The sequence below is a fragment of the Streptomyces sp. DSM 106670 genome, assembly GCF_055792845.1.
The window spans coordinates 3183580-3296774 of the sequence record NZ_CM147704.1; the positions used below are offsets into that span (position 1 = coordinate 3183580).

At 71.9% G+C, this 113195-nt stretch carries 103 protein-coding genes, 1 tRNA gene and 1 pseudogene (1 of these 105 running past the window's edge); 45 read left to right on the forward strand and 60 right to left on the reverse strand.

Going from position 1 to position 113195, the window contains the following annotated elements; genetic code table 11:
• Positions 1–202 precede the first annotated feature (202 nt).
• A complete protein-coding gene (locus ACSMXR_RS14045; protein ID WP_137234274.1) occupies positions 203–643 on the forward strand; it encodes a GNAT family N-acetyltransferase in 441 nt (146 codons plus the stop codon).
• 30 nt (positions 644–673) lie between these two features.
• Here ACSMXR_RS14045 and galK read toward each other — a convergent pair whose 3' ends face one another.
• The 3 genes from galK to galT are packed head-to-tail and all read right to left on the reverse strand — an operon-like array spanning position 674 to position 3887.
• Complete coding sequence (gene galK, locus ACSMXR_RS14050; RefSeq protein WP_473171994.1) at positions 674–1855, reverse strand: galactokinase; 1182 nt, start codon at positions 1853–1855, stop codon at positions 674–676.
• Entirely contained in the window at positions 1852–2829 is a 978-nt protein-coding gene (gene galE, locus ACSMXR_RS14055; protein ID WP_137234381.1) for a UDP-glucose 4-epimerase GalE, read from the reverse strand. The genes galK and galE overlap by 4 nt, the downstream gene beginning before the upstream one ends.
• A 14-nt stretch (positions 2830–2843) precedes the next feature.
• Complete coding sequence (gene galT / locus ACSMXR_RS14060; RefSeq protein WP_137234272.1) at positions 2844–3887, reverse strand: galactose-1-phosphate uridylyltransferase; 1044 nt, start codon at positions 3885–3887, stop codon at positions 2844–2846.
• 236 nt (positions 3888–4123) lie between these two features.
• Here galT and ACSMXR_RS14065 point away from each other — a divergent pair, with 236 nt between their 5' ends.
• Together ACSMXR_RS14065 and ACSMXR_RS14070 are read left to right on the forward strand one after the other, a co-directional pair.
• Complete coding sequence (locus ACSMXR_RS14065) at positions 4124–5794, forward strand: sodium:solute symporter family protein (protein ID WP_030086306.1); 1671 nt, start codon at positions 4124–4126, stop codon at positions 5792–5794.
• Positions 5795–5809: 15 nt separating this feature from the next.
• Positions 5810–6118 (forward strand): hypothetical protein, encoded by a 309-nt coding sequence (locus tag ACSMXR_RS14070; RefSeq protein ID WP_137234271.1) that lies wholly within the window; start codon positions 5810–5812, stop codon positions 6116–6118.
• Positions 6119–6154: 36 nt separating this feature from the next.
• On the opposite strand, the gene ACSMXR_RS14075 is transcribed toward ACSMXR_RS14070, so the two are convergent.
• The 5 genes from ACSMXR_RS14075 to ACSMXR_RS14095 form a co-directional block, all read right to left on the reverse strand.
• Positions 6155–6877 (reverse strand): helix-turn-helix transcriptional regulator, encoded by a 723-nt coding sequence (locus ACSMXR_RS14075; protein ID WP_473171995.1) that lies wholly within the window; start codon positions 6875–6877, stop codon positions 6155–6157.
• A gap of 252 nt (positions 6878–7129) precedes the next feature.
• Positions 7130–9037: an outer membrane protein assembly factor BamB family protein gene (locus ACSMXR_RS14080; protein WP_381794848.1), complete on the reverse strand. Its 1908-nt coding sequence runs from the start codon at positions 9035–9037 to the stop codon at positions 7130–7132.
• Between the two features lie 106 nt (positions 9038–9143).
• A complete protein-coding gene (locus tag ACSMXR_RS14085; RefSeq protein WP_473171996.1) occupies positions 9144–11075 on the reverse strand; it encodes an outer membrane protein assembly factor BamB family protein in 1932 nt (643 codons plus the stop codon).
• Positions 11076–11311: 236 nt separating this feature from the next.
• On the reverse strand, positions 11312–13081 hold the full coding sequence (locus ACSMXR_RS14090) for an outer membrane protein assembly factor BamB family protein (RefSeq protein ID WP_473171997.1): 1770 nt from the start codon (positions 13079–13081) through the stop codon (positions 11312–11314).
• 76 nt (positions 13082–13157) lie between these two features.
• Positions 13158–14978 carry an ABC-F family ATP-binding cassette domain-containing protein gene (locus ACSMXR_RS14095; protein WP_137234266.1) on the reverse strand — a complete coding sequence of 607 codons (1821 nt, stop codon included), beginning with the start codon at positions 14976–14978 and terminating at the stop codon, positions 13158–13160.
• Between the two features lie 150 nt (positions 14979–15128).
• Here ACSMXR_RS14095 and ACSMXR_RS14100 point away from each other — a divergent pair, with 150 nt between their 5' ends.
• The 5 genes and pseudogenes from ACSMXR_RS14100 to ACSMXR_RS14120 all read left to right on the forward strand — a co-directional run.
• Entirely contained in the window at positions 15129–15503 is a 375-nt protein-coding gene (locus ACSMXR_RS14100; protein WP_473171998.1) for a hypothetical protein, read from the forward strand.
• Positions 15504–15597: 94 nt separating this feature from the next.
• Entirely contained in the window at positions 15598–16737 is a 1140-nt protein-coding gene (locus ACSMXR_RS14105; protein ID WP_473171999.1) for a hypothetical protein, read from the forward strand.
• Positions 16734–17816 carry a hypothetical protein gene (locus tag ACSMXR_RS14110; protein ID WP_473172000.1) on the forward strand — a complete coding sequence of 361 codons (1083 nt, stop codon included), beginning with the start codon at positions 16734–16736 and terminating at the stop codon, positions 17814–17816. Before ACSMXR_RS14105 ends, ACSMXR_RS14110 begins: the two co-directional genes overlap by 4 nt.
• 100 nt (positions 17817–17916) lie before the next feature.
• Positions 17917–18147, forward strand: a complete 231-nt coding sequence (locus tag ACSMXR_RS14115; protein WP_137234262.1) for a type II toxin-antitoxin system Phd/YefM family antitoxin — start codon at positions 17917–17919, stop codon at positions 18145–18147.
• Positions 18117–18263, forward strand: a pseudogene (locus ACSMXR_RS14120) (Txe/YoeB family addiction module toxin); the annotation flags it as partial. The gene ACSMXR_RS14115 and the pseudogene ACSMXR_RS14120, both read left to right, overlap by 31 nt.
• 3 nt (positions 18264–18266) lie before the next feature.
• Here ACSMXR_RS14120 and ACSMXR_RS14125 read toward each other — a convergent pair.
• Positions 18267–19604, reverse strand: a complete 1338-nt coding sequence (locus tag ACSMXR_RS14125; protein WP_473172001.1) for an acyltransferase family protein — start codon at positions 19602–19604, stop codon at positions 18267–18269.
• A gap of 290 nt (positions 19605–19894) precedes the next feature.
• On the opposite strand from ACSMXR_RS14125, the gene ACSMXR_RS14130 reads away from it, so the two are divergent.
• Positions 19895–20620 (forward strand): hypothetical protein, encoded by a 726-nt coding sequence (locus ACSMXR_RS14130; RefSeq protein WP_381851510.1) that lies wholly within the window; start codon positions 19895–19897, stop codon positions 20618–20620.
• Position 20621: 1 nt separating this feature from the next.
• Here the strand turns inward: ACSMXR_RS14130 and ACSMXR_RS14135 are convergent, their stop codons facing one another.
• The 5 genes from ACSMXR_RS14135 to ACSMXR_RS14155 all read right to left on the reverse strand — a co-directional run bounded on the left by ACSMXR_RS14135 (position 20622) and on the right by ACSMXR_RS14155 (position 25278).
• Positions 20622–21533 (reverse strand): 4-(cytidine 5'-diphospho)-2-C-methyl-D-erythritol kinase, encoded by a 912-nt coding sequence (locus ACSMXR_RS14135; protein ID WP_473172002.1) that lies wholly within the window; start codon positions 21531–21533, stop codon positions 20622–20624.
• Positions 21530–22405 (reverse strand): 16S rRNA (adenine(1518)-N(6)/adenine(1519)-N(6))-dimethyltransferase RsmA, encoded by an 876-nt coding sequence (rsmA, locus tag ACSMXR_RS14140; protein WP_137234259.1) that lies wholly within the window; start codon positions 22403–22405, stop codon positions 21530–21532. Before rsmA ends, ACSMXR_RS14135 begins: the two co-directional genes overlap by 4 nt.
• Entirely contained in the window at positions 22402–23640 is a 1239-nt protein-coding gene (locus tag ACSMXR_RS14145; protein WP_473172380.1) for a ubiquitin-like domain-containing protein, read from the reverse strand. The genes rsmA and ACSMXR_RS14145 overlap by 4 nt, the downstream gene beginning before the upstream one ends.
• Positions 23641–23881: 241 nt before the next feature.
• Complete coding sequence (locus tag ACSMXR_RS14150; RefSeq protein WP_364884683.1) at positions 23882–24757, reverse strand: TatD family hydrolase; 876 nt, start codon at positions 24755–24757, stop codon at positions 23882–23884.
• 149 nt (positions 24758–24906) lie between these two features.
• The gene (locus tag ACSMXR_RS14155) at positions 24907–25278 is read right to left on the reverse strand and encodes a hypothetical protein (RefSeq protein ID WP_473172003.1); all 372 of its coding nucleotides are present in this window, start codon (positions 25276–25278) and stop codon (positions 24907–24909) included.
• Positions 25279–25730: 452 nt separating this feature from the next.
• On the opposite strand from ACSMXR_RS14155, the gene ACSMXR_RS14160 reads away from it, so the two are divergent.
• The 5 genes from ACSMXR_RS14160 to ACSMXR_RS14180 are packed head-to-tail and all read left to right on the forward strand — an operon-like array spanning position 25731 to position 29673.
• On the forward strand, positions 25731–25907 hold the full coding sequence (locus tag ACSMXR_RS14160) for a hypothetical protein (RefSeq protein ID WP_007455151.1): 177 nt from the start codon (positions 25731–25733) through the stop codon (positions 25905–25907).
• Positions 25908–25917: 10 nt separating this feature from the next.
• On the forward strand, positions 25918–26649 hold the full coding sequence (locus tag ACSMXR_RS14165) for a hypothetical protein (protein WP_137234619.1): 732 nt from the start codon (positions 25918–25920) through the stop codon (positions 26647–26649).
• The gene (locus ACSMXR_RS14170) at positions 26646–27677 is read left to right on the forward strand and encodes a DUF6895 family protein (protein WP_473172004.1); all 1032 of its coding nucleotides are present in this window, start codon (positions 26646–26648) and stop codon (positions 27675–27677) included. Before ACSMXR_RS14165 ends, ACSMXR_RS14170 begins: the two co-directional genes overlap by 4 nt.
• Positions 27674–28603 carry a DUF6895 family protein gene (locus ACSMXR_RS14175; RefSeq protein WP_137234621.1) on the forward strand — a complete coding sequence of 310 codons (930 nt, stop codon included), beginning with the start codon at positions 27674–27676 and terminating at the stop codon, positions 28601–28603. The genes ACSMXR_RS14170 and ACSMXR_RS14175 overlap by 4 nt, the downstream gene beginning before the upstream one ends.
• Entirely contained in the window at positions 28600–29673 is a 1074-nt protein-coding gene (locus ACSMXR_RS14180) for a serine hydrolase domain-containing protein (RefSeq protein WP_473172005.1), read from the forward strand. The genes ACSMXR_RS14175 and ACSMXR_RS14180 overlap by 4 nt, the downstream gene beginning before the upstream one ends.
• 49 nt (positions 29674–29722) lie before the next feature.
• On the opposite strand, the gene rsmI is transcribed toward ACSMXR_RS14180, so the two are convergent.
• Positions 29723–30604 (reverse strand): 16S rRNA (cytidine(1402)-2'-O)-methyltransferase, encoded by an 882-nt coding sequence (gene rsmI / locus ACSMXR_RS14185; protein ID WP_381794867.1) that lies wholly within the window; start codon positions 30602–30604, stop codon positions 29723–29725.
• A 53-nt stretch (positions 30605–30657) separates the two neighbouring features.
• Here rsmI and ACSMXR_RS14190 point away from each other — a divergent pair, with 53 nt between their 5' ends.
• Positions 30658–32424: a dolichyl-phosphate-mannose--protein mannosyltransferase gene (locus tag ACSMXR_RS14190; RefSeq protein ID WP_218526108.1), complete on the forward strand. Its 1767-nt coding sequence runs from the start codon at positions 30658–30660 to the stop codon at positions 32422–32424.
• 71 nt (positions 32425–32495) lie between these two features.
• Here ACSMXR_RS14190 and ACSMXR_RS14195 read toward each other — a convergent pair whose 3' ends face one another.
• Positions 32496–32999 (reverse strand): hypothetical protein, encoded by a 504-nt coding sequence (locus ACSMXR_RS14195; RefSeq protein ID WP_473172006.1) that lies wholly within the window; start codon positions 32997–32999, stop codon positions 32496–32498.
• Positions 33000–33212: 213 nt separating this feature from the next.
• Here ACSMXR_RS14195 and ACSMXR_RS14200 point away from each other — a divergent pair, with 213 nt between their 5' ends.
• Entirely contained in the window at positions 33213–34058 is an 846-nt protein-coding gene (locus ACSMXR_RS14200) for a hypothetical protein (RefSeq protein WP_473172007.1), read from the forward strand.
• Between the two features lie 38 nt (positions 34059–34096).
• Here the strand turns inward: ACSMXR_RS14200 and ACSMXR_RS14205 are convergent, their stop codons facing one another.
• Positions 34097–35407 (reverse strand): hypothetical protein, encoded by a 1311-nt coding sequence (locus ACSMXR_RS14205; RefSeq protein WP_473172008.1) that lies wholly within the window; start codon positions 35405–35407, stop codon positions 34097–34099.
• Positions 35408–35752: 345 nt separating this feature from the next.
• On the opposite strand from ACSMXR_RS14205, the gene ACSMXR_RS14210 reads away from it, so the two are divergent.
• Both ACSMXR_RS14210 and ACSMXR_RS14215 read left to right on the forward strand, forming a co-directional pair.
• On the forward strand, positions 35753–37390 hold the full coding sequence (locus ACSMXR_RS14210; RefSeq protein WP_473172009.1) for a penicillin-binding transpeptidase domain-containing protein: 1638 nt from the start codon (positions 35753–35755) through the stop codon (positions 37388–37390).
• Positions 37391–37541: 151 nt separating this feature from the next.
• Positions 37542–39938 carry an NACHT domain-containing protein gene (locus tag ACSMXR_RS14215; protein ID WP_473172010.1) on the forward strand — a complete coding sequence of 799 codons (2397 nt, stop codon included), beginning with the start codon at positions 37542–37544 and terminating at the stop codon, positions 39936–39938.
• A 41-nt stretch (positions 39939–39979) separates the two neighbouring features.
• On the opposite strand, the gene ACSMXR_RS14220 is transcribed toward ACSMXR_RS14215, so the two are convergent.
• Entirely contained in the window at positions 39980–40843 is an 864-nt protein-coding gene (locus tag ACSMXR_RS14220; protein WP_473172011.1) for an alpha/beta fold hydrolase, read from the reverse strand.
• Between the two features lie 54 nt (positions 40844–40897).
• Here ACSMXR_RS14220 and ACSMXR_RS14225 point away from each other — a divergent pair, with 54 nt between their 5' ends.
• Complete coding sequence (locus ACSMXR_RS14225) at positions 40898–41530, forward strand: TetR/AcrR family transcriptional regulator (RefSeq protein WP_473172381.1); 633 nt, start codon at positions 40898–40900, stop codon at positions 41528–41530.
• Positions 41531–41547: 17 nt separating this feature from the next.
• Here the strand turns inward: ACSMXR_RS14225 and ACSMXR_RS14230 are convergent, their stop codons facing one another.
• The 3 genes from ACSMXR_RS14230 to ACSMXR_RS14240 all read right to left on the reverse strand — a co-directional run bounded on the left by ACSMXR_RS14230 (position 41548) and on the right by ACSMXR_RS14240 (position 45224).
• Positions 41548–42126 carry a 3'-5' exonuclease gene (locus ACSMXR_RS14230; RefSeq protein WP_467342796.1) on the reverse strand — a complete coding sequence of 193 codons (579 nt, stop codon included), beginning with the start codon at positions 42124–42126 and terminating at the stop codon, positions 41548–41550.
• Between the two features lie 81 nt (positions 42127–42207).
• Positions 42208–42864: a response regulator transcription factor gene (locus ACSMXR_RS14235; RefSeq protein ID WP_364884716.1), complete on the reverse strand. Its 657-nt coding sequence runs from the start codon at positions 42862–42864 to the stop codon at positions 42208–42210.
• Complete coding sequence (locus ACSMXR_RS14240; RefSeq protein WP_473172012.1) at positions 42861–45224, reverse strand: sensor histidine kinase; 2364 nt, start codon at positions 45222–45224, stop codon at positions 42861–42863. Before ACSMXR_RS14240 ends, ACSMXR_RS14235 begins: the two co-directional genes overlap by 4 nt.
• A 168-nt stretch (positions 45225–45392) precedes the next feature.
• On the opposite strand from ACSMXR_RS14240, the gene ACSMXR_RS14245 reads away from it, so the two are divergent.
• Positions 45393–46265 (forward strand): esterase/lipase family protein, encoded by an 873-nt coding sequence (locus ACSMXR_RS14245; protein ID WP_240806050.1) that lies wholly within the window; start codon positions 45393–45395, stop codon positions 46263–46265.
• Positions 46266–46373: 108 nt separating this feature from the next.
• Here ACSMXR_RS14245 and ACSMXR_RS14250 read toward each other — a convergent pair whose 3' ends face one another.
• The gene (locus ACSMXR_RS14250) at positions 46374–47582 is read right to left on the reverse strand and encodes an MFS transporter (protein ID WP_473172013.1); all 1209 of its coding nucleotides are present in this window, start codon (positions 47580–47582) and stop codon (positions 46374–46376) included.
• Between the two features lie 51 nt (positions 47583–47633).
• Here ACSMXR_RS14250 and ACSMXR_RS14255 point away from each other — a divergent pair, with 51 nt between their 5' ends.
• From ACSMXR_RS14255 to ACSMXR_RS14265, 3 genes are read left to right on the forward strand one after another with little or no spacing between them, the layout of a single operon-like run.
• Positions 47634–48503, forward strand: coding sequence for an AraC family transcriptional regulator (locus ACSMXR_RS14255; protein ID WP_473172014.1), 870 nt, complete (start codon positions 47634–47636; stop codon positions 48501–48503).
• 56 nt (positions 48504–48559) lie between these two features.
• The gene (locus tag ACSMXR_RS14260; RefSeq protein WP_137234631.1) at positions 48560–49087 is read left to right on the forward strand and encodes a YbaK/EbsC family protein; all 528 of its coding nucleotides are present in this window, start codon (positions 48560–48562) and stop codon (positions 49085–49087) included.
• On the forward strand, positions 49084–49935 hold the full coding sequence (locus tag ACSMXR_RS14265) for an EamA family transporter (protein ID WP_473172015.1): 852 nt from the start codon (positions 49084–49086) through the stop codon (positions 49933–49935). Before ACSMXR_RS14260 ends, ACSMXR_RS14265 begins: the two co-directional genes overlap by 4 nt.
• An 8-nt stretch (positions 49936–49943) precedes the next feature.
• On the opposite strand, the gene ACSMXR_RS14270 is transcribed toward ACSMXR_RS14265, so the two are convergent.
• From ACSMXR_RS14270 to ACSMXR_RS14280, 3 genes are read right to left on the reverse strand one after another with little or no spacing between them, the layout of a single operon-like run.
• On the reverse strand, positions 49944–50165 hold the full coding sequence (locus ACSMXR_RS14270; RefSeq protein WP_473172016.1) for a DUF397 domain-containing protein: 222 nt from the start codon (positions 50163–50165) through the stop codon (positions 49944–49946).
• A 16-nt stretch (positions 50166–50181) separates the two neighbouring features.
• Positions 50182–50391, reverse strand: coding sequence for a DUF397 domain-containing protein (locus ACSMXR_RS14275; RefSeq protein ID WP_364884735.1), 210 nt, complete (start codon positions 50389–50391; stop codon positions 50182–50184).
• Positions 50388–51266, reverse strand: coding sequence for a helix-turn-helix domain-containing protein (locus tag ACSMXR_RS14280; RefSeq protein ID WP_218526096.1), 879 nt, complete (start codon positions 51264–51266; stop codon positions 50388–50390). Before ACSMXR_RS14280 ends, ACSMXR_RS14275 begins: the two co-directional genes overlap by 4 nt.
• Positions 51267–51430: 164 nt before the next feature.
• Between ACSMXR_RS14280 and ACSMXR_RS14285 the strand changes: the two genes are divergently transcribed.
• Together ACSMXR_RS14285 and ACSMXR_RS14290 are read left to right on the forward strand one after the other, a co-directional pair.
• Positions 51431–51871, forward strand: coding sequence for an ATP-binding protein (locus tag ACSMXR_RS14285; RefSeq protein ID WP_381794896.1), 441 nt, complete (start codon positions 51431–51433; stop codon positions 51869–51871).
• Between the two features lie 333 nt (positions 51872–52204).
• Positions 52205–53266, forward strand: coding sequence for a hypothetical protein (locus tag ACSMXR_RS14290; RefSeq protein WP_473172017.1), 1062 nt, complete (start codon positions 52205–52207; stop codon positions 53264–53266).
• A 17-nt stretch (positions 53267–53283) separates the two neighbouring features.
• Here the strand turns inward: ACSMXR_RS14290 and ACSMXR_RS14295 are convergent, their stop codons facing one another.
• Together ACSMXR_RS14295 and ACSMXR_RS14300 are read right to left on the reverse strand one after the other, a co-directional pair.
• The gene (locus tag ACSMXR_RS14295; protein ID WP_473172382.1) at positions 53284–54174 is read right to left on the reverse strand and encodes an aminoglycoside phosphotransferase family protein; all 891 of its coding nucleotides are present in this window, start codon (positions 54172–54174) and stop codon (positions 53284–53286) included.
• A 65-nt stretch (positions 54175–54239) separates the two neighbouring features.
• Entirely contained in the window at positions 54240–54800 is a 561-nt protein-coding gene (locus tag ACSMXR_RS14300; RefSeq protein ID WP_473172018.1) for a GNAT family N-acetyltransferase, read from the reverse strand.
• 120 nt (positions 54801–54920) lie between these two features.
• Between ACSMXR_RS14300 and ACSMXR_RS14305 the strand changes: the two genes are divergently transcribed.
• Positions 54921–55367 (forward strand): GNAT family N-acetyltransferase, encoded by a 447-nt coding sequence (locus ACSMXR_RS14305; RefSeq protein ID WP_473172019.1) that lies wholly within the window; start codon positions 54921–54923, stop codon positions 55365–55367.
• Positions 55368–55374: 7 nt separating this feature from the next.
• On the opposite strand, the gene ACSMXR_RS14310 is transcribed toward ACSMXR_RS14305, so the two are convergent.
• Positions 55375–55911 carry a hypothetical protein gene (locus ACSMXR_RS14310; RefSeq protein WP_381794904.1) on the reverse strand — a complete coding sequence of 179 codons (537 nt, stop codon included), beginning with the start codon at positions 55909–55911 and terminating at the stop codon, positions 55375–55377.
• Positions 55912–55987: 76 nt separating this feature from the next.
• Between ACSMXR_RS14310 and ACSMXR_RS14315 the strand changes: the two genes are divergently transcribed.
• Positions 55988–56434 carry an SRPBCC family protein gene (locus ACSMXR_RS14315; protein ID WP_137234641.1) on the forward strand — a complete coding sequence of 149 codons (447 nt, stop codon included), beginning with the start codon at positions 55988–55990 and terminating at the stop codon, positions 56432–56434.
• A 31-nt stretch (positions 56435–56465) separates the two neighbouring features.
• Here ACSMXR_RS14315 and ACSMXR_RS14320 read toward each other — a convergent pair whose 3' ends face one another.
• The 6 genes from ACSMXR_RS14320 to ACSMXR_RS14345 form a co-directional block, all read right to left on the reverse strand.
• Positions 56466–56936, reverse strand: coding sequence for a GNAT family N-acetyltransferase (locus tag ACSMXR_RS14320; RefSeq protein ID WP_137234642.1), 471 nt, complete (start codon positions 56934–56936; stop codon positions 56466–56468).
• 41 nt (positions 56937–56977) lie between these two features.
• Positions 56978–57775, reverse strand: a complete 798-nt coding sequence (locus ACSMXR_RS14325) for an SDR family NAD(P)-dependent oxidoreductase (protein ID WP_086779458.1) — start codon at positions 57773–57775, stop codon at positions 56978–56980.
• On the reverse strand, positions 57772–58938 hold the full coding sequence (locus tag ACSMXR_RS14330; RefSeq protein ID WP_337963074.1) for a serine hydrolase domain-containing protein: 1167 nt from the start codon (positions 58936–58938) through the stop codon (positions 57772–57774). Before ACSMXR_RS14330 ends, ACSMXR_RS14325 begins: the two co-directional genes overlap by 4 nt.
• A 226-nt stretch (positions 58939–59164) precedes the next feature.
• Positions 59165–59968, reverse strand: a complete 804-nt coding sequence (locus tag ACSMXR_RS14335) for an energy-coupling factor ABC transporter ATP-binding protein (protein ID WP_473172020.1) — start codon at positions 59966–59968, stop codon at positions 59165–59167.
• The gene (gene cbiQ, locus ACSMXR_RS14340; protein WP_137234644.1) at positions 59956–60717 is read right to left on the reverse strand and encodes a cobalt ECF transporter T component CbiQ; all 762 of its coding nucleotides are present in this window, start codon (positions 60715–60717) and stop codon (positions 59956–59958) included. Before cbiQ ends, ACSMXR_RS14335 begins: the two co-directional genes overlap by 13 nt.
• Position 60718: 1 nt before the next feature.
• Positions 60719–61780 (reverse strand): energy-coupling factor ABC transporter permease, encoded by a 1062-nt coding sequence (locus ACSMXR_RS14345; RefSeq protein WP_218526087.1) that lies wholly within the window; start codon positions 61778–61780, stop codon positions 60719–60721.
• Between the two features lie 251 nt (positions 61781–62031).
• On the opposite strand from ACSMXR_RS14345, the gene ACSMXR_RS14350 reads away from it, so the two are divergent.
• On the forward strand, positions 62032–62463 hold the full coding sequence (locus tag ACSMXR_RS14350) for an SsgA family sporulation/cell division regulator (RefSeq protein ID WP_137234646.1): 432 nt from the start codon (positions 62032–62034) through the stop codon (positions 62461–62463).
• A 219-nt stretch (positions 62464–62682) separates the two neighbouring features.
• Here ACSMXR_RS14350 and ACSMXR_RS14355 read toward each other — a convergent pair whose 3' ends face one another.
• Both ACSMXR_RS14355 and ACSMXR_RS14360 read right to left on the reverse strand, forming a co-directional pair.
• Positions 62683–64917, reverse strand: coding sequence for an MMPL family transporter (locus tag ACSMXR_RS14355; protein ID WP_473172021.1), 2235 nt, complete (start codon positions 64915–64917; stop codon positions 62683–62685).
• A 121-nt stretch (positions 64918–65038) separates the two neighbouring features.
• Complete coding sequence (locus ACSMXR_RS14360; RefSeq protein WP_137234648.1) at positions 65039–65611, reverse strand: TetR/AcrR family transcriptional regulator; 573 nt, start codon at positions 65609–65611, stop codon at positions 65039–65041.
• A gap of 184 nt (positions 65612–65795) precedes the next feature.
• Between ACSMXR_RS14360 and ACSMXR_RS14365 the strand changes: the two genes are divergently transcribed.
• Positions 65796–69200 (forward strand): S41 family peptidase, encoded by a 3405-nt coding sequence (locus ACSMXR_RS14365; RefSeq protein ID WP_473172022.1) that lies wholly within the window; start codon positions 65796–65798, stop codon positions 69198–69200.
• Positions 69201–69368: 168 nt separating this feature from the next.
• Here ACSMXR_RS14365 and ACSMXR_RS14370 read toward each other — a convergent pair whose 3' ends face one another.
• From ACSMXR_RS14370 to ACSMXR_RS14385, 4 genes are all read right to left on the reverse strand, one after another.
• On the reverse strand, positions 69369–69563 hold the full coding sequence (locus ACSMXR_RS14370) for a hypothetical protein (protein ID WP_137234650.1): 195 nt from the start codon (positions 69561–69563) through the stop codon (positions 69369–69371).
• 110 nt (positions 69564–69673) lie between these two features.
• The gene (locus tag ACSMXR_RS14375; protein ID WP_473172023.1) at positions 69674–70567 is read right to left on the reverse strand and encodes an SDR family oxidoreductase; all 894 of its coding nucleotides are present in this window, start codon (positions 70565–70567) and stop codon (positions 69674–69676) included.
• Positions 70564–71517, reverse strand: coding sequence for an alpha/beta fold hydrolase (locus ACSMXR_RS14380; protein WP_137234652.1), 954 nt, complete (start codon positions 71515–71517; stop codon positions 70564–70566). Before ACSMXR_RS14380 ends, ACSMXR_RS14375 begins: the two co-directional genes overlap by 4 nt.
• Complete coding sequence (locus ACSMXR_RS14385) at positions 71514–73115, reverse strand: flavin-containing monooxygenase (RefSeq protein WP_473172024.1); 1602 nt, start codon at positions 73113–73115, stop codon at positions 71514–71516. The genes ACSMXR_RS14380 and ACSMXR_RS14385 overlap by 4 nt, the downstream gene beginning before the upstream one ends.
• Before the next feature lie 168 nt (positions 73116–73283).
• Between ACSMXR_RS14385 and ACSMXR_RS14390 the strand changes: the two genes are divergently transcribed.
• Entirely contained in the window at positions 73284–73925 is a 642-nt protein-coding gene (locus tag ACSMXR_RS14390; RefSeq protein WP_030078478.1) for a MerR family transcriptional regulator, read from the forward strand.
• Between the two features lie 54 nt (positions 73926–73979).
• Here the strand turns inward: ACSMXR_RS14390 and ACSMXR_RS14395 are convergent, their stop codons facing one another.
• The gene (locus ACSMXR_RS14395) at positions 73980–74795 is read right to left on the reverse strand and encodes an exodeoxyribonuclease III (protein WP_473172025.1); all 816 of its coding nucleotides are present in this window, start codon (positions 74793–74795) and stop codon (positions 73980–73982) included.
• Between the two features lie 50 nt (positions 74796–74845).
• Between ACSMXR_RS14395 and ACSMXR_RS14400 the strand changes: the two genes are divergently transcribed.
• The gene (locus ACSMXR_RS14400) at positions 74846–75340 is read left to right on the forward strand and encodes a GNAT family N-acetyltransferase (protein WP_137234655.1); all 495 of its coding nucleotides are present in this window, start codon (positions 74846–74848) and stop codon (positions 75338–75340) included.
• A 61-nt stretch (positions 75341–75401) separates the two neighbouring features.
• Here the strand turns inward: ACSMXR_RS14400 and ACSMXR_RS14405 are convergent, their stop codons facing one another.
• From ACSMXR_RS14405 to ACSMXR_RS14415, 3 genes are all read right to left on the reverse strand, one after another.
• Positions 75402–76187 (reverse strand): SAM-dependent methyltransferase, encoded by a 786-nt coding sequence (locus tag ACSMXR_RS14405; RefSeq protein ID WP_240806053.1) that lies wholly within the window; start codon positions 76185–76187, stop codon positions 75402–75404.
• Positions 76188–76290: 103 nt separating this feature from the next.
• On the reverse strand, positions 76291–76770 hold the full coding sequence (locus tag ACSMXR_RS14410; protein ID WP_381910166.1) for a GNAT family N-acetyltransferase: 480 nt from the start codon (positions 76768–76770) through the stop codon (positions 76291–76293).
• Between the two features lie 58 nt (positions 76771–76828).
• A complete protein-coding gene (locus ACSMXR_RS14415; RefSeq protein WP_473172026.1) occupies positions 76829–78385 on the reverse strand; it encodes a sigma-70 family RNA polymerase sigma factor in 1557 nt (518 codons plus the stop codon).
• Between the two features lie 138 nt (positions 78386–78523).
• On the opposite strand from ACSMXR_RS14415, the gene ACSMXR_RS14420 reads away from it, so the two are divergent.
• Complete coding sequence (locus ACSMXR_RS14420; protein WP_218526077.1) at positions 78524–79627, forward strand: helix-turn-helix domain-containing protein; 1104 nt, start codon at positions 78524–78526, stop codon at positions 79625–79627.
• A 60-nt stretch (positions 79628–79687) separates the two neighbouring features.
• Here the strand turns inward: ACSMXR_RS14420 and ACSMXR_RS14425 are convergent, their stop codons facing one another.
• Positions 79688–80908, reverse strand: coding sequence for a S1 family peptidase (locus tag ACSMXR_RS14425; protein WP_473172027.1), 1221 nt, complete (start codon positions 80906–80908; stop codon positions 79688–79690).
• 327 nt (positions 80909–81235) lie between these two features.
• On the opposite strand from ACSMXR_RS14425, the gene ACSMXR_RS14430 reads away from it, so the two are divergent.
• The 3 genes from ACSMXR_RS14430 (at position 81236) to ACSMXR_RS14440 (ending at position 86579) form a co-directional block, all read left to right on the forward strand.
• On the forward strand, positions 81236–81589 hold the full coding sequence (locus ACSMXR_RS14430) for a hypothetical protein (RefSeq protein ID WP_240806055.1): 354 nt from the start codon (positions 81236–81238) through the stop codon (positions 81587–81589).
• Positions 81590–81690: 101 nt separating this feature from the next.
• Entirely contained in the window at positions 81691–85011 is a 3321-nt protein-coding gene (locus ACSMXR_RS14435; RefSeq protein ID WP_473172028.1) for a hypothetical protein, read from the forward strand.
• Between the two features lie 155 nt (positions 85012–85166).
• Positions 85167–86579, forward strand: coding sequence for a lipase family protein (locus ACSMXR_RS14440; RefSeq protein WP_473172029.1), 1413 nt, complete (start codon positions 85167–85169; stop codon positions 86577–86579).
• Here ACSMXR_RS14440 and rocD read toward each other — a convergent pair.
• The 3 genes from rocD to ACSMXR_RS14455 all read right to left on the reverse strand — a co-directional run bounded on the left by rocD (position 86551) and on the right by ACSMXR_RS14455 (position 89302).
• Positions 86551–87798, reverse strand: coding sequence for an ornithine--oxo-acid transaminase (gene rocD / locus ACSMXR_RS14445; protein WP_473172030.1), 1248 nt, complete (start codon positions 87796–87798; stop codon positions 86551–86553). The two genes, ACSMXR_RS14440 and rocD, sit on opposite strands and share 29 nt — an antisense overlap.
• Positions 87798–88598 (reverse strand): dimethylargininase, encoded by an 801-nt coding sequence (gene ddaH / locus ACSMXR_RS14450; RefSeq protein WP_137234720.1) that lies wholly within the window; start codon positions 88596–88598, stop codon positions 87798–87800. The genes rocD and ddaH overlap by 1 nt, the downstream gene beginning before the upstream one ends.
• Before the next feature lie 173 nt (positions 88599–88771).
• Positions 88772–89302 (reverse strand): Lrp/AsnC family transcriptional regulator, encoded by a 531-nt coding sequence (locus tag ACSMXR_RS14455; protein WP_137234663.1) that lies wholly within the window; start codon positions 89300–89302, stop codon positions 88772–88774.
• A gap of 220 nt (positions 89303–89522) precedes the next feature.
• Between ACSMXR_RS14455 and ACSMXR_RS14460 the strand changes: the two genes are divergently transcribed.
• A complete protein-coding gene (locus tag ACSMXR_RS14460; protein ID WP_473172031.1) occupies positions 89523–90620 on the forward strand; it encodes a M23 family metallopeptidase in 1098 nt (365 codons plus the stop codon).
• A gap of 44 nt (positions 90621–90664) precedes the next feature.
• Here the strand turns inward: ACSMXR_RS14460 and ACSMXR_RS14465 are convergent, their stop codons facing one another.
• Complete coding sequence (locus tag ACSMXR_RS14465) at positions 90665–93013, reverse strand: ATP-binding SpoIIE family protein phosphatase (RefSeq protein ID WP_473172032.1); 2349 nt, start codon at positions 93011–93013, stop codon at positions 90665–90667.
• A gap of 521 nt (positions 93014–93534) precedes the next feature.
• Here ACSMXR_RS14465 and ACSMXR_RS14470 point away from each other — a divergent pair.
• Both ACSMXR_RS14470 and ACSMXR_RS14475 read left to right on the forward strand, forming a co-directional pair.
• Positions 93535–95151, forward strand: coding sequence for an ABC transporter transmembrane domain-containing protein (locus ACSMXR_RS14470; RefSeq protein ID WP_473172033.1), 1617 nt, complete (start codon positions 93535–93537; stop codon positions 95149–95151).
• Positions 95148–96908, forward strand: a complete 1761-nt coding sequence (locus ACSMXR_RS14475; protein ID WP_473172034.1) for an ABC transporter ATP-binding protein — start codon at positions 95148–95150, stop codon at positions 96906–96908. The genes ACSMXR_RS14470 and ACSMXR_RS14475 overlap by 4 nt, the downstream gene beginning before the upstream one ends.
• A 122-nt stretch (positions 96909–97030) precedes the next feature.
• Here the strand turns inward: ACSMXR_RS14475 and ACSMXR_RS14480 are convergent.
• From ACSMXR_RS14480 to galU, 7 genes are all read right to left on the reverse strand, one after another.
• A tRNA-Ala gene (locus tag ACSMXR_RS14480) sits at positions 97031–97104 on the reverse strand.
• Positions 97105–97208: 104 nt separating this feature from the next.
• Positions 97209–98435, reverse strand: coding sequence for a gephyrin-like molybdotransferase receptor GlpR (locus ACSMXR_RS14485; RefSeq protein ID WP_381794948.1), 1227 nt, complete (start codon positions 98433–98435; stop codon positions 97209–97211).
• Between the two features lie 177 nt (positions 98436–98612).
• Positions 98613–99233: a GNAT family N-acetyltransferase gene (locus ACSMXR_RS14490; RefSeq protein ID WP_137234668.1), complete on the reverse strand. Its 621-nt coding sequence runs from the start codon at positions 99231–99233 to the stop codon at positions 98613–98615.
• Between the two features lie 17 nt (positions 99234–99250).
• Positions 99251–99694: a MogA/MoaB family molybdenum cofactor biosynthesis protein gene (locus ACSMXR_RS14495; RefSeq protein WP_376184153.1), complete on the reverse strand. Its 444-nt coding sequence runs from the start codon at positions 99692–99694 to the stop codon at positions 99251–99253.
• Between the two features lie 212 nt (positions 99695–99906).
• Positions 99907–100416, reverse strand: a complete 510-nt coding sequence (moaC, locus tag ACSMXR_RS14500; RefSeq protein ID WP_137234669.1) for a cyclic pyranopterin monophosphate synthase MoaC — start codon at positions 100414–100416, stop codon at positions 99907–99909.
• Positions 100417–100515: 99 nt separating this feature from the next.
• Positions 100516–101826 (reverse strand): molybdotransferase-like divisome protein Glp, encoded by a 1311-nt coding sequence (gene glp / locus ACSMXR_RS14505; protein ID WP_218526069.1) that lies wholly within the window; start codon positions 101824–101826, stop codon positions 100516–100518.
• A gap of 4 nt (positions 101827–101830) precedes the next feature.
• The gene (gene galU, locus ACSMXR_RS14510; protein ID WP_103511285.1) at positions 101831–102733 is read right to left on the reverse strand and encodes a UTP--glucose-1-phosphate uridylyltransferase GalU; all 903 of its coding nucleotides are present in this window, start codon (positions 102731–102733) and stop codon (positions 101831–101833) included.
• Between the two features lie 93 nt (positions 102734–102826).
• On the opposite strand from galU, the gene ACSMXR_RS14515 reads away from it, so the two are divergent.
• A complete protein-coding gene (locus ACSMXR_RS14515; protein WP_473172035.1) occupies positions 102827–103438 on the forward strand; it encodes a 5-formyltetrahydrofolate cyclo-ligase in 612 nt (203 codons plus the stop codon).
• Positions 103439–103441: 3 nt separating this feature from the next.
• Here the strand turns inward: ACSMXR_RS14515 and ACSMXR_RS14520 are convergent, their stop codons facing one another.
• A complete protein-coding gene (locus tag ACSMXR_RS14520) occupies positions 103442–106186 on the reverse strand; it encodes a penicillin acylase family protein (RefSeq protein ID WP_137234672.1) in 2745 nt (914 codons plus the stop codon).
• A gap of 277 nt (positions 106187–106463) precedes the next feature.
• On the opposite strand from ACSMXR_RS14520, the gene ACSMXR_RS14525 reads away from it, so the two are divergent.
• The 6 genes from ACSMXR_RS14525 to ACSMXR_RS14550 all read left to right on the forward strand — a co-directional run bounded on the left by ACSMXR_RS14525 (position 106464) and on the right by ACSMXR_RS14550 (position 112496).
• Complete coding sequence (locus ACSMXR_RS14525) at positions 106464–108071, forward strand: potassium/proton antiporter (protein ID WP_473172036.1); 1608 nt, start codon at positions 106464–106466, stop codon at positions 108069–108071.
• 300 nt (positions 108072–108371) lie between these two features.
• A complete protein-coding gene (locus tag ACSMXR_RS14530; protein WP_218526067.1) occupies positions 108372–109652 on the forward strand; it encodes an MFS transporter in 1281 nt (426 codons plus the stop codon).
• A gap of 66 nt (positions 109653–109718) precedes the next feature.
• A complete protein-coding gene (locus tag ACSMXR_RS14535; RefSeq protein WP_030078544.1) occupies positions 109719–110069 on the forward strand; it encodes an FmdB family zinc ribbon protein in 351 nt (116 codons plus the stop codon).
• A 102-nt stretch (positions 110070–110171) separates the two neighbouring features.
• Complete coding sequence (locus ACSMXR_RS14540; protein ID WP_218526066.1) at positions 110172–111047, forward strand: S-methyl-5'-thioadenosine phosphorylase; 876 nt, start codon at positions 110172–110174, stop codon at positions 111045–111047.
• A 310-nt stretch (positions 111048–111357) separates the two neighbouring features.
• Positions 111358–111840 (forward strand): RcpC/CpaB family pilus assembly protein, encoded by a 483-nt coding sequence (locus tag ACSMXR_RS14545; RefSeq protein WP_473172383.1) that lies wholly within the window; start codon positions 111358–111360, stop codon positions 111838–111840.
• A gap of 113 nt (positions 111841–111953) precedes the next feature.
• Positions 111954–112496: a large conductance mechanosensitive channel protein MscL gene (locus tag ACSMXR_RS14550; RefSeq protein WP_137234677.1), complete on the forward strand. Its 543-nt coding sequence runs from the start codon at positions 111954–111956 to the stop codon at positions 112494–112496.
• A 16-nt stretch (positions 112497–112512) separates the two neighbouring features.
• Here ACSMXR_RS14550 and ACSMXR_RS14555 read toward each other — a convergent pair whose 3' ends face one another.
• The 3 genes from ACSMXR_RS14555 to ACSMXR_RS14565 form a co-directional block, all read right to left on the reverse strand.
• Positions 112513–112737, reverse strand: coding sequence for a hypothetical protein (locus ACSMXR_RS14555; RefSeq protein ID WP_030078553.1), 225 nt, complete (start codon positions 112735–112737; stop codon positions 112513–112515).
• A gap of 61 nt (positions 112738–112798) precedes the next feature.
• Complete coding sequence (locus tag ACSMXR_RS14560) at positions 112799–113194, reverse strand: hypothetical protein (protein WP_473172037.1); 396 nt, start codon at positions 113192–113194, stop codon at positions 112799–112801.
• Positions 113191–113195, reverse strand: partial view of a QcrA and Rieske domain-containing protein gene (locus tag ACSMXR_RS14565; protein ID WP_473172038.1) — the 3' portion only. 715 nt of this gene lie beyond the right edge of the window; only the last 5 of its 720 coding nucleotides appear in the window; the start codon falls outside the window, past its right edge; its stop codon occupies positions 113191–113193. The genes ACSMXR_RS14560 and ACSMXR_RS14565 overlap by 4 nt, the downstream gene beginning before the upstream one ends.

A 113195-nucleotide genomic window follows, 5' to 3' on the forward strand; every position in this document is an offset into this window, starting at 1 on the left:
CGTCGTCGAACCGCCTGCCGCCCTGCCCCGGACGCCGTACCCGGCTCTCTCGCTCCCCTGAATCGGCACCGGCCCCCACCGGTGCTGAGCATCAGCGTACGGGCGGGGGCCACAGGGGGAAGGCGATTCGGCGAACTGGTCGCCTCAGGTGTCCGGCTCGCGACTCCGCCTTCCGGTCTCTGACGGGTCGTAGGGTTGCTTCATGTTCCGTCTTGAGACAGAAGTGGACAGAGAACGTCGCATTCTGCTGAGCGGGCGTCTGCACCAGGACAACGTCGCGGCCTCGGCCGGTCTGCGGGCCCTGCTCGCCACCTCCGCCGAGCACGAAGTCCCGCTGGAGGTCTGGGCGTTGGACGAGCACGGGGCGGTGGCCGGCGGGCTGACCGGGCGGACCTGGGCGTACTGGCTGCATGTGGATCTGCTCTGGGTGGACGCCCCGCACCGGGGCCTCGGCCTCGGCGCGCGCCTGCTCGCCGAGGCCGAACGGACCGCCCGCACCGAGCGCGCCTGCACCCGCTCGCGGCTGGAGACCTGGGACTTCCAGGCCCCCGGCTTCTACCGCGGGCAGGGGTACGAGGAGATCGGCCGGGTCGAGGACTACCCGCCGGGCGTCACCGAGTTCATCCTGGTCAAGGAGTTGTGAGCCCGGACCTTCGGGGCGGACCCGGAAGGCTCAGCGCAGCCGGCGCGCCCCGGCCGACGGTACGGCGTCGAAGATGCCCGGGGCCGCGTGTCCGGCCGCCGCGAACGCCTCGCTGACCGCCTTGGCCACGGTGTCGGCCGCCGATGCCTCCACCAGGACGACCGCCGAGCCGCCGAAGCCGCCGCCGGTCATCCGCGCGCCGAGCGCCCCGGCCGCGTTCGCCGCCTCGACCACCAGGTCCAACTCGGGGCAGGAGACCCGCAGATCGTCGCGGAGCGAGATGTGACCCTCGTTCAGGACGGGGCCGGCCGCCCGGACGTCGCCCGCGTCGAGCAGGGCGATGACCTGCTCGACCCGGCGGTTGTCGCCGACGACATGGCGTACGTAACGGATCACGGACTCGTCCGCCCCGGCGTCGGCTAGCGTGGTGAGCGCCGCGTCGAGACCGGCGTACGGCAGATCGCGGAGCATCGGTATGCCGAGCAGCCGGGCGCCCTCCTCGCAGCCGGCCCGGCGCTCCGCGTACGCGCCGTCGCCGAGCGCGTGCTTGACCCGGGTGTCGACGACCAGCAGCGTCAGGCCCTGGGCGGCCAGGTCGAAGGGGACCTGGCGCAGCGAGAGGTCGCGGGTGTCCAGGTGGAGGGCGTGGCCCTCGGTGCAGCAGGCCGAGGCCATCTGGTCCATGATCCCGCAGGGCACGCCGACGAAGTCGTTCTCGGCGCGGCGGCCGATCACGGCGAGTTCGGCCGGGCTCAGGCCGAGTTCGAAGAGGTCGTTCAGGGCGAGCGCGGTGACGACTTCCAGGGCGGCGGACGAGGAGAGTCCGGCGCCCGTGGGCACGGTGGAGGTCAGGGCGATGTCCGCCCCGGTGACCGGGTGCCCGGCCTCGCGCAGCGCCCAGGCGACGCCCGCCGGGTAGGCGGCCCAGCCGTGGCCGGAGTGCGGTGCGAGTTCGTCGACGCGGAGTGAGACGACCCCGCCGGGGACGTCGGTGGAGTAGAGGCGCAGCACGCCGTCGTCGCGGCGGGAGACGGCGGCGACGGCGGTGTGCGGGAGGGCGAGCGGCATGACGAAGCCGTCGTTGAAGTCGGTGTACTCACCGATGAGGTTCACCCGTCCGGGTGCCGCCCAGATGCCGTCGGGCTCGGCCCCGTACAGCTCGGCGAAGGTGGCGGCGGGGTCGGCCCCGGCCGGCTCGGCGTGCTGGGTCATGAGGTGGTCGTTTCCTCTCGGCGGGCGAACTGCCAGGCGTCGGCGATGATTCCGGCGAGGTCGGCGCGGGACGGCTGCCAGCCGAGGCGCTCGGTCGCGGTGGCGGCGGAGGCGACGAGGACGGCCGGGTCGCCGCCGCGGCGGGGGGCGGCGGTCTCGGGGACGGGGTGGCCGGTGACCTTGCGGACGGTTTCGATGACCTCGCGGACCGAGAAGCCGTTGCCGTTGCCGAGGTTGCAGATCAGGTGCTCGCCGGGGGCGGCGGCGGTCAGGGCCAGCAGGTGGGCCTCGGCGAGGTCGGCGACATGGATGTAGTCGCGGACGCAGGTGCCGTCCGGGGTGGGGTAGTCGTCGCCGTAGACGTTGATCGACTCGCGCTTCCCCAGGGCGACTTGGAGGACCAGCGGGATGAGGTGGGACTCGGGGTCGTGGCGCTCGCCGCAACTGCCGTACGCCCCGGCCACATTGAAGTAGCGCAGCGAGACGGCGGCCAGGCCGTGGGCGGTGGCCTCGCCGCTGATCATGTGGTCGACGGCGAGCTTGGACGCGCCGTAGGGGCTGGTGGGGGCGGTGGGGTCGGCCTCGGTGATGGGGCTGGAGACCGGTTCGCCGTAGGTGGCGGCGGTGGAGGAGAAGACGAGGGTGCGGACGCCGTGTTCGCGCATGGCGGCGAGCAGGGCGGTGGTGCCGCCGACGTTGTTGACCCAGTACTTCTCGGGGTTCACCACGGACTCGCCGACCTGGGAGAAGGCGGCGAAGTGCAGGACGCCGTCGTAGGAGGGGTCGAGGTGGCGGGCGGCGTCCTGGATGCGGCCCTCGACGAAGGCGGCGCCGGCCGGGACGCCCTCGCGGAAGCCGGTGGAGAGGTCGTCCAGGACGGTCACCGTGTGCCCGGCCTCCAGCAGGTGCTGGGCGACGACGCTGCCGACGTATCCGGCACCGCCGGTGACCAGGTACTTCTTCGGGTTGCTCACGTTCTGGGGGCTGCTCACTCGCTCGCTACCTCTCGCAGTCGCTCGGCCGCGGCCTCCGGCGGCACGTCGTTGATGAACACGCTCATGCCGGACTCGGATCCCGCGAGGAACTTCAGCTTGCCGGAGGTCCGGCGAATGGTGAAAAGCTCCAGGTGCAGGGCGAAGTCCTCCCGTCCGGGAACCCCGAACGGCGCCTGGTGCCAGGCGGAGATGTACGGGGTCGGCGGCTCGCCGGGTCCGAAGATCCGGTCGAAGCGCCTCAAGAGTTCCAGATAGACCTGTGGGAACTCTGTCCGTGCGCCCTCGTCCAGTTCCCGCAGGTCGGGGACGCGGCGGCGGGGGTGGAGGTGGACCTCGTAGGGCCAGTGCGCCGCGTAGGGGACGTAGGCGATCCAGTGGTCGGTGGCGAGGACGACGCGGGTGCCGTCCTTCTCCTCGCGGGCGACCACGTCGTCGAAGAGGTTGGAGCCGGTCTCCTCGCGGTGGCGGGCGGCCGAGCGGAGCATCAGCTCGGTGCGCGGGGTGACGAAGGGGTAGCCGTAGATCTGGCCGTGCGGGTGGCCGAGGGTGACGCCGATCTCGGCGCCGCGGTTCTCGAAGCAGAAGACCTGGGTGACCTGGTCGAGTGCGGCGAGCGCGGCGGTGCGGTCGGTCCAGGCGGCGAGGACGAGGGCGGCCTGCTCCTCGGTGAGGTCGGCGAAGGACGCGTCGTGGTCGGAGGTGAAGCAGACGACCTCGCAGCGGCCGGAGTCGCCGGCCAGGGAGGGGAAGCGGTTCTCGAAGACCGCGACGTCGTAGTGGTCGTCGGGGATCTCGCTCTGCCGTCCGTCCCGGGTGGGGCAGAGCGGGCAGGCGTCGGCCGGCGGGTGGTAGGTGCGGGCCTGGCGGTGCGAGGCGATGGCGACCGCGTCGCCGAGCAGCGGATCGCGGCGGATCTCGGACGAGGTGGAGACGGGGTCCAAGGGGCGGTGGTCGACGGCGTCGCGGACGGTGTCGTCCGCGGAGTCGTAATAGATCAGCTCACGGCCGTCGGCGAGGGTCGTAACCGTTTTCTTCACCAGGGTCCTCCACCAGATCCTCCCAACATAATCGCACATAAGAAATCACAAGCAAACACACGCGTCAATGCCACAGCGCGCGGACGACTGTGACCGACCCCATGGACCGCATACCCGGACATTCACCCGCACTCGATCACGATCGAACAAAGAACCCCAACGAGAGTGTTCATTTCTCGAACATGGAGGCGTAAGTTCCGTCGGGTTCAGTTCGCGCAACGAAGCGAGTACCCCCCATGCAGACACTGGCCGAAGGGCTTCGGCTCCCCACGAACGGGCTCGACTACGCCATCCTGGCGATCTACTTCGTCGTCGTACTCGGCATCGGCTTCGCGGCCCGTGCCAGCGTGAAGACGAGCCTCGACTTCTTCCTCTCCGGACGGTCGCTGCCCGCCTGGGTGACCGGGCTCGCCTTCGTCGCGGCGAACCTCGGCGCCACCGAGATCCTCGGCATGGCGGCCACCGGCGCGCAGTACGGCGTCGCGGTGGTGCACTGGTACTGGATCGGCGCGATCCCGGCCATGGTCTTCCTCGGCCTCGTGATGATGCCGTTCTACTACCGCTCCAAGGTGCGCTCCGTGCCGGAGTTCCTGCTCCAGCGGTTCGACAGGTCGGCGCATCTGCTGAGCTCCGTGCTCTTCGCCTTCGCGGCGATCCTCATCGCGGGCGTCAACCTCTACGCGCTGTCGATCGTCGTCGAGGCGCTGCTCGGCTGGCCGCAGTGGGTCGCGATCGTCGTCGCGGGCCTGTTCGTGCTCGTCTACATCACGATCGGCGGGCTCTCCTCGGCGATCTACAACGAGGTGCTCCAGTTCTTCGTCATCCTCGCCGCGCTCATCCCCCTCACCGTCCTCGGCCTGAAGCGCGTCGGCGGCTGGGACGCCATGAGCGACTCGCTGACCAAGCAGCACGGCGGGGACTTCATGACCGCCTGGGGCGGCACCGGCATCGGTGACGCCAACCCGCTGGGCGCCAACTGGCTGACGATCATCCTCGGCCTCGGCTTCGTGCTGTCCTTCGGCTACTGGACGACCAACTTCGCCGAGGTGCAGCGCGCGCTGTCCGCGAAGAACCTCTCCGCCGCCAAGCGCACCCCGCTGATCGCCGCCTTCCCGAAGATCTTCATCGTCTTCGCGGTGATGATCCCGGGCCTGGTCGCCGCCGTGATCGTGCCCAAGATCGGCACCCCGGGCTCCGACCTCACCTACAACGACGCGATACCCCTGCTGATGCAGGAGCTGCTGCCCAACGGGGTGCTCGGCATCGCGGTGACCGGTCTGCTCGCCGCCTTCATGGCGGGCATGGCGGCCAACGTGTCCTCGTTCAACACGGTGTTCACCACCGACATCTGGCAGCGGTACGTGGTGAAGGACAAGCCGGACACGTACTACCTGAAGTTCGGACGGCTGATCACGGCGATCGGTGTGCTGGCCTCGATCGGCACGGCGTTCATCGCCGCCAGCTTCTCGAACATCATGAGCTACCTCCAGACGCTGTTCTCGTTCTTCAACGTCCCGATGTTCGTCGTGTTCATCATCGGCATGTTCTGGAAGCGCGCCTCGATGAAGTCCGGTGTCTGGGGCCTGGTCGCGGGCACCGCCGCCGCGATGATCAACTACTTCTGGATCTACAAGGGCGGGATCATCGACATCCCGTCCGACCAGGGCGCCAACTTCGTCTCCGCGATCGTCGGATTCGTCGCCGGAGCCGTCGTCATGGTCGCCGTCACCCTCTTCACCGCACCGAAGCCCGACGCCGAACTGGCCGGTCTGGTGTACGGGACCGAGTCGCCGGACCCCGACGAGGCGCTCGACGAGGCCGACAGCGCCTGGTACCGCAAGCCCGCGCTGCTCGGCTGGGGCGCGGTCGTCCTCGCCGCCGCGTGCTACATCCCCTACTCGTTCTGATCGGAGGAACTCACCATGTCCGACCTGCACAAGGAAGTCTCCGAGCTGGAGCGCAAGTCCGCGACCGCGGCCCGTCTCTTCGACATCCGGCGGATCATCGGCGGCCTGTTCGTGGTCTACGGAGTGATCGTCACCATCGCCGGCATCAGCCCGTCCGACGCCGACCTGAAGAAGGCCGAGGGCGTCCACATCAACCTGTGGACGGGCCTGGCCATGCTGGCGCTCGGCCTGTTCTTCCTGGCCTGGATGAAGCTGCGCCCGGCCGAGGCCCCGGCGGCCCCGGAACCGGACGCCCCGGCCGACCGGGAGCCCGACGCGGGCTGACCCGCCGCCCGCCGCGCCGCCCGCAGGGGCCGTCCGTCACCCGCTCCGCCCGGGGACGTACGGCCCCTGCGGCGTGGAACCCTTGTCGCCACCGTGCCCCGCGGCCCGCTCCAGCAGTCCCGTACGGGCGGCGAGTGCGGCGGCCTCCAGGCGGGAGCCGACGCCGAGCTTCATCAGGACCCGCTGGACATGGGTGCGGGCGGTGCTCGGGGCGATGTCCATGCCGGCCGCGATCAGCCGGGTGTCCTCGCCCTCGGCGACCCGCACCAGCACCTCCGCCTCGCGCGGGGTGAGCATCCGCAGCAGCCGCCGGCCCTCGTCGTCGGGCTGGGCCGCCGGGTTGAGCAGCTCCGCGAAGGCCCCCCGCAGCAGCTGCGGGGCGATGGCGCACTCCCCCGCCCGCGCCTTGAGCATGGCCCGCTCGACGCCCTCGATGCGCTCGTCGTGCCGGACGTACCCCGCGGCCCCGGCGGCGAACGCCGCGGCGATCCCGCGCGGGCTGGGCACCGGTCCGAGGACCACCACCGCCACCTGCGGGCGCTCCTGGCCGATGCGCACGATCGGGTCGAAGACCCCCGGGGCGGCGGGCGAGGCCGTACCGAACAGGCAGACTTCCGGGGCCCTGCTGACCACCAGTTCCGCGGTCCCGGAGGTCGGCGCGGCCGCCGCGAGCACCCGGTGCCCGCGCAGTTTCAGCGCCGAGGCGAGTGCCTCGGCGAGCAGTCGGTGATCGTCGACCACCATGAGCCGCACGCCCATCGACCAAGCCTCCCAGCCCCGTTCACCCCGGCCCCCCGGCCGCCTGACCCGGCAAGTTACACGCTTGTTCGACCTCGCGCCGCCCTTACGTGGGAGAAGCCCCCCAGAATGCCGAATTCTGCGCCATTCGGGGCTCGTTGACCGTTGCTCGGTGATCGGTTCACCGGCGGAAAACGATCGGCCCTGCCGGTCGGTGATCGACCGGCAGGGCCTGGCGAACGGATCGCGCCGCTCGGGGGGGGTGAGCGGTGGTCAGTCGGTGCGGTACCCGACGACCAGGTAGAGCTTGTCGTCGGCGTCGACGACGCTGCGCTTGCTGACCAGGCGCTTCGACTTGAAGAAGTGCCCGTTGGAGTACAGGAGTTCGGAGTGGTCGTTGGAGAACCGCCGCTCCGCCTCACGGACCGCCTCGTCGCTCGGGTTCTCCATCAGCAGGGTCTGCTTGAAGGTCTCGCCGTCGATGGAGACGATCTGGCCGCCCTTGTCGTAGGGGGGCTCCTTGTACGCGATGATGCTGGTGCCGTCCATCCGCAGCGGGACCAGGCTGTAGCGGTCGCCCGCGTCGGCCCGGGCGCCGAGGAGCTTCCCGGTGGTCAGGTCGAAGGCGACGATCTCGTTGGTGTCGCCGTACTCGCTGGTGCCGTCGTGGTTCTCGGTCGGCAGGTAGAGCCGGTTGTTGCCGACGGCCAGGTTCTGGCAGCGCTCGACCTCGGTGGAGCCGCAACGGGCCGCGTACTGCTCGGCGTCGGCGGCGATGCGCACGATCAGCTTGCCGGTCGCCGCGTCGATCGAGAAGAAGTCGGAGATGCCGCTGCCGTCGCCGGCGGTGTCGCCGACATCGGCCGCGACCACCAGCGGCTTGGTGGAGACGATGCTCGCGTAGTCGACGCCCGCGGGCATCTGGAACGAGGACAGCGGTGCGCCGGTCGTCGGGTTCAGCGCCTGCACGGTGAGCTGCGGGCTGTCGGACGTACCGCACTTGCGGACCACGGCGAGGGCCTCGCCGCCGCCGTAGCCGCGGTCGTAGCAGCCGTCCGAGCCGACCTTCGGCTTCCACAGCTCGGCGCCGGTCTCCAGCTTGAAGGCCGCGCCGCCCGAGGTGCCGCCCGCGGCGACGGTGGACCCGCTGAGCGTGACCTCGTCGAAGCGGACCTGCTGGTCACCGCCGGTGGCGGAGGTGACGCCCTTGCTCCACAGGAGCTTGCCGGCGGCCATGTCGACCACGCCGACCTGGTTGCACGACGGGTACTTGTTCTCCTTGGTCGCCTTCGTCTCCTCGAAGACGATCGCGGTCTTGTAGTCCTTGCTCATGTGCCGGGAGGCGGAGCAGACCTCGCCGGGCAGCGGGACGGACCAGAGCTTGGTGCCCTTGTCGAGGTCGTAGGCGACGATCTCGGCGACGCCGGACTTCACGTACGCCTTGTCGGTGATCCAGGAGCCCATCACCGTGGTGATGTCGGTGACCTGCGGCTCCGGGAGCTGGAGGGCGACCTTGGACTTGGTGTTGGCGGGCGGCTTCTCGTCGCCGCCGGCCAGACCGCCGTCCTCGCCGCCCTTGGCCTCGCCGCCGGTGGAGCCGGACGAGGAGGCCTCGTTCTTGCCGCCCTTGTCGTCGTCGCCGGTGGCGGCGTAGATGACCCCGGCGCCGATGATCAGCACCACGGCGACGGCCGCGGCGACGATGATCTGCATCTGGGTGGAGAACTTCTTGCCGCCGCCGGGCTGCTGCGGGGCCCCGTACTGCGGCTGCATGGGCTGGGTCGGATAGCCGTACGCCTGCTGCGGCATCCCGGGCTGTCCGGGCTGTCCGGCGGGCCCCTGCGGGTAGCCGTACCCCGGCTGCGGGGCCTGGGGGTAGCCGTAGCCGTTGGGCTGCGGCGCGGGCGGGGTGGGGTAGTTGCCCGGCGCCGCGGGCGGCGGGGTGCCGTAGCCCCCGGCGGGCGCGTCCGGCTGCTGCGGAGGCTGCTGCGGCTGCTTGCCGAAGGGGTCCGCGGGCGGCGGGGTCGGCTGGCCGAACCCACCGGGCGGCGGGTCCTGCGGCGCGCCGAAGCCACCGGAGGGCGGACCGGCGGGCGGCGCTGGGGGCGTGTTCGGCTGGCCCGGGGGCGTGTTCGGCGGCTCGTTGGGCGGCTGCTGCGGTGGCTGGGGCGGCTGACTCATGGCGTGCGTACCTCGGGGGACGAGTGGGTGTGGGGGCGCGTGGGGCGGGGAAGGGCCGACCGGATGCCGGGAGCGGTCGTTCGGATCGTGCCGGGCTCTCGGGCCGTCACTTCTCGAACACCAGCATCGTCGACTGCTCCAGCTCTTCCTTGTCGTTGCTCGCGCTCACGCGGTTGCTGAAGATGAAGGAGCGGCCGCCCTGGTAGGCGACCTTGGCCGAGAAGAAGCCGTTCTCGATCCGGCCGGCCGCCTCCGGGTGCTGGAGCAGCGTCTTGGTGGTGCCGCCGGTCGGCGGGAGGGTCACGATGGCGCCGGCCGCGTCGTACTTCGGCCGCATGTAGAGCACCAGGTCACCGCCCTCCATGCCCAGCGGCTTCAGCACGCGCTCGGCCGGGGCGGGCGCCTCCCACTTGGGCTTTCCGGTGTTCAGGTCGAAGGCGATGACCTTGTTCGTCCGGGCGGTCCCGCTGCTGTCGTCCTCGGTCGCGATGTAGAAGGTGTTGGCGTCGGCGGCGACCCCGCTGCACCCTTCGAGCTTCTGGCCGAAGATGGCGAAGCTGTTGCCGCAGTCGTGGGTGAGCTTGTCGCCCTTGGCGGGCGCGAGCTGGGAGCGGAGCTTGCCGTTCTCGGTGAGGGCGGCGATGGCGTACTGCTTCTTCTCCTCGTGCTCCAGCCGCACGACGAGCGGGGTGACCGAGTAGACCTTGCTGATCTCCCAGCCGCGCGGCGGCTGGTAGGTCCACTTGGGCTTGCCGGTGGTCGGGTCCAGCTCCTGGACCTGGTGCTGCGGGTTCTTGACGTCGTCGGTGCGGCAGCTGGCCGCGGCGATGAGCTTCGGGCCGCCGGCGAAGGCGAAGGGCTTGCAGTTGCCGTCGGGGTTGCCGAACAGCTCCTTGCCGTCGCTGACGCGGTAGGCGTTGGAGTTGCTGGTGCGCCCCACGGTGACGGTGTCCCCGCTGATCGCCAGACCGATGTCCGACAGGAAGTCCCAGGTGCCGTTCTTCTTGATCTCCTTCTTCCAGCCGGGCTTGCCAGTGTTGAGGTCGATCATCTGGAGGACGGAGCAGTTGGCCTTGTCGGTGGTGCCGTCCTTCACCCCGATGACGATCTTGCCGTCGGCGGTGGGGGCGTTGGGCGCGGCGCACACGTCGGCGGGGAGCGGCACGGTCCACTTCTGCTTGCCGTCGGCGACCGAGTAGCCGGAGACGCCGCGGTACATGGCCTTGGCCACCACATCGCCGGCGAACCACGGGCCGTACACGGACGCGCCGCTGCGGGGCAGGTCGACGTCGTTCTTCTGGAGCCAGGCGACCTTCGCCTCGCCCGGCTTGCGCCCGGCGTTGAGGTCGTCGTTGCCCTCGCGGCCGTCGCCGCTGCCGTCGCCCTCGTCGACCGTGGGCGACTCGCTGGGGGGCTTGGGGTCGTTGCTGGTGTTGGCCAGCGGCTTCTTCGGGTCCTCGTCGCCGCTGTCGCTCACGAGGAACCAGGTGCCCGTACCGGCGACCAGGACCACGGCGACCGCCGCCGCGACGATGACGGCGGTCTTGTTCTTGAGGAACCCGCCGCCGCCGGAACCCGGTCCGCCGGGGCCGGGGGCGCCGGGGTACTGCTGCTGCGGGTAGCCGTAACCGGGCTGGGTCGGCTGACCGTACGGTCCGGGAGCCTGCTGACCGTACGGGCCCGGGGCCTGCTGACCGTAGGGGCCGGGCTGCTGGGCGTACGGGCCGGTGGGCTGACCGGGCTGCTGACCGTACGGACCGGGGGCCTGGCCGGGCTGCTGCGGGTAGCCGTAACCGGCCCCCGCCGGGGGCTGCGGGTAGCCGTACGCCGGGGTGCCCGGCGGGGGCGTCTGCGGCGGGCCGGCCGGGGGCGCGGGCGGCTGGGCGGGGGGCGGGCCCTGGGGCGGCTGACCGGGCGGCGTCTGCGGCGGCTTCGCCAGGTTCGGCTGGCCCTGGGGCGGCTGAGGAGCTCCGTTCGGCGGCTCCTGCGGAGCCCCGAAGCCTCCCTGCGGCGGTTGCTGGCTGGGCGGCTGGCTCATCAGCACGTCCCCCTTCGTGCGGTCCGGTGCCCGATCCGGTCTCCCCCGCGATTCCGAGAGGGGTCAATTCCCCTCGGAAAGGAGCGAATCGGGCATGGCTTCCGCGGTGTTACGACAGTCGGGCGGGGCTTCTTTGTACCACCCGTCCGCCACCCGGCACCGGATCGGTCCCGCCCCTGTTCCCAAGGGAGAACCGCCTTGTGATGCCGTCGTTACGCCGAGGCCGGAGGTGATGGTCAGTCACCGAAGGTGATGATCGTCCGCACGTCCATCTCCTCCTCGTCGGAGTCTCCGCCGACGCGGCCGATGGCGATCAGCGAGCGTCCGTCGGCATAGCGGATCGTGGGATCGAAGACGTGCTCGGTCTTCGCGGCCGACGTCGGATGGCGAAGGACCGTCTGCAGGGCGCCGCCCTGCGGTCCGAGCGCCATGATGCCGCCGCCGGTCGTGGCCTTCGAGTCCGGCGCGGCGAGGTACAGCAGCACCTTGCCGTTCTCGACCCGCATCGGCTTCAGCGTCTGCCCGGGCGGCGCCGGCACCTTCCACTTGATCTTGCCGGTCTTCATGTCGAAGGCGACGACGGAGTTGGTGAACGCGCCGTTCACATGCGTGGGCTTCGTGGCGAGGTAGAACGTGTCGCCGCCGGCGGTCGCACCGAGGCAGTCGTCGAGGTTCTCGTCCCGCTCGCCGCACTCCATCTCGAACTCCTCCTTGCCGGGATCGGGCTGGGCGAGGAGGGTGCCGTCGTTGCTCAGGAGCGCGATGGCCCAGTTCTGCTTCGGCTCGTCCTGCCGCAGCGAGACGACCGGCGGGTCGAGGGAGTAGAACTTGTCGATCCGCCAGCCCTTCTTGACCTTGTACGTCCACACGGTCTTCCCGGTGGCCGGGTCGATGCGCCGCACTTCCTCGTCGTACGTATCACTCGGCGCCTTGAGGCAGTCGACCGCGGCGAGCGCGACGTCGCCGCTGGCGAATCCGTACGGCTGGCAGGTGCCCGGCAGCCGGTCCCACAGATGCTTGCCGTCGCTGATCCGGTAGGCGTCGGTGCGGGTCGTCCGGCCGGCCGTCACGACGTCCCCGTTGATGGCCATGACGACGTGCGACAGCCCGTCCGACATCGAGGAACGGTCGAGCGTGGCGGTCCAGCCCGCCTTGCCGGTGACCAGGTCGATCATCTGGAGCTTCTCGCAGTCCGCGCCTTCCTCGGTGCTTTCCCTGAGGGCGATGACGATCTTGCCGTCCGGGCTCGGCTGGGACGGGGCGGCGCAGACGTCGGCCGGCAGGCGCAGGCTCCACTTCTGCGAGCCGTCGTCGAGGGAGTAGCCGGACGCCGTGCGGTACATGGCCTTGGCCACGATGCCGCCCGTGGTCCACGGGCCGCGCACGGGGACGCCGCCCGACGGCACGTCCACGTCGTTCTTCAGGATCCAGCGGACCTTGGCCTCGCCCTCCTTGAGTTCCTTGTTGAACTCCGCGGCGCCCGGGGCGGGCGTCGGCTTCGGGCTCGGATCGGTGCCGGGCTTCGTCGGGGCGGTGCTCTCCTTCGCGACGGCCTTCTTGTCGTCGGCGTCGCCATCGCCGCCCACCGCGAACCAGACGCCCGTCCCGATGACGAGAACCCCGGCGAGCACGGCGGCGACGAGACCGGCGACCCGGCCCCGCGAACGCCCGCCGCCGCCTCCGGGCCCGCCGGAGGGCTGCTGCTGGGGCTGCCCGTAGGGCACGGTGGGCGGCTGGGGCTGGGCTTGCGGGTAGCCGTACGGCCCGGCGGGCTGCTGCGGCTGCGGGTAGCCGTACGGCGTGGTCGGCGGCTGACCGTACGGGCCGGGCTGCGGCCCCTGCGGGTGCGGGGGCGGCACGGGGGCTCCGTACGGGCCGGGCTGCTGCGGCGGGGACTGCGGCTGAGGCGGCACGGGGGCTCCGTACGCGCCGGGCTGCGGTTCGTACGGAGCGCCGAAGCCCTCCGGCTCTCCCGGCCTGCCCTGCTGCGGCGGCGGCTGCGACATCGGTGTTGGTCCCCCTCGAACGTACGGTCCCTGCCGCCCCGTTCTACCACCCGCCCCACCGGCCCCACGGGTCCGGTCAGGCGTCCTCGGCCAGTTCCAGCCAGCGCATTTCCAACTCGTCCCGCTCGGTGACCAGTTCACGCAGTTCGGCGTCGAGCTTGGCGACCTTCTCGAAGTCGGTCGCGTGCTCGGCGATCTGCTTGTGCAGCGTGGTCTCGCGGGTGGAGAGCTTGTCGAGCTGCCGCTCGACCTTCTGGAGCTCCTTCTTCGCGGCGCGTGCCTCCTGCGCGGAGACGGCCGGGGCGGCGGCGGGAGCGGCGGCTCCGGACGGACGGGGGGCGGCGGAGGGGGTGGACTCCTCCTCCATCCGCTGTCGGCGCTCCAGGTATTCGTCGATCCCGCGCGGCAGCATGCGCAGGGCGCGGTCGCCGAGGAGCGCCATGACCTTGTCCGTGGTCCGCTCGATGAAGAACCGGTCGTGGGAGATCACGATCATCGACCCGGGCCAGCCGTCGAGGAGGTCCTCCAGCTGGGTCAGGGTCTCGATGTCGAGGTCGTTGGTGGGCTCGTCGAGGAAGAGGACGTTGGGCTCGTCCATCAGCAGCCGCAGGATCTGGAGCCGGCGGCGCTCACCGCCGGAGAGGTCGCCGACGGGCGTCCACTGCTTCTCCTTGGTGAAGCCGAACTGCTCGCAGAGCTGGCCCGCCGTCATCTCGCGGCCCTTGCCGAGGTCGACCCGGTCGCGCACCTGCTGGACCGCCTCCAGCACCCGGAGGTTCGGGTTCAGCTCGGAGACCTCCTGGGAGAGGTAGGCGAGCTTGACGGTCTTGCCGACGACGACCTTCCCGGCCGCGGGCTGCTCGTCGCCCTGCGTACGGGCGGCCTCGGCGAGGGCGCGCAGCAGCGAGGTCTTGCCCGCGCCGTTGACGCCGACCAGGCCGACGCGGTCGCCGGGGCCGAGCTGCCAGGTGAGGTGGGTGAGCAGGGTCTTGGGCCCGGCCTGGACGGTCACGTCCTCCAGGTCGAACACGGTCTTGCCGAGGCGGGCGTTGGCGAACTTCATCAGCTCGCTGGTGTCGCGCGGCGGCGGCACGTCGGCGATGAGCTCGTTGGCGGCCTCGATGCGGTAGCGCGGCTTGGAGGTACGGGCCGGGGCGCCGCGGCGCAGCCAGGCCAGCTCCTTGCGCATCAGGTTCTGCCGCTTGGACTCCTCGGTGGCGGCGATGCGTTCCCGTTCGGCGCGGGCGAACACGTAGTCGCTGTAGCCGCCCTCGTACTCGTGGACGGTGCCGCGCTGGACGTCCCACATGCGAGTGCAGACCTGGTCGAGGAACCACCGGTCGTGGGTGACGCAGACGAGGGCGGAGCGCCGGGTCCGCAGATGGCCGGCCAGCCAGGAGATGCCCTCGACGTCGAGGTGGTTGGTGGGCTCGTCGAGGACGATCAGGTCCTGCTCGTCGATGAGGAGCTTGGCCAGGGCGATACGGCGGCGCTCGCCACCGGAGAGCGGGGCGATGACGGTGTCGAGCCCGTGCTCGAAGCCGGGGAGGGCCAGACCGCCGAAGAGCCCGGTGAGCACGTCACGGATCTTGGCGCTGCCCGCCCACTCGTGGTCGGCGAGATCGCCGATGACCTCCTGGCGGATGGTCTTCGCCGGGTCCAGCGAGTCGTGCTGGGTGAGGACGCCGAGCCGCAGCCCGCCGTTGTGGGTGACGCGCCCGGTGTCCGCCTCCTCCAGCTTGGCGAGCATCCGGATGAGGGTGGTCTTGCCGTCGCCGTTGCGGCCCACGACACCGATCCGGTCGCCCTCGGACACCCCGAGGGACACACCGTCGAGCAGGGCACGGGTGCCGTACACCTTGCTGACCTGCTCGACATTGACCAGATTGACGGCCATTTCACTCCTGCCGGGTGGGTTGATGCGACCTTTCCAGGGTACGGCGCGGCGGCGGGGCACCGGTCCCGCGGCCTCTCCGCCCGGCCCGGGGGGGGGTCGCATACCCTCGTCCACGACTGTTGACGGCAGAGGTGAATCGGGGGCGTACGGGTGGTAGTCGTCGCGGCGGTACTGCGGTGGATCCTTCTCACGGCGGCCCTGGGCATCCTGACCGCGTTCCTGGTCACCGCCGTCCGGGCCCGCCGCGCGGGCACGGGCTTCGGCGAGCTGGCCGACGTGCTGGAGGACCGGTGGTTCGCCATGAACCGGGTGTTCCTCGCCGTGCTGGCGGGTCTTGCCGGGTCCTGGGCCGCGGAGTGGGCGGGCGGCACCCGCGCGCCGATCACCGAGTCCGTGCCCGTCCTCGCCCCGCTGGGCATCGTCGCCGCGTTCGTCGTCTGCCGGGCCGCCGGTCCGTTCCGGGTGAAGCCGCTCGTGCTGGTCGCCGCTCCGCTGCTGCTGGGCGGAGTGATGACGGGCTGGTGAGCGCCCGGGGGCCTCGTGGGTCAGCCCCTCTCCGTGACGGCTCCGGGACGTGCGGTAGCGTGCGCCGACTGATCATGAGGCCTGGGGGGTCGGAGTGGCGGCATCGGCGTGGGAACGGTTCATCGGTCACCGGGTGCTGCCGAAAGCGGCCGTGGTGGTGCTCGCCGCGGCGCTGGTGGCCGGGTTCCTGCTCGTACGGTCCGAGCGGCGCGACGACCGTAACGCCGAGGTCCTGGAAACGGCCTGCGGGGGTGCCCTGCCGCGCGCGACGACGCGGGATCTGCTGCCCGGGGACGAGACCTGGGAGCTGTACGGCGACCTGGACCTGACCGGGCCGTCCGGGCACGGTCCGCGCACCCTGCTGCGGTGTTCGGTGGGGTGGGACGCGTTCTGGGGAAGCACGTCCGGGAGTCTGGAGCTCGCGGCGGTACCGGTGCTGGACGTTCCGCTGTCCGGCGTGCGGCTCGAGGACATCCTCTCCGCACGGACCGCGAAGGAGCCCGACCGGGCCACCGCGTACCGGACCGCCACCACCCAGGTCACCGCCGACTGCCCGGCCGGCCTGCCGGGTTACCCGCGCCCGGTGACCCGCTTCCGGGCCCATGCCTCGTCCTGGTCCGACGATCCGGAGCACGTCCGCACGGCGGGGGAGCTGAGCGAGGCGGTGGCGGCCGTCGCCAACCACGTACGGGATCGGGGTGGTTGCGGGGGTCCGGCGGTGGAGCCATCGGACGTACGGCCGCTGCCGAGGTCCCAGGGGGACGGGTCCGAGGAGTCCGACGGGGCCCCGCCCGCCTGCCGTTGGTTCCGGCCGGGGCTGCTCGACGCGAAGGAACCGGGCCGCGACGAGCCGGACGGCCGGGGCGTCACGGGCGAGGACGTGGACGCCTGCTCCCAGAGGGTGCCGCGGGCGAAACCGGCGAACCGGCTGGACCATTTCGCCCAGGTGGCTTCGGTGAGCTGGCGGGGCGCGCTGCTGCCCGAGGCGCGCACGGCGTACGGGTCCGAGCTGGCCGCCCTGTCCCGGGCCCCGGAACCGGTGAGCGGCGAGCAGTCGTACACGCTGGCCGTCTGGGCCGAGTCCTCGTGCTCGGGGGCCCGGACGCTGAGCCGGGTGGGGGTGACGACGGCCGCGGCTTCTCTCGCCGCGTCCCGGGCCGACCGGATTCTCGACGCGTATCTGACCTCGTCCGGCTGCCGTGCGGTGAAAGTTCTCGGAAAGGTGTGGAAGTGAGCGACGTCCGTTTCTGGCGCAGGCGACGGGTGCGCCGCACGGCGGCCTGGACCGTGACCGCGGCGGTGCTGGCGGGAGGGCTCTTCTGGGTCTCCGGCGGCTACGACTCCTGGCGCGACGACCGGGCCCTGGATTCGGCCTGCGACGGCGATCTGGCGGCCGGTGCGGTGCGGGAGCTGTTCGACGGCATCTCCCTGACCTCGTCGGGCCGTTGGAGCGACCGGCGGCGCTGTACGGTCAGCGCGTCCGACGACGATTCGGACATCGGCCTGGCGCTGTGGGTCGGGCAGACGGAACGCATGATGAATCTGGAGAACTCCGGCGGCTTCGACGCGCCTCTGGGGCACGGCTGGACCGGCTCCTTCCGGTACGACCCGGACGGCGAGGACCCGGACGAGGCGGCGGCCGTCCTGCTGCTGAGCTGCGGCAAGGAGTCCGGTCACGGGCGGGTGATGACGGTGGACGCCAACCTCGGCCTGGGCGCATTCGACGATCCGGTGGCCCGGGAACGGCTCGTGGCCGTCCTCACGGAGACGGCGACGGCGTACACGCGGCGCACCGGGTGTGCGGCACCGGCCGGCGAGCGGGTGAAGGACGTCGGCGTCTCGACGAACCGCAGGGACTACAAACCCGTCGCGTCGGCCACGGGAAGCTGCGCGGGCGTGCTGGACGAGAAGACCGCCGCCCGGTGGGGCGTAAGCACGGTGCAGGAGATCACGGCGGACCCGGCGCCTCTGGAGGAGTGCGTCCTGGGCGGTCTGCGCGGTGCGTTCCTGTACGGCTTCACCGCGTCCTACGGGCCGTCCGCCCGGTTCGCCCGCATGCGGCTGGACGAACAACAGGACAGCGCCGCCGCCGCCCGCAGGGGCCCGGACGCGCTGAGCGGCTCCTACGCGCTGGGCGCCCGGTGCCCCGGAGCGGGCGGGTCGGCCCTGTTCGAGGTGGACACCCTCCGCGACGAGGGCAACCCGAAGCTCGCGGCGCCGGTCGTGGACCACCGGGGGCTGCGGGCGGCGCTCCAGCGCTTCGCCGAGCGCTCGGCGAAGAAGCACGGCTGCGAGGCGCCGGGGGCGGTGTAGGGGGGGAACTGCGGCTGGCCGGGTTCCTTGCCACCGCCTCCAGTGCTCGTACATCATCCTGTACACACGAGACGACATGCGGAGAACATAGGGGGCGATCATGCGCACGATGACCTACACGGAGTCCCGCGCGAAGTACGCCGAGACGCTGAGCGCAGTCGTGGACGACCGTGAAGAGGTCGTGGTCACGCGTGCTGGACACGAGCCCGTGGTGATGGTGGCACTCGACGAGTACGAGTCCCTCAAGGAGACCGCGTACCAGCTCCGGAGCCCGGAGAACATCCGCCGCCTGCTGACCTCAATCGATCGGTTGGAAAGCCGGCCCCTCTGAAGCACGGCTTCCACGGGTACTGGTCCCGCCGCATCACCGACGAGCACCGGCTCATCTGCAAGGTGGTCGGCGACGAGGTCCGCATCGCCGCCTGCCGCTACCACTACGGCAACTGACCCCTACCGCACCCCCGCTCCCCGCCCCGCCCGCTCCACCAGCAGCCAGCCGCCCAGGGTCATCGCCACGGCGGCCGGGGCGCTGACCGGGATCGCGATCAGCAGGGCCGTGCGGCCGTCCAGCAGGCCGTTGAAGCCGACCATGGACAGGCCCAGCACGCCGAGCAGGCAGAGCGTCGCGCCGAGTGCCGCGAGGGGGCCGTGGCCCTGGGCGGGCAGGGCGGGGGCCGGGCGTTCGAAGGTGCGGAAGGCCGCCACGAGTCCGGCGGTGAGGGCCGCCGCGAGGGCGATCCGCAGCGGGACCTGGGCCCACCAGGCGGCCGACGCGGGCTCGGGCAGCGGGACGTCGAGGGTGAGCATGGCCCCGTACACGCCGAACATCGCCGTGAGGTGCCAGAGGAACGCGGTCATCGCCACCCCGTTGGCCGCCACCACCGTGCGCCAGACGCGGGGGCGCTCCAGCAGGCGGGCGGCCGGGGCGCGGAGGAATTCGACCGCGCCGACGAGCCAGAGGCCGTGGGCCAGCAGGGCGAGGGTGGGCGGGGCCATGTTGCTGACCTTCTCGCCGGGCATCCCGACCATGGACAGCGGGTACGGCCCGAACGCCACCAGCGCGCAGGCGGTGACCAGGCCGCCGGCGGCGAGCAGGGCGGGGCGGCGCAGGCGGAGGTGGCCGTCGGCGCGCAGGAAGCCGAGCTGGTGGACCGCCAGCCAGACGAACGCGAAGTTCAGGAACTCGACGTACGGCACTCCGGCGGCGAACCGGAGGACGTCCACGGCGGCGGCCGCGCCCGCCAGGGCGGCGAACGCCCCCCAGCCGTACCGCTCGTGCAGCTTCAGCAGCGGCGGGGTGAACGCGACCATCGCCAGGTAGATCCCGATGAACCACAGCGGCTGGGTCACCATGCGCAGGGTGACGCCGGTCAGCCCGCCGCCCCCGCCGAGGAGTTGGACCAGCAGCGCGGCCACGCCCCACACCAGGACGAAGACCATGGTCGGCCGCAGCAGCCGCTGGAGCCGGGCGCGCAGGAAGGCCGAGTAGACGGAGACCGGGGAGGCGCCCGCCGTGGCCTCGGGGCGCTTGCGGAGCAGGGAGCGGTAGGACAGCGCGTGGGAGAAGCCGCCGACGAAGAAGAACGCCGGCATGACCTGGAGCAGCCAGGTCAGCGGCTGGAGCGCGGGGACGACGGCGAGCAGATTGCCGACCCCGTCCGGGGTGACGGCGGCCATCAGCCAGTGGCCGAGCACGACCGCGGCGAGCGAGGCGACCCGCAGGAGGTCGACGTAACGGTCCCGGGTGACGGGGGTGGCTCCGGCCAGTTCACGAACACTTGATCCCATGGACTCAACGTCGCGCGAGCCGGGTGGGGCGCGGCAGGGTGCGCGTACTCAATTCGGCGTCTGAGTAGCCGAGTCGGCGAACCGGCCGGCTCAGAAAGCGCCAGGAAGCAGCGTGAAGAGTCAGGAAGGGCCGAAATGATACTGAAGCGGCTTACCGAGTCGTAGATCTGGACAGGGCGGTCGTTGACGAGTAAAACAAGCACAAAATCTGCTCTTCGGCAGGCACACCGGCGGCCCCTCGGCGATCTGCCGCGACGCCCGCCGTTCCCGAGAACCGGAGTACCGACACCGTGCGGTTTTCTCGCCACTTCGCCCCTGTCGTCCTGCTCGGCGTGCTCGCCCTGACAGGGTGCGAGGACAGCACCCCGACCGACGACAGCGCCCCGGCGGCCCCGTCCGCCGCCACGCCGACCGCTTCGGCCACGCCCTCCCCCTCCCCCACGCCCACCGCGACCGTCGCGCCCGATCCGGTCGTACCGGCGCTGCACAGCCGGACCTACGAGGAGGCGCGGGCGGAGTTCACCCGCCAGGACATATCCACCGCCCGTCTGAAGGCCGCCGCCCAGCACAAGGACGTCACCCTCCCGCAGAACCACGACGGCTGGTACATCTGCGACACCAGCCCCGGGCGCGGCACCCGGCTCACCGCCGACGCCACGGTCACCGTCCGGCTCGCGAAGGACTTCAGCGACTGCACGACCAGCTTCCACGGCTATCTGCACCAGAAGAACGACCCGGCCTACGTCCCGCCCAGAACGGCCGCCCCGAAGCCGAAGCCCACTCCCACGCGCGCTCCCGCCCCGGCTCCCACGAAGGCCCCGACGAAGCCGGCCGGCGGCTCGACGATCACCTGCCCCGACGGCAAGCCGGGCTTCGCCTGCACGTCCAACGGCCACCCCGTCGTCGACGGCCAGTTCTGTGCGAAGGCCGACCGGGGCCGCACGCTCATGGCCACCAACCGGACGATGGTCACCTGCTCCTACGACCCCAGCATCACGCCGTACCGCTGGCAGTGACTCACGGGGCCGCCGTGGCCCCCGGCGCCGGCGACACCGCCACGCGCGCCTCGCGGCACGTTCCGGAGGCCATCAGCGCGTCGGCCACCTTGCGGGCCGCCGCCTCGTCCTCCACCAGGAACGCCGTCGTCGGCCCGGACCCGGAGACCAGCGCGGCCAGGGCCCCCGCCTCCGTGCCCGCGGCCAGGGTGTCGGCGAGGGAGGGGCGCAGGGAGAGCGCGGCGGGCTGGAGGTCGTTGCTCAGGGCGCCCGCGAGTGCGCCGGAGTCGCCGGAGCGCAGGGCGGCCAGCAGGGCGGGCGACGCGGTGGGTTCGGGGACGTCCGTCTCCGCCGTGAGGCGGTCGAACTCGCCGTAGACGGCGGGCGTGGAGAGGCCGCCGTCCGCCACAGCGAAGACCCAGTGGAAGGTCCCGCCGACCTCGATCGGGGTCAGGTTCTCGCCGCGTCCGGTGCCGAGCGCCGCCCCGCCGACCAGGCTGAACGGCACATCGCTGCCCAGCTCGGCGCAGATGGCCAACAGCTCGTCCCGGCTCGCGCCCGTTCCCCACAGGGCGTCGCAGGCGACCAGGGCGGCCGCCCCGTCGGCGCTGCCGCCCGCCATGCCGCCCGCGACCGGGATGTCCTTGGCGATGTGGAGGTGGACGGCGGGGTCGATGCCGTACCGCCCGGCCAGCGCGAGGGCGGCGCGGGCGGCGAGGTTGGAGGTGTCCAGCGGGACCTGGGCGGCGTCCGGGCCCGAGCAGGTGATGCGCAGCTCGTCAGCGGGGGTCGCGGTGACCTCGTCGTACAGACCGACGGCGAGGAAGACGTTGGCCAGGTCGTGGAAGCCGTCGGGGCGGGCGGCGCCCACGGCGAGCTGGACGTTGACCTTGGCGGGGACGCGGACGGTGACGCCCGTACGGACAGCACTCACAGGGACGACACCTCCGGCTTGTTCTCCGCGATGGCCGCGAACTCCTCCACCGTCAGCGCCTCCCCGCGCGCCTGCGGCGAGATCCCGGCGGCGACGAGCGCGGCCTCGGCGGCGGGTGCGGAGCCGGCCCAGCCGGACAGGGCGGCGCGCAGCGTCTTGCGGCGCTGGGCGAAGGCCGCGTCCACGACCGCGAAGACCTCGGCGCGGCTCGCGGTGGTGGCGATGGGCTCGGTGCGCCGGACGAGCGAGACGAGGCCGGAGTCGACGTTCGGGGCGGGCCAGAAGACGGTGCGGCCGATGGACCCGGCGCGCTTGACGTCCGCGTACCAGTTGGCCTTCACCGACGGCACGCCGTAGACCTTGTTGCCCGGCCGGGCGGCGAGCCGGTCGGCGACCTCGGCCTGGACCATGACGAGGGTCCGCTCGATGCTGGGGAACCGCTCCAGCATGGTGAGCAGAACGGGCACGGCCACGTTGTACGGGAGGTTCGCGACGAGCGCGGTGGGCGCAGGGCCGGGCAGCTCGGTGACCAGCATCGCGTCGGAGTGGACCAGGGCGAAGCGGTCGGCGCGCTCCGGCATCCGGGCGTTCACCGTGGCCGGCAGGGCAGCGGCGAGCACGTCGTCGATCTCGACCGCGATCACCCGGTCCGCCGCCTCCAGCAGCGCCAGGGTCAGCGAGCCGAGCCCGGGCCCGACCTCGACGACCACGTCGTCCGGGCGGACCTCGGCCGTGCGCACGATCCGGCGGACGGTGTTGGCGTCGATGACGAAGTTCTGACCGCGCTGCTTGGTGGGGCGTACCCCCAGCTTGGCGGCCAGGTCGCGGATGTCTGCGGGGCCCAGGAGGGCGTCGGGCTCTGTGCTGCTCACCCGGTAAGCCTACGGCCGCAGTGCGGCCACGGACTCGCCCCCCGCTGCACGTACAGCTTCTTCGCCCGGTACGTCTGCTCGGCGGCGGGTGCGTCCTGGGGCCGGCCGCTGCCGCCGAGCGACTGCCAGGTCCCGGTGTCGAACTGGTACAGCCCGCCGTACGTGCCGCTCGGGTCGACCGCCCCGGGCCGCCCGCCGGACTCGCAGGCGGCGAGCGCGGACCAGTTCAGCCCGTCCGCCCCGGCGACGGAGTCGGGCCGCTGCCGGGTGCCGGTGCGCACGACGCGGCTCACCGGCCGGTGGACCAGTTCCTCGGCGGCCCTGCGCGGCTTCTGCCGGACGCCGTTGACGGTCCGTACCGCGTACGTGACCCGGCGTACGCCGTTGCGGCCCGCCCGCTCGACGACCTCGGTGCCCCGGAACAGGGCGGGATCCTCGCTGCGCTCGACGGCGTACGGGACGGTCTCCTCGCGCACCTCGTGGGTGTCGGTGATCCGCATCACGGAGATCGTCTGGCCGTCGCGCGGGAAGTGCCCGGGGTCGACGGAGGTGGTGTCGTGGCCGTGCAGGGTGATGCCCGCCTGGGCGAGGGCCTCGCGGACGGTGGCGGCGTTGGTGCGCAGGGTGCGTTCCTGGCCGTCGGCCATGAAGGTCACGGTGCGTTCGGTGCGGACGGTGAGGGTCAGGCCGGTGCGGGCGATCCGTGCGGAGCGGGCGGCGGAGAGGTGCGCCCCCTCGGCGCGGATCCCGAGCTCGCGCAGCGCCCCCGCCACGGTGTCGGCGGTCGTCCAGACCTGGCGGCGGACGCCGTCGAGGGTGAGGGTGACGGGCCGCCCGTAGCGGACGACGACCTCGTCGCCGTGGTCGAGGGCGGCGCCGAGGGCCGGGGCGACGACGTCGTGCGCGCCGACGGTGACGCCCTCCTCCGCCAGGAGCTCGGTGACGTCGTCGGCGAAGGTGTGCAGGGTCCGGGGCGCCCCGTCGACCTCCAGCCGGACCGCCTTGTCCTGGGCGACGAACGCGGTGGTGCCGCCGGCCAGGAACGCGACGACGAGGGCCTTCGGCACGAGGCGTTTCAGGTGCTCGGGGCCGGCGACGAGCCTCCGGCTCCGCTTGGCGGCCCGTCGGGCGTCGGCCCGGGTGGGGCCCTGCCGGGGCACCGCGGGCGGCGGCCCGGCGAGCGGGGTGTCGACGACCGTCGGGGCGTGGGCGGGGGCGTGGGCGGGGCCCGCCATCCCCACCCCGTCGGCCAGGGTCAGCTGCTCGTGGAACGCGTCGACGCGCCTGTGCCGCGCGGTACTCACGCCGCTGTCCTGCGAAATGCTCACGCCGCTCCCGAAGATCAGCCCACTGCCGGGGATCCGCTCACTGCCACCCCGTCGTGCGCGGGGACGATAGCGGAGCTCCGGTGACTCTCCAAAGCGACACGGCTACGCACAGTGTCCGACCAGGGTCGGAAACAGTGCCCGCCCGGGGTCAGAAGTCGAACGCCCGCGCGGTGTTGTCGTAGATCGCGGCGGCCAGCACGTCCTCATCCAGCCCCTTCACCTCGGCCATGGCGCGGAGCGTGACCGGAATGAGGTACGGCGCGTTGGGCCGTCCGCGGTAGGGGGCGGGGGTGAGGAAAGGGGCGTCCGTCTCGACGAGGACCAGCTCGGTGGGGGCGACGGCCAGCGCGTCCCGCAGCGGCTGGGCGTTCTTGAAGGTCACGTTGCCCGCGAAGGACATGAAGTACCCGGCCCGCGCGCAGATCCGGGCCATCTCGGCGTCGCCGGAGTAGCAGTGGAACACGGTCCGCTCGGGTGCGCCCGCGTCCGCCAGCACCCGCAGCACGTCCGCGTGCGCGTCCCGGTCGTGGATGACCAGGGCCTTGCCGTGCCGCTTGGCGATCTCGATGTGGGCCCGGAAGGACTCCTCCTGGGCCGCGACGCCCTCGGGGCCCGTACGGAAGAAGTCCAGGCCCGTCTCGCCGACCCCGCGCACCTGGTCGAGGGCGGCCAGCGCGTCGATCTCCGCCAGCGCCTCGTCCAGCGCCGCCTTGCCGCCGGGCTCCCGCGCCCCCTGCCGCGCGGTGCCGTCGGCGCCCTCGACATCCCCGTGGACGATGCGCGGGGCCTCGTTGGGGTGCAGGGCCACCGAGGCGTGGACGGCGGGGTGGGCGGCGGCGGTGTCGGCGGCCCAGCGGGAGCCGGCCACGTCGCAGCCCACCTGGACGACGGTCGTCACGTTCACCGCGGCGGCCCGGGCGAGGGCCTCCTCGACGGTGGCGTCCTGCATGTCCAGGTGGGTGTGGGAGTCGGCGACCGGCACCCGCAGGGGCTCGGGCAGCGGCGGGGCTTCGGTACGGCTCATGCCGACGACTCTACGAGGGCCCCGCGCCCGTACGGCGTCGGCCTCCGGCGCACCGGAGGAGGTTCACCCGCGCCGGAACGGGTGCCCTCCGCATGGGAAGGGGTGTCGCCCCGCACGGGAAGGGGTGTCGCCCGCGCCGGAAGGGGTGTTCACCTGCGCTGGAAGGGGTGGAGCAGGTCGGACAGCCGCCAGTGGCGGTCCGGGTCGGCGGCGGTCGACACCGTACGGTCCTTCGCGACGGTCTCCGCGGTGTGCGGCATCTGCTGCTTCCGCAGCAGTTCCTGGACGCCGGCGACCCGCCCGGCCCGCATGATGCGCACCACGTGTCCACCACAGTTGGTGCAGGTCGGCGTGGAGAGCGGGGACGGCACGCGCTCACCGTCCGCCGTGTAGACGACGAACGCGTGGCCGTGGACGTCGACGTGGTGCTCTATCTCGTAGGACTGCTCCCAGCCGTACCCGCACTTCATGCAGGCGAAGGCATATGCCTCGTGGACAGTGGTCGCTGCGATCTCGCTCATGCCTGTTCCTCCTGGCCGCCGGTCAAGCGCTCCGGGGACGGGCGGCCCGCACGAGGGGTTCGAACAGGTGGCCCGTCCCTTCCAGTGGACACCTGCACCCGGACGGACGCACCAGCTCAGAGGCATTGTTGATGCGTTCTTGGCCTCCTTTTGCCGCCCTTTGCCGCCGCATGGCGCAGGACAGGCCCACGGCAGGACAGCGCGTGACCGCCGGGCCACCGAGCGCCCCCGAGCGCGCCCGGCGCCGATCGTGAACGCGCCCGCGCACCACCCCCACCCGCACCCTCCCTCTCCCCCGAATTCCCGGGCTTTCACCCCGTCCGCGCCCCATGAATTCATCATTCAATTGAATACGTGATTTTCCCGGATGCCCGTCCCCGATTTGCGACGCCCGCATTCCTCCTTTTCACTCATTACGTCCACCCCATTTCCCACAGGACGGGGAACAACCCATGTTCACCACGGACACCACTGCCACCGACATCGAGCTCGACCTCGACGCCGCTCTCAACCCCGGCGAGGTCGAAGGTCTGTACCGCGACTCCCGCGAGTGCGCCTACCTCGCGCTTCTCGCAGGCGGCGGCGCCCTGCTGCTCTCGCCTCCGACCCCCCGCCCGAAGAAGGGCTGAACGTCGGAACATGGACCAGACACATGCGTCGTCCCCGCTAGCGGGTGCCGTGCATGACCTGGCAACAGAGGTGGTCCTCGCTCTTCGGAGCGGGGACCACCTCGCCACGGTGTGCGGCGCGGCGGGAATCGACGAGGAGAATCGGACCGGAATCGCCGCGGCACGGGTCATCGGGGCCGACCTGCTGCTGCCCAGTGTTCTTTACGGACGTCATCCGCATCCGGGTGATATCGCCGTACTCGACCGGGCGGTGCGGGAATTCCCGCCCAAGCCCGACGCCCCGGCGGCCACGGCCTGGAGCCACTGGCACATGATCTCCACGCTCCAGCGGATGGCGCCGCCTCCGGCCGGAGCGGCCGCTTCCGCCGCGCCCCGCACCGCCCCCGGAACGACGTACGCGGAGCCCGATGCCTCCTGGCTGGAGGAGGCCCCCTGGCAGGCGTTCACCCACCAGCTCTCGGTGCTCGCGCCGCTCGCCGTCCCGGCCGCCCCCTCGGCCGTGCAGCGGGCCGCGGCGAACCGGGCCGTCGACCTGGCCCGCGGCTTCGTCCGTGCGGTCCGGCGGCGCGACTGGCTCCAGGCGGCGGGCGCGGGCCGCTGGCTCGCGGCGATCGGCGGCGAACCGGCGACGCTGGGCCTGGAGCGCGGCCTCGACTTCGTCGAGCTGATGGGCGGCCACGACCCCCGGGTCACCCTGCACATCCGGGCCGCCCGGCTGATGGCCGAGGCGAGGGCACGGTGACGACGACCGCCACCCAGGACCGCCCGGGGCCGGAAAGCCGCCCGGAACAGGGCTCGACCCCGGGCGCCGCGCTCGCCGTCCTCCCCCACGTCCTGCGCGGGGCCCTCGCCTGGACCGACGCGCACCGGAGCGACTTCGCGCTCCCCGGCGACGTCCTGGAACCCCACACCCAGGTCAACGCCACGCTCAAACCGCTCGGCGAGCTGGCCCAGCTCGGCTCCACGATCCGCCGCACCACCGCCCCCGGCACCCCGGAACACGAGCTGGCCGGCGACCTCGTCGCCTACGCCTGGGACCAGGTGGCGGCGGGCGAACTCCTCCTGGAGCTGCTGCGCGCCGAGCCGTTCGCCGCGTACCCGTACGAGATCTACGCCGCCTTCGCCGGGTACGGGCTGCGCCACGAGGGGTTCGAGGCGCTGGCCCGCCCGCTGACCGCGACCCGCGCCTGGGCCCACACCGAGCAGCACGCCAACCGGCAGCTGGGCCTGGTCAACTCGGAGCGGCGGGTCGGCGTGGTGACCCACACCGACGCGGGCGCGGTCCTGTCCCGGACCTGGCTGGGCGGACTGTCGGAGCCGTGGATGTTCGAGGGCCCGTCCGGCTACGCGCTGACCCACACCGTCTTCCACCTCACGGACTGGGGCCGGATGCCGGACCGGGTGCCCCGGAAGATCGACGGCTATCTGCGGACCTGGCTGCCCGCCTGGGCGGACGGCTGTCTGGAGAGCGGCCAGTGGGACCTGACGGGCGAACTGCTGGCGGTGGCGGCCTCGCTGCCGGGCCCGGCGCCGGAACCGCTGCTGGACGCGGTGTGGCCGGTGCTCGCCGACGTACAGCACCCGACCGGCTGTGTCCCGGAGACCGGCCCGCCGGCGCAGGACACGACCGCGCCGGACCCGTACCCCTTCATCGACTGCTACCACTCCACGCTCGTCACGGCCTTCGCCGCGGCCCTGTCCCTGAGGTCGCTGCGGTCGCCGGGGCAGACGGCCGGGTCCGCGCCCGGCCGGGAAAGGCGCACCGCATGAGCAGCGGCATCCAGCAGATCCACGACGTCGGGGCGAAGGCCCTGGGCTGGCTGTACGAACACCGGGAGGGGTTCCGGCTGGAGGCCGACCCGTCGCCGGAGGCGGGGATGCTGGACCGGTTCAAGCCGCTGGGCGAGCTGGCGCTGATCGGGAAGGTCATCTTCCGCGAGGGCGTGGCCGGCTCGCAGCAGTCCTCGCTCGCCCACAAGCTGCTGGACCACGCCTGGCACGAGCTGCTGGACTCCGGTGGCCGGCTGCTGGAGGGCCAGCGGCGCGAACCGCTCTCGCCGGTGCCGCTGGAGGTCTACGTACCGTTCCGGGAGCTGGGCTACCGGCAGCCGGACCTGGAGTCCGCGATCCGCCTCAACCACCGGCTGGCCAGCTGGGCGGCGCTGGAGGTGCTGCCGGTGCGACGGCTCGGGCTGAGCGCGATCGAGCGGCGGTTCGGGGTGGAGCCGAGCCTTCCGGAGACGGCGGCGCTGGCGCACACCTGGCTGGCGCGGCGGCCCGAGCCGTGGACGGTCGAGGGCCATATCGGCTACGACATCACGCACACGGTGTTCCACCTCACCGACTGGGGCGAGAAGCCGGCCGGGCTGCCGGCCGACATCGCGGAGTATCTGGCCCTCTGGCTGCCGGTCTGGCTGGACGACTGGCTGGACCTGAAGCGCTGGGACCTGCTGGGCGAACTGCTGGTCGTGGACGCCTGTCTGCCGGAACCGACGCTGGACCCGGCGGCCTGGCAGGGCTTCGCGCAGGCCCAGCAGCCGGACGGGGCGATGCCGGTGGTGGGCGGGATGCCGGAGGGCGACGAGGAGTCGGTGTTCGACCTCGTCTACCACCCGACGCTGGTCGCCGCGTTCGCCTCGGCGCTCGCGATGTCCCGCGCCCTGTCCGGCCTCTCCGCCGCCCCGGCCCCGGCATGACCGAGGTGACGGCGGCCCCCGCGACCGCCCCCGGCTCCCCGGCCACCGCCCGCCTCCTGGCCGAGGCGGCGCGGGCCGTCGACGCGCCGGACCTGGTGCTCGCGGTCAGCCGGAACGGGGTGCGCACCGTCCACACCGGCGGGAGCGCGGAGCCGGGCCCGGTCGCCCGCGAGCATCTGGCGTACGAGCTGGGCTCGGCGTCGAAGCCGTACGCGGGGCTGCTGCTGGCCCGGCTGGTGGCGCAGGGCCGGGTGCGGTACGAGGACCGGGCGGCGGACCTGCTGGCCCCGGGCTTCCCGGTGCACCCGGCGGTGCGCCGGATCACCCTGCGCCATCTGCTCACCCACACCTCGGGGCTGCCGGGCCTGCCCGCCGACTTCTACCCGCAGGCGGTGCCCCGCTGGTCGACCGACCCGTACGGCGGCTACCCGGCCGACCGGGTGGTCCGGGCCTTCCTCCGGGCCCGCCCGCGCCACCGCCCCGGCACCCGCTGGCACTACTCGAACTTCGCGGTCTCCGTCCTCGGCCACACCCTGGCGGCGGCCACGGGCACGCCGTGGGAGGTCCTGCTGCACCAGCAGGTGCTGGCCCCGCTCGGCCTGGAAGCGACCCGGGTGCGCCCGGGCCCGGAGACCACGGAGGCGGTGGGCCACCGACGCGACGGCACACCGGTGCCCACGCTGGACACCGGCGGCTTCACGGCGGCGGGCGCGGTCCGGGCGACACCGCTGGACCTGCTGACGTTCCTGGAGGCGCATGTGGGCCTGGGTACGCATACGGGCGGGCCCGGGCCGGGGGACCCCGCGCTGGCCGGGCCGCTGGCGGAGGTCCGGCGCCCGGTGCTGCGACGCGGCTGGCGGCACGCGCACACCCATACGCTCACGTGGTTCCACCACCCGTCGCCGTACGGCCCGGTCCTCTTCCACGCCGGGGCGACGCTCGGCCAGCAGGCGTTCCTGGGCTTCCGCCCGGACACGGGTCTGGCGGTGGCGGCGACGGCGACGCGGCGGGTGCACCGGGGCGACACGTTCGTGGCGACGGCGTACGGACTCCTGACGGAAACACCGTAGGACCGGGCAGTACGGCTCGTCGCCCACGGCTTCGGCTATGAAGCTTCGGCTACGGCTTCGGCGGGGCCTTCTCCGCGTTCTTGGCGGCCACCACCGCGTCGAACACCTCCCGCTTCGGCAGCCCGGCATCGGCGGCGACGGCGGCGATGGCCTCCTTGCGCCGCTCCCCCGCCTCCTCGCGCACCCGAACGCGCCGCACCAGCTCCTCGGCGTCGAGGTCCCCGGGGCCGGCATCCGCCGCCCCCTCCACCACGACGGTGATCTCGCCGCGCACCCCGTCGGCGGCCCACACGGCGAGCTCGCCGAGCGGACCGCGCTTGACCTCCTCGTACGTCTTGGTCAGCTCGCGGCACACGGCGGCGCGGCGCTCGGCGCCGAAGACTTCGGCCATGGCGGCGAGGGTGTCGTCGAGCCGGTGCGGGGCCTCGAAGAAGACCATGGTGCGCCGCTCGTCCCCGACCTCGCGGAGCTTGGAGAGCCGTTCACCGGCCTTGCGCGGCAGAAACCCCTCGAAGCAGAAACGGTCGACGGGCAGCCCGGAGAGGGCAAGGGCGGTGAGCACGGCGCTGGGCCCCGGCACGGCGGTGACGCGAATGTCCTTCTCCACAGCGGCGGCGACGAGCCGATAGCCGGGGTCGGAGACGGAGGGCATCCCGGCATCGGTGACAAGAAGCACCCGGGCGCCACCGCTCAGCGCCTCGACCAGCTCGGGTGTCCGGGCGGACTCGTTCCCCTCGAAGTAGGAGACGACACGCCCCGAGGTGTGGATGCCGAGCGCCTGGGTGAGCCGGCGCAGCCGCCGGGTGTCCTCGGCGGCGACGACGTCGGCCCGCTCCAGTTCGGCGGCGAGGCGCGGCGGGGCGTCCGCCACGTCACCGATGGGGGTTCCTGCGAGCACGAGCGTTCCAGTCGTTCCAGTCACATCAGCCATCCTCGCAGCACGGGCAGCGCCCTTCGCACAGATGCGTTCCCTACGATGGCGCGGTGACGAGTACCGCATCCGAGACCCAGCGGGGCCAAGACGCCGGGGACCCGCTCGGCGAACAGCCGACCTCCTGGCAACGGCGGCTGCGCCGCTTCGGCCATGTTCCGCGCCCGGAGACCTCTCTCCGCGACCGGCTGGACCCGCCGTACACCCGGCCGGGACGGCAGATGTGGTCGGTGCTCGCGATCCCGCCGCACGTGGCGGACCGCCTGGTGCGCTGGTCCGGCTGGGGCGGCCCGCTCCTGGTCACCCTGGTCGCTGGCCTGCTGCGCTTCTGGAAGCTGGACCAGCCGCACGCGGTGATATTCGACGAGACGTACTACGCGAAGGACGCGTGGGCGCTGGTCAACCAAGGGTACGAGGGGTCCTGGCCCAAGGACGTCGACAAACAGATCCTCAACGACCCCTCCTCCGTCCCCATCCCCACCGACCCGGGCTATGTGGTGCACCCGCCGGTCGGCAAGTGGATCATCGGCTTCGGTGAGCAGCTGTTCGGCTTCACGCCGTTCGGCTGGCGGTTCATGGTGGCGGTGCTGGGCACGCTCTCCGTCCTGCTCCTGTGCCGGATCGGCCGACGCCTGTTCCGCTCGACGTTCCTGGGCTGTCTGGCGGGCCTGCTGCTCGCGGTGGACGGCCTGCACTTCGTGATGAGCCGGACCGCGCTGCTGGACCTGATCGTCATGTTCTTCGTGCTGGCCGCGTTCGGCTGCCTGGTGGTGGACCGCGATCACGCCCGGCGCAGACTCTCCGACGCGCTGCCGATGGACGAGGAGGGGGTGCTGCGCCCGGACGCCCGGATCGCGGAGACCCTGCGCCTGGGGTGGCGGCCGTGGCGGCTGGCGGCGGGCGTGATGCTGGGCCTGGCCTTCGCCACGAAGTGGAACGGCCTCTACGTCCTGGCGGCGTTCGGCCTGATGACGGTGTTGTGGGACGTAGGGGCGCGGCGTACGGCAGGGGCTGTCCACCCGTACCAGGCGGTGCTGCGCCGCGACCTGATCCCCGCGTTCTTCTCCACGGTGCCGGTGGCGATCGTCACGTACGTCGTGTCCTGGACCGGCTGGATCGTCACGGACAAGGGCTACTACCGCAACTGGGCGGCCACCGAGGGCAAGAACTCCTCCTGGAACTGGCTGCCGGACTGGCTGCGCAGCCTGTGGCACTACGAGAACCAGGTGTACGACTTCCACGTCGGCCTGACCTCGGGCCACACCTACGAGTCGAACCCCTGGAGCTGGCTGGTCCTCGGCCGCCCCGTCTCGTACTTCTACGAGGAGCAGACGGGCTGCAAGGAGTCGTCGACGGGCAAGTGCGCCGCCGAGGTCCTGGCCATCGGCACCCCGCTGCTGTGGTGGCTGGCGTGCTTCGCCCTCGCGTACGTGGTGTGGCGCTGGTTCTTCCGCCGCGACTGGCGGGCGGGCGCGATCGCCTGCGGTGTGGTCGCGGGCTGGCTGCCCTGGTTCTTCTACCAGGAGCGCACGATCTTCCTCTTCTACGCGGTGGTGTTCGTCCCGTTCCTCTGCCTGGCCGTGACGATGATGCTGGGCGCGATCGTGGGCCCGGCGACGGACACGGGCACCCGCGCCGAACTGGGCCTCACCTCCCACGACCCCACCGGCGAACGCCGCCGCACACTGGGCGCCATCGCGGTGGGCGTGCTGGTGCTCCTGATCATCTGGAACTTCATCTACTTCTGGCCGCTGTACACGGGGACGTCGATCCCGGAGGACCTGTGGCGGGACCGGATGTGGCTGGATACGTGGGTCTAGCTGGGGAAACGGCGGGCCCGGCACCTGGTGGTGCCGGGCCCGCCACTCCGACCACGGTCACCGGTCCCGGATCAGAGTCGCCGTTGCCGCGCCAGAACGATCGCGGCCACCACCGGCAGCGTCAGGAAGAGCAGCGCGCCCCCGCCCGACATCCACGCCAGTAGGGCCGCACCGCCGCCTCCGACATCGGCTTCACGGGCGACCACCTGTGGGTCGTCCGCCTCGTACCGCACGGTCAGGGAGGCGCCGACGGGCTCCTTGCCGCCTCCGCTGCCCACCGGAAGATCCGCCACCACGGTCCGCCCGGCGGCCTCGAACTTCACCTCGCACTGGCCCGCCATACAGCTGCCGCTGGTCTGCAAGGTCGCCTGAGCCCGCTCGCCGCCCTGGAGGGAGCGCAGGTGCTCAGCTGCCGGAAACATCACCGACGCCGACAGCGCGCCGAGCAGCAACCCGAGGGACAGCGACAGGAGGAGGGCCACGCGAGGCCCCAGGGTGCTCGCGCCACCGCCGGCCGCGACCACGTTCGCCGCGGGGCGCGCCGCCGTCGCGCCCCGGTTCTCTTCGCCGTCCACCTGGCTCGCCCCCCTGTCCGTCGGCGCCGAGCCGACGTTCCGCCCACTCGATTCCGATTCCTCGTGTCCGAGCAGGTTAGGCGGGTCGCCGAGGTGCTTTCAGGGGGTGATGTCGGCACAGCGGACCGGGCCCGGCTGCCTGCTGTCGGCAACCACGGCCCCCTCGCGTAGGTTGAGCGCCGTCGCAGTCGAACGGGAGGAACGAGGAACACGGTGAAGGCGTACGACCTGGGGTTCGGCGAGTCCGCGGAGGCGTTGTCGGTCCGGCCCGGCAGGAGCGTCGAGATCGATCTGCCCGGGGCCCGCGTCGCCGGGTGGTGCGGCGGTCGGGCGCCCGGTATCGGGACGGCCTCCTGGCCCCGCAGTCCTGTCACCGGGCTGCCGATGATCCATGTCATCACCCTCGAACTGCCGGAGGACTACCGGCGCAAGGGCGCGGACCTGGTGGCCGTCTCCCTCTTCCAGGCCGACGACCACGTCGCCGAAGACATCGATGGCGTCGAGGAGCTGCTGGCGGGCTCCGAGCCCACCCCGGAGCAGGCCGCCGATCCGTTCCTCGCCGAGGTGATCGCGGCGGCGGCAGCACGCCACCCGCTCCAGCAGGACCTGGAGGACCTCATCGGCGGCGCGCACGCCCTCATCCGGCTCACCGCCGAGGAGTTCGCCGCCCCACGCATCGATCCGCCGGCCGACATCCGGCCGGACGGGCTCGGCGACCCGTACCGCCGCGGCCAGAACGCCTGGGACGACAGCGCCCCCGAGACCACGGTGTGGATCGGCGAGCGCACCGGCGACCCGAACACCGGCATCGCCCCGGCGGAGGACGGCGAGGGCGGCTATGTCGAGGCCTGGTCCTCGGACGACGAGGAGCTCGAAGCGTTCTGGTCGTCCGTCGACGGCATCTCGCACCTCGGCGGAACGGTGATGCCCTGCCAGGGGCTGCCGGAGGGGCTGACGCCGTACGTCCTGGAACTGGAGGACGGCGTCGGCGGGGTCAACTTCGGCGGCGGCAACGCGCAGATCGACCTGGAGTCGGGCGTCTTCGACTGGGCGCAGTAGCCCGAGGGGCCCCGCTACCGCGCCGACGGTGATCCGGCTCAGTCGCCCCCGCAACCGCCGCAGCTCGACCCGCAGCCGCCACCGCAACTGCTGTAGTGGCTATTGCTCTTGCCGCTGCTGCTCGACCGGCCCGACGACGACCGCGGCGGGTTCTTGCGGCGCTCCTCCGCCTCGCGTCTCGCCCGCTCGTCCGCCGCCCGCCGGCGCTCCGCCTCTTCCCGGGCCTCGCGGAGCCGTTCGCGCCGGCGGGTGGCGCCGTCCACCGGTTTCCAGACGCCCAGCCCGTGGTGGCGGTCCGGCCGGAGGGGGACCGTGGTCACGGCCGCGTACATCCGTCCCGTCTCCTGGTGGAGGTCGTAGGTGGCGCAGGCGTATTCGATGACGACCTCGTCGCCCTCCGCGAGGGTTCCGTACAGCACCGCTTCGAACGGCTCGTCCCTCGGGTCGATGTCGTAGTGCCCGTTCCCCTCCGCGTACACCGAGCCGCTGCCCAGCAGCCGCGTCCGGGTGCGGGTGTCGCGGCCCCGGGGAACGTACGAGATCAGCGGGGGCGCCGAGGGCGTGCGGGCGTCCGCGCACACCCAGTGGCGTCCGTCCGCCCCGGTGCGTACGCCCACGATCAGGGCCGGCTGGTCGTCCTCGTGGAGCCGCCGCGCAGCCCGGTACGCGAGCTGGCCCCAGCCGCAGAAGGCCGTACCGGCCGGCAGAAGCACCAGGCAGACGCGCTGCTGCCCGATGGCGTCGTACGCCACTCCGCCCGAGGTCAGGTCCTCGACCAGGCCGTCGGTCAGGATGGCGAGGCCGAGCAGGCAGAGCGCCAGCCCGAGGTAGACCTGCGCGTGGCCGCGGTGACCGTCCGATTCCGGGACGCCGCCGGGCAACGGGAAGCGGCGTTCCCCGGCCGCGGCGAGGGCCTGCGCCCGCTGCCGTCGGCGGGCCCGCAGCCGCAGGCCGCCGCCGGTGACCGCGATGGCGCAGACGGCGAGGACGACCAGATACCCGGCGGTCGCCTGGCGGTCGGTGTCGTCGGTCCGGGCCGCCAGCAGGGCCGCCTCCACCGCGACGAACAGCGCCGCCGGAAAGACGGCGACCGGAACGTACCGGTACCAGAGCGGGAGGGCGGTCAGCAGGACCACGCCCGGATACCTCAGCCAGTCCGTGCCGCCCTCGATCCCGTCGCGCCAGGCCCCGGACGCGGACGAGAGCCCGAAGAGAAGGACGTACGAAGTCACCACCAGGGCGGCCAGGATCCAGCCGCCCGGAACCGGGGCGAGGACCATCGGCACCCCCGCCGTGCGCCACCGTTCGGCGTCGGCCACGGTCCAGGCGGCGATGGAATCTCCGGTCATGGACCGCGTGGTGCTGCCGTCCCCGCCCACGGACCAGACCGGAACGCCACCTTCGGGCAGGGTCCCGGGCGGCAGGTACTTGACGTGGTCCACCGCCCGCGGCCGATCACGGTGCACTCCCCATGTGAACATCCCGTACGCCCCCCGACGTCCGCTCCCCCGTGCGTTCCCGGCCAGTCTTCCCGCAACGGCCCCGGCCCACACAGGCCACACCGGAGAGCGCTTTCCGGCCAAGCATTCCGGTCCGGTAACAACGCCCTCACCATCCGCCACAGCCCTTTAGGCTTCCTCACAGTTGCCCCTTGAACGTGTTCAAGGGGCTCTCCTGGGGAGGGGGACTGCGAAATGCGCAGTGGAGCGAAGGTCGCCGTGATCGGCGGAGCGTTCGTCCTGGTGGCCGGCGGGATCGGCTACGGGGCGTACAGCATGCTCGGGGACACGGACGGCGGCGGGGGCGGTACGCAGAGCGCGTCCGAGTCGTCGAAGGTGAAGACGGGGCCGCCGAGCGCGGAGGAGATAGCCGAGACGTCGAAGGGCTTCTTCGACGCATGGGCGGCCGGGGACGCATCGGCGGCGGCGCTCCTCACCAACAACGAGTCGGGCGCGGAGCCGGTGCTCGCCTCGTACGGCGAGGACGCCCACATCGGCAAGGTGAAGATCACCCCGGGCCCGGCGACCGGCACGAAGGTGCCGTACACGGTCAAGGCGACCATCTCGTACGAGGGGAAGTCGAAGCCTCTGTCGTACGCGTCGGAGCTGACGGTCGTACGCGGCCTGACGACGGGCAAGGCGCTCGTCGACTGGGAACCGACCGTCGTACACCCGCAGTTGACGGAGGGCGCGACGCTGAAGACGGGCGAGTCCTCGACCCCGGCGATCGAGGCCGTCGACCGCAACGGGACGGTGCTGACCAAGGAGAAGTACCCCTCGCTCGGGCCGATCCTGGACACGCTGCGCAAGAAGTACGGTGAGACATCGGGCGGTTCGGCCGGCATCGAGACCTGGATCGAGCCCGCCGACGAGTCCCAGCCGGACGTCAACCTGGTGACGCTCACCAAGGGCAAGCCCGGCAAGGTGCAGACGACCCTGGACGCGGGCGCGCAGGCAGCGGCCGAGCGGGCGGTGAAGAAGTTCGCGCAGGCGTCGGTGGTCGCGGTGAAGCCGTCCACGGGGGCGATCCGCGCGGTGGCCAACAACCCGGTGACCGAGTTCAACGTGGCACTGCAGGGCAAGCAGGCGCCCGGCTCGACGCTGAAGATCATGACGGCGGCGATGCTGCTGGAGAAGGGCCTCGTCACCGCGAACGGGGCCGCCGAATGCCCGCCGGATGTCAGGTACTACACCCGTACGATCGAGAACCTGGGCCGCTTCTCGCTGCCGGATGGCTCCACCTTCACCCAGAGCTTCGCCAAGTCCTGCAACACCGCCTTCATCAAGCTGATCGATGATGTCGACGACGACTCGGCGCTAGCCAAGGAGGCTCGGGAGGTCTTCGGGATCGGCCTGGACTGGAAGACTGGTGTAGTGACGTCCGACGGCAGCGTGCCAGAGGAGGTCCAAGGCGAGGCGGCAGCCCAGTACATCGGGCAGGGCACCGTCCAGATGAACGTCCTCAACATGGCGTCCATCACCGCGACCGCCCGCACCGGCACCTTCCGCCAGCCGATCATCGTCCCGCAGTCCCTGGACGACCGGGAGTTGGCGACGGCCTCGCGCTCGCTGTCCTCTTCCGTCGTCCAGCAGCTGAACACGATGATGCGCGCCACGGCGGCCTGGGGCACCGGCGCGAAGGCCATGGGCTCGGTCGGCGGCGACAAGGGCGCGAAGACCGGTTCGGCGGAGGTCGACGGACAGGACACCTCCAACAGCTGGTTCACCGGCTTCAGCAACGACCTCGCGGCAGCGGCGGTCGTCCAGACCGGCGGCCACGGCGGCGACGCGGCGGGCCCGGTCGTGGCGGAGGTGCTGCAGGCGGGCGGCTGAGCTGAGCCCGGAGCCGGTACGCGCGGGCGCCGGGGCCCGGGACGGGTCCGGGTTTCGCGGCTCGCGGCTCGCGGCTCGCGGCTCGCGGCTCGCGGCTCGCGGCTCGCGGTTCACGTTTGACGAGTCACGTTCGACGACGGAGGAGTGACGTATGGGGCGGCGGCCGAGGCCGGGTTCCTTCTGGCGTCGGGCAGCGGCCGTCCTCGGCGTGCTGATGGTGGGCGTGGGGGCCGTCGTCGTCCTCCGCTCCTGGCCGACCGGCGACGTGGACCCCTTCGGCGCCCTGGTCGGCGTGGTGGGGGCGGTCATCGGCGTCGCCGGACTGCTCCTGCCCTTCTGGGAGCACCGGCAGAGCCGCCGGGAGGGCGCGGTCCGGGCCCTGGTCCGCGCGGTCGAGAGGCACGAGGACCAGCAGTACCGCAACATCCTGGGCCCGGGCAGCGCCTTCCTGCCGGTGCGCTTCCGCTTCTCGGCGGCCCCGGACGGCAGCCCCGGCGCCGCGGGCTCCGAGGAGTGGCGGACCGTCGTCGACCGCTACCTCGGGCTGCCCGGACCCGTGCGGCGGCTCGCGGTGACCGGCGGCCCCGGTACGGGCAAGTCCCTGCTGGCCAGGGAGCTGACGCGGGCGCTGGCCGGCCGCCATGACGAGGAGGCGGGCGACGGGGTGCCGGTGCTGCTCTCCCTCTCCTCGTGGGGCGGGCCACCGGACCGGGAGGATCCGCGGAGCGAGGGCTTCCATCTGGCGTTCCGCCGCTGGGCCGTCCAGCAGACCGCCCAGACGTACGGGCAGCCCTCCGCCCAGGTCGAGGAGGCGCTGACCGACAAGGCGGTCCTCGTCCTCGACGGTCTGGACGAGCTGGATCCCGCAGGGGCGGAAGTACGTCCCCGGGCAGCCGCGTTGCTCCGCTATCTCGCGGTGAACCGGGACTGCTTCCGCCATGTGGTCGTCACCTGCCGCAGCGACGTCTACGAGCAGTTCGAGGGTCCGGCCCCGCTGGCCGGGGCGGGCCGCGCCGAACTGCTGCCGGTCCCGCCGGACATGGCGCTCGACTACCTCAAGAGCCGCAGCGAGTGGTCCCACAGCGGCCTCACCGAGCGCTGGGACGGGGTGCTGGACGAGATGCGGGTCTCGCCCGGGGGGCCGCTGGCGCGTGCCCTGAGCACCCCGTGGCGACTCACCATGACCGCGAACGCGTTCCATGTGCGGGGCGAGGGCGGAGTGGGATGGCTCAGGGATCCCTCGGAGCTGGTGGCGCGGTGGGGGCGCGACGTCCTCTGGGAGCGCTACCGGGCTGAGTCCGACGAGTTCGCCGCCGAACACGGCCTGCCCGGGCGGCTGTGGAGCCTGTTCTCGCCGGAGGAACGGCTGCGGAGTGCGGAGGATTCCCCGGCCGCGGACGCCATGAGCAGCGAGGCCGAGGAGTACCTGCTGTCGCTCTTCGTCCCTTCCGTCGTGGCGGAGCATCCGCGCGACCCCGACCGCTACCCGGCCGAACGGGTCTCCGCGTGGCTCACCCTGCTGTCGACGCACCGAGGCGTGGACAGGTTCGCGGGGCCCCGGTATCTGAGCCTGATCGCCGACCTCCGGGCGGATCTGACCCCGCACCAGTTGTGGCCGCTGGGCGGCCGTCGTCTCGTGCGGACCCTGCACGGTTCGCTGTACACCCTCTTCGCACTGCTGGTGGCGGGGCTGGCCGCCGTCGCCCTGCGCGACCCGTGGGACGCGCTCTTCTGCTATCCCGTGGTCATCGCTGCGGGCTTCACGGCGCTCACGGCGTGGTCCGACCGGGCGGACATCGACCCGGTGAGCCGCTTCCGCATGGTGGGAAGGGCGGGCGGGCTGCTCGACCTGTACGCAAGGACCGTGGGGATGCCGCTGCTCGGTGTCTACTTCGGTGGCATGTTCGGGTTCGCCGTCTCGGTGAGCCTCACCCGGGCCCCGCTGCCCGACGTCCCCACGACCGTGTGGGTGGCGACGGCCGCCGGAGCGCTCCTGGGGATCCCGCTGTTGCAGAACCGGTCGACCGAGACCTACACCACCGTCAGGGGCTCACTGCCCGGACAACGCCACAAGATCTTCCTGGTCTGCGCCGCGCTGCGTGGCCGCCTTCCGTTGCGGCTGGGCCGCTTCCTGGACTGGGCGCACGAGGGAGGTCTGCTGCGGGTGGACGGCCACGCCTACCGCTTCCGGCACGACGAGTTCGAGCAGTACCTGTGGCGCTCCCACTGGCGGCCGGAGATCCTCCCCCCGTGCCTGGCCGCCGCGGACGCCGCCCTCCGGACCGGGGAGTCGACGGCGGACCGGCCGACCCGGGCGGGGCGGCGGATGCTGGAGCAGCTGGACACGCTCGACCGGCACCGCGTGGATCTGTACGCCACCTGCATGATGAGCGTCGGCATAGCGGGCGCGAAGGCCGAAACGGCGCTGCGCGCGTGGGCGGACCACTTGTCCACCGGCGCCGTGGACCCGGAGGCGGAAGCCGTTCTACGGGACCGGGCCGGTCAGGCGGTACGCCGCTTCCACGAGGCGGCGGCGCGCACGGGGTGATCCGCCCCCGGTTCGCCCCCACCGGATCGGGGAAGACGCCGTCACACTGCCGCGCCCCGCAGGATGCGGGTGATCACCAGCTCCGGATCGTCGGTCGGCAGGGCGTGGCCCGTACCGGGCACGATCTCCGCCTCGGCGGTGGGCATGAGGGCCCGCACCCGCTCGGCGACCTCGCGTGCGTCGTGCAGGGTGCTCCGCTCCCCCAGCAGGAAGAGCGCGGGGACCCGCACCCGGCGCAACTCCTCGTCGGAGAAGACCCGCGCCGGTGGAAGGGCGCGCCGGAAGCCGACGGAGGCCCGGCCCAGTTCCATCAGCTCGGTCTCCAGGATGGCGCTGTTGCCGACCCGGCGGGCGAGCCAGGGCCTCAGCGCGCGGGGCGCCATGCCCGCCAGACCGCCGGCGACGAGCCAGGCGTAGAAGCGGCGGCCGGGGTCCTCGAATCCGGCGGGTTCCACGAGGGTGAGGGCGGCCGTGCGGCCCGGGTGGTGCATCTGATGGCCGAGCGCCAGCCAGCCGCCGTAGGAGCAGCCGACCACATGGGCGGCGGTGGCCTCCAGGCCGGTGAGTACCTCCTCCAGCCAGCGGGCGCCGTCCTCGGCGCCGGTCAGGGGCGCGCTCTGGACACTGGCGCCCGGCTCGCCGACCGTGTCGACGGCGATCACCGTACGACGGCGGGCGATCGGCTCGATGTACCGGTGCCACATCAGGGAGTTGCCGTTGGCGCCCGACAGCAGGACGACCGGGTCGGAGCAGGGCGGTCCGGCACGGTGGACGCGGGTGGTGCCGAAGGACGTCGGCAGGTCGAGGGGGTCTCCGGCGCCCGGCCAGAGCCGGCCGAGCAGGCGTCCGTAGACGGCGTGGAAACGCTCGCGGCTCTTGTCGTTCCTGAACTCGCCTATGCTCATGGTACAGACGTATCACACCTTGGTACACGTGTACCACTAGCGGGAGGTCGGACCATCGCCGCGCGCGTCGATCACGAGGAACGCAGAAAACAGATCGCGGAGGCTCTGCTGCGTATCGCCGCCGCCGAGGGACTTCAGTCGGTGAGCATGCGGGCGGTCGCCGCCGAGGCGGGCGTCTCCCTCCGGCTGGTGCAGTACTACTTCACGACCAAGCAGGCCCTGGTGCTGGACGCCCTCGCCCGGCTCGGCACCCGGTTCCAGGCCCGTATGGACCGATGGGTCCGCGCCGCGGGCTCTCCGCCGCAGCCACGCTCCACGGTCACGGCCATCCTCTCCAGCATCCTGCCGACCGACGAGGAGAGCCGTCAGATCAGCCGGATCTACGCCGCCTACTACGCGCTCGTCCTCGGTGACAGCTCGCTGGAGGAGCACGCCATCCCCCAACCCGCCCTGCTGGAGGGCTTCCTCGCCGAACAGCTCCGCCTGGCGCAGGAGGCCGGCGCGGTGGGCCCCGGGAAGGATCCCGCCATGGTGGCCGCCGGACTGCTGGCCATGGTCAACGGCCTCGGCGCGAGCGTGCTGGGCGGCCAGCGCACCGGTGCGGCGGCTTCCGACGTCCTGCACCACCACCTGGACGAGCTGTTCGGCCCCGCCCCACAGGCCCGCCCGCGTCCCGCCGCGACGTAGGACCGGCGGAACACCACCTACTCCCCGGCCGCCGCCCACTCCCCCCGCCCCGCCAGGTCCAGCACCAGGGCGGCGATGTTCCACGCGTCGTCGTCGCCCCGGTGGTGGCGGCCCTCCAGCGGGAGGCCGGCCACCGTCAGCGCCTGGGCCATGCCGGGGCGGCGGCGCAGCCCGTACGCGGCGGTGAAGGCGATCTTGGCGTTCGTGTGCCGCTGCCCGAAGGGGTACTCCGTACCCGTCGCCCGGCACTGGCGGGTGAACTGGTTACGGTCGTAGTCGCCCCAACTGGCCCAGGGCAGCAGCCCCGTACGGTGCTCGGCGGCCAGCACCCGGCAGGCCTCGGCGAACGGCAGGCCGCCGTCCACCTCCGCCTGCGTCAGCCCGGTCAGCTCCGTGCAGAACGGGCTGACCTTCGAACGCGCGGGCCGGACCAACAGCCGGTGCTTGGCGAGCCGTTCGCCCGCGCGCAGGTCGACGACGGTGAGACCGATCTCGATGATCTCGCTCACCTGGCCGGGCGGCGGCTGGGCCTCCCAGCAGGTCGCCTCGACATCGACGACGTTCAGCAGATGTTCGCCCTGCTCCCCCATGTCCATCACGTCCATGGGGCGAGCGTAGAAGCGCCGCCGCCCCGGGTCACCCGGGTTTCACGACCTCTCGCGGCCTCTCACGGCCTCTCAGAGGTCGTCCACGTCGACGAGGCCGTCCTGGACGGCCCGGGCCACCAGGCTCGCCTTGGTCCGGGCGGGGCGGCCGACGTTCGCGTACTTGATCCGCACCCGGTCCAGGTAGGAGTTGACCGTCCGTACGGAGATGCCGAGGCGCTGCGCGACCAGCTCCTTCGACTCCGACTGGAACCACTCGATGAGCACGTTCTCCTCGCGCGAGGAGAGCTGCGGGCGGTCCGCGCGGGCGTTCGTGCCCAGCGCGCCGGCCAGCGCGGGCGGCATGTAGGGCCGCTCGTCGGCCGCCGCCAGGGTCGCCTCGACCAGGTGCTCCTGGCCCTCGCTCTTGGTCAGGAAGGTCGCGGCTCCGAGGTCCAGGCAGGTGAGCGCGGTCTTCTCGTCGTCCCGCATCGAGTAGACGACCACCTGCCGCCCGGCGTCGACGAGTCTGCGGAGGCTGCTGAAGGCGGGGACGGTCTCGCCCAGTTGCAGATCCAGGACGATCACATCGGCCGTACTGCCCGGGGCGGTCCAGGCCTCCCGTACGGAGGCTCCCGCCGCGACCACGGTGATGGGCCGTGGTGAAGCGCTGTACCACATCTCCACGCCCGAGAGGATGGCCGGATGGTCGTCGATGACGACCACGCTGACCGGTGCGTCGTTACTCATGGCAGGACAACTCCCGATGACACCGATCTACTCCAACTCGCTTCTGCCCACACGCTTTCACCGCGTCTGGTTCTTACCACGGACACGTGCGGGTCCGCGGCGCGGCTCTGCGACGGGACGGCCGCCGCCTCGGTGCGGTCGTCCGCGCAGTCGACGCCGACGACGCTCACGCGGACGGCGCCGGGGGTCCATACGACCGTCACGCGCGCGGCGGAGCGGGTACGGCCCAGAGTCACCGCCACCGGGTCGATCAGCTCCCTGCGTACCTCCACGGGCACCTCGCCCGGCCTGCCGCGCACGGCCAGGTTCACCTTCACGCCCTGGTGTTCGGCCACCTCGACGCAGGCCCGCAACTCGTTCAGCAGCGGGTCGGCGACGGCATCGCCCTCGGCGAACAGGCGGCGCATACGGGCGCCCTCCACGCCGCACCGCAGCCTGACCTCCTCGTCGTGCGGGCTCAGTACACCGTGGCCGAGGCCCACCAGCAACGGCACCGTCGTCGCCGTCAGCGCGCGGTAGCGCTCCTTGTGGTCGCTCTGCAGGTGCTCGTGGATACGTTCCCGGGTGCGCAGTTCCTCCTCCCGCGCGGCCGCCGACCCCGCCGCCGGCGCGGTGTCGCGGAGCAGATGCGTCATCAGGACGCCGATGGCGAGCTGGAGGCCGCAGCTGCCAATCGTGGCGAGCCCCAGAACGGCCGCCTCGGCGGCGGCCGGCGCCCCGTGCCAGACCACGGCCGCCGCGTTGATCCCTATGTGCGCCCCGAGGAATGCCGCGTACACCCTGACCCTCAGGTCCGCCAGCAGGAACAACGCATGCCAGCCGACCACTCCGAACGCCCAGTCCGCCGGACCCGTCGAGTGACCCGGAGGAAGCGTGTACGCGCTCACCGCCGAGACCGCCAGCACCGCACCCAGGCACCAGCCGCGCACCCCCGGCGGGATCCGCCTGCCGCGCAGCAGACAGGCGCCGCCGGTCACCGCGACGGCGACGAGGCCGAGGAAGGCGGCCGTCTGCGCCCACGCGGGGTCGTACACGTCCTGGTGGGCCAGGAGCCGGCGCAGCGAGATGGTGAACTGCCACACCAGGCAGATCAGCAGGGCGACCAGCTGGGCCCCGTAGAGGAGCTGTCCGCGGATGAAGCGGACCGCCGCCGTGTGCTGTGCCGGGGTACGGGGCGGGCACGGTACGTCCGCGGCTCGCCCCTCGTCCCCCGTGCGTGGCTCCCGGTCCCGGTCCCGGTCGGGCCAGCGCCACCGCACGCGGGTTCCGGCGCCCGGACGCGAGGCGATGGAGGCGGTGCCTTCGACCGCGCGCATCCTGCCGATGATGGAGCCGGAGATGCCCCGGCGATGCATCGGGACGGAGTCAAGGTCGAAGCCCCGTCCCGCGTCCGACAGTTCGACAACGACGACGCCGTCGCTCTCCCCTCTCCACGCTCTGAGTTCCGCCTCCCGCACCCCGGAGTGGCGTGACACATTGGTGACGGCTTCCCGGACGCCGTTGAATATCGCGAGACCCGGGCCGGAGGGAATCGCGAGCGGCCCTTCGATGTGCGTCGTGAGCCGCACCCTGGCCTGCCCCTCCCCCTCGGGCACACAGCTCAGAAGCGCCGCGAGGTCGACGCTCCCCGTCTCGAACCCGGGCATGGCGGACAGCGCCTCCAGGTCCTGCCGGGCACGTGGGGGAAGCCACGACCAGTCCCGGCTGTCGCCCTGGGAGACCATCAGCAGGGTCGCGCTGGCCGTGTCGTGCAAGGTCGCCAGGTACTCGCGCTCGGTCGCCCGCCGCGCCGCGGCGACGTCGGCCTCCCGGCGCAGGGCGGCCCTCACCGCGGCCGACCGGTCGGCCGCCCTGGCCCGCGCCCGGACGATGAGGTAGCCCGCCCTCGACAGGCCCACCTGGATCAGCATCCGCACCAGGGGCACCACGTCGGGACCGTGCGCGGGCGAGGAGAGAAGGTCACCCAGCACACAGGCGACGCCCCCCACCACCGCCAGCGCGGCCCCGGCCACCGGACGCGTCGCCCACTCGAACTGGAACGCGATGACGCTGATGCCGACGGCCACCTCCACCATCGCGTTCGCGCCCTCACCGCCGAGAACGGGCTGTGCGAGCCCCAACAGCGCGACCACCGCCGCGTCCAGCGTCCAGAGCAGGGCGAGCGGAAGCGGACGGCGCAGCGCCCGAAGACGTACACCGCAGGCGAGGACAGCCGGTGCCAGCAGCGCCAGCGCCCGGGGCACATCCGACGCGTCCGCCCAGACCAGGCCCAGCGCACCGCACAGAAGGACCACGGCGGACCTGAGCCACACCCCGTACCGCTCGACGGTCCGGTTCACCAGGCGCTCGCTGTTTCCCACGTGACCCCCACGCCGCATGAGGGCGAGGTTAGTTGACCGGCGAACGAGCGGCACCGGATGTGGGGCGAACGACCGGCACACCCCGCGACCGGGCCGGGCTAGCGTGCCCGACACGAGCCACACGAGCCACACGCGGAGACGCGACAACGGGGAAACGGGGAACATTCCATGCAGAGAACTCAGAGGCGGTTCACGCTGCTTCTCGCCGCGGCGCTGTCAGCCGTCCTCACCATGCTCGCCGTCGCACCGGCCGGCGCGGCGGGCAAGCCGTCCCGGTCGGACAGCGCGAGCACCCGGGTCATCTTCGTCCACGGGCACTCCCCCGTCGGCAAGCACGACTGCACCAAGACGTTCAAGGACGCCCGCAAGCACTTCACGAACAAGAAGTGGAAGGGGAACCTGCTCACCTTCGGCTACTACACGAAGAACAAGAAGTGCTCGGCCAATGTCAGCGGTGACCGCAATACGCCCATCAAGGACGTGGCCAAGAAGTTCGCGAACTACGTCTCCAAGAACTACACGAAGAAGGGCATCAAGGTCGACGTCGTAGCCCACTCCATGGGCGGTCTCGTCGTCCGCGCCGCCCTGCACTACACCCACAAGGGCGCCAAGGGCTTCCCGGACAAGCTCTACATCGAGGACGTCGTCACGCTGGGCACCCCGCACGCCGGAATCACCAAGAGCAGGGTGACGCTCTGCGGAAAGGCCAAGCAGTGCTTGGACATGAAGCCGGGTAGCGCCTTCCTCAAGGCGCTCGGGAGCAAGATGCCGAGCACCACCAAGAAGGGCAACATGAGCACCGACTGGACCACGGTCTCCTCGTACAACGACGGAACCGTCTCCGAGTCCTCCGGCATCGCGGGCACCGCGAACCACGAAGTCCAGTACAAGGCCGGAATCAATCACGGCCAACTCATCACCAAGACCACCGGTTCGTACAACGGCAGGATCAAGTACTCCACGAAGTGGACCAAGTTCCACAAGCGCGTCTCGCCCGTGGAACAGGCACGCCTGGCGGTCTACTGGCACGCGACGACCTGATATCCGCATATCCGCTGAGCCGCAGAACAAAGAAAGGTGCGGTCGCCCCGGCAAGGGCGGCCGCACCTTTCACGTGGCGAACGCGGTTCATGCGGTGCACACGCATGGTCACCCAGGTTTCGCCGCCCCGCCCCCGGAGCGCGCGACGGCGGTGTCCTCCGGCAACAACTCGGCGCGTGGCACGCCCGGTTCGGGCAAGGTCCGGAAGAACAGCCAGCTCAGCAGCGGCATCAGTGCCAGAGGCGCCAGGGCGGTCCGCAGGGACGTGGCGTCGGCGAGGCCGCCGATCGCGGGGCTGGCCAGGCCGCCGATGCTGACGGTCAGGCCGAGGGTGATCCCGCTGGCGGTGCCGACCCGGGAGGGCAAGTAGTCCTGGCCGAGCGTCACTTGGAGTGAGAAGGGTACGTACAGGCCCGCCGAGGTCAGCGCCACGAACAGGTAGAAGGCCGGTCCCGGCACCCACACCACGCCCGCGACGGCCACGGCCGAGATCAGGTACGACCAGCGCGCGACCACCACCCGGTCCCACCGGGCGGCCAGGGATCCGCCGAGCACCGAGCCGACCGTACTGCCCAGGTAGAGCACGGTCAGGGCCGCGGTGCCCACGGCCGTACCGCCGCCCAGGCGCTGACGGGCGTACAGCGCGATGAAGGTGCTCAGGCCGATGAACGCGATCGACCGGAAGACCACGGCCAGGGACAGCTTCACGAAGGAGGCGACGTCGTCGCTCCCGGCCGCCGGTGTCGTACCGGAGCCTTCGGTGGCCTGCCGCTGTTGCAGGACGCGCACCACCGGCAGGCACAGCGCGGCTCCGGCGAGGGCCGGCAGCACGAGCAGGGGCGTCCACCGCAGCCCGCCGGCGGTCATCGCGGCGGCGACCATGAGCGGGGCCAGGGCGAAGCCGACCGTGCCGCCCATGGAGAACCAGCCCATCGCCCGGTGGCTGCCCCGGGCAGCGATACGGGCGACACGGGCGGATTCGGGGTGGTAGGCGGCCACCCCGATCCCCGACAGCGCCACGAACGCGAGCGTGAGCGGGTAGGAACCGCTCAGCCCGCTCAGCGCGATGCCGACCCCGCCGAGCAGGGTGCTGACCGGCAGCAGCCACGGCATGGCCCACCGGTCGGTGAGCACCCCGAACACCGGCTGCGCCACCGAGGACAGCAGCGAGGCGGCCAGCACGATGCCCGAGGCGACCGCGAGCGAGTAGGCACGCTCGGCGATGAAGAACGGCACCAGGGCCGCGACGCAGCCTTGGTAGACGTCGACGCAGGCATGGCCCACGGACAGCAGAACGATCGGCGTGTTCCTTCGCATCCCGCCATGGTCCGGCCGGGGCGCTCTGTCGCGCTTTCGATAATCTGCCAGATGATGCCGAACATCCGCCACGCCGCCGGTCAAGCGGCCGCCGGTCAATCCACCACCGGTCAAGCGGCCGCCCGCCCGGCCACCACCGGTGGAGCTTCCGTGCACCCGGCCACCACCGGTGGAGCTTCCGTCCGTCACGACCCCGTGGCCCCGACCCGCACACGTCGGCTGGCCCCCGGCGGCTCGATCGACGCCCACCGGCACGACGACCACCAGATCGTCTACGCGGGCCGCGGCGTCCTGACCGTCACGACCGACACGGGATCCTGGGTCGCCCCGGGCACTCGCGCGATCTGGGTCCCCGCCGGCGTCGTGCACGCGCACCGGGCGTACGGCGAGCTCGACCTGCACCTGGTCGGGCTGCCCGTCAGCGAGAACCCGCTCGGCCTCGACGCACCGACCGTCCTCGCCGTCAGCCCGCTGCTGCGCGAACTGCTCATCGCCTACACCCGCGCCGAGGACGACGGCGAAAGCCCCGAGCGGGCCCGGCTGCGCGCGGTACTCCTCGACCGACTGCGCACGTCGGACGCGCAGCAGCCGCTGCACCTGCCCACGCCCACCGCGCCGCAGCTCCGCGACCTGTGCGCCGTCCTGCAGGCCGACCCCGGCGACGGCCGTACGCTCGCCGAACTCGGCCGCCAGATCGGGGCCGGCGACCGGACCCTGTCCCGGCTGTTCCGCAGCGACCTCGGCATGACGTTCCCGCAGTGGCGCACCCAGCTCCGCCTCCACCACGCCCTGATCCTGCTGACCGAACGGACGCCGGTGACCGCGGTGGCGCATCAGTGCGGCTGGTCGTCGACGAGCGCGTTCATCGAGGTCTTCCGCCGCGCCTTCGGCCACACGCCGGGCTCGCACCCGGCAGGGTGAGCCCACCACCCGGAACCCGCTCGCATGCATACTGCACCGACCGCTAGCGTGCAGCCATGAGCACACCCGAACCCGCAGAAACCGCTCCCGCAGCCCCCGCCGCCCCTGCCTCCCACGCCCACCCCCGGTTCGCCGAGGCGCTGGCCGAACTGGGCCTCCAGGTCGAGGTGCGCCGCTTCCCCGACGCGACCAGGACCGCCGTCGAGGCCGCGGCGGCGGTCGGCTGCGAGCTGAGCGAGATCGTCAAGTCGCTGGTCTTCACGGCGGACGGCGTACCGGTACTGGTCCTGATGGACGGGTCGTCCCGGGTGGACGTCGAGCTGGTACGCCGCGAACTCGGCGCGCAGAAGGTCAAGCGGGCGGACGCGGACCTGGTCCGGGAGACGACGGGTTACGCGATCGGAGGCGTACCCCCGTTCGGCCACGCGACCAGGACCCGTGTCCTGGCCGACCGACGCCTCCTCGACCACGCCGTGGTGTGGGCGGCCGCGGGCACCCCGCACACGGTGTTCCCGCTCGACCCGAAAACGCTGATCGCCCACGCGGGCGCGACGGTCGCGGATGTGCGCGAGCCCGCCAAGTGACCCCGCTGGTCGCCCTCGCGGTGCTCATAGCCGCGATCACGCACGCCAGTTGGAACGCCATCGCCCACGCGATCAAGGATCAGCTGCTCTCCTTCACGCTGATCTCCGGCGGCGGACTGCTGATCGGTGCGGCGATGGCGCTGTTCGCCCCGTTCCCGGCGGCGGCCGCCTGGCCGTACCTCCTGGTGTCGGCCGCGCTGCATGTGGCGTACATGATGCTGCTGATGCGCTCGTTCACGCTGGGCGACTTCGGCCAGATGTACCCGATCGCCCGGGGCACAGCCCCGCTGGTGGTGACGGTCCTGGCGGCGGTGTTCGTCGGCGAGCGCCCGGACGGCTGGGCGACGGCGGGCGTGGCGGTGGCCTCGGCCGGACTGGTCGGGCTGGCACTGTGGGGCATCCGGGGCTCCGGCAAACGCCCGCACTGGCCGGCGATCATGGCAGCCCTCGGCACGGGCCTGGCCATCGCGGGCTACACGACGGTGGACGGCGTCGGCGTCCGCGCCTCCGGCACCCCGCTGGGTTACGTCGCATGGCTGATGGTGCTGGAGGGCCTGGCGATCCCGGCGTACGCGTACTACCGCCGACGCGCCGAACTGCTGCCGCAGCTGCGGCCGTTCGCGGCACGCGGCCTGCTCGGCGCGGCCCTCTCGGTGGTCGCGTACGGGCTGGTGCTCTGGGCTCAGACGCGAGCCCCGCTGGCCCCGATCGCGGCACTCCGCGAGTCGTCGATCATCGTGGGCGCGGCGATCGGCACGCTGTTCTTCAAGGAGCGCTTCGGGGCTCCGAGGATCGCGGCGGCGGGGCTGATGGTGGTGGGCATCGGGCTGATGCTGCACACGAGTTGAGGGTGCGCTCAGCGGCCTTCGACGCCATCGACCGCGTACGGCAGGAAGGCCGCCCACGCAGCGGGCGCGAGGGCGAGGCGGGGCCCCCGGACGTTCTTGGAGTCGCGCACGTGGACGGCGTCGGGGGAACTCGCGACCTCGACGCACTCGTTGCTGTTGCTGCTGTCGCTGTAACTGCTCCTGAACCAGCGCAGTTCGGAGGCATCCCGGGCAGAGCGCTTCTGGATCACGTCGCTCCCGAAGAAGTCAGTGTGCTGCGGCGTACGCGACGAAGCCCGCCCACGCGGCAGGGGTGACGGCGAGGCGGGGGCCTTGGACGTTCTTGGAGTCGCGTACGTGGACGGCGTCCGGCGCGGCCGCGACCTCGACGCACTCGCTGCCGTTACTGCTGTCGCTGTAACTGCTCTTGAACCAGCGCAGCCCGGCTGCGTCCTCAGCAAGCGGCTTGCCCATCATGTCTCTCCCAGCACGTGCTCGATGAAGGCCGTCGATTCCCGAGGGGTGAGGGCCTGGGCCCGGATCATGCCACACCGCAAATCAAGGATTCGGACCTGCTTCGGATCCGAGACCGGCCGCCCGCCGAACGCCCCCTCGGACCGCCCGACCGCCGTGCCGTCCTTGAACTTCAGCACCTGGATCTCCCCATCGATTCCCGCGTGCTCCTCCAGGCCCATCGGCATCACCTGCACCGTGACGTTACGCAACTCACTTACCGCCAGCAGGTGTTCGAGCTGCCGACGCAACACCATCCTGCCTCCGAGCGGACGCCGGAGCACCACCTCTTCCAGGACGAATCCGAGCGTCGGGGCGGGCGACCGCTCGAAGATGGCCTGCCGAGCCATACGCGCGGCTACGCCACGCTCGATCTCCTCCTGCGGGTAGGAGGGCTGGCGCATCGAGAACAGCGCTCGCGCGTACTCGGCCGTCTGCAACAGGCCGTGGACACTGCTGTTGCCGTACGCCAGCACCTCCACCGCCGCGGCCTCCAGCTTCGCCAGCTCCCGGATCTTCTTCGGATACCGCACCTCCGCGATATCGGCCTTCATCGCCGCGAGCTTGCCACCCGCCCCCACCGCCACGTCCACGCCGTCCAGGAACTCCGGGCGCGGGATGCGCCGCCCGCCCTCGACCTTGTAGATGAGGTCCTCGCCGTACCCCATCACGGAGCCCAGCTCGGCCGCCCGCAGGCCCGCCGCCTCGCGCCATGCCCTGATCTGGCGACCCACGGCAGCGACCACCGCCGCCCCCGACTCGTCGTCCGGGTCGACATCCCAGCCGGGCTCGTCCGCCCCGCCGCCCCCGTGTCCCGTACCGTCGCCAACCACGCTCATGCGAGCCCCACTTCCGACGTGCGTGCCGTTCTCGTCCCAACCGCTTCCGTTCCCCGCACGTCACTGCCGACAGCCCGGACAACACCGGACAAGCCCCGGACAGCGTCCGTACGCAAGGGCTCTTCCTCTGGGCACGGTACGCACGCGCGGCCACGCTGAGTGACATGAACCAAGAAGTCATCCGCACCCAACACACGCCCACCGAACGCGCGTTCACCGTCCTGCTGTCCCCCACCCGTCGAGGGGCCCGGCTCGCCCGGTTGCTCACCGCAGCCCATCTCGGCGCGTGGGGTCTCCCGTCGGAGGCAGAGGCGGCGGCGCACATCGTCGCCGAGCTGGCGGCCAACGCCACCGTCCACGGCCGCGTGAAGGGCCGGGACTTCCAACTCACCCTCACTGTCAGCGCAAACAGGCTGCGGATCGAAGTCACGGACACCCGCGGTGACAGCCTCCCGCCCGGCCCCGGAGCTGTGAAGCCGCCCGAGGACGACACGGAGTCCGGGCGTGGTCTGCTCATCGTCGAGGCGTTGGCCGACCACTGGGGCGTGACGCCCGGCCCCGTTCCCCGCAAGACGGTGTGGGCGGAAATCGAGCTCGTACGGTAGCCGCCGTCACCGCGTCGCGCTCCGCCGTGATCCGGTGCGGTCCTCGTAGACCCCACCGGATCTCGCGCCGGCGCGACCCACTGCGGCGCGACATCAACTACTAAAGAACCAAGAGAAAGAACCCCACCCGACCCCACCCCCGGTGGCCACCTGACGGACCCCAGAGGCTCTCGGAGCTACGTCACTCACATGGGTGACAAATCCCAACTCGGCTCGCTTTTGGCCCGGTTGCCGGGCATATGCTCACGCCAGACCGCATCACACACTTCGGCCCCCGGCCGGGACTGCAATCCCGATCGAGGGCCTAGCCACCAAGGAAGTCGGACCTTCCCGATGGATACCCAGCAGAATACTGCCCTCACCCGCGCCCTGGCGGAGGTTCCCGGACCTCTTCCCACCTCCGGCGTGATCCACATCGCGATCCCACACACCGACCGCTTCACCGTCGTCGGCAACCACCTCGCCCAGCACCCCGACCTCAGCTGCACCGCCGTCGGCATCGCCGTACGCATCCAGTCGCTCCCCCAGGGCACCGAAGTCAGCATCAAGGCGCTCGCCGCCCGCTGCAAGGAAGGCCAGAAGCGCATCGCCGCCGCCCTGCGCGAACTCGAAGCCCACGGCTACCTGCAACGCTTCCGCGACCGGCTGCCCGGCAAGAAGGTCATCACCCGCACCGTCTTCTGCAACCAGCCCGCCGCGCTGGTGCACCCCCGTCGCCCGGCGGCGGAGTTACGTCCCCGGCTCGCCGCGCCGGTACCCGTACGCGTACCGGCGGCCGCTCCCGCACAAGCCCCCGCGCCGGAGGCGGCCGCCGTGACCCCGCCCGTACCGCTGCCGTCGCCCGTGCCGGAGACGGCACCCGCGCCCATGCCCATGTCCGTACCGCCCTCGCCTGCCCCGCTCTTCGTGCCGCGTGTACCGCCCCCGACCGCACCCAAGGCGTCTCGCCGGCCCCTCCCCCGGCCCAGCGAACTCACCCCGGAGCACGAACGCGCGGCCACCGCGCTCCTCAGCGATCTGCACCGCCACGCACCCCGGTTCACCCTGTCCGAGGACGACGTCCACCGGCTGGTTCCCGGAGTGGCGGCCTGGCTCGAACGCGCAGCCCGTCCGGACACCATCCGCCGTGCCCTCACCGACGACCCGCCCCACCCCCTCAAGCACCCGGCCAAGCTGCTCGCCCACCGGCTCACGGCGCTGCTCCCGCCCGCGCCACCCGGCATCGACGACCTCGCGGCGCTGGCTCGCCCCCGCGTCACCGTCACGCCCTTCCAGACCTGCGACGACTGCGACCGGGCCTTCCGCTCCCCCACCCCCGGCCACTGCCGCGACTGCCGCGAAGTCCGTGCAGAACACGAAGAACACGCAGAACACGCACAGGCCGCCGCCGCCTGACCGGCCGCGCGCCGAGGTCACCGATGGTTGCCCAGTGCCTCCGCCATCACCACGGCGGACGGGGCGAGCCGGGTCTCGCCGTCCTCGATGTCCCAGAGGGCGTTCTGCAGCAGCCGCCCCAGCGTCCAGCCGGCGGCCCGGGCGCGGTCCAGGCCGAGGGCTTCGGTGAGCAGGTCGAACCGGCGTCGCACCACGCGCAGCGGCTCGCCCTGCGCGACGACGACGTCGTCCCACCGGCTGTCCAGGGCGGGCCACAGGTCGAACCCCGGGTCGCCGGCGAGCGGTTCGGGGTCGATGGCGAGCCACGGCTCACGCTGCGCGGCAAGAACGTTGTCGTAGTGGAGATCCCAGTGCAGCAACCGGTCTCCGGGGTCGTCGGCCAGTTCGGCGACGGCCGACGCCCAGCCCCGCAGGAGGTGCCGGTCGGCCGGGTCGGTCAGCTGAGCGATCGCCTGCGGGGCCTGCTCCAGCATCGCTGCGGCCACGTCGCCGAGGCCGCGCAGTCCCTGCGGCGCGGGGACCGCGACCAGCCGCGCGTGCAGTCCGGCGAGGATGCCCATCGCCGCGTCGTCATCGTCGACGGAGGCCAGGGTGCGGGATCCGTCGAGCCGTTCCAGAAGCATGCTGCTGCTCGCGGGGTCGTGATCGAGCAGCCGGACCGTTCCGTCGCCGTTCCAGGTACGGAGCCCGATCAGCGCGGCGGCGGTCTCCTCCCTGGGCATCTGGAGTTTGAGAACCGCGCGCGTGCCGTCGTGGCGCAGTACCGGCACCACCAAGGAGGCCTGGCCGGACCGGACCGCACCGTCCCGCCGCAGCTGCCAGCGTCCCAGTATGTCCGTGGCCAGGGAGGGCAGTTCGGCGATCCAGGCTCTCCCTTCCTCGCCGAAGCCCGTGGCGTACGACGCCATCAGGCGCTGCGGGACCTCGTCGGCGGCCAACGCGTCGGGAACGTTCACCGGTTCAGCTCCCGGTCCTAGTGGTCGGCCGTCGCGTCCCAGTCGCGGCGGAGGAGGCCGAAGACCCAGGAGTCGGAGACGTCGCCGTTGACGACGCAGTCCTCGCGGAGCGTGCCTTCGCGGACGAAGCCGAGCTTCTCCAGGACCCGGGCGGACCCCACGTTGCGGGTGTCGGTCTCGGCCTGTACGCGGTTCAGGTCCAGAGTGTCGTACGCCCACCGCAGGACGGCGTGCGCGGTCTCCGTGGCGTAGCCGTTGCCCCATGCGGTGGCGTCGAGGACGTAGCAGAGGGACGCGCTGCGGAAGTCAGGGTTCCAACTGAACAGGCCGCACCAGCCGATGAACGAGCCGTCGGAGACGCGGTCGACGGCCATCCGCGCTCCCGAGCCTTCCTCCTCGATCCTCCGGCAGGTCGCGAGGAAGCGCTGGGCGCGGGCCGGTTCGGTCCATGGCGGGGAGTCCCAGTAGCGCAGTACGTGGGCGTTGCTCTGCAGGGCGTAGAGCGGTTCGGCGTCGGCGTCGGTGAACGGCCGCAGCCGCAGGCGCGCGGTGTGCAGTTCGGGCGTGGGCAGCGTCATGCGGAGCATCCTGCCGAGTGACGCCCGACCCTGCCATCCATTTGTCCGGCGGTGTCGGGCATCACGGACGGCCACCCCAGCTTCAGCTGGGTCTCCGCGCCGCGACTACCATCCCGGCCCATGACCACCACGACCGACGCCCGGACCGGCGAAGACGCGTACGAGGTCGACACCGACCCGGACCGCATCGACCTCGATCGCGTACACCACTGGCTCTCCACCGACGCCTTCTGGGCGCTCGGCCGCAGCCGGGACCTCGTCGAGCGGTCCCTGCGCGGATCGCTCAACTTCGGTGTGTACGACGGCGGGGGGACGCAGGTCGCCTACGCCCGGGTCGTCACGGACCTTGCCACCTTCGCCTGGCTCTGCGACGTCTACGTGGACCCCGCGCACCGCGGCCGGGGCCTCGGCGTACTCCTGGCGACCGCCGTGCGCGACCACCTCGCCCCGTACGAACTCAAGCGGATCCTCCTCGCCACGCTCGACGCCCACGAGTTGTACGCGAAGGTCGGGTTCGTCCCGGTGTCCGACCCGAAGATGCTGATGATCCTGAGCCCGACGACCTGACCGGCCCTTACTCCGTGACACCACGCCCGGCGGCGGAAGCCGCCCCGGCGACCGTCCACAGGGCCGTGCCCCACAGGCTGAGAGCGGAGACGAGGCCCACGGTCAGGCGAACCGTGCTGTCCGGGCCGTCCGCCAGCCATACGGCCAGGCCCGCCGATCCGGCCGCGACCAGCAGTGCCGCGGGCACCCGGAGCCGGGGCTGCTCGAACACCGCGGCGAGCGGGAGGAAGTGCGCCCCGACGACCAGCGCGACCAGCGGGGGAATCAGCACCGGCGCCCCGGCGCGCGAGCACACCACCGCGATGGCGACGATCAGCAGCCACTGGAGACCGTTGATCCGGTTGAACCACCGTCGCCGGTCGGCGGGGAACGGCCCTCCGGCCGAAGCGGGAAGGAAACGGCGCGCGGCGAGCATCAGCCCCACCGTGACCGCACAGCCGGCCACCACCTCGACCAGCCGGACCGTGCCGCCGAACGCGCTCGTGGCCAGCAGCCACCAGCCGAGTCCGAACAACGCGAGGAATCCCACCCCTGACTTGAACATGAGCGGGAGCCTAGGTGAGGAACCGGCCATTCCCCCGGGCGTTCGCGCGCTTGTGCCGTCGGTCTACCTTGTCGGGGTGTCGTCCCTCACTGTCACCGCCTCTTCGCACTCATCGGCGTCCGCCGCCGTCGTCTACGCGGCGCTCCTGCACGCGGAGTCCTGGCCGCTGTGGTCCGCCTACGCCGACGTCGAGTGGGACGTGCCTGCGGGAATCGACCGACCGGCCCGCGTGGGCGACCGGCGCACCATCCGTTCCCTCACCGGACGGGTGTACTGCCACGAGCGCGTCGTGGAGATGGTTCCCGACCAGCGGTTCGGCTACGAACAGGCCTCGGGGCTGTTCACCTCTCATCGCGGGTCCGTGGACCTGGCCCGAGACCCGCGCGGCGGCACCGACATCACCTGGTCGGCGACCTACCGGCGCACCCTCCCCCGCCTGCAGACGCTCAGGAGTCGGCGTCTGCAGGTCTGGGTCGACGATCTCGCGTCCTACGCCGACTCGATCGTGAGCCGTAACTCGTAGGTCCTCCGGGCTCACCGGACGAGTTGACGTCCTACCGCAGCTCCGCCACCACCTCCCCGTCCTCCTCCACCCCCGTCGGCCGGAAGCCGAGCGCGGTGTACAGGTGGGCGGCGGCCTCGTTCTCCGGGGCGTACGAGAGGCGTACGGCGGTGCTGTCCTCGCGGGCGGAGAGCCAGGCCGCCAGGGTGCGTACGGCGGCGCCGCCGATGCCCGTGCCCTGGTGGGCGGCGTCGATCAGCATGCCGCCGATCCAGTACGAGCCGTCCTCCTCGTCCCGGGCCCACATGATGTGGCCGGTCACCCGGTCGCCGGCCAGGACCGCCAGCGAGGTCCAGGCGTCCTCCCGGCTGCTCAGTACCAGGTAGCGGGCGGCCAGGGCCGGGACCCAGTCGCGCTGGTCGTCGCGGGGCGCGCTGTCGGCGACCGCCCGCCAGTTGTCCGCGTCCACCTCGTGGAGGGTGACGGGGCGGCCGGTCCTGTCGGTGTGTCCGTGGTCGATCATCCGCGCAGGGTAGGTCGCCCCCGCGGTACGCGGCCACGGAATTACGGCTGCGCCATCGCCTGCCGGAAGCCGGTGTTCACCGCGAGGATCCCGCCGTCCACGCGCAGCGTCGTCCCGGTGATCCAGGCCGCGTCGGTGGAGGCGAGGAAGGCGACGGCGGACGCGATGTCCTCGGGGGTGCCGACCCGGCCGAGCGGGTAGAGGGCCGCCGCCCGGGCCAACTCCGCGTCGCGGCCCGCCCAGGCGTCGGTGCGGATCGTGCCGGGGGCGACCAGGTTGACGCGTACACCGCGCGGTCCCGCGTGGCCCGCGAGCGTACGGGTCAGGCTGGCCAGGCCCGCCTTGGCGGCGCTGTACGCGTGGCCGCCGAAGTCCTGTTCGCCGTTGACCGAGCCGATGGTGACGATCGCGCCCCGGCCCGAGGCCACCAGGTGCGGCAGCGCGGCGCGGGCGCAGCGGAACGGGCCGGAGAGGGTGATGTCCAGGTCGCGTTCCCAGGTCGCGTCCGACTCGTCCTCGAAGAGCGGCTCGTCCTGGCCCGCCGCGTACGCGTTGTTGACCAGGACGTCCAGGCCGCCGAAGGTCTCCACCGCGTACGCCACCGCCGCCTCGACCGCCGCCCGGTCGGCCACGTCGCAGACGAGGGACGCGGCGCTGCCGCCCGCCTCGCGGATCGCCGCCGCCGTGTGGGCGGCGCGCTTGGCGTCCAGGTCGGTGACGAGGACGGAGGCCCCTTCCGCCGCCAGGCGACGGGCCGTTGCCGCGCCTATGCCCTGGCCGGCGGCGGTGATCAGAACGCTGTAGCCGTCGAACCGGGCTGATGTCCGCTCGTGTCTCATAGCGCCGACCGTACTGCCCTGACCAGTGCCTGGGCACGGGGGTCGGCGGTGACTCCCTTCTGGAGGCCGTTGGTCACATAGCCGAGCGCGATGCCCGATTCCGGGTCGGCGAAGCCGAGGGAGCCGCCGCGTCCCGGGTGGCCGAAGGAGCCGGGGCCCAGCAGCGGAGAGGCCGGGCCGTGCAGCATGTAGCCGAGGCCGAACCGGGTGTTGACGACCAGGACGCGGTCCGGGCCCGCCGACTCCTCGGTGCGGGCCAGGGTGAGCGTCGCGGGGGCGAACAGCCGGCGGTGGCCGTCGACCGGGCCGATCATCGCGGCGTAGCAGCGGGCCAGGCCCCGGGCGGTCGCGATGCCGCCCGACGCGGGGAGTTCGGCCGCGCGGTAGGCGGGGTCGTTCTCGTCGGGGAACGGGTCGATCGCGGCGAAGGCCCGGCGGGTGAGCGACTCCGGGTCGTTGTACGCCTCGACGACGGAGCGTTTGGGGCGTACGCGCAGGGCGCCCGACGCCCCGGCCGCGGCCGGGGGTTCCACGGGGCCGATGCGTCCGATGCGGTGGGCCTCGTCGGCGGGGAGCCCGAACCAGAAGTCGAGGCCGAGCGGGCGGGCGATCTCCTCGGCGATCCAGCGGCCGATGGTACGGCCGGTGGCGCGGCGGACCAGTTCGCCGATCAGCCAGCTGTAGGTCTGGGCGTGGTAGCCGTGGTCGGTGCCGGGCTCCCACTGCGGGCGCTGGGCGGCGACGGCGGCGGGCCCGGAGACCCCGTCGGCGGCCTGGGCGGGGGTGAGGGCGGTGTCCAGGGCGGGCACCCCGGCCCGGTGGGCGAGGAGGTCGCGGACGAGGACGCGTTCCTTGCCGTTCGTCTTGAACTCCGGCCAGTAGGTGGAGACCGGGGCGTCCAGGTCGACCTGTCCGCGCTGGTGGAGGAGGAGCGGGACGGCGGCGGCGATGCCCTTGCCGGCCGAGCGGACGATCTGGACGGTGTCGACGGCCCACGGTTCGGTGCCGTCGACGTCCCTCGTACCGGCCCACAGGTCGACGACCTTGCGCCCGTGGCGGTAGACGGCGACGGCCGCGCCGCGTTCCCCGCGCTGCTCGAAGTTGCGGACGAACGCGTCCGCGACCGGTTCGAATCCGGGCGCCACCGTGCCCCGTACGTCCACGGCGCCGGCCAGGGCCCCGGACGCGTTCACGGCCCCGGCCCTGGACGCGTTCACGGCCTCCGCCTCGTCCGTGCCCGCTCCCGCTCTCGCCTCCGTGGCCGGTTCCGGTTCCGCTTCCGCGCCCGTCGTGCTCACTCCCGCGCTCCCGCTCATCCCTCCATGGTGCACGTCCCGGCGGGGTGTTCGCGGAGCGGGTCGCCGTGACCACCGCACTGTCACGATCTGTTTACGGCGATGGAACGGTGACCGAACGCGGGTCGAAGCCGAACGGCAGCTCCAGCCGGTGGGAGCGCATCAGCTCCTCGTCGCAGAGGAGGTTCTGCGTACGGTCGTCGGCGGCGATGACGCCCTCGCTGAGGATGACGGCGCGCGGGCAGAGCTCCAGGGCGTACGGCAGGTCGTGGGTGACCATCAGCACGGTGACGTCCAAGGAGCGCAGGATGTCGGCCAGTTCGCGGCGGGAGGCCGGGTCCAGGTTGGACGAGGGTTCGTCCAGGACGAGGATCTCCGGCTCCATGGCGAGGACGGTGGCGACGGCGACGCGGCGGCGCTGCCCGAAGGAGAGGTGGTGCGGCGGCCGGTCGGCGAACTCCGCCATGCCGACCTGCTTCAGCGCGTGCAGCACCCGCTCCTCCAGCTCCGGGCCGCGCAGCCCGGCGGAGGCCGGCCCGAAGGCGACGTCCTCGCGGACGGTGGGCATGAACAGCTGGTCGTCGGGGTCCTGGAAGACGATGCCGACCCGGCGGCGGATCTCGGCGAGATTCCGTTTGGCGACCGGGAGTCCGGCGACGCGCACCGTGCCCGAGCCGGCGTCGAGGATGCCGTTGAGGTGCAGGACGAGGGTGGTCTTGCCCGCTCCGTTGGGGCCGAGGAGCGCGACGCGTTCGCCGCGTCCGACGGTCAGGTTCACCCCGAAGAGGGCCTGGTGGCCGTCGGGGTAGGCGTAGGCGAGGCCGCTGACTTCGAGCGACGGGGCGGTCGGCGGGGTGTCCGGCGAGGCGTCTTCCAGGGCAGGGGTCACAGGGTCCATCCCAGCAGACAGATCGCGAGCGCGAGTACGGGGAGCGTCGCCGCGTACGCCCATTGGGTCCGGTCCGCCGTCACCTCGTCGATCACCGGCATCGTGCCCGTGTATCCCCGGCTCACCATGGCGAGGTGGACGCGTTCGCCGCGTTCGTAGGACCGGATGAACAGGGCGCCCGCCGAGGCCGCGAGCACCCGCCACTGCCGTACGCCGCGCGCCTCGAAGCCCCGGGAGCGGCGGGCGATCGCCATGCGCCGCATCTCGTCGGTGACGACGTCCCCGTACCGGATCATGAACGAGGCGATCTGGACGAGCAGCGGCGGCAGTTTGAGGCGCTGGAGGCCGAGCAGGACGGCGCGCAGTTCGGTGGTGGAGGCCAGGAGCACCGAGGCGGCGACGCCGAGGGTGGCCTTGGCCAGCACGTTCCAGGCGCCCCAGAGGCCGGGGACGCTGACGGTGAGGCCGAGCACGGTCGTCTGCTCGCCCGGCACCACGAACGGCATGAGCAGGGCGAACGCGACGAACGGCACCTCGACGACGAGCCGCTTCAGCAGGAAGCCGGCGGGTATGCGGGCCACGGCGGCGACGGCGGCGAGCAGCGCCGCGTACAGCCCGAAGGCCCACATCGCCTCGCGCGGGGTCGAGACGACCACGAGCACGAAGCAGAAGACGGCCGCGAGTTTGCAGTGCGGCGGCAGGTCGTGGACCGGCGAGTGTCCCTGCCGGTAGAGCTTGTGGGCGTGGCCCGCACCCATGTCAGACGTTCTCGTGGTCGCGGTCGTGGGGCGCTGTGCCGGGCTCTTCCCTGCGGCGGCGCACCACCCAGAACACCCCGGTGCCGACGACGACGGTCGCGCTGACGCCGATCACCCCGGCGAGGCCGCCGGAGAGCCGGGCGTCGGCGATGTCGCCGACGCCGTAGTCGGCGAGCGGGGAGTCGGCCGCGCCGTGCTCCTCGGCCTTCTCGTCGATGCCCTGGTCGGCGGCGACCTTCTCCAGGCCGTCCGGGTTGGCGGAGGCGTAGAAGGAGACGACCCCGGCGAGCAGGAAGGCCGAGACGAGGCCGGTGATCCAGAACCCGCGGTTGGAGCGGGCTGCGGCGGGCTCGGGCTCGCGGGTGGCGGCCGGGGCGTCGACCAGTTCGCCGTCGATCCGGAGCTTGAGGGGGGCGGCGAGTCCGCTGACGCCGTGCACGAGGTCGGGGCGCACGGCCAGGACCGCGCCCACGGTCAGCGCGGTGATGACCGCCTCGCCGATGCCGATCAGGACGTGTACGCCGACCATGGCGGTGAAGACCTTGCCGATCGGGATGTCGGTGGTGCCGCCGATCCAGTAGAGGAGCGTGAAGGCGGCGGCCGCGGCCGGTACGGAGACCAGGGCGGCGACGAAGGCGGAGGCGGTGGCCGACCGCCGGGTGCGCGGGAGCACCCCGGTCAGCAGCCGGAACAGGCCGTACGCGACGACGACGGTGACGACGCCCATGACGGTGATGTTGACGCCGAGGGCGGTGAGGCCGCCGTCGGCGAAGAAGATGCCCTGCATCAGCAGCACCACCGCGACGCAGAGCACCCCGGTGTAGGGCCCGACGAGGATCGCGGCCAGCGCCCCTCCCATGAGGTGCCCGCTGGTACCGGCCGCGACGGGGAAGTTCAGCATCTGTACGGCGAAGATGAAGGCGGCGACGAGCCCGGCGAGCGGGGCGGTGCGCTCGTCCAGTTCGCGGCGCGCGCCGCGCAGGCTGACGGCCACCGCGCCGGCGGCCACCACCCCGGCGGCCACGGAGACAGGTGCATCGATGAATCCATCGGGTACATGCATGGGAGGCTCCGCTTCCTGCGGGGTCCACGCGGTCGCCGCGCCCGTGCGGACGCGGTCCTGCGGGGCGGGGTCATGAACCCATCAATAATAGTGCCCTCCTGCGAACCATGCGCAAGAGCAGCAGTCCAGCATCTGGGCCGCGTGTGCCCCTGGGGCTCACCCGCTGTCACGTGAGCACACGCTCACCGTGCCGCTTCCGTGAAATATGGGACATTAGAGGGCAGAGCTATACATATAGGAGGAGCCGGCCTATGTCCCCTGTCGTCGAAGTACATGCTCGGGCCCGGCTCATCACCGATGGCCCTCTGACCCGTCCGGTCCCCGTGGATCTGCGCTACGACCCGGCCGACGAACGGCGAACCGTCCACATCGGGCTGCCCGACGGCGTCGACTGGGCGTTCGGCCTCGACCTCCTGGAACGCGGCCTGCGCACCCCGATCGAGCGCGGCGCCGTCCGCGTCTGGCCGTGCGGCCGTACGCAGCTGATCGTGGAGCTGCACTCGACCGATGGCGTCGAGGTGTTCCAGTTCGAGATCCGGACGCTGATGCGCTTCCTCGCCCGCGCCCGCGCGCAGGCGTCGGCCGCGCCGAAGGACGGCGGCCGGGAGCCGCAGCCGCCGTCACGTACGACCACAACCACCACCACCCGCCCGGAGCGAGGCGCGCAGCCGGCCCGCGGCTGAGCCCTCGGGCCCCCGAGAAACACGGAAAGCCCCCGTGCCGTCTCGGCACGGGGGCTTTCGCTGTGCCCCGGTCCCCGTCCCCACAGGTAACCGGCGCTTCCGGGGCCGCGCTCCGCTCAGACGCGGCTCCCGGAGCCGGGGTGCTCAGGAGCGCGGACGGCTCAGGAGCTCGAAGGGCTCGCAGGTCTCACGAACCTCGCAGGCCTCACGGCGATCGGGTCAGACGCGGACGAGCTCGCGCTCACCCTCGCCGCCGCCGTCACCGGACCCCTGACCGGAGCCGGGCTCGTCGGTCAGCTGCTTCTGCAGCTTCTCGCCCTCCACGTCCACGTTGGGCAGCGCCCGGTCCAGCCAGCCCGGCAGCCACCAGGCCTTCCTGCCCAGCAGAGCCAGGACGGCGGGCACGATCGCCATGCGCACCACGAAGGCGTCGAAGAAGACGGCGATGGCGAGCGAGAAGCCGATCATCTTGATCATCTGCTCGCTGGAGCCGATGAAGCCGGAGAAGACCGCCATCATGATCACGGCCGCCGCCGTGACGACGCGCGCCCCGTGCTTGAAGCCGGTCACGATGGCCTGGCCCGGGCTCTCGCCGTGGACGTACGCCTCACGCATCCGGGTGACGAGGAAGACCTCGTAGTCCATCGCCAGACCGAAGACCACACCGACCATGAAGATCGGCATCATGCTCATGATCGGACCGGTCTGCTCGACGCCGAAGAGCGAGCCGAGCCAGCCCCACTGGAAGACCGCGACGACCGCGCCGAGCGCCGCGACCACCGAGAGCAGGAAGCCCAGGGCCGCCTTCAGCGGGACGAGGATCGAGCGGAAGACCAGCATCAGCAGCAGGAACGCGAGGCCGACGACGAGCGCCAGGTAGGGCAGCAGCGCGTCGTTCATCTTCTGCGAGAAGTCGATGTTCATCGCGGTGGCGCCGGTGACCAGGACCTCGGCCCCGGTGTCGGCCTTGATGTCCTGGCCCGCGTCACGGATGTCGTGGACGACCTCCTCCGTGGCGTGGGAGGACGGCCGGTCCTTCGGGATGACCGTGATCGTCGCGGTGTCACCGGCCTTGTTGAAGACGGGCGGGATGACGGCGCTGACGCCGAGCGCCTCGATCTCCTCGGCGACCCGGTCGGCGGCGGCCTTCCCGTCGGAGCTGTTCTTCGTGTCGACGACGGTCAGCAGCGGACCGTTGAACCCGGGGCCGAAGCCGTCCGAGAGCATGTCGTACGCCTGGCGCTGCGTGGTCGACTTCGGCTGGGCGCCGTCGTCGGGCAGGCCCATCTCCAGCGAGGCGGCCGGTACGGCGATGATGCCGAGGCCGAGGACGCCGACGAGCATCACCCAGACCGGCTTGCGCAGCACGAACCGCGCCCAGCGGGTACCCATGTTCGGCTTGGCCTCGGGGCTCTTCTCCGCCTCGGCGGCCTTGCGCGCCTTGCGTCCCATGATCCGCTTGCCCGCGAAGCCGAGGGCGGCCGGGACGAGGGTGAGCGCGATGAGGACGGCGATGGCGACCGTACCGGCGGCGGCGAGGCCCATCTTCGTCAGCATCGGGATGTTGACGACGGCGAGGCCGGCCAGCGCGATGACCACGGTCAGGCCCGCGAAGACGACCGCGGATCCGGCGGTGCCCACGGCCCGTCCGGCGGCCTCCTCGCGCTCCCGGCCCTCCGCCAGCTCGGCGCGGTAGCGGGAGACGATGAAGAGGGCGTAGTCGATGCCGACCGCGAGGCCGATCATCATGGCGAGGATCGAGGTGGTGGAGCCCAGGTCCATCACGCTGGCCAGCGCGGTGATCGTGGAGACCCCGATCCCGACCCCGACGAGGGCGGTCACCAGCGGCAGACCCGCCGCGATCAGCGAACCGAAGGTGATGACGAGGACGACGGCGGCGATGGCGACGCCGATGATCTCGGCGGTCCCGGTGTGCGGCATGACCTGGAGGGCGTCGCCGCCGATCTCCACCTTCATGCCGCTGCTCTGCGCCTCCTTGCCCACGTCCTCCAGGGAGTCCCGGGTCGCGTCGGTCAGCTCCATGGAGTTGACCTTGTAGGAGACCGAGATGTACGCCGTCGAACCGTCCTGGCTCACGGCCTGCTGCTGGAACGGGTCGGCGACCGCGGCGATCTGGTCCGAGCCGGACTGCAGCTCCTTGACGATGCCGCTGATCTCGCGCTTGTTCCCGGCGTCGGTCACCTTCTCGCCCTCGGGCGCCTGGAAGACGACCCGGGCGGTCGCGCCGTCGGCGCTGCCGCCGGGGTTGCGCTCTTCCAGGAGGTCGAAGGCGCGCTGCGCCTCCGTACCGGGGATCGAGAAGGAACTGGAGGTGGCGGTGGACGCGGTGGCCGCACCGAATCCGGCGACCGCCAGCAACGCCACCCAGATCAGGGCGACGAAGCCGCGGCGGCGGAAGGTGAGCCGTCCGAGCTTGTAGAGGAAAGTGGCCACGGGGGCGTACTCCCGGTCAGGTCGTATGAGTGGAAATCGGGCGTGAGGAACCAGCCCGACGACGAGAGCGGCGTGTCAGGTGGAGCGTCGGGGAGAGGGCCGTGCGGGTGGGTCGGGGACGTCAGACACCGAGGGCGGGGAGAACCACGGAGTCCACGTAATCCATGAGGAACGCCTGGTCGACCGGGCGGTCCTCGATCAGTTGCCGGGCGGCCAGCGCGCCGACCACCATGTGCGGGATGTATTTCAGCGCCGGATTGTCCGAACGCAGCTCACCCCGGTCCACCGCCCGTTGCAGCATCTGGTCGAACCCGGTCATCTCCGGTTCGATCAGCAGCTCGCGCAGGGCCTGGAGCAGCTCGGGGTACTCATGGACGGCATGGCTCAGACCCCGCATCAGCGCGGCGTCCTTCTCCATCTGGCAGTCGTCGGTCCGGCTCAGCACGGCCTGGAAGTCGCCGCGCAGCGAGCCGGTGTCGATGTCCGACAGGTCACCCGGCTTGTTGTGCCGGAGCGCCCTCGCGACCAGCTCGGGCTTGGAGCCCCACTGGCGGTAGAGGGTGGCCTTGCTGGACCGGGTGCGGGCGGCGATGGCGTCCATGGTCAGGGCGTCGTAGCCGACCTCGCGGAGCAGGTCGAGAACGGCCTCGTAGAGCTCGCCCTCACGCTCGGGGGTCAGCCTGGTGCGTGCCATGTGCCGACCTCCTTCGCTTCACCTGTCCGGTGTCCCGCTCGTGCTCATGCAGTCCCGCTCGGCATCGAACGAAACTGTTTCGTACACCTGAACCGTACCCCCATCGCCCAGCGAAACGAAATCGTTTCGCTTGTGTCGTGCACCACAAGTTGCCCCGGGCTCCGCGCACCGAAAACATTGGGGGGTGAGTGACGACGTCGCGTATCTCCGTTTCCCGCACCTCCACCAGGACTTGCTGTGCTTCGCGGCCGAGGACGACCTCTGGGTCGCACCCCTCGCCCCCGCCGGGCACCGCCCGGGACGGGCCTGGCGGGTGACCGTCGACCGGACCCGGGTCAGCCATCCGCGCTTCTCGCCCGACGGCGCCTCCATCGCCTACACGACCTGGCGCACGCTGGACCCCGAGATCCACCTCGCCCCGGTGGACGGCGGGCCGGCCCGCCGGCTCACCCACTGGGGCTCGACGGACGCCCGGGTCTGCGGCTGGAGCCCCGATCCGGGCGAGGCCTGCCAGATCCTCGCCGTGTCCTCGCACAACCAGCCGTTCTCCTACTTCTCCTGGGCCTACAGCGTCCCCACCGACGGCAGCCCCGGCGGCCGGCTCCCCTGGGGCCCGGTCTCCGACATCGCGGTCGCCGACATCGACGGCGAGCGCCGCACCCTGCTCCTCACCGGCACACCCCCGCACGAACCGGCCGCCTGGAAGCGCTACCGGGGCGGGGCCATGGGCCGCCTGTGGCTGCACGGCGAACGCCTGCTCCCGGACATCGACGGCCACCTCGCCAACCCGATGTTCGTCGGCCGCCGCATCGCGTTCCTCTCCGACCACGAGGGTGTCGGCAACCTCTACTCCTGCCTGATGGACGGCACCGACCTGCGCCGCCACACCGACCACGACGCCTTCTACGCCCGTAACGCCTCCAGCGACGGCCACCGGGTGATCTACCAGTGCGCCGGCGACCTCTGGCTGGTCGAGGACCTGGAGGCGCCCGACGCCACCCCGCGCAAGCTGGAGGTACGCCTCGGAGGCCCGCGCACCGGCCGGCGCGTCCACCAGGTGCCCGCCGCCAGCAACGTCGACTCGCTCTCCGTCGACGAGACGGGCCGGGCCAGCGCCGTCACCGTACGCGGCAGCCTCTACTGGCTCACCCACCGCGACGGCCCCGCCCGCACCATCGCCGACACCCCGGGCGTACGGGTGCGGCTGCCGGAGATGCTCGGCAGCGGCGGACAGGTCGCGTACGTCACCGACGCGGACGGGCCGGACGCGGTCGAGATCGCCTATCTGCCGCGCGCCAGCGGCGACCGGCCGCCGCGCAGGCTGGCCACCGGGCAGCTGGGCCGGGTGCAGGAGATGATCTCCGACCCGGAGGGCGAACGCCTCGCCATCGCGTCGAACGACGGCCGCCTGCTGCTCCTGGACACGGCGGAGCCCGAGGCGGAGCCCGCAGAGCCCTCGGAAGCCGTGGAGAAGGCCCCCAGCGGCTCGACCCGCGCCGACCTCCACTCGGCCACGGGCGCGGCGACCCCGGACAGCGCCGCACCGGTCGACGAGCACCCGGGTCTCACCGAGCTGATCCGCTCCGTCAACGGCCCGGTCCGCGATCTCGCCTTCTCCCCCGACGGCGACTGGCTGACCTGGTCGCACCCGGGCGTCGGCCGCTCGCTGCGGCAGATCAAACTGGCCCGGATCTCCGGCCCCGGCGCCCCGGTGATCGTCGATGTCACCAACGGCCGCTTCGAGGACGAGAACCCGGTCTTCACGGAGGACGGCCGCTACCTCGCCTTCCTCTCCTGGCGAGGCTTCGACCCGGTGTACGACGTCCACACCGGCGACCTGTCCTTCCCGCTCGGCTGCCGCCCGTATCTGGTCCCGCTCTCCTCGGCGACGCCCTCGCCCTTCGCGCTCTCGCCGGACGGGCGCCCGGCGGCGGGCGGCCTGGACCCGATAGACGTTCCGGAAGCAGGAGGTACGGGCGAGGGCTCCACGGTCATGGTGGAGTTCGAGGGCCTGGAGAGCCGGGTGACGCCGTTCCCGGTCTCCGCCTCCAAGTACTCGGCGCTCGCCCCCGTGAGCGGCGGCGGCCTGGTCTGGCTGCGCTGGCCGATCTCGGGCGCGCTGGGCGAGACCTTCGCGAACCCGGCCGACATGTCGGGGCGGCCGACCCTGGAGCACTTCAACATCGCGAAGGCCCGGAAGGCCGAACTGGTCGACCACCTGGACTGGTTCGCGGTCAGCGGCGACTGCTCACGCCTGGTCGTGATGGACGACGGCGAACTCCGCGCCGTACCGGCCACGGAACCGGGCGACACCGACTCCACGGTCTATCTGGACCTGCGCCGCATCCTGCACGAGGTCGACCCGGGGGCGGAGTGGCGGCAGGCGTACGGCGAGGCGGGCCGGATCATCCGCTCCTACTTCTGGGAGCCGGACATGTGCGGCATCGACTGGGACGGCGTCCTGGACCAGTACCGCCCGCTCGTCCAACGGGTCGCCTCGCCCGACGAGTTCGCGGATCTGCTGCGTGAGGTGCTGGGCGAGCTGGGCACCTCGCACGCGTACGTCTCCCCCGCCCGCCGCAACGAGGGCCCGCCGCACTACCAGCGCGCGATCGGCCTGCTCGGCGCCAACCTGGTCTGCCGGGACGGCGCCTGGGTGCTCCAGCGCATCCTGCCCGGCGACTCCTCGGACTCCAAGGCCCGCTCCCCGCTGGCCGGTACGGGCATCCGCGAGGGCGCGGTCCTGACCCACGTCGACGGCCGCCCGGTGGACCCGGTGACGGGCCCGTACCCCTTGCTGACGGCGGCAGGCGGCACCACCGTCGAGCTGACCTTCTCCCCGGCGGGCGGCGGCCCCTCCCGCCGGGTGGCGATCATGCCGCTGGTCGACGAACGCCCGCTCCGCTACCAGGACTGGGTGGCCAAACGCCGTGACGTCGTACGGGAGTTGAGCGGCGGCAAGTGCGGCTACCTGCACATCCCGGACATGGGAGGCTCCGGCTGGGCCCAGTTCAACCGCGACCTGCGCCTGGAGGTCTCCCGCCCGGCCCTGATCGTGGACGTCCGGGGCAACGCGGGCGGCCACATCAGCGAACTGGTCGTGGAGAAGCTCACCCGCAAGATCCTCGGCTGGGACCTCACCCGCAACGCCCAGGCGGTGAGCTACGCCTCCAACGCACCGCGCGGCCCGGTCGTCGCCCTGGCCGACGAGGCGACGTCCTCCGACGGCGACATGATCACCGCCGCGTTCCGCCTGCTGAAACTGGGCCCGGTGGTGGGCCAGCGCACCTGGGGCGGCGTGGTCGGCATGACCGGCCGCCACCGGCTGGGCGACGGCACGGTGATCACGGTCCCGATGAACGCGGCCTGGTTCGACACCTACGGCTGGTCGGTGGAGAACCACGGCGTCGAACCGGACGTGGAGGCCCTGCGCACCCCCCTGGACTGGGCGGAGGGCCGCTACGCGGTCCTGGACGACGCGGTCCGCCTGGCCCTGGACCTCCTGGCCGCCCACCCGGCGGCGACCCCACCGTCGTACGACACGGCCCCGAACCTGAGGAGGCCACCGCTGCCACCGCGGAACGCTTGAGGGCGGCGCCGGCGATCTCCAGCCCGCCCGGCGATTGAGGGCATCCTCCAGCCCGTCCGGCGCTTGAGGACAAAGAAGGAGGCGCCCCCGGTCGCCCGGGTGCGCCTCCTGACGTAACGCGTACGCACGCGCGAACCGCAGCGCGTACGCGTCACACCTCAACGACCGTCAACGGTCAAAACGCTCGCGCGCCTGGTCCGCCGCGTCCTGGGCACGGTCCTTCATGCCCGAGGAGGAGTCCGACTTCTGGTCGCGGGCCTGCTGGCCGCGCTCCTTGGCCTGGTCCTTGCCCTGGCCGGCCTTCTGCTTGGCCTGGTCGGCGAGCTCCTGCGCCTTGTCCTTGAACTGGTCTGCGATACCCATGCTGTTCACTCCTGTGGGATGCGTGGGGTACGTGGGGGATGGCCCCCTGCGGGGCCGTGCCCAGCGTTACACGACCCGACATCTCACGCATTTCGGACCGCTACCCACCGTCACCCACGGTCCGCGCGCTCCGCTCGTGCGTCCTGGTCCGCCGCTCCCCCGGCGCCCACCAAGCCCTTGGAGACCGTGTGGAGGCGCGGCTCGAAGCGCCGCATCTCGCGCTGTCCGCCGACCGCGATGACGGAGGGCAGATAGCCGCGGACCGACTGCATGCCGCGCAGCCACCACTGGGCGTACACGTGGGGGGAGCGCCGCGCGATGCCGTCGACGATGCGGTCGACGGCCGGGCCGAGCGGGTACGTGCGGTTCATCGGCCACGGCAGCCGCTGGCGCAGCTCGCGCATCACGTCGTCCTGGTCCGCGCCGCGCACCATGTCGGTGTCGGTCCAGGAGAGATAGCCGACGCCGACCTTGACGCCCTTGTAGCCGACCTCGGCGCGCAGGCTGTGCGCGAAGGCCTCGACGCCCGACTTGGACGCGCAGTACGCGGTCATCATCGGGGCCGGGGTGATCGCGGCCAGCGACGCTATCTGGAGGAAGTAGCCGCGGCTCTCCATCAGCACCGGCAGGAAGGCCCGGCCGGTGACCGCGCCGCCGATGAGGTTGACCTCGATGACCCGCCGCCAGGCGTCCGGGTCGGAGTCGACGAACGGGCCGCCCGAGGCGACGCCCGCGTTGGCGACGACCACGTCGACCTTGCCGAAGCGTTCCTTCACCTCGTGTGCCACCTGGGACATCGCCGCGTGGTCGGTGACGTCGGCGAACCAGTGGTCGCTCTCGCCGTGCAGCCGCTCGGAGACCTGCTTCAGCTCGTCCGCCTCCAGCCCGACCAGGGCGAGCGTCGCTCCGCGCGCGGAGAGCTTGCGGGCCAGCAGCTCGCCCACGCCCCGGGCCGCGCCGGTGACGACGACGACCTGGCCCTCCAGATTCCGCCTGCTGCTCATGCGACATCCTCCCTCTCCGCCGTAGCGGCCGTGCCCGTGGCGGCCGCCCCCGTGGCGACGTACCGGGTGACCAGCTCCCTGATCTTCGCCGTGACGGCCTCCGGGGCCTCCACCGGCGTCATGTGCCCCATGCCGGCCAGCTCGGTCAGGCCGAGGCCGACCGGCAGCGCGGCGGCGATGGTCCGGGCGTGGACCGGCGGGGTCAGCCGGTCGTCCGTGCCGGCGATCACCGCGGTCGGCACCCGCAGCTCGCGTACGCCCGTCGCGAGGTCCAGTTCGGCGAGCACATGGCCCCACTCCACCCGCGCGCGGCGCGGGCAGGCGTGCACGATGCGGGCGCAGGCGTCGACCCGGTCCGGAGCCGAACCCCGGCCCATCGTCGCGTACTTGAGGATCTTCTTCGAGACCGGGGTGACCGGGCCGAGCGGCGCCTTCGCGCCCAGTACGGCGGTGGTGAGCCGGGTGCGCAGCGCGCCCGCGCGCAGCGGCAGGACGCGCGCCTCGGCGGTCAGCCGCGTACTGCCGGTGGAACAGAGCAGAACGGCGGCGGCGTGCTCGCGCAGCCCGGGGCGGGCGGCGGCGGCCATCAGCGTCATCCCGCCCATGGAGTGCCCGGCGAGCACCGCCTTGCGGCCCGGGGCGAGCGTCCCGGCGAGGACCGCTTCGAGGTCGTCGGCCAGCGCGTTCGTGCTGTAGCCGCCGGGGCCCGGTTCGGGGGTGAGCCCGTGGCCGCGCTGGTCGTAGGCGATGACCCGGTGGTCGGCGGCCAGTTCGCGTATCTGGGCGTCCCAGAAGCGGGTGTTGCAGGTCCAGCCGTGGGCGAGGACGACGGCGGGCGCGTCCTCGGGGCCGTGCAGTTCGACGTGTATCCGCGAGCCGTCGGCCGACCGTACGGTCAACTCGGCGGCGGGCACCGGAGGTACGGCGTCGCGGTGCAGGAGGCGGCTCATCGCGTGGCCTCCTCGGCGACGGGACCGGATTCCGGCGCGGCGGCGGTCACGGCCTCACGGTCGGTGCGGCCGGGCTGTTCGGGTACGCGCCCGGATCCGGCGGCCCGCTGTGCTCCGCCCGCCGTGCCGGCCCGGATGACGTCGTACTCCGCGAGGTCCACCGAACGCGTCTGCCGCCGGAACTCACCCGTCGTGCCCGGCCAGACCGTGGTGTTGCGGCCCGACTCGTCCAGGTACCAGCTGGTGCAGCCGCCGGTGTTCCACACCGTGCGCTTCATCCGCTGCTGGACCTTGTCGTTCCACGCGGTGACGGAGGCGGACCGGGCGCCGAGCGCGGCGCGGCCGCCGAGGACGTTCAACTGCCGCAGATAGTCGGCCATGTAGTTCAGCTGGGACTCGATCATCAGGATCATCGAGGAGTTCCCGAGGCCCGTGTTGGGGCCGATGATCGTCATCCAGTTGGGGAACCCGGCGGCGGTCGCGCCGCGCAGCGAGTTCATCCCGTCCTTCCAGGACTCGGCGAGCGTGATGCCCTCCTCGCCGACGACCCGCTCCGCGATCGGCATGTCCGTCACATGGAAGCCGGTGCCGAAGATGATCGCGTCGACCTCCGCCTCGGTGCCGTCGGCGGCGACCACCGTGTTGCCGCGTATCTCGCTGAGACCGGAGGCGACCACGTCCACATTGGGCTGGGCGAGCGCCGGGTAGTACGTGCTGGAGAGCAGGATCCGCTTGCAGCCGATGCGGTAGTCCGGGGTCAGCTTGGCCCGCAGGTCCGGGTCCTTGATCGCCCGCGCCATGTTGGACTTGGCTATCTTCTCCACCAGGCCCAGCTGGTCGGGGTGCTTGGTGAAGGCGCTGACCTGCAACTCCCTTATGCCCCACAGCAGTCCGCGGCGCGCGGTGCCGGTGACGGGGACCGCCCGGTGGAGGGCGCGCTCGGCCTTGCTGATGGTGCGGTCCATCCGCGGCATGACCCAGGGCGGGGTGCGCTGGAAGAGCGTGAGCTTCGCGGTCCTCGGCTGTATCGCCGGGACGATCTGGATGGCGGAGGCGCCGGTTCCGACCATCGCGACGCGCTTGCCGGCCAGGTCGTAGTCGTGGTCCCAGCGCGCGGAGTGGAAGACCTTGCCGGGGAAGGAGTCGAGCCCGGGTATGTCCGGCATCTTGGGGTCGGAGAGCGGCCCGGTGGCGGAGATGACGACATCCGCGTGGAGCACCGACCCGTTGGCGGACTCGATCACCCAGTACAGGTTCTCCTTGTCCCAGCTCATCAGCTTCACCTCGTGGTTCAGCCGAATGTGCGGGCGGATCCCGAAGGTGTCGGCGACGCGCTCCAGGTAGGCGCGGATGTGCTCCTGCCCGGAGAAGGTGCGCGGCCAGTCGGGGTTGGGGGCGAAGGAGAAGGAGTAGAGGTGGGACGGTACGTCGCAGGCGCAGCCGGGATAGCTGTTGTCGCGCCAGGTGCCGCCCACCGAGTCGGCCCGCTCCAGGACGACGAAATCGGTGATGCCTTCGCGGCGCAGCCGGACGGCGGCCCCCAGGCCCCCGAATCCGGTTCCGATCACCGCCACACGTACGTGTTCCTGCTGGGCCATGCTGCCGCCTCCCGCGGTACGTCACACGACTCTGCCAGCAATCACTGGCATTGTTCGGAGAGTAGAGCAGGACCGTACTGATGGGTAGGGGGCGGACCGAGGAAAGTTACCGGCGGTACAACATAGGGTGCCTCTGTGGCTGAAGGACGCGAGCACCGCGAATACCGTATGGAGGAGCTGGCCAAGGAGGCCGGCATCACCGTGCGGACCCTGCGTTTCTACCGGGAGCGCGGGCTGATCCCACCGCCTCGCCGCGAGGGCCGCATCGCCTGGTACGACGACCACCACCTGGCCCGGCTGCGGACCATCGCGGGCCTGCTGGAGCGCGGCCACACCCTCAACGGCATCGCCGACCTGGCCGCCACCTTCGAGAGCGGCCGCGATGTCGCCGAGGTGCTGGGCCTGGGCGAGCCGACCGAGGAGACCCCGGTCCGCCTGACCCCGGAACAGCTCGCGGACTACTTCGAGGGCGAGGTCACGCCGGAGAACCTCGCCACCGCGCTGGACCTGGGCTATCTCGCCACCGACGGGGACGAGATCGTGCACATCAGCCGCCGCCTCCTGGAGGTGTCGGCCGAGCTCGTACGGGAAGGGGTGCCGCTGTCCACGGTGCTCTCCTCGGGCCGCCGCGTCCGCGAGCACGCGGACGCGCTCGCCGAAATCTTCGTACGCGTACTGCATGCCCACGCCGCCGAGACCGAACCGGCCCAACTGCGGCCGCTGGCCCGCGCGGTGGTGGACGCGGAGCTGTCGATGGCCCTGGACCGGAGGCTGCGCCGCGAGGACGGCACACAGCCTCCGAAGGCGTAACGGCCCCCGTACCGCAGGGCCACCGCCCGTACCGCAGGGCCGGGGCGAGAGGCCCTACCGCTCGTAGACGACCGTCACCGGCGCATGGTCGCTCCAGCGCTCGCCGTGCGTGGCGGCCCGCTCGACCCAGGCCTTCACCGCGCGCCCGGCCAGCCCCGGGGTCGCCATCTGGTAGTCGATCCGCCAGCCGCTGTCGTTGTCGAAGGCCCGCCCCCGGTACGACCACCAGCTGTACGGCCCCTCGACGTCCGGGTGCAGCCGGCGCACGACGTCGACGTACGCCGCCTCCTCCAGGACGCGGGTCAGCCAGGCACGCTCCTCGGGGAGGAAGCCGGAGCTCTTGCGGTTGGCCTTCCAGTTCTTCAGGTCGGCCTCCTGGTGGGCGATGTTCCAGTCACCGCAGACCACGACCTCACGGCCGTCCGCCGCCGCCCGGCTCTTCAGACCCTGGAGGTAGGGCAGGAAGGCCGCCATGAAGCGCTCCTTCTCGTCCTGGCGCTCGGTGCCGACCTCGCCGGAGGGCAGATACAGGCTCGCGACGGTGACGCCGGGGAGGTCGATCTCCACATACCGGCCGCTCGTGTCGAACTCCTCGGCGCCGGGCACCCCGAAGCCGCCGAAGCCGATCTGGACCCGCTCGGGGGCCTGCCGCGAGTAGAGCGAGACGCCGGCGCGGCCCTTGGCGGCGGCGGGCGCGTGGACGGTGTGCCACCCTTCGGGGGTGCCCACCCCTTCGGGCAGCTGGACGAGCTCGGCCCGCACTTCCTGGAGGCAGATCACATCGGCGTCGGTCTCCGCCAGCCACTCGACGAAGCCCTTCTTGGCGGCGGCGCGGAGCCCATTAACATTCACGGAGGTCACTGTGAGCATCCCGAAACAGTACCCACTCCACCCCTACGCATAGATGTACGATACATAGCATGCTTATTCATACGCGGCCTTTCGACCACCCCGACGCCGTCAAACTCAACGACCAGGTGCAACTCGAATACGCCGAGCGCTACGGCGACGAGGGCGATGTCACACCGCTCGACCCGTCGATGTTCGTACCGCCGCACGGTCTGTATCTGCTCGCCTACGACGAGCAGGAGCGCCCGGTGGCGACCGGCGGCTGGCGGACCCAGAACCGCAACGCCGACGGCTACGAGGACGGCGACGCCGAGATCAAGCGGATGTTCGTGATCCCCGAGGGCCGTGGCCGGGGCCTGGCCCGGCGGATGCTGGCCGCCCTGGAGGAGGACGCCCGGGCCGCGGGCCGGACCAGGATGGTCCTGGAGACCGGCGACCAGCAGCCCGAGGCCGTCGCGCTGTACACCTCGTGCGGCTACACCGTCTGCGAAGTGAAGTTCGGCCACTACCGGGAGTACGACAGCAGCATCTGCATGGCCAAGCCGCTCCGGCAGCCCGGAGCGTGATCCTTCGCCCCGGGGACACCGGCCTCCGGGGCGGGGGACGGCACACCCGCGCGACCCTCGGTCAGCGCACCCGTGCGACCCCCACGTAGAACCCACTGCGCTCCTGGGCGGGCGCGGGCTGCTCCTGGTACCACTCGGCGGCGGGCACCAGACCCGGCGCGACCAGCTCCAGCCCCTCGAAGAACGGCTCGACCTCCGCGCGGGTCCGCATCCGCAGGGCGATGGCCCCCTTCCGGTACGCCTTCTCCGTCTCCTCCCGCAGCTCCGGGTGCTGGTCGGCCGTGCCGTGCGACAGCACGAGGAAGCTGCCCGGGGCCAGCGCGCCGACGAGCGTCCGCGTGATGCCGTACGGATCCTCCTCGTCCCGCAGGAAGTGCATCAGCGCGATCAGCGACAGGGCGATCGGCCGGTCGAAGTCCAGCACCTTCCTCGCCTGTCCGAGGATCGCCTCCGGCTCGCGCACATCCGCGTGCAGATAGTCCGTCGCCCCCTCGGGGCTGCTGACCAGCAGCGCCTCCGCGTGCCGCAGGACGATGGGGTCGTTGTCCGCGTAGACGATCCGGGCCGTCGGAGTGATCCGCTGGACGATCTGGTGGAGATTGGGGGCGGTCGGTATCCCGGTGCCCACGTCCAGGAACTGGTCCACCCCCTGCCGCGCCAGCCAGGCGGCGGACCGGTGCATGAAGGCCCGGTTCCGCGCGGCGTTGGCCCTCGCCTCGGCGGGCAGCTTCTCCCCGACCTCCTGGTCGACCGCGTAGTTGTCCTTGCCGCCGAGCAGCCAGTCGTAGACCCTCGCGGGATGGGGCTTGCTCGTGTCGATCGGGTCGCGCTGCGGGGCGGACGTCACAGAACCCACTCCTCCGTACGGAACGGGGGCCGGGACCTCCGCCGGCACCCCGGAAAGCGTACGCCGCCCTACGGTCAAGTAACCACCCGGGCAGGTCGGTTGATCACGCACCCCCGCCCAGCACCAGGAGGACGTGCTCGTTCTCCCCGTGCTTCACCGTGCCGGTCGCCACGAAACCGCACTTCTCCAGCAGGCGCACCGATCCGGTGTTCCCGACGGCGGGGTCCGCGTACAACGGGCGGACCGTCTCCCGCTCCAGGAACGCGGTCAGCGCCTCGGTGCCGATGCCCCGGCCCCAGTACGGACGGCCGAACCAATAGCCGATGAAGCGCCGGTCCTCCTCCCACCAGGCCACGATGTTCCCCGCAGGCTCGCCGTCCACGACGACCGTCTGCACGAGGTTCGCGGGGTCGCCCAGCACCCGCGTCCTCCAGTGCGCCATGAACGCGTCCCGCTCCCGGGGAGGGAACCGCGATCTGCGGACCGCCTCCGGGTCGTGCTCGTACGCGAGAAACGCCTCCAGGTCCGCCTCCACGACGTCCCTGAGCCGCACACCGTTCGTCCTGTCCGACCTGTTTCCCATGCTGTTCCCCATGCCGACCGAGTCTGGCACCCGCCACTGACAACCGGCCCCCGGCCGCTCACCTCGGAGTGGCCAGCACCTGGGTCCAGTAGGGGCCGCGCGGGGAGTCGGCGATGCCCACACCCACGTGGACGAAGTCGCAGTTGAAGATGTCGTCGTCGCGGCCGGGGCTGTTGCGCCACTCCTCGACCACCGCCGCCGGATCGCTCATCCCGGTCGCGATGGTCTCGCCCACGGCCGACCAGTCGTAGCCCGTGGCGCCGACCCGGTCGCCCGCGCCCTGCCCCGAGGAGTCGGTGTGGCCGAAGTAGTTCTGTGCGGCCATGTCCTCGGAGTGCCGCTGGGCGACCTCGGTCAGCCGGGGGTCGGTCTCCAGCTCCGGGCAGCCGTTCGCGGCGCGCAGGGTGTTGACCCGGGTGACCACACCGGTGTCCGGGCCGGGACGCGGCTTGCTGGGCGCGGGCGACGCGGAGGGCGAGGGGGTGGCGGCCGGCGGCCGGGAGGCGGCGACGGTCCGGCTCGGCGACGGCGAAGGCGTGGGCGGGACCGTGGAGGGCGAGGGCGGCGGCTCGGCGGGGGCGTCCGCGGGCGGCGGGGGCGCGGGGCTGTGGGTGACGCCGCCGCCCCGGGCTTCGGGCGGGGCGGGGGCGGAGGGCCAGATCAGTACGGCGAGGGCGGTCACGGCGGCCGCCCCGGCTATCAGCCCCGCCGCCTTGCCGACCGAGAACGCGGCGGACGCGGAAGGGGCGGTCGCGGAGGGGGCGGCGGCCGACGAGGTCATGGCGGACGCGGTGGCCGGCGCGGCGGACGAGGCCGATGCCGAGGCCGAGGAGGCGAAGGCCGCCGCCGACTGCCCGCTGTCGTAGAGCGGCACCACGAGGGCGAGCCCGGAGAGCAGTCCCTCCGGCGGAACCAGCCCCGCACTGCCGTCGGAGCAGGAGGCGCAGCCGCGTACATGGCGGGCGATCCGCTTGCGCCACAGCGGCGTCGGCGTACCGTCCCAGTCGCCCAGCAGGTCCTCCAGGGCCGGGCAGCGGGGGTCGGCGGCCAGGGCCCGGACGACCGCGCGGCCGACGTCGAGCTGGTTCTTCACCCGCTGGACGCGTACGGCGGCGTGCTGCGGGGAAAGGCCGAGCGCCTCGGCGAGCTCGGACCGGGTGAGGTCACCGGTCGTCTCCAGCCACCACAGCGACAGCACATCGCGTTCGGCGTCGTCCAGCCAGCGGGTCGCCTCGGCCGTCTCGCGCCGCTGCCCGGAGAGTTCGAGGCGCAGGATCGTCAGGTCGACGAAGTCGGCGGCGGGGTCAGCGGGGTCGTTGGTCTCCTCCAGCGGGGCGGGACGGTGGCCGAGACCGGACCATCGGGTGCGGACCTGGTTCATGGCGATGGCGACGAGCCAGGAGCGGAAGCGGGCGGGATCGCGCAGCGAGGGCAGTCCGGACAGCGCCCGGAGCATGGTCTCCTGCACGACGTCGTCCACGTCCGGATGGCCGTTGAGGGCGCGCCCGACGACGTTGTAGACCAGGGGGAGGTACTGGGCGGCCAGCCGTTCCCCGGCGGCCCGGTCGCCGTTCCTCGCCGCGATGACCAGAGCGGTGCTGTCCACGCCGTTCACGCCCTTCGTTCGGTTCGCCGCCGGATGTGGGACAGGTCACCCCTGAGGGATTTGTTATCCGCCACCCGTCCGGTGGTCCACCAGTATGCGGGGGCCTGTCGGCCGTCCCGCCGAGAGAGTGCCGGAAACGGGAGGGACATGTCGAGCAGAACGGACACCGACGAGACGCGCGCAGCCGAAGCGCGGGTCACCGATACGTGCCTCACCGACCCACGCCCCACCGAGGCGCATGTCACCGCGGCGCGGACGGGCGAGGCCATCACCACCTCGGCCCTGCACGCGGCGGCGACCGGCGCCGACACCTTCCCCGGCGTCCTGCGGGAGGCGCTGAACCGCCGCGGGCTGTCCCTGGAGCGGGTGAGCGAGCGGCTCAGGGTGCGCGGCATCACCATCAGCCAGGCGACCCTCAGCAGCTGGCAGCGCGGCCGCAGCCAGCCCGAACGGGCCCGTTCCCTGCGGGCGGTGGACGTGCTGGAGGAGATCCTGGAGCTGCCCGCCGGAGCCCTGCGCTCGCTGCTCGGACCGCGCCGCCCGCGCGGCCGGACCACCCCGCCCGACGCGGAGGGGGCGGCGCTGCAGATCCTCGGCGAGGACTCGGTGGTGGAGAAGGCGCTCGGCGCGCGCTTCCGCCACTTCAACCAGGAGACCAGCTCGCTGATGGTCCACGACATCGTCCGGGTCGGCGAGACCGGGACGCTGAGCGGGATCTCCACCACGAACGTGCTGCGGGCCAGCCGGGCGGGGGCGGACCGGGCGATCTTCGTGCTCAGCTTCGACGACGAGGCGGCCGAGCCCGTCGACATCAGGGTCACCTGCGGACGTCTCGTCGAGGCCACGTATCTGAAAGGGCTCAAATCCCTGGTGCTGGAGATCCACTTCGGCCGGGAACTGGCCAAGCTGGATACGACGGTGGTGAGTTACGCGGTCGATGTGAGCCCGTCCGACACTCCGGCCACCCACTACGAGCGCTGGTCGCGGACGAACCTTCACGAATACCTCCAGCAGGTCTTCTTCCATCCGGCCGCCCTGCCGACGGACTGCCACCGCTACGTCCGGGAGAAGGTCGGCGACCCGCCGCGCGGCCGGCGGCGTATCCCGCTGAGCGACGCGCACAACGTCCATGTGCTCACCTCCCGGTGCAAGCCCGGTGTCCACGGAGTGGCGTGGGACTACGGAAGCGGAACGGGCGGAACGGAAGCAAGTGGAACGGAACCAAGTGGAACGGGAGACCGCCCAGGATGAGTGGACGGTCTCCCGCGTCTGGGGGGTGGCCTTTTCTGCCGGTCTGTTCCCGCGGTGGGACTACTTGGTGTTGAGCGTCAGCCCGTAGTACGCGAGGGCGTCGTCGAGCGGCTGGAAGTAGGACGAGCCGGGCGAGTTGACCTGGCCGTTGCAGCGCTGGTTGCTGGGACCGCCGGACGTCATGCCCTGGGCCTGGTCACCGGAGATGTACGCGCCTCCGCTGTCCCCTCCCTGGGTGCAGACGCTGGAGCTGGCCAGGCCGGTCACGACGGTGTCCGGGCCGCCGTTCTGGTCGGTGTAGGTGACGCTGACGTTGTACGAGCCGACCTTGCCGCAGGTCCACTGGGTGGTCTGGCCGGACTTGCAGAGCGCCGCGCCGGAGGGGGCCCGCTTGCTGCCCTTGACCGGGACGGTGCCGGCCCTGCCGTACGTGGTGACGTCGAGGCCGATCGAGTTGCCGGAGTCGACGGCGGCGATGCCCATGTCCACGCTGCGGGTGCCCAGCGCGAAGCGGGTGTGGGTGCCCTTGGCGAACCGGGTGCCGTTGTAGGCCAGTTCGGGCAGGTCCTCGATGCAGTGCCCGGCGGTGACGAGCACCTGGTTGCCGTTACGGTCCTTGGCGCCGTAGCCGACGGAGCAGAGGTAGCCGTTGAAGGTCATCCTGCTGCCGGGCGGAACGACGGCCTGGGTCTCCAGCTTCTCCTGCCCCTTGACCACGCGTACGGCGTCGCCGTTGCTCTTCGCGGCCTTGAGGAAGCTGCGGGTGGCGGCGTCGGAGTCACCGTTGACCTCGACGGTCACGGTGTCCGAGGCGAGGTCGACGGACCACGCGGACACCCCGGCCGGGGCGCTCTTGAGCGCCTTGGCGTCGAGCTCGGCCTTGATGCGGTCGAGCATGCTCTCACCGCGCTCGGGAACCCGGGCCTTGAGGCCCGCGGCGCGGACCTCGTCGGCCGCCTCCGCGTCGGCGGCGTTGACGACCAGCGAACCGTCGGCGGTGAAGAAGGCCCCGAGCGTGTCGACCCGGTCCTTCCGCAGCTCCGCGAACCGGTCCTGCTGCTGGGCCTCGCGGTCCAGCCGCTGCACTGCGGCCTTCTCGCTGACGCCCAGGGTGGTGGCGAGCGCCTTGACCATCTCCGGCTGGTACGCCGGGGCCGAGGGAGCCGAGGAATCCGACGTCGAACCGGCGTAGGCCCCTGTGGCGACTCCGGCCGACAGAAGGGCGCCGATCGAGGCGGCCACGATGTATCTGCGCGCGTTCTTCTTCCTGCTGTGCTTCACGCGATTCCTTCCGCTACGCAGGCGAGCGTCCAGACAATGGGGGGGTGGCCACACCGCGCCTGGGGAAGCGCGATGTGTTCCATGGACACTGCCCGGCGGCGATGACATGTTCCTGTCGCCGCGCCTCGAACTCTGGCGCAGCCGGAACTGCCGCGACAAGAAGTGGCGGTGGGGCTCTTTTCTACAGAACTGGCCGAGAACTGTAGAGAGATCGGCGAAAAGCGCTGGTGCGGACCTTTGCGCCGGGTCGTACGCCCGCTCCGGAGTCCGCCCCCAGCACCATTCCCCAGCAGTAGAGTTGCCTTCCGAATGAGGGGGGACACCGGCGTGAACAGAGGCCGAAGAGCCGTACTGATGTGGACGGGCCTGGCGGTCGCCGTGCTCGCGGGAGTGCTGTCCTTCCTCAGCTGGGACCGGGCCGACCAGGTGGCCGGAGTGATCTCCGCCGTGGTGGGCGTGGCCGCCCTGGGAGTCGGCGTGTATGGGGCGCTCGGCCCGGCCCGGGGCCCTGACGTGCAGGTCTCGGGCACGGGAAGGGCGGTGTCCCGCGGCGGCGGCGAGGCCAACACCGGCTTCGTCGCTCCGGCTTCCCCCACCGCGCCCGGCTCGGTGTCCGTCAGCGACACCGGCGACGCGGAGGCCGACGGGGGCAGCGCGAACACCGGATTCCGGCAGGGGTAGGCGGAGCTGTGACCGGCGGCAGGATCGGGGCGAAGGGAACGGGCGACGCCTCGGCACAAGGGGGCGCCGCTCTCTCTAACACCGGGGTCATCAACGGCCCGGTGACCCTTTCCTCTCCCCCGCGACAGCCCGCGGTGTCGGGCTATCTGCTCCAGGTCGAGAGGGTGGCCGCGGCCGACTTCCGGGGACGTGAGGTCGAGCTTTCGAAACTGGCGTCCTTCAGCACGGAGGCGCGTACGGACGACATATCCGAAAGGAACTACTGGCGCTGGCTGGCCCCCGCCTGGGCCGGAAAGTCCGCCCTGCTGGCAGAGTTCGTCCTGAATCCGCCGCCCGGAATCGACGTCGTCGCGTTCTTCATCACCTCCCGTATGGCGGGCCAGAACGACGCCGCCGCCTTCTGCGAGGTCGTCCAGCGGCAGCTGTACGCCCTGTTGCGGGAGGAGGAGCCGCTGAGCACGCCGGCCACGCGGGACGAACAGCTGCGGCTCGCCCTGGACCGTGCGGCGGAGCGCTGCGCGGCGGAGGGCCGACGGCTCGTCCTGGTGGTGGACGGGCTGGACGAGGACCACGGCGTCACCGCCGGTCCTGGCTGCCACAGCATCGCCGCGCTGCTGCCCCGTACGCCCCCGCACGGCATGCGGATCATCGTGGCGGGACGCCCGCACCCGCCGGTTCCGGACGACGTGCCCGGCGACCATCCGCTGCGGACCACGGAGATCAACCACTGGCTGGCGCACTCCCCGTACGCCCAGGCGGTCCGCTGGGACGCGGAGCAGAATCTGCTGCGCCTGCTCGACGGCGGCGGACTCGGGCGTGAGCTGGTCGGTCTGACGGTGGCGGCGGGCGGTGGTCTCAGCGCGAGCGACATCGCCGAACTGACCGGCAGCCGCCCCCGCCTCGTGGAGCGCGAACTGTCGGCGGTGACCGGCCGCAGCTTCCGCCGCCGCTCCGTGCACTGGGCGTCCCACGGCCCCGAGGTCTACCTCCTGGCCCATGAGGAGATCCAGCGGAGCGCGGCGGATCTCATCACCGACGCGGAGCTGGCGGACTGCCGCACACGTCTGCACCGATGGGCCCAGACGTACCGGAGCGGGGGCTGGCCCGCCACGACGCCCGAGTATCTGCTGCGCGGTTACGCCCAGCTCCTGCGCGAACTGGGCGACACGAGGCGGCTGGTGGAGCTGGTCTGCGACCCCGCCCGGCACGAGCGGCTGTGGCAGGTCACCGGGGCCGACCTCGAAGCACTCGGCGAACTGTCGGCCTCCTTGGACCAGTTGCTGTCGGACGGCAGACGGAACGGGGACGTGGACGTCTCCGCCGCGCTGCGCCTGGCCGCCGCCCGCGACGGGCTGCACGAACGGACCCGTGCTCTGCCGCCCGACCTCATCGGCCTGTGGGCCCGGCTCGGGCACACCGGGCGGGCCGTCAGCATGGCGAAGTCGCTGCGGAATCCGTACGACCGGATGAGCGCCCTGGCCTCCGTCGCCACCCACCTCGCCGCCACCGGTCACCGGGAGCAGGCAGAAGCGCTGGCGGAGGACGCGGACAGCCGCGAACACCGGGACCGCGTCCTGGGCGCGGTCGCGAACGGGCTGGCGGAGGCGGGCGAGTACACGGAGGCGCTGCGGACGGCCTCACACGTGGAGACGACAGAGCGACTGGCGGAGGCTCTCGTCGCGACCGTCAAGGCCGTGACCGAGGCGGGCGCATGGCACCGGGCGGGCGGGAAGGACGCCGTCACCCGGCATGCCGTCGAAGCGGCACGGGCTGTCGCGGCCACGCCCAACACCGTCACGCAGGGCGAGCTGTTCGCCGACCTGGCCTGCTCGTTCTCGCTGCTCGGAAACGACCGGCGAGCAGCGGAAGCCACCGAACGCGCCGTGTGCGCCAGTGCGGGCGAAAGGCCATACCGGCAGTTCCAGAACCTCAGCCACATCGCCGTACGGCTGACGAAGGCGCCCCTTCTCGCGGCGACGGCAGCCGAGTTCGCGCGCAGGTCGGCGGAGCTGGCGGGAACGATCGACGATCCACCGGGCGTCAGCTGGCTCTTCCCTCAGGTGGCCGCGGGCCTGGCGGCGACAGGGCAGCAGGAGCGCGCCGCGGCGATGATCGACCGGTTCGTTCCGGACCCGTTCGACCATGACGACGGGCTGTACGCCATCGCCCTCACGACGGCCGAAACCGGTGACCCGGACACCGCGCTGACGTTGGTCGACCGGCTGATCGAGCCGATGCACCGGTCCAGTGTGCTCACCGCCATCGGTAGGGCTCTGGCGAAGTCCGCCGGTCCGGCGCGGACAGCACAACTGGCCCAGCGCGGTCTTGAGGCGATCGACGAAGTGCCGGACCCCGGCCAGCGGGTACGGCTCCTGACCGGTACGGCCGAACTGCTGCTTCGGTCGGGCCACGGGGAACGCGCCGGAACCCTGGTGGAGACGGCGACGGACCTGGCCCGGGACAGCCGCACCCCTCGCGGCACTCTGACCGCACAGATCGCGGTCGTCCGGGCGTTGGCCTCGGTGGGCGCCGATGACCAGGCCCACCGGCTGCTCCGCCGGGCCGCGGCCTCGGTTTCGGCCGCGGCCGAGACGGGCTCGGACGACTGCACCAGCATCCTGTCTCTGGCGGAGGTCGCCAGGGGTCTGCACAGCACAGGGCGCGACGAGCAGAAGAAAGCCCTGCTCTCCGCCATGCTCAAGGCCGCCCGGCAGGATCCGGACGGCGAGCAGTACTCCGACTCCATGCGGAACATCGCCGAGGCGTTCGGGGAGACGGGCAGCCCGGACCGGGCCCGGGAGGTGGCTCTTGAGCTGCTGGACAGGGCGGAGACCCTGGACAGCCCGTACGAGCAGAGCTGGCACCGGTACAACGCCGCAGGGGCCTTTGTCGCGGCCGGGGACTTCGACAGGGCCCTGGCTCTGACGAGTGCGTTGCCGGAGGACGAGGGGGACGGGGACTTCCTGTCCACCGTCGCGGAGAAGCTGGTGGAGACCGGCGATCTGGACCGGCCCCAGCTCATCGCCGACGCGATCACGGGCACGTTCGCGGGTGAACGCAGCCTCGGCCACATCGCCGCGGGCGCGGCATCCGCCGGCGACCTCCCCCGTGCCGTCGCCCTCCTCGACGAGATCTCCACCCCCGCCCTGCGCGAAAGGAGCACGGTCGCCGTCGTCCGGGCCGCGGCCCGCTCCGGCGCGACGGAGGAAGCCCGGGCCCTTGCCGACGCCCTCACCGGGCCGGACCACCGCAGCCAGGCCCTCGGGGCGATCGCGGGCTCGCTCGGCCCCACCCCGCCGGCCCGCCTTCTCCTCGTCGAAGCACTGGCCCTGGGCCCCTGGGACCAGTTGGTCGAGGCCGTCGCCGGGGTGGCCCCGGAGCATCTGCCCCTGCTGGCGGACCTGTCCCGGAACGAGGACTAGGCGCGCTCCGCGAGGTGGGCGCGGTCGAGAAGCCTGCGCACGCATCTGTACGCCGAGCCGTTACCCCCAGTAAGTTACCTCGCGGTAAGGGCAGTTCCGCCTTGCCCGCCAGACCGTGCCGCCTCATTCACTCAGATTCGGATCCCGGGGGAATCATGAACCGGAGCACCGCCGGCCTGCTGGCCGTCGCCGTCGTCACCGCTCTCACCGTCGGCGCGGCGCCGACGGCCTCGGCCGCACCCGCCGCGGCCACACCCACCGCGGCCGCGCCCGCCGCAGCCGCGCGACAGACCGACGGCAAGGCGGCGTCCGACCCGTTCTACCGTTACGACGGCAGCGAGCCGCTGTCCTCGTACGCGCCGGGCGACGTACTGAAGAAGCGCACGCTGGACTATCACGTCCTCGGCATCCCGACGCCGGTCAAGGCCGTCCAGCTGCTCTACCGCACGACCGACGCCCAGGGCCGGCCGTCGGCCAACGTGACCACGGTGGTCCGCAGTCACCGCGGCGACGGCAGCAAGGCCGTCTCGTACCAGTCGTTCTACGACTCCCTCGACCCCGAGGACGGACCCTCCCGGGCCATCGCCGGAAAGGTCACCCTCGGCGGAATCATCGCCAACGTCGAATCCGTCGTCATGGCACCGCTGTTGCTCAAGGGCTACGACCTCGTCATCCCCGACACCGAGGGCCAGACCGCCGAGTTCGCGGCCGGTCCCGCGTACGGGACGAACACGCTCGACTCGATCCGGGCGAGCACCCGGGCCGAGGCAACGGGTCTGCACGCCGGGACCAGGTTCGGCCTGCTCGGCTACTCCGGCGGGGCCATCGCCACCAACTGGGCGGCGGCCCTGGCCCCCGAGTACGCCCCCGAGGTGAACCGGCAGCTGGTCGGCTTCGCCGAGGCCGGGCTGCTCGTCGCGCCGGCGCACAACCTGAAGTACATAGACGGCTCCCTGGTGTGGACCGGCGTACTGCCGATGGCGGTCATCGGCGTGTCCCGTGCCTACGGCATCGACATCGAGCGCTATCTGAGCCCGAGGGGCATCGCGGTCTTCGACGAGCTCGAACACGGCTCGATCGTCGACGCGCTGGGCCGCTACCCGGGGCTGACCTGGAAGGACCTGGCGAAGCCGGAGTACAAGGACCCCAACTCCATTCCCGCCTTCGTCGACGCGGTCAACAAGGTCAACCTCGGCGAGGCGGCCACCCCGACCGTCCCCGGTTTCATCGGGCAGGGAAACGCAGGCGTGCTGGAGGGAACGTTCAACCGGCCCCCGGGCATCGGCACGGGCGACGGTGTGATGGTCGCCGGTGATGTGCGGGCGCTGGCCAACCAGTACTGCGCCACCGGCAACACCTCGATCCGGTACGAGCAGTACAACCTGCTCAGCCATGTCGGCGCCATGCCGTACTGGACCCCGCGCGCGGTGTCCTGGCTCGACGACCGGTTCGCGGGCAAGGCCGCCCCCACCAGCTGTGGCCGCATACCCGCGGGCAACTCGCTGGAGCCCGAGAAGCCGACCGTCACGAACGCCCCGGCTACGACAGCACCTTCGTCAAGGCCGTGAGCGCCGACCCGAGTTCCTCCTCGGTGATGGTCAGCGGAGGCGCCAGCCGTACCGTCGAGCCGTGGGTGTCCTTGACCAGCACCCCTTCGGCGAGGAGCCGCTCGCTGATCTCCCTGCCCGTGCCGATCGCGGGGTCGATGTCCACGCCCGCCCACAGCCCGCGGGCCCGGTAGCCCGTGACGCCCGCGCCGACGAGGGCGGCCAGACCGCGGTCCAGTACCTCGCCCAGCTCGGCGGCCCGCCGTTGGAACTCGCCGGTGGCCAGCAGGTCGAGGACCGCCGAACCGATCGCCGCCGACAGCGGGTTGCCGCCGAACGTCGAGCCGTGTTCCCCGGGCCCGAGTACGGAGAGCACCTCACGGCGGGCGACCACGGCGGAGACCGGGACGATGCCACCGCCCAGCGCCTTGCCCAGGAGCAGCATGTCCGGGACCACGCCCTCATGGTCGACCGCCAGCGTGCGGCCCGTGCGCCCCAGGCCCGACTGGATCTCGTCGGCGATGAACAGGCACCCCGCGCGCCGGGTCAGTTCACGGACCCCGGTGAGGTAGCCGTCGTCGGGGATGACGACCCCGGCCTCGCCCTGGACGGGCTCGATCAGCACGGCCGCCGTCGTCTCGTCCACGGCGGATTCCAGGGCGGCGAGGTCGTTGTACGGGACGACCCGGAAGCCCGGGGTGAAGGGCCCGAAGCCGGCGCGGGCCGTCTCGTCCGTCGAGAAGCTCACGATCGTCGTCGTCCGGCCGTGGAAGTTGCCGTCGGCGACGACGATCGTCGCCCGGTCCGGTGCGACGCCCTTGACCTCGTACGCCCACTTGCGGGCGACCTTGACCGCGCTCTCCACGGCCTCGGCGCCGGTGTTCATCGGCAGCACCATGTCGAGGCCGGTCAGCGCGGTCAGGCGCTCGGCGAAACCCGCCAGCCGGTCGTGGTGGAAGGCGCGTGAGGTGAGGGTGAGTTCGTCGAGCTGGCGGTGCGCGGCCTTGATGAGGGCGGGGTGGCGGTGGCCGAAGTTGAGAGCGGAGTAGCCCGCCAGCAGGTCGAGGTAGCGACGGCCCTCGACGTCCTCGACCCAGCAGCCCTCCGCGCGGGCGACGACCACGGGCAGCGGGTGGTAGTTGTGGGCGAGCACCGGGGCCTCGGCCCGGATCAGCTGCTCCGACGAGCGCGTCTCGGAGGCGGCGGAGGAAGCGGAGGAAGGGGTGACGGTGTCGGTCATCAGCGGATCTCCTGGGTGCAGCACTTGATGCCCCCGCCGGCCTTGCGGAACTCCGAAAGGTCGACGGGAACGGGGACGTAGCCACGGTGGGCGAGCTCGTCGATCAGGCCGTGGGCCTGCGGTGCGACGAAGACGTGACGGCCGTCGGAGAGCGAGTTGAGGCCGAACGCCAGGGCGTCCTCCTCCGTGGCGATCACCGCGTCCGGGTAGAGGCGCCGCAGGACCTCGCGGCTGCCCGCGGAGAACGCCGCCGGGTAGTAGGCGATGTTCCCCGCGCCCGTCCCGCCGCCCCCGTCCGGCTCCCCGCCGAGGTGGAACAGAGCCGTGTCCAGGTGGTAGAAGCGCGGATCCACCAGGTCGAGGCCGATCACGGGCCTGCCGAAGAACTCCTGCACCTCGCGGTGCGCGGAGCTGTGCGTACGGAAGCCCGTACCCGCCAGTACGTACCGTCCGGCCGGGACGAGGTCCCCCTCGCCCTCGCAGACCGACCGGGAGGGGTGTACCTCGTACCCGGCTTCCTTGAACCACTGCGCGTACGCCGCCGCCTCCGGCTGCCGTTCGGGCGCGTGGAAGGACGAGCCGAAGACCTTGCCGTCCATGACGAGAGCCGCGTTCGCCGCGAACACCATGTCGGGCAGACCGGCGACCGGGGCGATCGTCTCGACGGTGTGGCCATGGCCCCGGTAGGCCTCGACCAGGGTCAGCCACTGGTCACGGGCGAGCGGGAGATCGACCGGGGTGCCGGTGTCCATCCACGGGTTGATGGCGTAGCGCACCTCGAAATGGCGGGGCTCGCACATCAGATAGCGCCTGAGGTGCGGGCCTTGGTCCAGCGGGCCACGTTCTGCGGGCACGGTTCTCCTCCGCCTTCTCCGGTGACGATGGGGATGCCCTCACCGTAGAAAGCGGCCTGCACGCCCGACAAGAACGAAGAGCTGCACGTATACGCAGTAATGCTGCGCAGATGTGTCGCTCAGAGCAGGTTCAGTGCGTCGCCTTCGTCGCCCGGGCCCTCCCCGGCGCCCGGCGCGGGCTCGCTGGCTCCCGCCTCCGGGCTGTCCGGCAGCAGGTGGGACAGCACCATGTAGCTGATCGTCTTGCGGATGAAGGGCTCGCTGCGGATCCGCTCCAGCACCTCCTCGAAGTGCTCCACATCGGTGGCCCTGATGTGGAGCAGGGCGTCGGCGGCCCCGGTCACCGTCATGGCCGCCGCGATCTCCGGGTACTTGCGCGCCACCTCCGCCAGGCGTCTGGGCGGTGCCGCGCCGTCGCAGTACACCTCGATGTACGCCTCGGTGCGCCAGCCGAGCGAGGCCGGACGGACGGTCGCCCGGAACCCCGTGATCACCCCGGTGGCGCGCAGCCGGTCGACCCGGCGCTTGACGGCGGTGGCCGACAGCCCGATGGCCGTGCCGATCTCGGCGAAGCTCGCCCGGGCGTTCGCGATCAGGGTCGCGACGATCTTCCGGTCGAGCTCGTCGAACGGCGTGGGCTTCGTGGCCATGGCGGGTGACCTTCTCCTCGTGCCGCCCCGGGAAGGGGCCGCCTTCCTCCCCATCCTGCCGGGGAGCCCCGGCCGGTCGGCGTGGTGGCCCGGATCCGCCGCCATTGGGCCGACAAATGACGGCACTCCTGCCTGGTTGACGCGCGTTGACAAGGAGCACCACACTCGATCAGGTCCATGACAATTAGCCATCCGGCCGACCGACGACAGGGGATTTCCCGTGCTGCCGAGACCGCATGTGTCCGCGTACCTGAGAACCGCCGTCACCACCCTCGCCGCCACCGCCCTCGCCGTCACCGGACTGCTCGCCGCCGCACCCGCCGCTCCGGCGGACTCCTCGGCCGGCGCAGGGCACCCGTCCGCCGGGGTGACCGTGAAGATGCCGGCCGCCGTCGCCGACCGTCTCGGCGCCGAACGCCGGGCGCTGTTGGACGCCGTCTCCGCGGACGTCCTCTCGCGGTCCCACGACGCCAGGGAACTCGCCACGAGCGCCGCCGTCGGCGAACTCGCCGCGGAGGGCCGCAAGGTGGTCGTCGACGTCCGCGACGTCTCGGGCGACTGGGCCCGCGGCGTCGCCTACGTCGAGGCGTCGCGCGCACGGCACGGTGCGCCGGAGGGCTGGCTCTACATCGCCCACCGCGAGGACGGGCGGTGGGTCCCGGGCCTTGAGGGCGACCCCGAGTTCGCCGACCACGTGGCCCGCTCCCCGCTGGTCGGCACGGCGGAGCGGCGGACGATGACGGCCTACGCCGCGGGCAAGGCGACCCCGGACGCGCAGGCCTCGCCGACCGGGGCCCTGGCCAACACCAACGGGCTGCTGCTGCCCTGGATGCCCGACTACTACATGACGCTGACCGGCGGCCCCCACGCGCATGACGGTGCGACCGGCTACTGGAGCTCCCTCGACTTCGCCGGCGGCAACGCCAGTGGTCTGGTGCGCTCGTCACGTGAGGGTACGGCCACCTCGATGTGCGGCGCGGGCGGCGGCTGGACCCGGGTGATCCACCCCGGCGGCTTCTCCACGGACTACTACCACCTGCACAACACGACCTACTACAACGGGACGTCGATCGCGCGCAGCGCCCTGCTCGGCAGCATCGGCACCGACACCTGCGCCGGCGGTTCCGCGACCGGAGCCCACGTGCACTGGGCCCTGCGTACGTACGACGCCAGCTACAACGGCCAGTACACCTGGCTGAACGGCCGCACGATCGGCGGCTGGGCGTGGTGGAACGGATCCCAGCAGTACTCCGGCTGCGGCACCCGTCTCGGCGTCACGGCCTGCCCCGGTACGGCGATCTACAACCGCACCGGCTGACGCCCGGGGTACCGCTCGCGGGTGACGGACCGGTGGGCGGGACGTCACGGGCCCGGCGGCAGCGCCTGCTCCGTCCAGATGGTCTTGCCGGAGCGTGTGTACCGGCTCCCCCACCGGTCGGTGAGCTGTGCGATCAGGAACAGGCCGCGGCCGCCTTCCTCGGTGGCACGGGCCCGGCGCATCCTCGGCTGGGTGTTGCTGACGTCGGAGACCTCGCAGATCAGGGAGGCCGCGCGGATCAGGCGCAGACCGATGGTCCCGCCCGCGTAGCGGATGGCGTTGGTGACCAGTTCGCTGGCCACCAGCTCCGTGGTGAAGGCGAGGTCGTCCAGGCCCCACAGCGACAGCTGGCCGAGCACGTGCGCGCGTGCCTCGGACACCACCGACGGGTCCGCCGCGAGGGTCCAGGAAGCGTGGTCCCTCGCGCGCACCCCGCGGGCCTCCGCCAGGAGCAGCGTCACGTCGTCCGCCAGCGGGCGGGGCACCAGTTCCCCGACCACCTCGGGACCGATCTCCTCCAGGGACCGGCCGGATACGAGCGCCGCCGAGAGCGCGTGCCGGAGGGCGCTCATGCCCTCGTCGGGATCGGCATGGCCGCGCGTGATGAGGCCGTCCGTGCAGAGCGCGAGGACGCTGCCGTCCGCCGCCTCGAACGCGACGGGCTCGAACGGCAGGCCACCGACCCCGAGCGGCGGACCGGGGCTGAGGTCGATGTGCGCGGCGTTGCCGTCCGGATCCATCAGGGCGGGCGGAGGGTGTCCCGCGCTGGCCGCCAGGCACTGCCGGGTGACGGGGTCGTACGTCATGTACAGGCAGGTCGCACCGAACGACCCGAAGGCGGCCTCGGCGTCCGCGGTGTCGATCGCGAGCTCGGACACGAGGTCGTCGAGGTGCGTCAGCAGTTCGTCGGGTTCGAGGTCGAGGTCCGCCAGGGTCCGCACGGCGGTCCTCAGGCGCGCCATCGTCGCCGTGGCCCCCAGGCCGTGCCCCACCACGTCGCCGACGACCAGCGCGACCCGGGCGGAGGACAGGGGAATGACGTCGAACCAGTCGCCGCTGGCCCCCGTCGCCGTGTCCGTCGGAAGGTAGACGCTCGCCGTGTGCACCGTGGCCGTGTCGGTCGTCGGGGACGGCAGCAGGCTGCGCTGCAGCCCGACCGCGGCGTTCCGCTCGCGGGTGTAGCGGCGTGCGTTGTCCACGACGAGGGCGGCTCGCGAGGCGATCTCCGCCAGCAGGTCGAGGTCGTCGGCGGTGAAGGGCGGCCGGTCGCGGCCGCGGCCGACCCGGATGCGGCCGAGGAGCGATCCCCGTGCTCGCAGCCACGTACTCATCCCGTGTGCCCGGCCGAGCACGTCGGCCGGCTCGGCGCCCTCCTCCGACCGGTCCGACCACATGCGGTCGGACAGCGTCCCGCCGGTGTTCACATCGAATACCGCGCCGGTCGCGAACCCGTCGGGCACGGCGCCGGCCGTCGCCGTGCGGCGCAGCAGGTGGTCGCCGTGGTGCTCGGGAGCGGGTTCGTCGTGGGTGAAGACCGCCTCGGCCACATCGACGACCGCCACGTCGGCGAGCGCGGGGACGAGTGCGTCCGCCAGGTCACGGGCGCTCTCCTCGGCGGAGAGGTTCGTGCTGAGCACCGTCGTCGCGCGGTGCAGGAGGTCGAGCCGGAAGCGTGAGAGGTTCTGGTCCGTCACATCGACGAACAGCCCCGTGCCGCCGATGACATGCCCGTTCGCCCCCTGGAGGCGGAACGCCGAGAGGGACATGATCCTTCCCGCCCCCGGTTCGACCCGCGTGTGGACCGTGACGTCGAACCCGATCAGGGGGATTCCCGTCGTCAGGACGTTCCGCAGGCGGGCGTCGATCACCCGGGCGTCCGCCTCCTGGAGGAAGTCGCCCAGCCGGGCCCCGTACAGCTCGTCCGGCACACCCAGGTAGGGCAGAAGGTGGGTGTTCGTCCGTACCAGCCGCAGCTCGTTGTCGAACACCGCGAGGCCGATGCGGTCCTGGAGGAACAGCTCCCGCAGGAAGGCGTGGCCCTGGCGCCACTGTGCGACCAGGACGTGCGGAGCGGCGAGCACAAGGAACTCCCGCGCCCGGCCGTCCGGCCCTTCGCCGGTCAGGGGCAGCACGCGGAACTCCACCTCGCCCCCGAGGGACGGGGCCAGCACCGCCCGCCCCTGCCACACCGGCCCGTCGCGCTGTTCCAGGACCGCCGGCCAGCTCCCGGGCACCGCGAGGAGGTCCTGGAGCCGCCCGCCGTGCAGCTCCGCCGCCGACCGCCCGAGGAGGGACTCCGCGGCCGGCGTGCACCGCAGGATCGTGCCTCTCGCGTCCACCACGAGCCCCGCCGAGTGCCCCACGTCGAGGGGGTCGTCGCTCCCGGGTGCCATCGGACTCCCCACTCCGTTCGATCCCTGGGCGGCCAGGACCGCCGTCCACTCCCACTCTGCTCGTGTCTCCGCCGCCCGGCACGCCGTACTCCCCCGAACGGCCAAGGCCCGGAACGAAACGGCGCACGGCACCCGGCAGGCGTTCCGGCACCTCGCGCACCGCGGCGGCCACTTCCTCGGGTTCCAGCGGTTACGCCGAGGCGAAGGGTTCGGCGTTGTCACCTTCGTCGGCGCATCGCGACCTCACGCCGTACGGCTCTTCGGCCGTATGGCATTTTCTTGTGTACGACGCATGCAGTACCGCAGCCGGATCATTCACCGACGCCCCTCGATCCCCGCAAGGACGGCCGAGATTGATACCTGGACCAGACCTGCCCGAAGGCGCGCGCCGGGTTCCTTACGAGTCCCCGGGCCTGCCGGATCATCGAAGTCCGCTGCGGTTCCTGTGGTGGCTGACGACACGTCAGTACAGGCGGGTACTGCTCGGCACCCTGTGGGGCAGTACGTGGATGTGTGCGCTCATGCTTCCGCCGTACCTGTTGTCGAAGACGATCGACGAGGGACTCAAGGCGCGGGACACCAGGATGCTGCTCCTGTGGATCGGAGCCGTGGTCGTCACCGGGGCCGGGGCAGCGATCCTCGGCGTCCTGCGGCACCGCACCATGACGCACATCCGTGTGGACGCGGCCTACCGGACGGTCCAGGTCGTCACACGCCACGTCACCCGGCTGGGGTCGGCGCTGCCCCGGCAGGTGTCCGCGGGTGAGCTCACCCACCTCCAGGTCGGCGACATCAGCAGGATCGCCCAGACACTGACCATCACCGGACCCGGCGTAGGCGCGGTCATCGCGTATGCCGCGACTGCCGTCCTGCTGGTCCGGATCTCGGCCGTCATCGCCGTGGTGGTCCTTCTCGGCGTACCGGCCCTGGCTCTGACCGTCGGCCCTCTGCTGGGAAAGCTGCACGGCGCCGAAAGCCGCTACCGGGAGGACCAGGGCGCTCTGACCTCTCTCGCCGGCGACATGGTGGCCGGCCTGAGCGTCCTCAACGGGATCGGCGGCAAGCCCCTGTTCGCCGGGCGGTACCGGGAACGCTCCCAGGTCCTGGTCCCCCTCGGATACCGCGTCGCTGCCATCACCAGCTGGGTCCAGGCACTCACCGCGTGCCTGCCCATGGTCTTCCTTGCCGTGGTGACATGGATCAGCGCGCGGATGGCGGCCGGCGGAGCCATCACCGTAGGTGAGCTGGTGGCGGTCTACGGATATGTCGCCGCTCTGCTGGTACCCGTCTCATCCTTGATCGAAGGGGCGGATGACCTGCCGCGCGGGCTCGTCTCCGCACGGAGGGTGGTCGACATCCTGGCGCTCGCGCCGGCCCCCGAGGAGCACCGGACCCGGCTCGACCCCCCGGCCGCTCCCGGCCCGCTGCACGACCCCGTATCCGGCCTGGTGGTGGCCCCGGGGAAAATGACGGCTCTGGTCGGCGCCCGTCCCGACGAGCCGCGCGCCGTGGTGGACCGGCTGGCCGGCTACACGGACTCCGAGGCCTCCTGGGGGGACCTCAAGCTGTCCGGCTGGGACCGCACGGCTCTCAGGCGGCACATTCTGCTCGCGGACAACGATGCCTATATGTTCCCGGGCCCCCTGCGTTCCGTCGTCTCCGGCAGCACCGGCCGCTGCGACGAGGACATCCGGCGGGCGCTGCACGCCGCCGCAGCGGAGGACATCATCGACGCACTCCCCGACGGGCTCGACACCCGCCTGGAGAATCAGGCCCGCAACGTCTCGGGGGGACAGCGCCAGCGGTTGCAGCTGACGCGGGCCCTGCTCGCGGATCCGGAGGTGCTCCTGCTCGTGGAACCGACGTCGGCACTGGACGCGCACACGGAGGCAACCGTTGCCGCCCGGGTGGCGGCGCACCGGCACGGGCGGACCACCCTCGTCGTCAGCACATCGCCGCTCGTGCTCGGCCAGGCCGACGAAGTCGTCCACCTCGTGAACGGAAAGGTGCGGGCGACCGGTACGCACGGAGAGCTCCTCGCCGACCGGCCGGGATACGCGGCACTGGTGTTCCGCGGCAGCACCGAGACCCCCGGCGAAGCCGCCGTGGCACAGCCCGTGGAAGGACAGTCGCGATGAGCAGGTCCGACAAGACGCCCCGTCTGCCGATCGCCGATGCCAGGACGGTACGCCGGGCCTGCCGGAAGCTGTTGAGGGACGACTCGGGCGCCGTCTGCGCGATGCTGCTGCTGACATGCCTCGCCGCGCTTGCCGGCGCGGCCGGTCCCTGGCTCCTCGGCCGCATCGTGACCAGGGTCGAGTCCGGTGACCTGTCCGTCTCCGCGGTCGACGGACTGGCCGCGGCGGTCCTGGGCTTCTCGGCGGCCCGACTGGTGTTGACGCGCTGTGCGCGCGGTCTCTCCCATCGCTTCGGCGAGCGCGCGCTCGCCAGGCTCCGCGAGGAGGTCGTCGACCGCACCCTCTCCCTGCCGGGGCGTGTCGCGGACGAGGTGGGCAGCGGCGATCTGGTCACCCGTACGACCCTGGACGTCTCGACCGTCGCAGCCACGCTGCGCAATGCGGCTCCGGACATGTTCATCTCCGGCATCCAGGTCGTGTTCGTCTTCGCCGCGGTCTTCCTCCTCGACCCGCTGCTCGGCCTCTGCTCGGTCGTGGGACTGCCCCTCGTGTGGGGCGTGAGCCGCTGGTACCTCGCGCGCTCCCGCGACGCCTACCTCGGCGAGGGAGCGGCCGCCGGCGATGTCTCCGAGATCCTCGACTCCACCGCGCACGGCGCCCGCACCGTCGAGGCCTACGGGCTGCGCGAACTGCAGAACAGCACCCTCGACAAGGCCATCGACACCACCTACCGCGCCGGCATGCGCACCCTCTCCCTCCGGATGGTGCTGTTCCCGGTCACCGAGTTCGCGCACACGCTGCCCATGGCGCTCATCCTGCTCGTGGGCGGGTTCGGCTACCTCAACGGCACGATCTCCCTGGGAGTCGTGGTGGCGGGCAGCCTGTACATGTGGCAACTGGTCGACCCGCTCAACCAGATGCTCATCTGGGTCGAACAACTGCAGCGCAGCGGCGCCTCGTTCGCCCGCATCAAGGGTGTCGGGCTGGTGTCGCACACAGCGGACGCTCCGGTGCCGGCCCCTGTGGACGACCTCATCGAGGTCAAGGGCGTGGGGTATTCCTACGTCCCCGGGCACGAGATCCTCAAGGACGTGGAGCTGTCGGTCCGTCCCGGCGAACGGCTGGCGGTGGTCGGCCGGTCGGGAGCCGGCAAGTCCACGCTCGGCAAGTTGCTGTCCGGTGTGGACGTCCCCGACACCGGCCACATCCTGGTCGGCGGCGTGCCCGTCGCCGACCAGGCCGCGGCGGGCGAACTGGGCAACCGCATCGTCCTCATCACGCAACAGCACCACGTGTTCATGGGCACCCTTCGCGACAACGTGACCATGGCCGCGCCCGAAGCCGACGACGAGGCCGTCCTCGCGGCCCTGAGGTCGGTGGAAGCGGACTGGGTGGCCGAACTGCCGCAGGGCCTGGACACCCCGCTGGGCTCAGGCGGAGTCGAACTGGAGGCTGCCCGGGCACAGCAGCTCACCCTGGCCAGGGTGCTTCTGGCGGACCCGCACACCCTGATCCTGGACGAGGCCACGTCACTGCTCGACCCGACGACGGCCCGGCAGGCGGAGCGGGCAGTGGCCGCCGTCCGGTCGGACCGCACCGTCATCACCATCGCCCACCGGCTGCAGACCGCACACGACGCCGACCGCATCGCCGTCATGGAGTCCGGCCGCATCGTCGAGCTGGGCACCCACGACGAGTTGGTCGGCGCGGGCGGACCGTACTCGGATCTGTGGCGGTCGTGGAACGGCGAAAGCTGAGCCTTCGGCACGACGTACGCCCTGGGAACCCGCTCCCCGGAAACGCCGAGATCCCGCCCGATCAATCAGATCGGACGGGATCTCGTGACGATTCTCGAGAGCTACTCGAGAACTGTCGGTTGTGGACCTGTGGGGATTTGAACCCCAGACCCCCTCGATGCGAACGAGGTGCGCTACCAGACTGCGCCACAGGCCCTTGCGACGTGTGAAACTCTAGCACCCTCACGGGGGTGCTTGGAAATCCGTTCCTCCGCTGGTCAGCGGTGTCGGGTTTCCCGGAGCACCCGGCGCCCCGCCACCTCACTCATTGGCCGCGCGCGGCCGGTCCTCGTCGTCGTACTGGTCGAAGAGCGGGGTCCGGCCACGGTCGCGGTTGCGGCGGGACTGGTTGGTGCGCTGGCGCGGGGCCGGGTCGACCGCGGGGGCCGTCGGGTGCGACGTTCCGGTCTGGGTGGGCTCGGCGGTGCTGGAGCGGGCCGCGCTCCAGGTCTCCGGGTCGCCGACCTCCACGCCGCCCGTGGCCCGGGGGGCGACGGGCGCGGTGACATAGGTGGGCAGCGGTACGGGAACGGGCTCCCAGCTGTCGCCCTGGACGCGGCCGCGCTCGCGCTGCTGGTCCACCCACTCCGCGTGGTCCGTCTGCTCGACGAGGGCGCGCCGGCCGGCCTCCTGGGGGGAGACCGTGGGGGTGGGCTCAGGCTCCGCGTGGTGCGCTTCGGAGTCGTCGTCCGGCTCCGCGGGCGCGGGGATCGCGGGCTGGTTCCGACGCGGGCGGTTCTCGCGCAGGCGCTGGGCCGCGTCCTCGGCCCGGCGGCGGTCCATCGTGAAGGCGAACCGTCGGCGCTCCTGGGCGCGCAGATGCACGATGTACGTGCTCAGCAGCACGGCCGGTACCGCCGGGGCCCACAGGAAGCCGAGGCCGCCGACCGCCGCGACGACCGCGCCCGCGGTGAAGGCCAGGAAGAGGACGACGGTGGTGCGCCTGCGCCGGGCCAGGACCTGGGAGCGCTGGGCGCGCCGGGCCCGCTCGGCGTCGGCCGCGCCGGAGCGGGGTCGCCGCTGGGCGGGGGGCGCGTGTTCCGCGGGGCGCTCACCGGACCGGCGTTCGTTCGGCTGACGGTCCGACGGCTGATGTCCCGCCCGACGGTCGTGCGCCGAACGGTCATGCGCCGGGCGGTCGGAGGCCTGGTGGTCCGGAGCGCGCTCGGGCGCGTGCGCCGGGTCGCTCAATCTGGCTTCCGTGTGCGCCGGAGGCGCGGCAAAGGCCCGGACGTCCACGGATTCCATACGGTCCGTTTCCCGGTCCGGGTCGACGTCGGGCGCCGCCTCCTCGGCGGTGCGCTCCCGCAGCTCCTTGGCGTACCGGCGCTCCATCGCCGCCCGTCCGGACAGCAGCCGGATGGCGGTGCTGAAGCGTTCCGTCGGACGGGCTTCGTTGAGCTCGTCCTGCCTGCGGAGCCACATCGGCACCAAGTAGGCGGCCCAGGCCCCGACGATGACTGCGTAGATGAGGCCGCTGCTGCTCACGCTCACACCGTAGAGGGGTTTGCGCGCGAGGATCCGCCAATTGGCCCGGTGTGTCGCACGATCCGGCTGATATCACGGACTTTTTTTGTGATTGTTCAGATCAACAGCCACCGAAAGCCCGACCCAATGCGGTCATCCGGCGGTCATCCCGCGATCAAATTCGAACATCTATTTTATTTATTCGGTCGGTCCGGGGCTTCTCGGTGTCGTCGGGCGCGACCGGCGCCAGCGCCGGAGCATCCCCTCGGGCACTTCCTCGGCGGTGAGGGCGAAGATCAGATGGTCGCGCCAGGCCCCGTCGATGTGGAGATAGCGCGGGCGTACGCCCTCCGAACGGAATCCGAGTTTCTCCACCACTCTGCGGCTGGGCCCGTTCTCCGGGCGAATGCAGACCTCGATGCGATGCAGGCCCACGGTGCGGAAGCAGTGGTCCATGGCGAGTGCCACGGCCGTCGGCATGACCCCGCGCCCGGCGACGCTCCGGTCGACCCAGTAACCGATATGACCGGAGCACATCGAGCCCCAGGTGATCCCCGCGACCGTGAGCTGGCCGACCAGCCGGCCCTCGTACTCGATGGCGAACGGCAGCATCCGCCCGGCGTTCGCCTCGGCGCGCAGATGACGGACCATCTGCCGGTACGTGGGGCGCTGCGCCATCGGGCCGCCGGGGGCGGGTGGCGGGACGGTCGCCTCCCAGGGGCGCAGCCAGTCGCGGTTGCGCCGGTTGACCTCGCGCCAGACCCGCTGGTCGCGCATCTTTATCGGGCGCAGGACGATCTCGCCGTCGGTCAGCGTCACCGGCCAGGTCGCGATGTTCAGCTCGGGCTCCCCGGTCGGGGGTGATCGCCGCCGCGGAGCTGGTCGACGGCGTGCACCAGAAGCCTGCCGAGGACGGTGAGCCCGTCCTTCACCCCGCCGGTGGAGCCGGGAAGGTTGACGATCAGGGTGCGGGCGGCGACGCCCGCGAGGCCCCGGGAGAGGGCGGCGGTCGGGACCTTGGCGAGGCCCTCGGCCCGGATCGCCTCCGGGATGCCGGGGATCTCGTGGTCGAGGACGCGGCGGGTGGCCTCGGGGGTGGCGTCGGTGGGCGAGATGCCCGTACCGCCGGTGGTGACGATCACGTCGTAACCGGCGGCGACGCCCGCGCGCAGGGCCGCCTCGACCGGGTCGCCGTCGGGGACGACCTGCGGTCCTTCGACCGTGAAGCCGAGGCCGGTCAGCGCGTCGGCGATCAGGGGGCCGCCCTTGTCCGCGTACACCCCGGCGGAGGCCCGGTTGGAGGCGGTGACGACGAGCGCGCGGTACGGGGTGTGCGGCGCGGCTCCGGAGGCCCCGGACTCGGACCCGGCTGCCCGCGCGTGCCCCTCGTGGCCGGAGGCTCCATGCCCGGGCGGCTGTCGGTGGTCGTGGCCGGAGGACCCGCGCTCGGGTACCCGCCCCTCGTGGCCGGAGGCGGCCGGCTCGGGCGGCGTCACGCGTCCGGTCCCGACGGTCCCTCCGGCGCGGTGCGCCGGTAGTCGCCGGACTTGCCGCCCGACTTCGCCTCGACCCGTACGTCGGTGATGACCGCGCTCTTGTCGACCGCCTTGATCATGTCGACGACGGTCAGCGCCGCCACCGACACCGCCGTCAGGGCCTCCATCTCGACGCCCGTGCGGTCCGTCGTCTTCACGGTGGCCGTGATCTCCACCGCGTCGTCGGCCACGCTCAGATCGACCTTCACACCGGAGACGGCCAGCGGATGGCAGAGCGGGATCAGGTCCGGGGTGCGCTTGGCCCCCATGATCCCGGCGATCCGGGCGGTGGCGAGGGCGTCGCCCTTGGGGACGCCCTCGCCGCGCAGCAGCTCGATCACGCGCGGCGCGACGAGCACCCGGCCGGACGCGCGGGCGACGCGGGTGGTGACGTCCTTCGCCGACACGTCGACCATGCGGGCCGCGCCCGCCTCGTCGATGTGCGTCAGCCTGTTCTGCGTACTCAACTCACTCCGCCTAGCGGTAGGGGCACCGATGGGCCTCGGGCCCGGAGGGGGTCCCCCGGAAGGCACGGCGGCAGATACCGTACCGCCACCGGGCGGCGGTCAGCGGAGCAGGATCACGTCCGTCTCCGTGCCGGGTTCGACCGAGGTGACGTCCTCGGGCACCACGATCAGTGCGTCGGCCTGGGCCAGCGCCGCGATCAGATGCGATCCGGAACCGCCGACCGGAGTGACTGTGCCCGCCTCCGCGTCGTAACGGCCGCGCAGGAACTGGCGGCGGCCTTCCGGCGAGGTGAGCGCCTTGTCGGCGCGCAGCTCGGCGCGGGCCGTGGGGCGGTGCACATCGGTGAGGCCCATCAGGGCGCGAATGGCGGGGCGGACGAACAACTCGAAGGAGACGTAGCTGGAGACCGGGTTGCCCGGCAGGGCCAGCAGCGGGGTGTGGTCCGGGCCGATCGAGCCGAAGCCCTGCGGCTTGCCCGGCTGCATGGCGAGCTTGCGGAACTCGATCCCGCTGCCCGGCTCGTCCTCGTCGCCGACGGAGGACAGCGCCTCCTTGACGACGTCGTACGCGCCGACGCTGACGCCGCCCGTGGTGACGACGATGTCCGCGCGGATCAGCTGGTCCTCGATCGTGGCGCGCAGCGTCTCGGCGTCGTCGGCGACCGCGCCGACCCGGTAGGCGATGGCTCCGGCGTCCCGGGCGGCGGCCGTCAGCGCGAAGCTGTTGGAGTCGTAGATCTGGCCGCCCGTCAGCGTCTCGCCGGGCTGGATCAGTTCGCTGCCGGTGGACAGGACGACGACGCGGGGGCGGGGCCGTACGACCACGGTGGAGCAGCCGATCGCCGCGAGCAGCCCGATCTGCGGCGGGCCGACGACCGAGCCGGCGGCCAGCGCCAGATCGCCCGGCTTGACGTCGCTGCCGCGCTCGCGCACATGGGCGCCGGCGACGACGGGCCGGTGCACCCTGACCTCACCGGTGGCGCCCTCCGGCGCGTCGGCGTGGGCGCGCATCCCCTCGGCCGGGCCCTCGCCCGTACCGCCGTCCGTCCATTCGACCGGGACGACGGCCTCCGCACCGGCGGGCAGCGGGGCGCCCGTCATGATGCGGGCGGCCTGTCCCGGTCCCACGACCTGGTCGTCGGCGAGCCCCGCGCTGCCCGCGGCGACGTCGCCGATGACGGTGAGAACCGCGGGGAACTCCTCGCTGGCGCCCTCGACATCGGCGATCCGGACCGCGTAACCGTCCATGGAGCTGTTGTCGAACGGCGGCAGGGCCACCTCCACGACGACGTCCTTGACGAGCACACAGCCCTGGGCGTCCGGCAGCTGCAGCTCGATGGGCTCCAGCGGCCGCACCGCGGCGAGGATGTCGTCCAGGTGTTCGTCGACCGACCAGATCGTGCTGCTCACGGGGTTACATCTCCTCAGCGACGTACTTGCGCAGCCAGGTCCGGAAGTCCGGCCCCAGGTCTTCACGTTCGCACGCCAGTCTGACAATGGCACGCAGATAGTCGCTGCGGTCGCCGGTGTCATAGCGGCGGCCCTTGAAGACGACGCCGTGCACGGGGCCGCCGATCTTCTCGTCGGCCGCGAGGAGCTGGAGTGCGTCGGTGAGCTGGATCTCGCCGCCGCGGCCCGGCTCGGTGTGTCGCAGTATGTCGAAGACCGCGGGGTCCAGGACGTACCGGCCGATGATGGCGAGGTTGCTGGGGGCGTCGGCCGGGTCCGGCTTCTCGACCAGGTCGGTGATGCGGACCACGTCGCTGTCGACGGTGGCGTCCGCGGCGGCGCAGCCGTAGAGGTGGACCTGCGAGGGGTCGACCTCCATCAGCGCGATGACGCTGCCGCCCTCACGCTCCTGGACCTCGACCATCCGGGCCAGCAGCGCGTCGCGCGGGTCGATCAGGTCGTCGCCGAGCAGCACCGCGAAGGGCTGGTCGCCCACGTGCGGGGCAGCGCACAGCACGGCGTGTCCGAGGCCGCGGGGGTCGCCCTGGCGGACGTAGTGCATGGTGGCGAGGTCGCTGGACTCCTGGACCTTGGCGAGGCGTTCGGCGTCGCCCTTGCGGGTGAGCGCGGACTCCAGCTCGTAGTTGCGGTCGAAGTGGTCCTCCAGGGGACGCTTGTTGCGACCGGTGATCATCAGTACGTCGGAGAGTCCCGCGGCCACGGCCTCCTCGACGACATACTGAATGGCCGGCTTGTCGACGACAGGCAGCATCTCTTTCGGAGTGGCCTTCGTGGCGGGCAGGAACCGGGTGCCGAGACCTGCTGCCGGGATGACGGCCTTGCTGATCCTGGAGGGCGACTGAGTCATGTGCCGACCTTAACGGCTGCACACGGCCGGAAGCTGATATTCCGGTTAACTTCGTCCTTAAATATGCCCATACGAGAATCGTGCGAGTCTCTCTTGAACACCGACAAGTCCGGCAAGCCGTCCGCGAAGAGCTCACTACGGCGCGAACTGCTCGCCGCACGGGCCCTTCTGACGAAGGAGGACGCGGTCCGGGCCGCCGCGGTTCTCGCCGCCGCCGCCCTGGGTCTCCCCGAACTGGCTGACGCCCGTACGGTCGCCGCGTATGTCTCCGTGGGTCGCGAGCCGGGCACCCGTGCGCTTCTGGAAGCGCTGCGCGGGCGCGGCGTGCGGGTGCTGCTGCCGGTGCTCCTGCCCGACAACGACCTGGACTGGGCGGCCTACGAGGGCCCGGAGCACCTGCTGCCGGCCGGACGGGGGCTCCTGGAGCCGGACGGCCCGCGCCTGGGCCCCGACGCCGTCCTGGACGCCGACACCGTGCTGCTGCCCGGCCTGGCGGTGGACGGGGCCGGGATGCGGCTGGGGCGGGGCGGCGGCAGTTACGACCGGGTGCTGGCCCGGCTGACGGCCGCCGGGGCGCACCCGGCGCTCGTCGTGCTCCTGTACGACGACGAGGTGGTCGCGCGGGTCCCTTCGGAGCCGCACGACCACCCCGTGGACGCCGTGGTCACACCGGCCGGAGCGCGGCGCTTCGTGAACCCTTCGTAGGGCCTACGGTTTCAGCGTCAGCGTGTCGACGGTGGCAGCGTCGACCGCCTCCGTCCCGAAGGACCAGTCGAGCAGTTCCCCGTCGACCCACTTCTCGGTCTGGTCGGTGTAGTGCGCGTTGAACGCGTGCCCGGAGGCCCCGCTGAGGTTGATCCAGCGGGACTTGTCCCAGTCCCCCACGTTGACGACCATCCGCATCGACGGCACCCAGACGACCTCGTAGCCGCTCGCCGCGTTCCAGCCGGTGGCGTTGACCGCCGCTTCGCCGCCGCCGAGGTTCCAGGGGCCGCGGTTGAGGGCCCGCTGGAGCAGGCCGGGGCCTTCGGTGCCGAGCGTCTGGTTCTTCAGCGTCAGGCGGTGCAGCCGGCCCCAGCTCCAGGTGGAGATGTTCTTGCCGAGCTTCGCCGTCAGCTCCCAGCGCGCGTCCTCCATCGCCCGGGCGAAGAGGTCGTCCCGGCTCTCCAGGGCGTCCTCGCGGCCCCGGGCGGGGGCCTTCCACCACTCGTTGTCCGGGTCGTCCATGATGTCGCGGACCACCTGGAACCAGCGGTCGCCGCCGTCCGGCTGCGCGGTGTCGCCGTCGCGCTGGCCGCACTCGCGGACGAGCCTCTTCTGCTGGTCCACCGGGCCGCTGTTCTTGGCCGGCGGCACATTGAGGCAGTCGCCCTTGACCCGCATCTCCTTGGGAAGCTTGTTGCCGAAGGCGAGCTTCAGGATGTTGCGCCAGACGCCGTTGAAGTACGCGGCGGCGGCCGAGTCGGGCTCCTGGGTGTAGTCCCAGCCCTCCAGCAGCTTCTGGGCCTCGCGGACGCTCGGGTCGGAGATGTTGATCTTCTTCAGCTCGGGCACCAGCAGCGCGGCGATCTCGCTGAAGTTGTCCATCTGCATCTTCTGCATGTCATCGGTCGACACCTTCTCGCCGCCCTTGATCTTCTGGGCGAGGAGGTCGTTGATCCGCTGGCTGCGGGCGCCGTAGCCCCAGTCCTTGGTCAGGAGGTGGGGGTACTTCTTCTCGTCGATGACGGCCTGGTTGGCGGTGACGATGTAGCCGCGGTCCGGGTTGTACTCGTAGGGCAGCTCGTCGAAGGGGATGTAGCCCTTCCACGCGTACTTCGGGTCCCAGCCCGGGGCCGGGACCGTGCCGTCGTAGCCCTCGGAGCGGACCGGGATCTTGCCGGGCGCCTGGTAGCCGATGTTGCCCTCGGTGTCGGCGTAGATGAGGTTCTGCGAGGGGACCTCGAAGTACTCGGCGGCCTTCCGGAAGGTGGCGAAGTCCTTGGCCCGGTTGAGCGCGAAGACCGCGTCCATGGACTTGCCGGGCTCCAGCGCGGTCCACTTCAGCGCCACCGCGTAGCCGTCGGCCCGGTCGGGTGCGGCATTGCTGACGGGCGCCTTCTGGCCGACCTTGTCCAGCTCCTTGCTGCGGTCGGAGACCAAGGGGCCGTTGTTCGTCTCGCGGACGGTGATCGTCCGGTCCCTGCCGCCGGCGACCTTGATGGTCTCCTCGCGGGTCTTGAACGGCTTGGTCCCGCCGTCGTACAGATAGCCGTCGCCGGAGACCTTCTCCAGGAAGAGGTCGGTGACGTCGGCGCCCAGGTTGGTCAGGCCCCAGGCGATGTCCTGGTTGTGGCCGATGATCACACCGGGCATGCCGGAGAACGTGTAGCCCGCCGTGTCGTACTGGCAGGTCTTGGACAGCTCACGGCAGTGCAGCCCCATCTGGTACCAGAGGGAGGGCAGCATCGGCGCGAGGTGCGGGTCGTTCGCGAGCAGCGCCTTGCCGGACGTCGTGTGCTTGCCGTCGACGACCCAGGAGTTCGAGCCGATGCCGTTGCCGTTGGGGCCGAGCAGCGCCGGGATCTCGTCGAGGGTGTCCGAGAGGGCGGAGAGCTGGGTGTTCAGGCCCTCGGTGGCGCCCTCGGGGGTCGTGGAGCCGACGTTGTCCGACGGGGTCGCCTCGGGGTCGAACTTGCCCGTGACCGGGGAGATCGCGCCCTGCTCGACGATCGGCCTGTTCTTCTTGTACGGGTAGCCGGGGTACAGGTCCTCGATCTGGTCCTTGTCGAGGCGGCTGGTCAGCAGCGAGCGGTCGATCTCGTCCTGCATGTTGCCGCGCAGGTCCCAGGCCATCGCCTTGAGCCAGGCCACCGAGTCGACCGGGGTCCACTCGCCGGGCTTGTAGTCGTTGGTGAAGCCCAGCGCCGCGTACTCGACCGAGATGTCCCGGCCTTCCTTGCCCTTCAGATACGCGTTGACGCCCTCCGCGTACGACTGGAGGTTCTTCTTGGTGCTCTCGTCGAGAACCTCGTCGTACTCCTTCTGCGCCACCTGCCGCCAGCCGAGCGTCCGCAGGAAGGAATCGGTCTCCACCTGGCCGGAACCGAACATCTCGGAGAGCCGGCCGGACGTCATGTGCCGCCGGACGTCCATCTCCCAGAAGCGGTCCTGGGCCTGGACGAAGCCCTGGGCGCGGAAGAGGTCGGCGTCGGAGTCCGCGTAGATCTGCGGAATCCCGTAGGAGTCACGTTTGACCTCGACGTCGCCGCTGAGGCCGTCGAGTGTCATCGAACCGGTGGTCTGCGGGTACGAGGCCCGCACGGTGGACACGGACCAGTACGCCCCGTACCCGACACCCGCGACGAGCGCCAGCACCAGGACGAGCACGATCAGGCGGGCGCGTCGCCCCTTCTTCCTGCCGGGCTTCTTCGCGTCGGAAGGGCCGGAAGAGGCGGTTGTGTTGGCGGGCATCGCTGTCCTTCGAGGGGCAGGGTGGTCCTGGGAGTGCAGGAGCAACCATAGGCGCAGCGGAGAAGCCACTCGGACGCGGTATAGGGATGCATCCATTTGCGTCTTCCTCGTACGAACACTCGAAGCCGTCAAGGAATCGTTAACGATTAGGTAAGGTAACGAAGTAACTGGCTGCCGGAGGACGATCCGGCAGGCGCACGCAGGGAAGGAACGGACCCTGACTGTCCACGCGCTCAACGAACTCCTGCTCGTCTGCTCGCTCGTCCTGCTCGTCGCCGTGGCGGCGGTACGGATCTCCTCGCGCAGCGGGCTCCCCAGCCTGCTCCTGTATCTCGGCATCGGGATCGCCCTGGGCCAGGACGGCATCTTCGACGTCAAGTTCGACAACGCCGAGCTGACACAGGTGATCGGCTACGCCGCCCTGGTCGTCATCCTGGCCGAGGGCGGGCTCGGAGCGAAGTGGAAAGAGGTCCGCCCCGTCCTGCCCGCCGCCGCGGTGGTCTCGACCGTCGGCGTCGCCATCAGCGTGGGCATCACCGCATCGGCCGCGCACTATCTCGTCGGCCTCGACTGGCGCCAGGCCCTGATCATCGGCGCGGTCGTCTCCTCCACGGATGCCGCGGCCGTCTTCTCCGTCCTGCGCAGAGTGCCCCTGCCGCCCCGGATCACCGGTGTCCTGGAGGCCGAGTCCGGCTTCAACGACGCTCCGGTCGTCATCCTGGTCGTCGCGTTCTCCGCGGTCGGCCCGGTCGAGCACTGGTACGTCCTGGTCGGCGAGATCGCCCTGGAGCTGGCCATCGGCGCCGCGATCGGCATCACGGTGGGCTGGCTGGGCTCCCTGGGACTGCGGCACGTGGCGCTGCCCGCCTCCGGCCTCTACCCGATCGCCGTGATGGCCATCGCCGTCTCCGCGTACGCCGCGGGCGCCATGGCCCACGGCAGCGGGTTCCTCGCCGTCTACCTGGCCGCGATGATCCTCGGCAACTCCAAGCTGCCGCACTGGCCCGCCACCCGCGGTTTCGCCGACGGACTCGGCTGGCTGGCCCAGATCGGCATGTTCGTACTGCTCGGCCTGCTGGTCACCCCGCACGACCTGGTCGACGACTTCTGGCCCGCCGTCGTCGTGGGCCTGGTGCTGACCATGGTGGCGCGCCCCCTGTCGGTCTTCCTGAGCCTCGCGCCGTTCCGGATGCCGGCCCGCGAGAAGGTCCTCATGTCCTGGGCCGGGCTGCGCGGGGCGGTGCCCATCATCCTGGCGACCATTCCGATGGTGTCCGGGGTGGAGGGCAGTACGAGAATCTTCAACATCGTCTTCGTCCTGGTCATCGTCTACACCCTGATCCAGGGCCCGACGCTGCCCTGGGTCGCGGGCAAGCTGAAGATCGCCGACGATCCGGCCGAGGCGGACGACCTGGGCATCGAGTCGGCCCCGCTGGAACGACTGCGCGGCCATCTGCTGTCGGTCGCCATCCCCGCGAAGTCGAAGATGCACGGCGTGGAGGTCGGCGAGCTCCGGCTCCCGGCCGGTGCCGCGGTCACCCTGGTGGTCCGGGAGAACAAGAGCTTCGTGCCGTCCCCGGCGACGGTGCTGCGGCGCGGGGACGAGCTGCTGGTGGTGGCCACCGATCCGGTGCGCGACCGGGCGGAGGAACGCCTGCGGGCGGTCGCCGAGGGCGGCAAGCTGGCCGGCTGGCTGGGCACGGGCGGATCACCCGCTTCCGGCGCGCCCGGCACAACGGGCCCCCAGGGCGGATCCGCCATTCCACAGGCGATGAAGCTGGCCAAGAAGCTCGGCGGGGCCGGCGCGGGCGCCAATGCCGGTGCCAATGCCGGTGCCAATGCCGGTGCCAACGGAAGCGGAAGCGGCGCGAAGACCCGCCCCTGAGAAGGCGTCGCAGATCACAGGCCGAAACGGAAGCCCTGTGCGCAGATCACAGGCGCACAGGGTCTTCCACCTGTATCATGAAGGCAAACCTGATCGACCAACTCTGTCTGAAGCAGAGCTGGCGCGACCGTATGGCGGTCGTGGTGTCTCTTCGCCCGGCGTTTCTTCGCCGCTTGCAGCGAGTCGCCCGGCATCTACCGCAGTTCCGCGCGAAGAGGACAGCTCTCGGCCGCTTCCGTCCGGCCCGCCCCACAAGGGCGCCGGGAAGCAGGGCTACCAGGCGGCAGAAAGGCAAGGACCGTGGCAACCACGGTCTCCGACCGCCCCGGATACGGGCAACTGCTGCGCACCCCCGGTGCGTGGACCTTCCTCCTCCCGGGCTTCGCCGCACGGCAGCCCTTCGCGATGCTGACCATCGGCATCGTCCTCCTCGTGCAGCACACGACCGGCTCCTACGGCAGCGCGGGCGCCGTCGCGGCGGTCTCCGGCGTCTCCATGGCGCTGTTCGCCCCGCAGAGCGGCAAGCTCGCCGACCGCTTCGGCCAGCGTTCCGTCCTGCTGCCCGGGGTTCTCCTCCACGCCGTCTCGGTGAGCGCCCTGACCGTCCTGGCGCTGGCCGACGCGCCCCTGTGGGCGCTGTTCGCCGCCGCCGTGCCGACCGGTGCCTCGATCCCGCAGATCGGCCCCATGGTGCGGGCCCGCTGGGCGGCCCTGCTGGGGGCGACCCCCGACCGGCCCGCCTCCCCGCTGATGTCCACCGCCGCCGCGTTCGAGTCGGTGACGGACGAGTTCACGTTCGTCCTGGGCCCGGTGATCGCGACCGCGCTGTGCACCGGCGTGCACCCGGCGGCCGGCCTGATCACGGAAGCCGCCCTGACGCTGGTCGGCGGCCTGCTCTTCGCCGCGCAGCGCGCCACCCAGCCCGCCCCCCGCAACGCGGCCACCGCGGCCGAACCGCACGCCTCGGCGCTCTCCGTACCGGGCGTGCGCGTCCTGGCCATAACCTTCCTGGGCATCGGCGCGGTCTTCGGCGGCATGCAGGTTTCGCTGACCGCGTTCTCGGAGGAGATCGGCCACCCCGGCGTGAACGGGGTCCTCTACGGCATCTTCGCCGCGGGAAACATGCTGGCCGGCATCGCCTGCGGCGCCATCGCCTGGAAGAGCAGCCCGCGCCGCCGGCTGATCGTCGGGTACGTGGCGCTGACCCTGACCGCGTCCGGCCTGTGGGCCGTCCACTCGGTTCCGCTGCTGGCCGGGCTCGGCCTGCTGGTCGGCCTCTGCATCGCCCCGGCGCTGATCAGCGGCTACACCCTGGTCGAGTCGCTGGTGCCCGCCACCGCCCGTACCGAGGCCTTCACCTGGCTGACGGGCGCGGTGGCGCTCGGACAGGCCGCGGCCGTGACCGTGGCGGGGCAACTCGCCGACGCCCACGGCGCGAGCACCGGATTCCTGGTGCCCCTGGCCGGGACCGCGCTGGCTCTGGTGACCCTGCTGGCCCTGCGCTCACGGCTGACCCCCCGGTCCTCGGGACGCACCGTGGCACGTGGGATCGGTCACCGCGAGCCGGTCACGGTGGACTGATTCAACGGAATACGTCAGTATGGAGCGTCGTTAGCACTCATTGAGTGAGAGTGCCAGGAGGAGCAAGTGCCGACCTATCAGTACCAGTGCACCGAGTGCGGCGAGGGCCTCGAGGCGGTGCAGAAGTTCACCGATGATGCCCTGACCGTGTGCCCGAGCTGCGACGGACGCCTCAAGAAGGTGTTCTCCGCGGTCGGCATCGTCTTCAAGGGTTCCGGTTTCTACCGGAACGACAGCCGTGGCTCCTCGTCGAGCAGCACGCCGGCGTCGACGACCTCGAAGTCGTCCGACTCCGCGTCGTCCTCGTCGTCGGGTTCGGACACGAAGGCGAGCGCATCGGCGTCGTCCTCTTCGTCCGGCTCCTCCTCGTCGTCGGCCTCCGCGCCGGCCTCGTCGAGCGGTACGTCGGCCGCCTGAGCCCGCGTACGCCCCATCCGCTTTTCCCCGGACCCCGCCGAGACCACTCGGCGGGGTCCGGGCGTACGCCGCGGGAAACGCTCCTCCGGATACGGTGACCGCATGGCGAACGCACATACGGAAACGGGCTCCGGTACGGGTACCGAGGGTTCCGCGGAGATCGGTGTCATCGGCGGCTCGGGCTTCTACTCCTTCCTGGAGGACGTCACCGAGGTCTCCGTGGACACCCCTTACGGAAAGCCGAGCGATTCGGTCTTCCTCGGCGAGCTCGGCGGCCGGCGGGTAGCCTTCCTGCCCCGCCACGGACGCGGCCACCACCTGCCGCCGCACCGCATCAACTACCGGGCCAACCTGTGGGCGCTGCGCTCCGTCGGGGTCCGGCAGGTGCTCGGGCCGTGCGCGGTGGGCGGGCTGCGGCCGGAGTTCGGGCCGGGCACCCTGCTCGTCCCCGACCAGCTGGTGGACCGCACCAAGACCCGCGTACAGACCTATTACGACGGTGAGCCCCGGGCCGACGGGACCGTACCGAACGTCGTCCACCTGGGCTTCGCCGACCCGTACTGCCCCGAGGGCCGGAAGGCCGCGCTGGCGGCGGCCCGCGGACGCGACTGGGAGCCGGTGGACGGCGGCACCCTGGTGGTCGTCGAGGGGCCCCGCTTCTCGACCCGCGCGGAATCGCGCTGGCACGCGGCGATGGGCTGGTCGGTCGTGGGCATGACCGGGCACCCCGAGGCGGTCCTGGCCCGGGAGCTGGGGCTCTGCTACACCACGATGACCCTGGTGACCGACCTGGACGCGGGGGCCGAGGCGGGCGAGGGCGTCTCGCACGAGGAAGTGCTCCAGGTGTTCGCGGCCAATGTGGACCGGCTGCGCTCGGTGCTGTTCGACGCGGTGGCCGGGCTGCCGGAGAACGAGAGCCGCAACTGCACCTGCGCCCACGCGCTGGACGGGATCGACACGGGGATCGCGCTGCCGTAGCCGGCGGCAGGGCGGGACTCACCGGGTCACCGGGTCACCGGATCAGGTGACGGAGTTGTCCACAGTGCGGGGACCGTCCACAGGCCGCAGCGGGATCTGCTCGGACCGTGGAAAGTGAGGGGAGTTCGGCCGGTCGAACCGGTCCGGACTCCCCTTTCCCGTGCGCTCGTCCGCCCTGATCCCAGGTGGTGCCATGTCCACGTCCTCGCCCTTGCCCTCGCCTTTGTCCTCCTCCTCGTCCCTGCCCACCTCCGCTTTCCCCGCGCCGGTGCCCGTGCCCAGCGGGGTGGGGCCGTTCGGGCCCCTGCGGGTGCGGGGCGGTGGCGCGCACCGGCTGCGGCGGATGCTGCGCCGCCAACGACGTGCGGCGGCTGCCGGGCTCGCGCTGGCGGGCGCGGCGCTGGCCACCACGGGCCTGAGCAGCGCCGACGGAAGGGCCGCCGCCACGCCGGACGCTCCGCCAGGAGCCGGCCGGTCGTCGGTGCGGCTGGTCTCCGCGCCGGTCCGGATCGCGGATCCGGAGACCGTACGGCTGCTACGGCCGGGAGACCGGGTCGATGTGATCGCGGTCGGCGATGCGGGCAGCGACGACGCACGCGTGGTGGCACGAGGGGCGCGCGTGGCGAAGGTGCCGCATGCGGCCGCCGGACCGGGCGGCCATGCGGCGGGCGGTGGCGGTGAAGCGGGGTCCGGGGCGCTGGTGGTGTTGTCCGTGGAGCGGTCGACGGCCACGACGCTGCTCGGCGCGGGCGCTTCGGGGCGGCTGGCCGTGGCGGTGTCCGATGCGAACTGACGCCCTCTCAAGTCACCCGTGGGAATTAGCGGATTGGACAGTGTCGCCTTCACCCGCCTTAGGTGGCGGAGCAGTTTGCTCCCCCGACCGCACACGCGAAAGAAGGCTCACCTGTGAGCGAGAAGAAGGTCAGTCTGCTGGAGGGCTTCAAGGCCTTCCTGACGCGCGGCAATGTGATCGACCTCGCGGTGGCTGTCGTCATCGGCGCAGCGTTCACGAACATCGTGAACGCGGTCGTCAAGGGCGTCATCAACCCCCTGGTCGGTGCGTTCGGCACCCAGGACCTGGACAACTACAGCTCGTGCCTCCAGGGCCCGTGCACGACGGATCCGAAGACCGGGGAGATGGACGGGATCGAGATCCTGTGGGGCTCGGTGCTCAGCGCCGCCCTCAGCTTCCTGATCACCGCTGCTGTCGTGTACTTCCTGATGGTGCTGCCGATGGCCAAGTATCTGGCCCGGCGGGCGGCGATGCAGGCCGCCAAGGAGGGCGTGCAGGAGACGATGGAGGTCAGCGAGCTGGAGGTGCTGAAGGAGATCCGCGACGCGCTCGTCGCGCAGCGCACCGGTGGCGCGCCCGGCCGACTCGGGCCGGACTCGGGCGAGGGCCCCGGCGGGACCGGTGGGGGTGCCACGGGCCCGGTCGAGGACCGGTAGCCCTCCGGGCGACCGCTCAGATGTGGTGGGGCGGCTTCTCGTCCAGGAAGCGCGCGAGGTCCGCGGCGCTGCCACCGGTGAGAGGCCGCTCGCCCCACCCCTGGTCCGTATCGTCCGCGGACTGCCGGTCCAGCGGATCGTCGAAGATCAGAACCGGCTTGGGCTTCGGTTCCTGCTGCGGCTGCTCCTGCGGCTGCTGCTGCTTCGCATCACGCGGTCGGGGGGCGGGGGCGGCACTCATGTCTCCAGGGTACGGCGGCTCACCGCGAGGTGTGAGCCGCCGCGGAGCCGGGCGGCGGGCGTCAGCGGTCCTTCGGATCGAGCAGCCACAGGCCGAGCACGACCAGGAACGACAGACCGAGGAAGCCGGCCCCCCACCAGGCCGTGCCGGTGTTGCCCTCCATCCACTCGTCGATCAGGATCGTCAGCCCCCAGAGCTGGCCGATGACGACGGTCATGGCCAGGGCGAGGCGGGCGGTCAGTTTCGAGGAGCGCTCGGGGTCCTGGTCGGTGCCCGCACCGGGGCCCGGGCCGGTGTGCCGGACGCGGGGGTCCCCGTATCCGCTGGTGGGGCGGATCTGCGGATAGCGCTCGTGGACGGGCCGGTTCAGCTCGGGGTCCGCGCTGCCCGGGTGGTAGGTGGGGTAGTGGCTGCCCGGGGGCGGCAGCGGCAGCTCGGGGTGCGGGGTGTCGCTCATG

Bases quoted from the DNA above. Each gene is read 5' to 3' on its own strand.
- ACSMXR_RS14145 (WP_473172380.1), bottom strand. From the start codon at position 23,640: ATGGCGGGCCCCGCCCACGCCCCCGCCCACGCCCCGACGGTCGTCGAC.
- ACSMXR_RS14150 (WP_364884683.1), bottom strand. From the start codon at position 24,757: ATGAGCCGTACCGAAGCCCCGCCGCTGCCCGAGCCCCTGCGGGTGCCG.
- ACSMXR_RS14275 (WP_364884735.1), bottom strand. From the start codon at position 50,391: ATGATGGGCAAGCCGCTTGCTGAGGACGCAGCCGGGCTGCGCTGGTTC.
- ACSMXR_RS14215 (WP_473172010.1), top strand. From the start codon at position 37,542: ATGGGGCGGCGGCCGAGGCCGGGTTCCTTCTGGCGTCGGGCAGCGGCC.
- ACSMXR_RS14115 (WP_137234262.1), top strand. From the start codon at position 17,917: ATGCGCACGATGACCTACACGGAGTCCCGCGCGAAGTACGCCGAGACG.
- rocD (WP_473172030.1), bottom strand. From the start codon at position 87,798: ATGACCGACACCGTCACCCCTTCCTCCGCTTCCTCCGCCGCCTCCGAG.
- ACSMXR_RS14390 (WP_030078478.1), top strand. From the start codon at position 73,284: ATGGAGGAGCTGGCCAAGGAGGCCGGCATCACCGTGCGGACCCTGCGT.
- ACSMXR_RS14410 (WP_381910166.1), bottom strand. From the start codon at position 76,770: ATGGGAAACAGGTCGGACAGGACGAACGGTGTGCGGCTCAGGGACGTC.
- ACSMXR_RS14210 (WP_473172009.1), top strand. From the start codon at position 35,753: ATGCGCAGTGGAGCGAAGGTCGCCGTGATCGGCGGAGCGTTCGTCCTG.
- ACSMXR_RS14205 (WP_473172008.1), bottom strand. From the start codon at position 35,407: ATGACCGGAGATTCCATCGCCGCCTGGACCGTGGCCGACGCCGAACGG.
- ACSMXR_RS14245 (WP_240806050.1), top strand. From the start codon at position 45,393: ATGCAGAGAACTCAGAGGCGGTTCACGCTGCTTCTCGCCGCGGCGCTG.
- ACSMXR_RS14395 (WP_473172025.1), bottom strand. From the start codon at position 74,795: ATGCTCACAGTGACCTCCGTGAATGTTAATGGGCTCCGCGCCGCCGCC.
- ACSMXR_RS14045 (WP_137234274.1), top strand. From the start codon at position 203: ATGTTCCGTCTTGAGACAGAAGTGGACAGAGAACGTCGCATTCTGCTG.
- ACSMXR_RS14290 (WP_473172017.1), top strand. From the start codon at position 52,205: ATGGATACCCAGCAGAATACTGCCCTCACCCGCGCCCTGGCGGAGGTT.
- ACSMXR_RS14360 (WP_137234648.1), bottom strand. From the start codon at position 65,611: ATGGCACGCACCAGGCTGACCCCCGAGCGTGAGGGCGAGCTCTACGAG.
- ACSMXR_RS14465 (WP_473172032.1), bottom strand. From the start codon at position 93,013: ATGGCACCCGGGAGCGACGACCCCCTCGACGTGGGGCACTCGGCGGGG.
- ACSMXR_RS14160 (WP_007455151.1), top strand. From the start codon at position 25,731: ATGTTCACCACGGACACCACTGCCACCGACATCGAGCTCGACCTCGAC.
- ACSMXR_RS14385 (WP_473172024.1), bottom strand. From the start codon at position 73,115: ATGGCCCAGCAGGAACACGTACGTGTGGCGGTGATCGGAACCGGATTC.
- ACSMXR_RS14520 (WP_137234672.1), bottom strand. From the start codon at position 106,186: ATGCCCGCCAACACAACCGCCTCTTCCGGCCCTTCCGACGCGAAGAAG.
- ACSMXR_RS14080 (WP_381794848.1), bottom strand. From the start codon at position 9,037: ATGAGTCAGCCGCCCCAGCCACCGCAGCAGCCGCCCAACGAGCCGCCG.
- ACSMXR_RS14085 (WP_473171996.1), bottom strand. From the start codon at position 11,075: ATGAGCCAGCCGCCCAGCCAGCAACCGCCGCAGGGAGGCTTCGGGGCT.
- ACSMXR_RS14285 (WP_381794896.1), top strand. From the start codon at position 51,431: ATGAACCAAGAAGTCATCCGCACCCAACACACGCCCACCGAACGCGCG.
- ACSMXR_RS14175 (WP_137234621.1), top strand. From the start codon at position 27,674: ATGAGCAGCGGCATCCAGCAGATCCACGACGTCGGGGCGAAGGCCCTG.
- ACSMXR_RS14335 (WP_473172020.1), bottom strand. From the start codon at position 59,968: ATGGACCCTGTGACCCCTGCCCTGGAAGACGCCTCGCCGGACACCCCG.
- ACSMXR_RS14065 (WP_030086306.1), top strand. From the start codon at position 4,124: ATGCAGACACTGGCCGAAGGGCTTCGGCTCCCCACGAACGGGCTCGAC.
- ACSMXR_RS14295 (WP_473172382.1), bottom strand. From the start codon at position 54,174: ATGGCGTCGTACGCCACGGGCTTCGGCGAGGAAGGGAGAGCCTGGATC.
- ACSMXR_RS14375 (WP_473172023.1), bottom strand. From the start codon at position 70,567: ATGAGCAGCAGGCGGAATCTGGAGGGCCAGGTCGTCGTCGTCACCGGC.
- ACSMXR_RS14345 (WP_218526087.1), bottom strand. From the start codon at position 61,780: ATGCATGTACCCGATGGATTCATCGATGCACCTGTCTCCGTGGCCGCC.
- ACSMXR_RS14230 (WP_467342796.1), bottom strand. From the start codon at position 42,126: ATGGACATGGGGGAGCAGGGCGAACATCTGCTGAACGTCGTCGATGTC.
- ACSMXR_RS14305 (WP_473172019.1), top strand. From the start codon at position 54,921: ATGACCACCACGACCGACGCCCGGACCGGCGAAGACGCGTACGAGGTC.
- ACSMXR_RS14255 (WP_473172014.1), top strand. From the start codon at position 47,634: ATGATGCCGAACATCCGCCACGCCGCCGGTCAAGCGGCCGCCGGTCAA.
- ACSMXR_RS14280 (WP_218526096.1), bottom strand. From the start codon at position 51,266: ATGAGCGTGGTTGGCGACGGTACGGGACACGGGGGCGGCGGGGCGGAC.
- rsmI (WP_381794867.1), bottom strand. From the start codon at position 30,604: ATGGCTGATGTGACTGGAACGACTGGAACGCTCGTGCTCGCAGGAACC.
- ACSMXR_RS14475 (WP_473172034.1), top strand. From the start codon at position 95,148: ATGAGCAGGTCCGACAAGACGCCCCGTCTGCCGATCGCCGATGCCAGG.
- ACSMXR_RS14560 (WP_473172037.1), bottom strand. From the start codon at position 113,194: ATGAGCGACACCCCGCACCCCGAGCTGCCGCTGCCGCCCCCGGGCAGC.
- ACSMXR_RS14555 (WP_030078553.1), bottom strand. From the start codon at position 112,737: ATGAGTGCCGCCCCCGCCCCCCGACCGCGTGATGCGAAGCAGCAGCAG.
- ACSMXR_RS14300 (WP_473172018.1), bottom strand. From the start codon at position 54,800: ATGACGCTGCCCACGCCCGAACTGCACACCGCGCGCCTGCGGCTGCGG.
- ACSMXR_RS14075 (WP_473171995.1), bottom strand. From the start codon at position 6,877: ATGGGCGTGCGGCTCATGGTGGTCGACGATCACCGACTGCTCGCCGAG.
- ACSMXR_RS14090 (WP_473171997.1), bottom strand. From the start codon at position 13,081: ATGTCGCAGCCGCCGCCGCAGCAGGGCAGGCCGGGAGAGCCGGAGGGC.
- ACSMXR_RS14310 (WP_381794904.1), bottom strand. From the start codon at position 55,911: ATGTTCAAGTCAGGGGTGGGATTCCTCGCGTTGTTCGGACTCGGCTGG.
- ACSMXR_RS14370 (WP_137234650.1), bottom strand. From the start codon at position 69,563: ATGGGTATCGCAGACCAGTTCAAGGACAAGGCGCAGGAGCTCGCCGAC.
- ACSMXR_RS14420 (WP_218526077.1), top strand. From the start codon at position 78,524: ATGTCGAGCAGAACGGACACCGACGAGACGCGCGCAGCCGAAGCGCGG.
- galU (WP_103511285.1), bottom strand. From the start codon at position 102,733: ATGACTCAGTCGCCCTCCAGGATCAGCAAGGCCGTCATCCCGGCAGCA.
- ACSMXR_RS14250 (WP_473172013.1), bottom strand. From the start codon at position 47,582: ATGCGAAGGAACACGCCGATCGTTCTGCTGTCCGTGGGCCATGCCTGC.
- ACSMXR_RS14350 (WP_137234646.1), top strand. From the start codon at position 62,032: ATGTCCCCTGTCGTCGAAGTACATGCTCGGGCCCGGCTCATCACCGAT.
- ACSMXR_RS14440 (WP_473172029.1), top strand. From the start codon at position 85,167: ATGAACCGGAGCACCGCCGGCCTGCTGGCCGTCGCCGTCGTCACCGCT.
- ACSMXR_RS14470 (WP_473172033.1), top strand. From the start codon at position 93,535: ATGCTTCCGCCGTACCTGTTGTCGAAGACGATCGACGAGGGACTCAAG.
- ACSMXR_RS14165 (WP_137234619.1), top strand. From the start codon at position 25,918: ATGGACCAGACACATGCGTCGTCCCCGCTAGCGGGTGCCGTGCATGAC.
- cbiQ (WP_137234644.1), bottom strand. From the start codon at position 60,717: ATGGGTGCGGGCCACGCCCACAAGCTCTACCGGCAGGGACACTCGCCG.
- ACSMXR_RS14095 (WP_137234266.1), bottom strand. From the start codon at position 14,978: ATGGCCGTCAATCTGGTCAATGTCGAGCAGGTCAGCAAGGTGTACGGC.
- ACSMXR_RS14125 (WP_473172001.1), bottom strand. From the start codon at position 19,604: ATGGGATCAAGTGTTCGTGAACTGGCCGGAGCCACCCCCGTCACCCGG.
- ACSMXR_RS14220 (WP_473172011.1), bottom strand. From the start codon at position 40,843: ATGAGCATAGGCGAGTTCAGGAACGACAAGAGCCGCGAGCGTTTCCAC.
- ACSMXR_RS14540 (WP_218526066.1), top strand. From the start codon at position 110,172: ATGGCGAACGCACATACGGAAACGGGCTCCGGTACGGGTACCGAGGGT.
- ACSMXR_RS14235 (WP_364884716.1), bottom strand. From the start codon at position 42,864: ATGAGTAACGACGCACCGGTCAGCGTGGTCGTCATCGACGACCATCCG.
- ddaH (WP_137234720.1), bottom strand. From the start codon at position 88,598: ATGTGCGAGCCCCGCCATTTCGAGGTGCGCTACGCCATCAACCCGTGG.
- ACSMXR_RS14455 (WP_137234663.1), bottom strand. From the start codon at position 89,302: ATGGCCACGAAGCCCACGCCGTTCGACGAGCTCGACCGGAAGATCGTC.
- galK (WP_473171994.1), bottom strand. From the start codon at position 1,855: ATGACCCAGCACGCCGAGCCGGCCGGGGCCGACCCCGCCGCCACCTTC.
- ACSMXR_RS14155 (WP_473172003.1), bottom strand. From the start codon at position 25,278: ATGAGCGAGATCGCAGCGACCACTGTCCACGAGGCATATGCCTTCGCC.
- ACSMXR_RS14180 (WP_473172005.1), top strand. From the start codon at position 28,600: ATGACCGAGGTGACGGCGGCCCCCGCGACCGCCCCCGGCTCCCCGGCC.
- ACSMXR_RS14070 (WP_137234271.1), top strand. From the start codon at position 5,810: ATGTCCGACCTGCACAAGGAAGTCTCCGAGCTGGAGCGCAAGTCCGCG.
- ACSMXR_RS14380 (WP_137234652.1), bottom strand. From the start codon at position 71,517: ATGAGCCGCCTCCTGCACCGCGACGCCGTACCTCCGGTGCCCGCCGCC.
- ACSMXR_RS14325 (WP_086779458.1), bottom strand. From the start codon at position 57,775: ATGAGACACGAGCGGACATCAGCCCGGTTCGACGGCTACAGCGTTCTG.
- ACSMXR_RS14400 (WP_137234655.1), top strand. From the start codon at position 74,846: ATGCTTATTCATACGCGGCCTTTCGACCACCCCGACGCCGTCAAACTC.
- ACSMXR_RS14260 (WP_137234631.1), top strand. From the start codon at position 48,560: ATGAGCACACCCGAACCCGCAGAAACCGCTCCCGCAGCCCCCGCCGCC.
- ACSMXR_RS14320 (WP_137234642.1), bottom strand. From the start codon at position 56,936: ATGATCGACCACGGACACACCGACAGGACCGGCCGCCCCGTCACCCTC.